Below are 94,445 nucleotides of genomic sequence, written 5' to 3'. Positions count from 1 at the left end.
TGCGAGTTCCTGGTGGGCCAGGACGGCACGATCTCCTTCCTGGAGGTCAACACCCGCCTGCAGGTCGAGCACCCGGTGACCGAGGAGGTCGCGGGCGTCGATCTCGTACGGGAGATGTTCCGCATCGCCGACGGTGAGGAGCTCGGCTACGGCGACCCCGTGCTGCGCGGCCACTCGATCGAGTTCCGGATCAACGCCGAGGACGCCGGGCGCGGTTTCCTGCCGGCCCCCGGCACGATCACGCGCATGAGCGCCCCCTCGGGGCCCGGGGTGCGTCTGGACGCCGGCTACGAGGCGGGCATGACCGTCCCGCAGTCCTTCGACTCCCTGATCGCCAAACTGGTGGTGACCGGGGCCACCCGGGCGCAGGCCCTGGAGCGCTCGCGCAGGGCCCTGGCCGAGTTCGAGATCGGCGGCATGCCGACCGTGCTGCCCTTCCACCGGGCCGTGGTGGCTGATCCGGCGTTCACCGGCGCCCCGTTCTCGGTGCACACCCGGTGGATCGAGACCGAGTTCGACAACACGATCACGCCGTACGAGGGAGAGCCGGACACGGCCGAGGAGCCGGGCGAGCGGGAGCGGATCACCGTCGAGGTGGGCGGCAAGCGGCTGGAGGTGGTGCTTCCCCCGGGGTTCGCCGCGGGAAACGCCGGGAGCGCCGGGAGCGGCGGGAGCGCGGCCGCGGGCCGTGCCTCGAAGGCGCCGCGCCGGGGCGGCGGGGTGGCCAGGAAGGCCACGAGCGGGGACTCGCTGGTCAGCCCGATGCAGGGCACGATCGTCAAGGTCGTGGCCGCCGACGGCGACACCGTCGCGGCCGGTGACACGATCGTCGTGCTGGAGGCGATGAAGATGGAGCAGCCCCTCGCCGCCCACAAGGCGGGCACCGTCACGGGACTGGCCGCGTCGGTCGGCCAGAGCATCACCTCGGGCGCCACGATCTGCGAGATCAAGGACGCCTGAGCGCGCCCGCGGGCCGGGGCAGGCACGACGATCGGATACCGGGTGCCCGAGAGATGCCTGACGCGGGCCGTGAGGGGATACGGTCGAGGGGTAGGGAACTCTGCCGCCCGCTCATTCGTCTTCAGGACGAAGGAGGCTTTCTGCCGTGACCACCACAAAAGCCGCGCCAGGTCGTTTCGGTGCCACGATCATGGCATTGTTCGCCGGGCTACTGGCCATGTTCATGATCGCCCCGGCGGCCCACGCCGCGGCGCCAGATCCAAGTGCGATCGTCTCGGAGCTGAAGGACGGGGACAACTTCTACGTTGATCCCGCGGCGGGGCTGCCCCCCAACGCCGTCGACGCCATGCGCGGCGCGGCCGACCAGACTTCCTCCGTCTACGTGGCGATGCTGCCCGAGGGCTCGATCAGCAGCCAGTCCCAGGCGAGGACCCTGCTGAGCTCGCTCCTCAAGGGCGTCGGGTCGAAGTCCACCGTCCTGGTGATGAGCGGCAAGACCCCGTTCGGCGTCACCAACGTCAGGGGCGTCGACGTCGACGAGCTGCTCGGACGGGCCAAGACCACCGGCAGCCCGACCGACAACGTGATCAACTTCGTCAAGCTGGCAGACGAGGCGGCCGTCGGCGCCGGTGCCCCGTCCGGTTCCTCCGGCTCCTCCGGCGGCTCCAGCGGGGGCGTGCTGGTCGGCATCCTGGTGCTGGCCCTGGCCGGCGGCGCGGGCATCTTCCTCTACTCCCGCAAGAAGAAGAAGCAGCGTGAGGAGCGCGAGGCCGCCGAGCTGGCCGCGGTCAAGCAGACCGTGGACGAGGACGTCACCAAGTTCGGTGAGGAGATCACCGACCTCGACACCGACGTGAAGCTGCTCAACGACGGCGGCGACCACCAGCAGGACTGGCAGCGCGCCCTCGACTCCTACGAGCGTGCCAAGGTGGAGCTCGCGGCGGTCAAGCGCCCCGACGAGTTCCGCGGCGTGACCACCGCGCTGGAGGAGGGCCGCTACGCCCTCGCCTGCGTGAAGGCGCGCGTCAACCACCAGCCGGTGCCCGAGCGGCGCTCCCCGTGCTTCTTCAACCCGCAGCACGGCCCCTCCGCCCGCGACGTGCGCTGGGCCCCGCCCGGCGGCGCGCTGCGCGACGTGCCCGCCTGCGCGGCCGACGCCGAGGCCGTCGAGCGCGGCTTCGAGCCGCAGACGCGCGAGGTCATGGTCAACGGCCAGCGCCGCCCGTACTACGACGCGGGACCGGCCTACCAGCCCTACGCCTACGGCTACTACGGCGGCTTCGGCGACGTCATGACCGGCATGCTCGTCGGCACGATGATGGGCAGCATGATGAGCGGCGGCTTCGGCTACGGCGGTTACGGCGGCGGCGCCGAGAGCGGCACCGACTTCGGCGGCGGCGGAGGCGACTTCGGCGGCGGCGGCTGGGGTGACTTCGGCGGCGGAGGCGACTTCGGCGGCGGAGACTTCGGCGGGGGCGACTGGTAGCCGTCCACGGCGAGCCGATCGGCAGGACAGGCAGGACGGAACGAACGTGACGCCGACGGGCGCGCTCTCCGGGAGGGGAGCGCGCCCGTCGGCGTCACGGAGGACTCCCGGTCGGGTGTCGTCGCGAACGGTGAGTCCCGGCCGGAGCAGGATGCCGTCGGGGACGGCCGGTCAGGTGCTGTCGCGAACGGTGAGTCTCGGCTGGAGCAGGGTGCCGTCGGGGACGGCGCGGCCTTCGAGCTTCTCCATGAGCAGCCGGACCGCCTGGCGGCCCACCTCCTCGGCCGGGATCAGCACCGAGGTGAGCGGCGGGCTGGCGCGTTCCGCGATGTCGTCGGGGCAGATCGCCACCACGGCGATGTCGCCGGGCACCCGCCTGCCGTACTGGCGCAGTGCCCCCAGCACGTGGCCGACCGCGGCCTCGTTGTGCACGACCAGCCCGGACAGGCGCGGCCTGGCGTCGAGGAGCCCGGCGATCGCGGTGGACACCTGGTCGAAGTTCTCCTCGCACGGCAGGGCCACCCCGGTCAGGCCGGTCTCGGCCACGGCCGCGGCGAAGCCCTCCCGGGTGCGGCGGGCGAAGCCGGTGCCCCGCTCGTAGACGACCGAGGGCGCGCCGAGCAGCGCGACCTCCCGGTGCCCGCGCTCGGCCAGGTGCTCCACGCAGAGCGCGCCCGCCCGCGCGAAGTCGAGGTCGACGCAGGTCAGACCGGCCGAGGCGGCGGGGAACCCGATCAGCACGCTGGGTTCGGCGAGTTCCCGCAACAGCGGTACCCGGCTGTCGTGGAGCTCCACGTCCATCAGCACCAGCCCGTCGACCAGCGCGCTCGCCGCCGCCCTGCGGAGCCCGTCGGAGCCCTCGTCCGCGGTGAGCAGCAGCACGTCGTGGTCGTAGCGCCGCGCGGCGGTGACCACCGAGGTGGCGAACTGCATCAGCACCGGGACGTGCACCCCGGCCCTCAGGGGCAGGACCAGCGCGATGACGTTGGCGCGCTTGCTGGCCAGGGCCCTCGCCCCGGCGTTGGGGTGGTATCCCAGGACCCGCACGCTGTCGAGCACCCGGCGCCGGGTGTCGGCCGAGATCGCGCGTTTCCCGCTGAGCACGTACGACACCGTGCTCACCGCGACCCCCGCGTGCCTGGCGACCTCGCTGATGGTCACCGCCCGCCCGCTCACCCGGCCTCGCCGAAGCTCAGGGAGGCGACGGTGATCCCCGCATTCTCGAACACCACATAAAGATCGTGGACTCCCCTCGCCTCCGCAAGTCCGGTGCGCACCTCGACGAGGTCGTGGCGGCCCGCGCGGGGGACGGGGAGGTCGCCGGCGACGGGTCCGTAGAGGGGGTCGTCCAGGCGCAGAGTGATCACTCCGCCCTCCTCTCCGGCGGCGACGGCGGCGCAGGAGGCGGCCCCCTCCCCCAGGTCGACCGCGCGGAACACGATCCAGGCCCCCTCGGCGGTGGACCGCACGGCGTCGCCGGAGACCCTGGCCGCGTCCACGAACGTCACCGAGTCGTACTCGTCGTGGTCCACGGCGGCGATCGGGCCCGCGAGGGCGTCGCGCGGCGGGATCCGCTCGCCGTCGACGTGGAAGGGGGCGCACAGCCGGATGTCCCGCGAGGAGCGGCCGATCATGATCTTGTGGGGGGCGTCCTCGACGACGAACCGGCCCCTGGTGACGTCCCAGAAGGCGAGTTCCGCGATGTCGAGGCCCCAGTCGACCCGGGTGCTCTCACCGGGGGCGAGGCGCACCTTGACGAAGCCGCGCAGGCGGCGCAGCGGCTGCTTGACCCGGGAGCGCCGCTGGCGGGTGTAGATCTGGACGACCTCCACCCCCTCGCGGGAACCGGTGTTGGTCACGGTGACCGAGGCGGTGACCCTGCCGTCGCCGCCCTCCACCGAGACGGCCAGGTCGGCGTAGTCGAAGGTGGTGTAGCCGAGGCCGTGGCCGAAGGGGTAGAGCGGGGTTCCCCTGAAGTACTGGTAGGTCGCGTCCGAGGCGATGATGTCGTAGTCGAACAGGTCGGGCAGCTCGTACGCCGAGCGGTACCAGGTCTGGGTGAGCCTCCCCTCGGGGGCGGCGTCGCCGAACAGCACCTCGGCCAGCGCGTGCCCGTACTCCTGGCCCCCGTGCGAGGACCACAGCACCGCGGGCGGGTCGTCGATGTCCCAGGTCACCGGGTAGCCGCTGCTGATCACCATGACGGTTCTCGGGTTGGCCTCGCGCACCGCCGCGACCACGGCCTGCTGCGCGGCGGGCAGCGCGAGGTCGAGGCGGTCCTCGGTCTCCCTGCCGTTGACCAGCGGGTGGTCGCCGACGACCACCACGGCCACGTCCGCGGTCGCGGCGAGCGCGGCGGCGGCCTCGGCGCCGCGCACGACCCGCTCCACGGTGAACCAGGCGGCGGCGTCGGCGTCGGCGGCCAGGCGGAAGACCTCGCCGTCCAGGGCGAGGTAGCGGCCGGTGGAGATGTGCCGGAGCGCGAGCGCGCCACGGGGGCGGTCCTCGGTGCGGAAGGTCTGGCGCACCTCCCAGCCGTTGGGACCCGGCTGGTCGTTGACCAGCACCCCGTCGTCGTCGACGGACAGGTGGCGCCCGGTCGCCACGGCCCGCAGGGCGTAGCAGCCGCCGCCCCAGTCGAACAGGTCGAACAGGCCGGGCTCGTCGCCGACCCCGAGCGGACCCCCGTCGGGGTCGGCGACGACGTGACGGCCGTTCACGCCCTCCGCGCCGCCGTCCACCGAGAGGGTGATCCGGTCCACGGCCTCGCAGAAGACGGTCTCGCACCGCTCGGCGAGCCCGGCGCGGGCGGTGACGGCGTACGGGAGGGTCCCGGAGTACCAGTCCTCCATGAGCGTGTCGCCGAGCTGGCCGATGACCGCGATCCTGCGCACCGAGGCGTCCAGCGGCAGGACGCCGTCGTTGCTCAGCAGCACGATCGAGCGCCGGGCGGCCTCGCGGGCCAGGCTCTGGTGCTCGGGGCAGTTGACGACCGCCTCGGTGATGTCGTCGTACGGGGTGGAGGGGTCGAACTCGCCCAGCCGGAAGCGGACGGACAGCGTGTGCCGTACGGCGGCGTCGACGTCCGCCTCGGTGAGCAGGCCGCGCTCCAGCGCGGCGCGGAGGTGGCCGAGGGTGGCCTCGGGGCGGTCGTCGTCCTGGGTGAAGCTGTCGAGCCCCGCCCTGATCGCGTGGGCGTACGCCTCGGGGAGGTCGTCGTGGTAGCCCTGCAGGCCGGTGAGGTTGGCGGGCGCGTAGGCGTCGCTGACCACGAGGAGGTCGTCGGGCGCCCAGGCCCGCAGCACCTCGCCGATCAGCGGGCTGAGGTGGGCCGGGCGGCCGTTGACCAGGTTGTAGGAGGGCATCACGGCGACCGCGGCGCCGCTCTCCAGGGCGGGCCGGTAGGCCGGGAGCTCGTACTCGCGCAGCACGCGGGGCGGCAGGTCGCTGGAGGTGACGCAGCGGTCCGTCTCGTTGTTGTAGCCGAGGAAGTGCTTGAGGGTGGGCGCGGTCTTCAGCACCGTGGGATCGCTCCCACGAAGGCCGGAGGCGTACGCCGTCGCCATGACACCGGTCAGCCACGGGTCCTCGGAGTAGCCCTCCTCGTTGCGGCCCCAGCGGGGGTCGCGCAGCGGGTTGACGACCGGGGCCCAGACGTTGAGTCCCGCCCCCGCCGGATCCTTGTGGTGGAAGGCCAGGACCTCGTCGCTCGTCGCCTCGCCGACCCGCCGGACGAGGTCGGGGTCCCAGGTGCTGGCCAGCCCGACCGCCTGCGGGAACACCGTCGCCGGGCCGAGCCAGGCGAGGCCGTGCAGCGCCTCGGTGCCGGTACGGAACGGACCGACCCCGAGGCGCTCCACCGGCTGCTGGTACTGGTGCAGCAGCCCGATCTTCTCCTCCAGGGTCAGCCGGCCCCGCAGGTCCGCGACGCGCCGCGCGAGGGGGAGTTCCGGGTCACGGAACGGTTCGTTCATCGGGGACCATCCCTTTGAGAGCGTCGAAGCGCTTCGATTCCGACGTGGTTCCAACAGGGTGCAGACGGGGTTCCGACAGGGTTCCGACCTGGAAGGACGCCTCAGTCGAAGCGCTTCGACAATCGGTCAGGGAAAACTCCGTCTCACCCGCGCGCTCCGGCGTCCGTTTCGCGCGTGTTTCGAACGGAGCTTCCCTGAAGGGTGCACTCCTGTGCGGCCAAGGTCAAGAGGCGGCGGCAAACGGTTGCGTTCCACCGGGAAGCCGGAGCGCAAGACCGCCTGTGAGCGACCCGGGCCCTCGGGATCCGGGTCAGGAGATCCGCCGGGAGCATCGTGAAACCAGCTGAAAACAGCGTGGATCCCAGGCGGCGTCCGTCCGGCACGGTGTCCGTCGCGGCGTCAGCGGGACACGGGCCGGCGGATCACGAGACCCGCGGCAGGCGTCCGGAGTCCACCGAGTCGAGCACCCGGGCGGCGCCTCCCAGCGCGGCCGCCCCGTACCCGAGTGTGGAGGCCACGACCCGGCAGCCCCCGGCGTCCGGGGCGATCGTGCGCCCCCGGGTCTCGGCCTCCACCGAGGGCAGCAGCCACGGGGCGAGCGGCACGTAGTAACCGCCCAGGATGACCACCTCGGGGTTGAGCAGGTTGGTCATCAGGGCCACGCCCTTGCCGAGGTTGTGGCCCACGGAGCTCAGGAGGGCGAGCGTGCGCGCGTCGCCCGCGCGGGCCAGCCGCACCACCTCGTCGAGCTCGATCTCGACCTCGGCGGGCGAGATCGCGGCGTGTTCCAGCACCGCGCCGATCCCGGCGACGGCCTCCAGGCAGCCCAGGCGCCCGCAGCGGCACTCGGCGCCGAAGGGGTCGAGCTGGATGTGGCCGATCTCGCCGCTGTACCCCTGGCCGCCGCGGCGCAGTCGCCCGTCGAGGATGACCCCGGCCCCGACGCCGATCTCGCCGGTGAGGTAGACCAGGTTGGCCGTCCCGGCGTGCGGGCCGAAGCGGTACTCGGCCAGGGCCGCCAGGTTGGCGTCGTTGTCGACCTGGACGGGGAAGCCCGGGTCGCGCAGGGCCTTGGTGAGGTCGCCGCAGAGGTCGGCGTCGCGCCAGCCGAGGTTGGGCGCGATGCGCACGGTGCCGTCGGCGCCGATCAGTCCCGGCACGCCCACGGTCAGCCCCAGGACCTGGCGCTCCTCCTTCGCCATCCGGGTCACGACGCGGCGGACGATCCCCGCGACGGTGGCCATGGCCTGGCCCGCCGTGCCGGCCGCGCCGGAAAAGGACCTGCGCCAGGACAGCAGCCTCTCCCCCGACAGGTCCACCGCGACCGCGGTGACGTAGTCGACGTTGACCTCGATGCCGATCGCCGCGTACGGCGAGCCGTCGAGCACGAGCATCGTGGCGGGACGGCCGACGCGGTTCTCGGTCAGGCCGGTCTCCCTGACCAGGCGGCGGTCGATCAGATCGGCGACGAGGCTCGACACGGTCGCCTTGTTGAGACCGGTGGACGCCGCGATGTCGGCCCGCGAGCACGGCGCGTGCTCTCGCACGAACCTCAGCACGACGGCGAGGTTGGTGGCCCGCACGTCGGCGAAGTCGGCCGGCCGCGGGTCAGTCGTAGATGTGATCAAGGTGAGTCCCGCTCCCGCTCGGCCAGGCTGGCCCCATCATGCCCCATCGTTCACCAATCCGTGACCGCTCCCCGGCGCCCCGCGATCGGCGGTCCCTTGTGGCGGCGGCCACCCTCGACTAATTTGTTTGGTCGAAAGACTAACTAATTCTACCCCGGAGCCGTTCCCCACGACACCCCGGATCCGTCTCGAAACAACGAAGGGAGCGCCCCGTGAAAGATCTTCCCCCGGGCGCGATGACCAGCCGCCGTGGATTCCTCGGGCTGGTGGGACTGAGCGCCGCGATGGTCGCGGGCGGCGGTCTGCTGGGCGCGTGTTCCGCCCCGACCGGCCCCCGGCCCGGTAGCGGGGGCGCCACGGCCGCCGCGGCGGACAAGCTGACGTCCCTCACCCCCACCTACACCGCCTTCCCCGGCATCAAGCCTGACATCCCCGGCACGATCTCCACCCTTCCGGGGGTCCCCGACGTCAGCGGCGGCTTCACCTCCTACCCGGCCACCCCCACCGCCGCGCTCACCCAGAAGGCGGGCAAGGGGGGCACCTACAAGGCCATGACCCCGCTGTGGGGCCCGCCGCCGCCCGGCCTGGCGAGCAACTCCTACTTCCAGGCCGTCAACGCCGACATCGGCGCCACCGTGGAGTTCCAGATCACCGACGGCAACGTCTACGCCGACAAGGCCATCGCCAGGCTCGCCTCCGGGGACATCCCGGAGATCATGGTCATCCCGAGCTGGGAGATCGACAAGATGGCGGACTTCAACACCGCCGTCGACAAGACCTTCGAGGACCTCACCCCGTACCTGCAGGGCGACAAGGTCAAGCCCTACCCGCTGCTGGCCAACCTGCCGACCGCCGCGTGGCAGTGGTCGGTCTGGAACGACAGGCTCATGGCGGTGCCGTTCCCGACCGAGCCGTACCCCTTCGCGCTGCTCTACCGCAAGGACCTGTTCGACAAGAACGGCTGGAACACCAACCCCAAGACCGCCGACGAGCTGTTCGAGCTCGGCAGGGAGGTCACCGACGCCAAGGCCAAGCGCTGGGCGTTCGGCAGCATCCACGAGATGATGTGGCCGACCTTCCGCATCCCGCAGGAGTGGCGGTACGAGGGCGGCAAGCTCGTCCACAAGTACGAGACCCCCGAGTTCGAGCTGATGCTGGAGTTCATGCGGAAGGTCTTCAAGGAAGGACTGGTCCACCCGACCGTCGCCGGCAGCAAGGGCGCCAACGAGAAGGAGCTGATCGGAAGCGGGCAGATCCTGATCTACCGCGACGGGCTGGGCGGCTGGAAGGAGCTCCTGCAGCAGCACCGCGGCAAGAACCCCGACTTCGGCCTGGGCGCCTTCCCGCTCTTCTCCCACGACGGCGGCACGCCGCTGATGTACCACAACAACGCGGCGGGCCTCTTCACCTTCGTCAAGAAGGGCCTGCCGAAGGAGAAGGTGGAGGAGATCCTCTCCATCCTCAACTGGTGCGCGGCGCCGTACGGGACCAAGGAGTACGAGCTCTCCAACTTCGGCGTGGAGGGAAAGCACTTCACCCGGGGCGAGGACAACATCCCGGTGCAGACCGACCTCAACCGCAAGGAGGTCGCCTACACCTACGGCTTCCTCGGCGGGCGCCCGCAGTACGTGGACTGGCCCTTCCCCGACGCGGTCAAGCTCAACATGGAGTGGCAGAACGCGAGCTTCCCGTACCTGGAGAAGGGCCCGTTCGACGGGATCAGGATCCAGCGGCCCTCGAAGTTCTCCGGGCTGCAGGTCCCCACCGAGGACAAGTTCACCGACATCATGCGCGGCCGGCGGCCGGTGAGCGACGCCAAGCAGATCGCCACGGAGTGGCGGCGGGACGGCGGGGACGAGGCCCGCGACTTCTACATGAAGGTCCTGCGGGACAACGGCCGTGCTTAGGACGACGTCCGGGGATCAAGGAAGGACCGGGCCGGCGGGTGACCTGACCTCACCCGCCGGCGCCGGCACCTCCAAGGATGTCCGTAAAAGGGGTCCGAGGACAAGCCGGGCGCGCCCACGATCCTTCCGCGCGCGCCTGAGACGTGACTGGCAGCTGCTGCTCATGGCCCTTCCCGCGATCGGGCTGCTGGTCCTGTTCCACTACGTCCCGCTGCTCGGCAACGTGATCGCGTTCCAGGACTACTCGCCGTACGTGGGCATCGGGGACAGCCCGTGGGTGGGGCTCGACAACTTCCACTGGCTGGTGTTCGACGCGAGCTTCTGGGACGCGACGCTCAACACCCTGACGATCACCGCGTTCCAGCTGGTCTTCTACTTCCCCGTACCGATCATGCTGGCCGTGCTCCTGGACAGCGTGGTGCGGCCCCGGCTGCGCGTGTTCATCCAGGGCATCGTCTACATGCCGCACTTCTTCTCGTGGGTGCTGGTGGTCACGCTGTTCCAGCAGATGTTCGGGGGTGCGGGCCTGCTCTCACAGGTGCTGCGCGACCACGGGTACGACGGCATCGACATCATGACAAATCCGGATACGTTCATCGTGCTGGTGACGGCGGAGACGGTCTGGAAGGACGCCGGCTGGGGAACGATCATCTTCCTGGCCGCGCTGGCGGCCATCAACCAGAACCTCTACGAGGCCGCCGCCGTCGACGGCGCGAACCGCTGGCGGCGGCTGTGGCACATCACCCTGCCGGGCCTGCGCCCGGTCATCGTGCTGCTGCTGATCCTGCGCCTCGGCGAGGCGCTGAACGTCGGGTTCGAGCAGTTCTTCCTGCAGCGCGACGCGGTCGGCCGGGACGCCGCCGAGGTGCTGGACACGTTCGTGTACTGGCGCACGCTGCTGACCGGCGAGTGGAGCTACGGCGCGGCGGCCGGCCTGGTGAAGGGCCTCGTGGGGCTGGTGCTGATCCTGGTGGCCAACAAGGTCGCCCACCGATTCGGCGAGCAGGGGATCTACAAACGATCATGACGACTCTTCCCCCCTGGGCCGAGCGGCCCAGCCGCGCCGGCGGGCTCCTCAAGGGGCTCGTCCTGACGCTCATCGTCGCGTGCGTGCTCTTCCCCATCTACATGGTCGTGCTGACCAGCCTGTCCACCCAGGAGGCGGTGACGGAGGCCGGTGGCCTGGTCACCGTGCCGGGCGGGCTGTCCCTGGCCGCGTACGAGGAGCTGTTCTCCGGCGGCGTGGTGACCCGGTCGGTCGGGGTCAGCCTCGGCGTGACCCTCGTCGGCACGGCGATCAGCCTGACCGTCACCGTGCTGGCCGCCTACGGGCTGTCGCGGCCGGGGTCGCTGCTGCACCGGCCGATGCTGTTCCTGATCCTGCTGACCTTCCTGTTCGGCCCGGGGCTGATCCCCAACTACCTGCTGGTCAGCTCGCTGGGGCTGATCGACACGTACTGGTCGCTGATCCTGCCCGGGGCGGTCACCGCGTTCAACCTCGTGGTGATGCGCGCGTTCTTCATGAACATCCCCGAGGAGGTGACCGACAGCGCCCGCATCGACGGCGCGAGCGAGTTCCGCATCCTGCGCACCATCGTGCTGCCCATGTCGAAGGGCGTCACCGCCGTCATCGGCATGTTCTACGCGGTCGGCTACTGGAACTCGTTCTTCAACGCCGTCCTCTACCTGAACGACAACGCCAAGTGGCCGCTGCAGGTGGTGCTGCGCCAGTACGTGCTCCAGGGCCAGTCGCTGATCGTCGGCCAGACCGGCGTCGGCACCGTCACCGGGCAGGCCCCGCCGCCGAGCCTGGCCATCCAGATGGCCATCATCGTCGTCGCGCTGCTCCCGGTGCTGTTCCTCTACCCGTTCGTCCAGCGGCACTTCACCAAGGGGGTGATCATCGGCGCCGTCAAGGGGTGAGCGGTCACGGCCGCCCGGAGGAGCCGTCCTCCCGCCGGGCGGCGCGTTCCCTGGCGAGTTCCTCCTGCAGGTCGCGGACCTGCTGCTGCAGGGTGAAGATCCGGCGGACGGCGGCGAGGGTCATGCCCTCGCCCACGAGCCGGATGGCGTCCTGGAGGTCGCCGATCTCGTGGCGGGTGTAGCGCCGCTGGCCGCCGGTGGAGCGGGCGGGACTGACCACGTCGTGCTCGTCGAGCCGGCGCAGGAACGCCTGCTCGACGTCGAGCATGTCGGCGACCTGGCCGACGGAGTACAGCGGGGCGTGCTCGTCGTCGAAGGGCAACCGGGCCATCACCGCTCCTTTCCCGTACGGGTTCGTGGGGGTTCGCTGGAGTTCATGGGAGGTCCGTGACGGTGGCAGGGCGGGAAACGTGCGGGGGTGGGTGCCGGAATCCGGCACCCACCCCGAGGAGGTTCGTCGGTCAGACCCTGGACCTCACGCCTTGATGGACCTCTGGTCGGACGTGTTCTCGGCCTTCTGGATCTCGACCTTGCGGGGCTTGGCCCGCTCGATGACCGGGATGCGCACCGCCAGGACGCCGTTGGAGTAGGCGGCGTCGATCTTGTCGCTGTCGAGGTGCTCGGACAGGTAGACGCGGCGGGTGAAGGTGCCCATCGGACGCTCGCGGACGAACAGGCGGTCCTCCTCCCCGTACTCCTCCTCGCGACCGGCGCTCACCGAGAGCACCCCGCGGTCGACGGTCACCTCGATGGTGTCGGGGTCGATGCCCGGGAGGTCGAACTTCAGGAGGACGTCGTCCTTGCGCCGCACACCGTCCAGCGGCATGGCCCCGCGAGCGGCGGCGTCACCGGACCCCAGGGCCTGACGCGCGAGCCGGTCGAACTGGCGGTCGAACTCCTGGATGAACGGGTCGATCGACGTCAGCAGCATCGGTAACCACCTCCGTGTGAACTGGCAGGTATCCTCAAGCCTGCCTTCTCGGAAACCTCTTAATTCAGTTATAGGTTACCGGCAGACTGGTTCGCAAGTAGCCTTACGAAAAATTTCCAGCCTTCTTCTGACAGGCCACCGGTCCGCACCCTCCCCGCCGGCTCGGGCGCAGCCCGCGACGTCACCGTGACTTCGCCTCCATGTAAGGGGTATATTTTCGTTTTATCGGTTACATGGAAGGCGGTGAGACATGCGCATCTCCATCGCCGACTACGCGGTGGGGGCGGCCGTGGCCGGCGACCTGGCCAACACCTCGCCCACCGTGCAGGCGGCCGGGGACGCCCTGCCGACCCCGGAGGCGTTGACGCGCTTCCTCGCGGAGCACGGGCTGCGACTCGACGCCCTGGCGGACGGACGGCCGCCGACCGGCGACGACGTCCGCGAGGTTCACCTGCTGCGCCGGGAGGCGCGTGGCGTCGTGGAGACCGAGACGGAGGACCAGGCCGTCGCGGGCGCCGCCGTGCTGGCCGGGCGGGCCGATCTCAGCCCGGTGCTGGACCGCGATCCCGGTGGGCGGTGGCAGTGGTACGTCCCGACCGCGCCGGGCGCGTCGCCCGCCGAGGAGTTGGCCGCGCTCATCGGTGTCGGGCTGCTCGGCGCCGTCCGCGCCCTCGGCCACGGCCGGTTCCGCGCCTGCGTCGCCCCCGGTTGCCGCGGCGTGTTCGTCGACACCAGCCGCGGGGGGCGCCGCGTCTACTGCATGCCCGAGCTGTGCGGCAACCGGCTCAATGTCGCCAATCACCGCGCACGGCATCGACTGGGCAGCGCCCGGTGAGAGACACAGGGAGAACACGATGCGAGACCCCGAGGACGACGCGGCGACCAGCCCGGCAGGCAGGCCGGTGAACGGACCGCCGCTCGTGGGCGCCGTCCAGCTGCCGGACGGCTCCTGGATCCGCGGCCGCGGCCTGCGCCGTCCGCCGCCGGGAGGGCCGGTGCCCGGCTTCGGCCTGTACCTCGGCTCCGACCGGCTCCGCCGTCGCCGGGAGAGCGAGCTGCGCTGGCCGCACGCGTGGATCCGGTGGCCCGACTTCCTGCTGCCCCGCGACCACGATCTGGCCGTGCGGCGAATCCGCGCGCTGCACGAGCGGGCCCGGGCGGGCATCGCGGTGGAGGTCGCCTGCGGGGGCGGCGTCGGACGCACCGGCACGGTCGTCGCCTGCCTCGCCGTCCTGGCCGGCCTGGCCCCGGCCGACGCCGTCGCCTGGGCGCGCGAGCACCACCACCCCCGGGCCGTCGAGACCCCGTGGCAGCGCCGCTGGGTACTGCGCTTCCCGCCGTCCCCTCGCTCGGATCCGCGCGACCACGGCGACGATCCTGGGACATCGCGCTGAGCCGCATCGCGGCCGGCATGGAACCGAGCGTCCACGGCCTCCTCGACGGGCGCTCTCCCGGGGCTCCCGCGAGGTCCCCGTGACGGGCCGGCTCCCTCAGGCCGCCCTGGTCAGGGCGTCGAACTCCTCGTCGCTCAGCCGGACGGCCGCACCGGCGACGTTGTCCTCCAGATGGGCGACCGTCGAGGTGCCGGGGATGGGCAGCATCACCGGGGAACGGCGCAGCAGCCATGCCAGCGCGAGCTGCGACGGGGTGGCGCCGTGCTCCTTGGCCGCCGCGGCGAGCGGGCCGCCCTCCGCCGCGAGTTCGCCGGTGGCGAGCGGGAACCAGGGGATGAAGGCGATGCCGTTGGCCTCGGAGTATTCGAGCAGGGGCTCGGCGTCGCGGTGCGCGAGGTTGTAGAGGTTCTGCACCGAGACGATCGTCGCGGACCTGCCCGCCTCCTCGACGTCCTCGACGCTGACCTCGCTGAGGCCGATGTGCCGGATCTTGCCCTCCCGCTGCATCAGCGCGAGCTCCCCGACCTGGTCGGCGACGGGGACGGCCGGGTCGATGCGGTGCAGCTGCAACAGGTCGATCCGCTCGACGCCCAGATGGCGCAGGCTCAGCTCGACCTGCTGGCGCAGGTACTCGGGGCGGCCCACCGGCGTCCAGAGCCCGGGACCCTGCCGGGTGAACCCCGCCTTGGTCGCGATGACCAGCTCGTCGGCGTAGGGGTGCAGCGCCTTCTTGATGAGCAGCTCGGCGACGAACGGGCCGTAGGAGTCGGCGGTGTCGAAGAAGTTCACGCCGAGCTCGACGGCCCTGCGCAGGACGCGGACCGCCTCCTCGGGATCGCGCGGGTCCCCCCACACGCCCTCGCCGGTGAGCTGCATCGTCCCGTAACCCAGGCGGTTGACGGTGAGATCTCCCCCGATGGCGAACTGGCCCGACGCCTCGGCGGGACGAGTCGTGGTCGTCATGGTTGTCCTCCTAGGGACTCGGCCTGACGTTCATGATTCGAAACAGCACGGCGACGGGGCCGATTCCCCCTCCGAGGCCCGTACTCGTAAACCTTGCGACACGTACTCGCAAAGCGACCCGGGTGAGGGCGGGCCGTGTGGAATCACATGGCGTCACTCGCGAAAATCGGATTTCCGCACGACCTCGGCGTGCCGCGATTTTGTCGGTGGGCTGTCGTAGCGTCGGTGGCCACGGCCGTGGCGGACATGTCGTGAACGAAATCGGCTCCGAGCCCGGTCGGACGATCAGGAGCGTGGCCGCAGTGTCGACCCAGATCGGCACCGGCTCGGAAAGGAACGCCGATGAGTGGTGTACGGGTGCTGGTTGGCACGCGCAAGGGCGCGTTCATCCTCACGTCGGACGGCAGGCGCGAGCGGTGGGACATCAGCGGCCCCCACTTCGGGGGCTGGGAGATCTACCATCTCGCCGGATCTCCCGCCGACCCGTCCCGGCTCTACATGTCGCAGTCCGGCGGCTGGTTCGGGCAGCTGATCCAGCGGTCCGACGACGGCGGCGCGACGTGGGAGGCGGTCGGCAACCAGTTCCAGTACGAGGGCGTCCCCGGCACCCACCAGTGGTACGACGGCACGCCGCACCCGTGGGAGTTCAACCGGGTCTGGCATCTGGAGCCGTCCCCGACCGACCCGGACACGGTGTACGCCGGGGTCGAGGACGCGGCCCTGTTCCGCACGGTGGACGGCGGGCAGAGCTGGCAGGAGCTGCCCGGGCTGCGCGAGCACCGCTCCGGGCCTTCCTGGCAGCCGGGTGCCGGCGGGATGTGCCTGCACACGATCGTTCCCGACCCGCGCGATCCCGGGCGCATCACCGTGGCGATCTCGGCGGCGGGCGTGTTCAGGACGGACGACGCCGGCAAGAGCTGGCAGCCGATGAATCGCGGTCTGCGCTCCGAGGGCATCCCCGACCAGGACGCCGAGGTCGGCCACTGCGTCCACCACATCGCGATGCACCCGTCGCGCCCGGAGGTGCTCTTCATGCAGAAACACTGGGACGTCATGCGCAGCGACGACGCCGGCGGGTCGTGGTACGAGATCAGCGGTGACCTGCCCAGCGACTTCGGGTTCCCGATCGCCGTGCACGCGCACGAGCCGGACACCGTCTACGTCGTGCCGATCAAGAGCGACTCGGAGCACTACCCGCCGGAGGGAAAGCTGCGGGTGTACCGCAGCCGGACGGGCGGAAACGAGTGGGAGCCGCTCACCAGGGGGTTGCCGCAGAGCCACTGCTACGTCAACGTGCTGCGGGACGCGATGGCCGTCGACACGCTGGACTCGTGCGGCGTCTACTTCGGCACCACCGGCGGGCAGGTGTACGCCTCGGCCGACGCCGGCGACAGCTGGGCTCCCATCGCCCGGGACCTCCCGGCCGTGCTGTCCGTCGAAGTCCAGACGCTGCCATGATCCGCGTGGTGCTTCCGGCGCATCTGCGCAACCTCGCGAGTGTTGGCGGCGAGGTGGAGCTCCACGTTCAGGGGCAGGCCACGCAGCGCTCGGTCCTCGACGCGCTCGAGGCCCGCTACCCGATGCTGCGCGGGACGATCCGCGATCACGTCACCCAGCGGCGCCGCCCGTTCGTGCGGTTCTTCGCCTGCGAGCAGGACCTGTCCCACGAGCCGCCCGACACCCCGTTGCCCGAGCCGGTCGCGACGGGGGCCGAGCCGTTCATGGTCGTGGGGGCCATGGCGGGCGGGTAGAGCGGCGACGAGCGGCACGACACCGCCTGCCCGCGCCGGCCACCACGGCGGCGACCGGCGCGGGCAGGCGGTGCGGACAGCGAAACCCAGGCCGGGGCGCATCCTCTGACCTGGTCTGACGGGCGGGGAGTCCAGGGCTTCGAACTCCTGACATCCCGCTCGCGAGCAGGATGTCGTCCCGCGCGCCGTACGGCCCGTCCCCGGCGGGGAACGGGCCGCACGGAGGGACGAGCCGTACGGGGAGACGGTCAGCGGGTGAAGGCCACGTCCTTGATCCGCAGGGCGCCCCGGAAGACCAGGTAGACGTCCTGCCCGCCGCGTACGCCCGAGACGGGGGCGGTGACCGCGGCCCACGAGTGGGTCCCGCCGGTGGCGGTCACCGGCACGGTCCCGGCGAGCCTGCCGGTCGGGGAGCCGAGGCGGATCTCGACGGAGGAGGCCGCGGTGGCCGCGACCCCGAGCCGCACGCCGGTGACCCCGGCGCGGAAGTCGGCGTCCTCGAAGGAGATCCACTCACCCGCCGAGGCCCCGACCGCGTCGCCGCGGACCTTGGTCTCGTCGACCAGCTCGACGCCCGCGTAGTCGTCGAAGTCGGCGGCGCGCGTGACGCGGGTGAGGTCGCGGGCCGGGATGCGCTCGCCGTCCACCCGTACGGTCACGCGCTGCCGGATCCGGTCGGACGACGAGCCGACCATGACGTCGTGGGTGGACGGCTCCACCGCGAAGCGGCCCTTGGTCACGTCCCACAGGGCCAGGTCCGCGGTCCTGAGCGTGAGCCTCACGACCTTCGACTCCCCGGGGGCCAGGCTCACCCGCTGGAAGCCGCGCAGCTGCCTGACCGGTTGCTCCACCCGGGACGCGTGCTGGTGGGTGTAGAGCTGGACGACCTCGTCGCCCGCCCGGGAGCCGGTGTTGGTGACGCGGACGCTCACCTCGTGCCCGTCCCCCTTCGCCACGGCCTTGAGCCCCTGGTAGCCGAAGGTGGTGTAGCTCAGCCCGTGGCCGAAGGCGTACAACGGGCTCCGCGTCGAGTACAGGTAGGTCGAGCCGGTCTTGACGATGTCGTAGTCGAGGATGTCCGGCAGGGGCGTGCCGGCCCTGGGCCAGGTCTGGGTGAGGCGTCCGGCCGGGTTGGCGTCGCCGTACAGCAGGTCGGCCAGGGCGTGGCCGGTCTCGGCTCCGGCGTGGGTGGTCCACAGGATCGCCGGGACCTTCTCCTGCAGCCGGTCGATCGTGGTCGGGTAGCTGTTCTCCAGGATCACGACCGTGTTCGGGTTGGCCGCGTGCACCGCCTCCACGAGCGCCCGCTGCCCCTCGGCGAGGCCGAGGTCGGTCCGGTCGTGGTCCTCGCGGCCGTTGATGAACGGCATGCTGCCGACCACGACCACCGCCACGTCGGCGCTCCTCGCCGCCGCGACGGCCTCGGCGACGCCGCTGCGCACGACCTCCTTCTCGAATCGGGTGGCGTTCTCGGCGACGGTGAGGCCGAGCGTGCCGTCGTCCGCCGCCTTGACGTACCTGTTCTGGCCGAACCAGTCGTAGGCGGTCTCGTAGCCCGCGTAGCGCAGCAGAGTCGTGCCGTCGGCCTGCGCCTCCAGCGTGAACTGCTCCTGCACGAACCAGCCGGTGGGCTGCTCCTGGTTGTTGACCAGGGTGGACCAGTTGGCGCGGCTGACGTACTTTCCGTTGGCGACGCTGCGCAGGGTGACGATCCCCTGGCCCCAGTCGAAGACGTCGAACTGCTCGGTCGCGCCCGCCGAGGTTCCCGAGAGCCGCAGGTCCGCGCCCGCCCCTGTGCCCGCGGTGAGGTATCTGCCGCCGGACTTGAGCGCGATCCTGTCGACGCCCTCGGAGGTGACCGTGGCGGCCCGCTCCCCGATCCCGTCGAGAGGGGTGACCCGGTACGGGAGCCTGCCCGAGTACCAGTCGGTGTAGAGGGTGTCGGCCAGCGGGCCGACCACCGCGACCTTCTGCGAGGGGCGCAGCGGCAGGGTCCCCCCGGAGTTCTTCAGCAGCACTCCCGCCTCGGCCGCGGTCCGCCGGGCCAGTTTCCGGTGCGCGGGGCTGTCGACCACGTCCTTGGTGATCTTCCCGTACGGGCCGCCGTCCGGGTCGAACTCGCCGAGCCGGAACCGGACGCCGAGGATGCGGCGGACGGCGGTGTCGAGGTCGGCCTGGGTGAGCAGCCCTTGTGCCAGCGCCTCGTTCACCGCGGCCACCGTCGGGGCGCCGTCGGTGTTGTCCACCGTGAAGCTCTCGACGCCCGCCTTGAGCATGGCGGCGGCGCCCTCGGCCTTGGTGGCGAAGTAGCCCTGGGAGCCGGTCAGGTTGTTGGGCCCCCCGGCGTCGGAGACGTTGAACACCGGCCGGTCCGTCCAGGCCCTGACGGTGGAGTTCAGGTCGGTGACCGTGGCGGGCCGCCCGTTGACCAGGTTGTACGCGGTCATCACGCCGGTGGCCGCGCCCGCCTCCAGCGCGGTCCTGAACGCCGGGTACTCGTACTCGTTCAGGACGCGCGGGCGCAGGCTGGAGGAGGTCGTGTCGCGGCGGACCTCGTTGTTGTTGCCCAGGAAGTGCTTGAGCACCGGGGCCGCCCGCAGGTGGTCGGGGTCGTCGCCCTGGATGCCCGAGCCGTACGCGGTGGAGATCGCGCCGGTGAGCAGCGGGTCCTCGGAGTAGCCCTCCTCGTTGCGGCCCCAGCGGGGGTCGCGCAGCGGGTTGACGACCGGCGCCCACAGCTGCAGGCCCCACAGGCGGGGGTTCTCCGCGTGGTAGCCCCTGGCCTCCTCCCCGACGGCCGTGCCGACCCTCTTGACCAGGTCGGGGTTCCACGTGCTGGCCAGGCCGACGGCCTGCGGGAACACGGTGCCCTCCGCCGTCACGACGTTCCCGCCGTTGTCGACGTCGGTGGACCAGGCGACGCCGTGCAGCGCCTCGGTGCCGGTCTTGAACAGCCCGATGCCGAGCCGCTCCACCGCGGGCTGGTACTGGTGGAGCCAGGAGACCTTCTCCGCCGTGGTGAGGCGGCCGAGAAGGTCGTCGACGCGCTTGTCCAGCGGGAGCGCGGGGTCGCGGAAGGGGTACTCGTGGGCTGTACGGACGGGGGATCGCTCGTGGGCCGCGTGGGCGGGGACCGCGCACAATCCCAGGGTCAGGGCCGTCGCGGCCATCGCCGCGACGGACGTGGTGGATAACGACATCTCGCCTCCAGGTCAGGGGGAGTCGAACGGGACGCCGTCCGCCCCCGAGCGGCGTACGGCGTCGGGGGAGTGCCGAGGAAGGCCGGGAGGGGTCACTTGACGGCGCCGACGGTCACGCCGCGGGTCAGCGTGCGCTGGAAGATGAGGAAGAAGACGACGGCCGGGAGGATGCCGAGCAGCGCCGAGGCGCTGGACATCGTCGCGTCCATCATCTTGTCGCCCTGCAGGACGCCCAGCGCGACCGGGACCGTCTGGTTCTCGTTCGAGATGAGGAAGACCAGCGGCAGGAAGAACTCGTTCCAGGTCCAGATGAAGAAGAAGACGAGCAGCACGCTCAGCGTCGGCCTGCTGATCGGCACGACGACCTGCCACAGGGCCCGCCACTTGCCCGCTCCGTCGAGGGCCGCGGCCTCCAGGATCTCGCGCGGGAAGCGGCCGAGCACCGAGGCGAGCAGGTACGTCCCGAAGGCGCTCTGGATGACCGTGAAGATGATGATCACCCCGAGCCGGGTGTCGTAGAGGCCGACCTGCTTGGCCAGGTAGTACAGGGGGTAGACCAGCGCCTCCTGCGGCAGCGTGTTGGCCACCAGGAAGAGGACCAGGATCCACATCCGGCCGCGCACCCTGCCGATGCCGAGCGCGTAGGCGTTGAGCACCGACAGCACCGTGGCGAGCACCGCGACCGAGCCGCTGATCAGCAGGCTGTTCCACAGCTTGCCGCCGAAGTCGACCCGGTTCCAGAACTCGACGATCCCGTCGAGGTAGAGCTCCGAGGGCAGGCCGAGGGGCCCGCCCGAGGAGTAGTCGGCCGGGGACTTCAACGCGTTGAGCGTGACGATGGCGAACGGCACCAGCATCGCGACGGCCAGTACGACCAGCGAGATCAGGACCGAGTATTTCCGGATCATGCTTCCCTGTCCTGAACCCGCAGGAAGAACACCGTCACCGCGATGATCACGAGGGTGAGCACGGTGGCGATCGCCGCGCCGTACCCGACGTTGGCCTTCTCGAAGAAGTTCTGGTAGCTGAAGTAGGACGGCACGAGCGTGGCCCCGCCAGGTCCGCCCCTGGTGAGCACGAAGATCGGCCCGAAGACCTTGAGCGCGGCGATCGTGCAGGTCAGCAGGACCACGTAGATCTCCGGCCGGATCTGCGGGGTCGTGATGTGCCAGAACCTGCGCCACCACGACGCGCCGTCCATCTCGGCGGCCTCGTACAGGGCGGGGTCGACCCGCTGCAGCCCGGCCATGAAGATGACGACCGGGTAGCCGATCTGGAACCACACCATGATCGCCATCACGCTCGGCAATGCCCAGGCCGGGTCGCCGAGCCAGTTCCTCGGCTCCATCCCCAGCGCCCCGAGCAGCTCGTTGAGCGCCCCGAAACGCGGGTGCATGATCCAGCCCCAGACGATCCCGGCGACCGCGACCGGCAGCACCTGCGGCAGGTAGTACGCGGCCCGCAGCGCCCCGGCGGTCCGGGGGCCGAACCTCCTGCTCACGTGGTCGAACAGGGCCGCCGCGAGGACCAGGCCGATGAGCGTGGGGACGACCGCCATCGCGACGATCAGCGCGACGTTGTTGCGGAAGGAGGTCCAGAACCGCGCGTCGGCCACGAGCCTCGCGTAGTTGTCCAGCCCGATCCACCGCGGGTCGCCGACCCCCTGCCACCGGGTGAACCCGATCCCGACGTTCATCAGGAACGGCACCGCGACGACCGCGGTGAACAGCACGGCGCTCGGCAGCAGGAACACCCGGTACCCGCGGTCGCGAGACCTCTGCATCGGAGGTCTCCTCTCTGTCTCCGTACGTACGCCCTGCGCCGTGACCTGACATGACGGCGTCACGGCACGGGGCGCGAAGGGGGGGTCAGTTGCCGAGGTCGGCGAGGTTCTCCTCGTACGGCGCGGCGATCTCGTCCAGAACCTGGTCGGAGGTCTTGGTGCCGTTGATGATGTTCTGCACGCCCGACACGAGGACGTCGTAGTAGCCGGGCGCCGGCCAGTCGGGGTAGAAGGCCAGCCCGTCGGAGGTCGAGAGCGTGTTGAAGTTCTCGATCAGCTCCTTGCTCTTCCCGTCGGTGATCGCGGCGGTGTCGGCGGCCACCGGGATGCCGCCGGAGTTGCCGAGCAGGTTCTGGATGTCCTTGCTCATCGTGATGTCGATGAAGTCGTAGGCCAGGTCCTTGTTCTTCGCGTTCTCCGGGACGACCCACATGTTGCCGCTGGACCCGGCGCTCATCGTGTTGCCCGGCCACAGGAACGAGCCCCACTCGAAGTCCTTGATCTCGCTCGCGAGGCGGCCGTACCACCAGCTGCCCGTGACCATGATCGGATACTTGCCGCCGATGAAGGACACGCCCATGTCCTCGGCCTTGATACCGGCGGAGTCCTTGCCGATGTAGCCCTTCTTCACCCAGTCGGCGAGGGTGTCGGCCGCGTATTTGAACTCCGGGCCCTTGAAGTCGACCTTGCCCTTGTAGAGCTGGAAGGCGTCCACCCACGGCCGCTGCGCCTTGCTCAGCGCGAGCTGGTAGAAGATCTGCTGCGCGGGGTACTCGGCGCCGCCGACGGCGAGGGGGGTGGTCCCGGCCTTGGCGAACGTGTCGAGCGCGGCGGTGAACTCCTCGAAGGTCGTGGGCACCTTCACGCCCGCCTTCTCGAACGCGTCCTTGTTGTAGTAGACCATCACGTACTCGGCGTAGTTGGGGACGCCGTACCACTTGCCCGCGCCCATGACGCCGCGCTCGTCGTATCGCGCGGTCGTCTGGATGGAGGGGCTGAGCAGCTTGTCCCAGCCCCGCTTGGTCACCTCCGGGGTGAGGTCGGTGAGCAGGCCCTGCTTCGACAGCAGGCCGGCCGAGGCGTTGCCCTTGTTGTACTCCATCACGTCGGGGACCTCGTCCGAGTTGAGGATCATCCCCGCCGACTGGCGGATCTGCTCGAACGCCTTCTCCTCGAACTTCACCGTCACGCCGGGGTGCGTGGCCTGGAACCGCTTGACGGCCTCGGTCCAGGCCTTGCCCATCGCGCTGTCGGCGCCCTCGTAGTACCAGAGCTTCAGGACGCGGGGGCCGTCCGCGGCGGGCGTCTCCGCCGCCTTCTCGGTGCCGCCGCAGGCGACGAGCACCGCGAGCGCGGCCACCAGGGCGACACCCGCCTTGAGGTTGACCATGGTTCTTCTCCTAGATGGTGGTGATGACGATCGGGACGCCTGGGCCCACCAGCTCGACGTCCGCGATCCGCGCGCTCCCCGAGACGGTCATCCGCAGGCCCTCCCCCTCGGGAACCGCGGTGATCGTGGTGTCCCCGTCGAGGTCGGAGACGGTGGTACGGATCTCGCCGTTCTCCCCGGATCCGGAGCCGGTGTACGGACCCGCGTCCGGGCCGGAACCGCCGCCGACGCCGTACGCGACCAGGGTGATCTCCCCGAACGGCCCGTCCCCGACGGTCCCGCCCGGGTCGGCGAGGACGGGGACGATCGCGCCGCGCCGGGCGAAGAGGGGGACGCGGTCCAGCGGCGGGGCGACCGTGACGTACCGGCCGCCGGGCAGGATCTCGCCCGTCCAGTGGTCCACCCACTCCCCGTGCGGCAGGTAGACCCTCCTGACCTGCTCCGGCGAGGTCATCGGCGCCACCAGCAGGTCACGGCCGAGGAGATACTGCAGGTCGGCCTGCCAGGCCACCGGGTCGTCCGGGTGGTCGACGCACAGCGCCCGCATCATCGGCGCCCCGGTCCTGGCGGCCTCGACGGCCGCCGTGTAGATGTACGGCATGAGCCGGTAGCGCAGTCTCAGCGCCTCGACCGCCTCCGCCTCGACCTCGGGGAACTCCCACGGCTCCCGGCTGGTGGTGCCGTGCAGGCGCAGCAGCGGGGAGAGCGCGCCGAACTGGGTCCACCTGACGTACAGGTCGTCGGTGGGCCGGCCGGTGAACCCGCCCGCGTCGTGGCTCCAGAACGGGACGCCGGACAGGCCGTGCGCCAGCCCGCCGCGCAGGGTGCTGCCCATCGCGGCGTAGCTGGTGTAGGTGTCGCCGCTCCACTGCGCCGAGTGCCGCTGCCCGCCGAGGAACGACGAGCGCGCCCACACCATGCCGTGCCCGGCGATCTCCCGGGTCACCTCGGAGACGGCGTCGTTGAACAGCAGCGTGTAGACGTTGTGCAGGTCGGTGCCCGACATGCCGTTGGCCGCGACCGCGTCGTGCGGCACGCCCTCGGCGAAGTCGGTCTTGAAGACCTGGACGCCCTGCTCCAGCAGCGGGCGGAGCAGCCCCTTGAACCACTCCACGGCGGCGGGGTTGGTGAAGTCGACGATGCCGCAGGCCGGGTAGGAGCCGTGCCAGCAGTCGGCCACGTAGACCTCACCATCCGGCTTTTTAAGGAAATATCCGCTTTCGGCGGCGGGCGGGAAGGCCGGGCTGAGGTGGGAGATGTACGGGTTCATCCACAGGCAGACCTTGAAGCCCATCGCGTCCAGCTCGGCCAGCATCCCCGCCGGGTCGGGAAAGCCCTCCGCGTCCCAGCGCATGTCCGACCAGTGCCCGTCCGTCTGCCAGTACGTGTCCAGATGGAGCACGTCGCACGGGATCCCCCGCTCGCGGATCCGCCGCGCCCTGGCCATCACCCGCTCCTGGGTGTCGACGAAGAACCCCGAGGAGATCCAGGTGCCGAACGCCCACTTCGGCGGGAGCAGCGGGCGGCAGGTCAGCAGGTCGTACCGGCCGAGCACCTCCGGCGGGGTGGGCCCGGCGATCACGTAGTAGTCGATCAGGTCGTCGGGGACCACGATCTGCACGCAGCTGTGCGTGGACTGGCACACGTCGAACTCCACCGGCGTCCCGCTGTCCACCAGCACCCCGTAACCCCTGCTGGACAGGTAGAACGGGATGTTCTTGTACGCCCGCTGCGACTCGGCGCCGAACGCGTCGAAGTTCCACATCACCGGCCGCTGGCCGCGCTTGTCGAGCCGGGTGAACGACTCGCCGAAACCGCCGAACGCCTCGTCGGCGGGGGCCGCGAAGCTCTCGTGGTAGCCGACCACCGCGCCGTCCGCGCTGGAGCGGCCGAACGGCAGCGTGCGCAACCGGCCGCTGATGTCGGTGTGCCCCCGGTCCTGCTCCAGCAGCGGCGCCCCGCTCGCGTCGGTGAACCTCAGGTGCCAGGGTGCCAAAGTGATCTCCGCGCGGAGCGATCCCGCGTCGAGCACGATCGTCCCTTCGCGGCTCTCCACCCGCGCCCCGGCGAACTCCCCCGGCGTGACCATGGAGATCGCGGCGGCCGACCTGGTCCGCGCGTCCGCGTCCTGCCCGAGCCTGACCCGGATCACCCCCTCGCCCGCCACGCCCACCTGGACCAGGAGCGTCTCCTCCGCCGAGGTCACCGCCTTCAGGATCACCCCGGCCGCGTCGGAGGCCACCGGCTCCGCCGAGATCAGCGCCGACAGGCCGCCCTCGCCGTGCGAACGGACGGGCAGCTCCGGCGGATCGGCGACGAAGTACTCGTGCGCGACCAGGGGAGGGCGGTAAGGCATGGGGACTCCAGCACTCGGGCTCTCGTTTGCTGAATTAGTTTTACGTCCAAACCAACAAACGTCAATGCCTCCGACCCGCAGCCCCCTCGGACGGGTCCGTCAGGAGTCGAGGCCCCCGGGAGCGCACAGGCCCCTGTTCCCCTCGGAGATCTTCCGAAGGTTCTCGGTGATGCACTTGCGGTTGAACACGCTGGCCACTCCCGGCAGCGTCTTGGCCGTCTCGATCACGGTGTTCCAGTCGGTCCCCGGCCTCATCTTCAGCGTGAACGACTCCGTCATGTTCGCCTCGACGATGCGCTGGGCCAGCTTCGGCTCGTCGCGGCGGAATTCGGCGTACGCCTCACGTTTGTCCACGAAGGAGATCGCCTCCACCTGCGGCATGGCCCCGAGCGTCCGCTCGACCACCGCCTTGTCCCGTGGCGTGGCGGCCTCGCCCCCCAGGATGGGGTCCGGCGGAGGACCCGAGCCGCCGTCGTCCTCGGGAAAGCCGCCGCCACCGCACGAGACGAAAGGCGAGTCGTCCTCGCAGAAGAACACGACGATCTCGGGATCCCCGTCGTGCCACTCCGGCACCAGGGCCCCCATGGCCGCGAGCGTGAGCGGCCTGTCCTCGCCGGAACCCCGCGCGATCACCGTCGTCGTCACCGCCCCCGCCACGACGGTGGCCGCGACGACCGCGACCACGAGGCGCGGGACCGGGCGGAACTCCGGATCGCGCAGCGACAGCCGGATCACGTCGGCGTCACTCGCGACGGCGGGCTCCCCCGGTACGGCGCCCTCGGCCAGGTCACCCGCGTCGCCCACGTCGTCCGCGAGGAACGAGGCGGGAAGGACCAGATCGGGAAGGGCGCGATCAGGGGGACGATCGCTGTTGACTCTCATACGGAGGATGCCTTTCGTGGGGCAACGGACGCTGTTATTGCCCGCACCCCGCCGCCGTCTTCACGAGAAGGCTCGCACGACGCCCCGGCGCCCGATTCCTCACATGAGTCGTCCGCGGGTGAGGTGACCTGGAAGCCGCGAGCGGGGAGGCATGAGCGCGCGGACCGGAGTCCGCGCCCTTGAACGGGACCGGCGACCCGTGATAATTAGTTTATCCTCCATCCAAATAGAGGAGTGGCCGTGGACTGGCCTGGGCGGTTCGGCGCGCTGTGCTACGGCGGGGACTACAACCCCGAGCAGTGGCCGCAGGAGGTCTGGAAGGAGGACGTCGCGCTGATGCGGCGGGCCGGGGTCAACCTGGTCAGCGTCGGGGTGTTCTCCTGGGCCCGGCTGGAGCCGTCACCCGGCGTCCACGACTTCGGGTGGCTCGACGACATCCTCGACCTGCTGCACGACGGCGGCATCGGGGTCGACCTCGCCACCCCGACCGCCTCCCCTCCCCCCTGGTTCGGCCTCGCCCACCCCGACGCGCTCACCGTCACCCCCGACGGCGTCCGGCTCACCCACGGCAGCCGCGACACCTACTGCGTGCACGCCCCCGCCTACCGCGCCGCCTGCGTCCGCGTCGCCCGCAGCCTCGCCGAGCGCTACCGCGACCACCCGGCGCTCGCCATGTGGCACGTCCACAACGAGTACGGCACCGCGTGCCACTGCGAGCACGCCGCCTCGGCCTTCAGGACCTGGCTGCGCGCCCGGCACGGCACCCTGGACGCGCTGAACGACGCCTGGACCACCTCGTTCTGGAGCCAGCACTACTCCGCGTGGGAGCAGATCACCCCACCCCGCGCCACCCAGTACCTGCCCAACCCCTCCCAGGTCCTCGACTTCCGCCGGTTCGTCTCCGACGCGATGCTCGACCACTTCCGCGAGCAGAAGGCCGTATTGCGGGAGCTCACCCCCGGCGTCCCGGTCACCACGAACTTCGTCCTCGGCGACTGGGCGCCGGTGAACCACCGCCACTGGGCGGCCGAGGTCGACCTCGTCGCGATCGACCACTACCCGTCGGCCGACCCGCCCGCCGAGACCGCCTTCGCCGCCGACCTGGCCCGCGGCTGGGCCGCGAACCCGGAGCGCGGCCCGGCCGCGGACCCGGGTCCAGCCCCGGAGCACAGCCCAGCAGCGGACCCGAGCCCGGCCACGGAGCATGCCCCTGAACGCGGCCCGGCCCCCGGAAAACCCTGGCTGCTGATGGAGCAGGCGGTGGTCACCTACACCGGCCCGCGGATGCTCGCCAAGCGCCCCGGTGAGATCACCAGGCTGAGCCTGTCGCACATCGCGCGCGGCTCGCGGGGCGCGATGTTCTTCCAGTGGCGAGCCTCCCGGGGCGGCGCCGAGCTCTGGCACGGCGGCATGGTCCCGCACGCCGGACCCGACTCGCGAATCTTCCGCGAGATCTGCGACCTGGGCGCCCTGCTGCCCACGTTGAAGGACGCCTGCGCGGCCCCCGTCGAGGCCGGGGCCGCGGTCCTCTGGGATGCCGAGGCGAACTGGGCGCTCCAGTCCCCCGGCCTGCCCTCCACCGAGCTGGACTACACCGAGACCGTACGCCAGGCCCACCGGGTCCTCTACCGGCACGGCGTCACCGCCGACCTCGTCCACCCCTCCGCCGACCTGTCGGCCTACCCGCTCGTACTCGTCCCCGCCCTGTATCTCCTCGCCGACGCCGACGCCGACAACCTGCGCCGCTACGTCTCCGGCGGCGGCACCCTCGTGGTCTCCTACCTCAGCGGCGTCGCCGACGAACACGCCCGCGTCCGCCTCGGCGGTCACCCCGGCGCCCTGCGCGACCTCCTCGGCATCCGCGTCGAGGAGTTCCATCCCCTACCTCCCGACGTCGTCCTCACCCTGTCCCCTCCGGACGTCCTCGACGGCGACCAGGGCGAGTGGGACGACCAGGAGGACCGGGGCCACCGGGGCGACCGGCCGGAGACCGGAACGTTCTGGAGCGAGCACGTCCACCTCGAAGGCGCCGAGGCCCTCGCCGTCTACACCGGCCCGCACACCTCCGGCACCCCTCTCTCCGGCCAACCCGCCATCACCCGCCACCCCTACGGCTCCGGCACCGCCCTCTACGTCTCCACCCGCCTGTCCGACACCGCGTACGCCCACCTGCTCGGCCTGAAACCCGCCCCCGTGGAACTCGTACGACGCGGCGAATGGCTCTTCGCCATCAACCACAGCGACGAGGAACACGAGGTAGACGGCCTGCGCCTACCACCCGGCGGCTTCGCCGTACGAGCATCCGGTGACCCGAAGCCTTGATCGTTACAACCCCGACGGCCTCAGAGGAACGTGCTGGCCGCGCGGAGTGCTCACCACCGAGCCAGTGCCGATGTTGCGATCCTCACCGACCCCGGAGGGCCGGTGGTGGAGTTTTTGAGCTGGGATTTCAGTCTTTTCCGGGAGAGAGACGTCCAGTAGGCAGGAAGAACATCTGAGCCTCACCGGGGCCTGGTGACCGGGACCACGGTGAGCAGGTGGTCCAAGCCCTTGAAGTCCTTCGGATTGCAGGTGTAAAGGGGGAGCCGGTTCGCGATCGCCACGCAAGCGATCATCAGGTCAGCTGTCCGGGGGCGGGGTTTACGACCGGAGGCGATGACGGCGGTCCATAACTGACCGTATTCCCGGGCGGCGTTGTCATCGAAGGGCAGGGGGTCGAACTCGGCCTCGGCGGTTTGCAGGATTCTCATCCGCTGGGCGAGTTCCTGCGCTCCGCCGGCCGTCAGTACTCCGACCGATAGCTCCGCGGTGGTGATGGCGCTGATCATCATCTCGTCCGGCAGCTCGTCGGGGTCGATTCCAGCGCGCAGGATGAGAATGTTGGTGTCGAGCAACCCTTGAGCGGAGGTCATTCCCCGTCCTCCGCGAACTCGCCTCTGTCGTAGGCGCGGTCGTAAGGGTCGTAGGGGTCGTCGTTGACGTTGTGATCCATGTCCTCGCGGTATTTTCGGTCGTCCAGGAGCGGCATGCCGCGTGACACGGCGGCGAAATCGGCCCGCGAGACGGCCCGGCGCCGACGGCGGAGGGGAACCAGATCGCCGATGTGGTGGCCGTTGCGTGTGACGGCATAGCGCTCTCCGCGTTCCAGTCCATCCATGATCTCCGCTGACCGGTTGCGCAGATCGCGCTGGGAGATCTGGTGGGAGTGGTCAGGCTCAGGAGTGCTCACCCATGAATCCTATCTTCGCGTGCTACCTGGTGCTACCAGATAGCACCAAGGCATCGTTCGCGTTCCGCCGCGTCTGTATCGACCCTTGCCGCAGTGGCTCTGTCCTGAGATCGGCAAGCATCTGGAGCGCTTGGCACGTCCTATGACCGTCTTGGTGAACCTGGCCCGAGTCAGCGCGAAGGCGTCGGCCCGCGACGCACCGGGCGCGCGCGTCGTTCACGAGGCGAGCGTGATCTCGGCCAGCTCGCGCCAGTCCCGCCGCCCACCGGCACGGGTCGCCTCGGTGAACGCGGTCTCACCGAGGCGGTTCCGCGTGTCCTCGGCGATCCTGGAAACGTCCGGCTGCGAACGGTCCGGCGTGCCGCGCACGCCGTCGCTCGCCGCGAGCAGTCGCGCGGCCTGCTCGTACCGTCCCTGGCGCAGCGCGAGATCCGCGATCCCGATCAGCACCTCGGCGATCAGCGGCGGGTACATCGTCTCCACAGCCGCGCGGAACGCCTCGGCCCGATGCGCGCGGGTCTTCTCGAGATCCTCGGTGAGGTAGCCGTACAGGTCCATGATCTTGGCCCTGGCGCGAACCTTGTCGCTCAGTTCCCCGTTGCCCAGCATCGTCCGCACCGTGGCCAGGTGCCGGTGCGCCTCGTCCGGCTCGCCGCGCCAGCGCGCCAGCTGCGCCTTCGAGAGCGCCAGCTCGGCGAGCGTGTCCGGCCAGGCGATCTCGCCCGTGCACCGCTGCGCCTCGGCCATGGCGGACGTGCTGGACCGCTCGTCGCCGAGCAGCCAGTACAGCTGAGCCTGCCGCGCCCGCAGGCCGACCACGTCCTCGGTCGCGCCCACCTCGGTCAGCGCCACGACCGCCTCCTCGTAGTGCTCGCACGCGCGTGCGAGCTCGCCGCGCGTGGCGAGCCGGTCGGCCAGGAAGGTCAGCGCCATCGAGATCCCCCACCGGTCGCCCAGCGTGCGGAACCCGGCGAGCGCGATCTCGATGTCGGCGTCCACGTCGGTCTCGTCGCCGCCGAGCGTGAGCCGCAGCCGGCCACGGGTGAGCCTGGCCTGCGCGCGCACCCACGGATCGTCGTCGGCGATGAGCGGTTCGAACGCGGGCAGGAACTCCGTCGGCTCCCGCAGCATCCGTTCCAGCGGCCCGATGAACCCGAGCAGCGAGTTGCGATGCCCGCCGCGCCGGATGAGCCGGTGCGCCTCGTGGATCCACTCCCGCGCCTGATACTGATCGCGGCCGGGCCCGGAGGTCACGAACACCGTCACGATGGTGTACGCCATCGCCCGCACATCATCGGACACCTCACCGGGCAGCGAGGCCGCCGCGATGCTCAACTCGGTGCCCTCGGCCCTGTGCCCGCTGAGGTACCAGTACCAGCCCACGGCCGCGACCAGCCGCATCGCCTCCTGCGCCCACCCCTCGGCGATCGCCCCGCGCAGGCCCGCACCGATGTTGTCGCGCTCGGCGTCGAGCGTGGACAGCCACTCCAGCTGCCCGGCCCGGCGCAGGTGCGGATCGGCCGTCTCGGCCAGCTCGGTGAAGTAGGCGAGGTGCGCCCGGCGCGTCGGCTCGGTCTCCCCGGCCTCGGCGAGCCGGTGCGCCGCGTACTCCCTGATGGTGTCGAGCATGCGATAGCGCGGCGTGCCCTCGCCGTCGGCGAGCAGCAGCGACTTCTCGATCAACGCGGTCAGTACGTCGAGCACCTGCTCCCCGGCGAACGTCTCGTCCCCGCACACCCGTTCGGCCGCCTCCAGGCTCGCCCCGCCGGAGAACACCGAGAGCCGCCGCAGCACGCCGCGTTCGGCCTCGCTCAGCAGATCCCAGCTCCAGTCCACGACCGCGCGCAGCGTCTTGTGCCGGGGAAGCGCCGTACGGCTGCCGCCGGTCAGCAGACGGAACCGGTCATCGAGCCGGCGTGCCAGCTGATCGACGGACATGGTGCGCAGCCGCGCCGCGGCCAGTTCGATCGCCAGCGGCATCCCGTCGAGCGCCCGGCAGATCCGCGCCAGGGCCGACAGGGTGTGCGCGTCGGAGCCGATGTCCTTGCGCAGCAGGCCCGCGCGGTCCCGCAACAGCCGCACCGCGGGCGAGGACCCGACCTCGGCGGGGTCCGCTCCCTCCGCGGGCAGCGCGAGCGGCTCGACCTGCCACAGCACCTCCCCGGTGATGCCGAGTGGTTCCCTGCTCGTGGCCAGGATCCGCAGTCTCCGGCACTCTCCCAGAAGCCGGTCCGCGAAAGCCGCCGCCGCCTCGATCATGTGCTCGCAGTTGTCCAGGATCAGCAGGATCGCGCGCTCCCGGAGCGCGGCGATGAGCCGATCCATCGGTTCCCCGCCCCGCGCGCCGCCGAGCAGCGCCTGGTCACGCAGGCCGATCGCGGCGAGGGCGGCCTGCGCCGGCTCACCGCCCGCCCGGACCGAGGCCAGTTCGATCAGCCCCGCCCCGTCCGGCAGCTCGGCGAGCATCGTCCGCGCGGTCTCCGTGGCCAGCCTCGTCTTGCCGGAGCCACCCGCCCCCGTCAAGGTGACCAGCCGGTGCCTGGTCGACAGACCCGCGACCTCGGAGACGTCGTCGTTCTTGCCGACGAAACTCGTCAGCCCGGCGCGCAGGTTCGTCCTGTGGTTCTCCGCCCGCTCGCCCAGCTCGCCCCGCAGCAACGCGGTGTGCAGCGCGGAGAGCTCGGCCGACGGATCGGCGCCCAGCTCCTCGGCGAGCCGCTCGCGCGTCCGCTGGTACACGGTCAACGCCTCGGCACCGCGCCCCGCCTCGGCGAGCGCGCGCATCAGGGCCGCCACGAACCCCTCCCGCAGCGGATACGTGGCGACCAGCTCGGTCAGCTCGGAGACCAGCTCCGAACCGCGGCCGAGGCGAACATCCGCCTCCACCCGATCCCCGAGCGCGGCGACGTGGAGTTCGTCCAGCCGCGCGACCGCGGCGTCGAACACGTCGCTGTCGCGCGGTGCGACGTCCGCCATGGCCGTACCGCGCCACAACGCCAGGGCCGAGCGCAGCAGGTCCGCCCGCGCCGCGGGCTCGGCGGCGGCGCGGGCCTGACCGACCAGCTGCTCGAACCGGCACACGTCCACGGCGTCGGGAGCCACCGCCAGCCGGTACCCGCCGGACTCCGCCTCGATCACACCGTCCGGCAGCACCCTGCGCAGCCTGGACACCAGCGCCTGCAGGGCGTTCACCTCGTCCGCGGGCGGCCGTCGCCCCCAGATCCAGTCCACCAGCCTCGCGCGCGTGACGATCCGACCGGGTTCGAGGGCGAGTGCGGCCAGCAGCGCGCGCAGCCTGATCCCGGGAACCTCAACCACGGCCCCGTCGCGGTTCCGGACCTCGAACGGCCCGAGCAGTCCAACTCGCACATCAGTCATTGTGCCGAACCGTGTCAGCGGCCGTGTCAGCACGGCGACGGCCCGGTATCAGCGCGGTCGGCGACGGTGGACGCCATGAACGGTCCGGCGAGTACGGCCTCGGAGCCACGGAAAACGCGTCATCGCGTCTTCACGCGGCGCCATCACCGCGATCGACGCCGGGTACTCGCCTGAGCGCACCTCCCGTGGTTGACAGAACTTCTGAACGCGACGTGGTTTCCGAGCCGCCAGAAACACGTAATATCTCGAGTAGCACCCAGGCCGACGAGAGGAACGACCATGGAGCACACCCTCGCCACGCTGCCGGCCGCGCGCCAGCCCGGCTGCCCCTTCGACCCGCCCAAGGAGCTGGTCCAGGCCCGCGAGCACGGCCCGATCAGCCGCTACACCTTCCCCGACGGGCACGAGGGCTGGCTGGTCACCGGATACGACCTGGTCCGGTCGGTCCTGGCCGACTCGCGGTTCAGCTCGCGCAAGGAGCTCATGCGCCACCACCCGCTGATCGACTACGGCGACATCGAGGTCCCCCCGGCGCCGCCCGGCGAGTTCCTGCTGATGGACGATCCGCAGCACAGCCGCTACCGCAAACCGCTGGTGGGCAAGTTCACCGTACGGCGGATGCGGCTGCTCACCGAGCGCGTCGAGCAGGTCACCGCCGAGCACCTGGACGCGATGGAGAAGGCCGGGCCGTCGGCGGACCTGGTGACCGCGTTCGCCAAGCCCATCCCCTCCGTCATCATCTGTGAGCTGCTGGGCGTGCCGTACGAGGACCGGGGCTCCTTCCAGGAGCACATCGACAAGTTCCTCGGCGGGGAGGCCGGCGACGAGGAACTGTTCGCGGCCTACGCGGCGACCCAGGAGTACCTCGCGGAGCTGGTGGCCGCCAAGCGCGCCGACCCCACCGACGACGTGCTCAGCGACCTCACCGACAGCGATCTGACCGACGAGGAGCTGCGGGGTGTCGCCCTGATCCTGCTGGCGGCCGGGTTCGACACCACCGCGAACATGCTGGCGCTGGGCACCTTCGCGCTGCTGCGGAACCCGGAGCAGCTGGCCGCGCTGCGCGCCGATTCCGGGCTCGCCGACGGGGCCGTGGAGGAGCTGCTGCGGTATCTGAGCGTCGCCAAGCAGTTCATGCGGGTCGCTCTGGAGGACGTCGAGCTGGGCGGCCGGACCATCAAGGCCGGCGCGACGGTCATCCTGTCCTACAACACCGCCAACCGCGACCCCGAGCGCTTCGCCGATCCCCACGCGCTCGACCTGCGCAGGCAGGACGGCGGGCACCTGGCCTTCGGCCACGGCATCCACCAGTGCCTGGGCCAGCAGCTGGCCCGCGTCGAGATGCGGGTCGCCTTCCCCGCGCTGTTCAACCGCTTCCCCACGCTGCGCCTGGCCGTACCGGCCGAAGAGGTCCCCCTGCGCCCGGAGACCGCGGACATCTACGGGGTCAAGAGCCTCCCCGTCACCTGGGACGTGTGACCGCGAGCACCCGGCAGAAAAGGGTGCAAGCGGGTGTCTAGCGTGATGCAATGATCCGCTGACACGATCGGGGCTGCTTTGAAGGAGGCTCCCGTGCGTCGTTCCATCCCCCTGGCTCTCATCGCCGCGATCTTCGCGCTGTCGGGGACAGTGATCTCTCCCGCCCAGGCCGCGGCCGGGCCGTGCAAGCCCGGTCAGGGCGTCAACCTGCGTGGCAAGGACTTCACGCGGGGAGCACAGCTCCCCGCCGTCCTGCGCTGTGCCGACCTGACCAAGGCCAAGCTGGACGGCGTGGAGCTGCTCCAGAAGGACCTCACCGGAGCGATCCTGCGCGACGCCTCGCTCAAGCAGGCCAACCTCACGCAGGCCACGCTGAAGTACGCCGACCTGCGGGGCGCCGACCTCTCCGAGGCCGACCTGGGCCAGATGCACGCCGACCACGCCGACCTGCGGGGCGCGATCCTGATCGACGCGGAGGCGGGGCAGGCGGAGTTCCCGCACGCGAACCTGACCGGGGCGACCCTGACCAGGGCCGAGCTGACCCAGGTCGACTTCACCAACGCCAAGCTGATCGACGCCGACCTGGAGGAGAGCACCCCCGGCCAGCTCAAGGCGCGCAAGGCCGACTTCACCCGGGCCAAGCTCCGCGAGGCCAAGATGAGCCAGGCGAACCTGCGCAACGCGACGTTCAAGGACGCCGACGTGAGCGAGGCCGAGTTCACCCAGGCCGAGCTGGACGGCGCCGACTTCACCGGCGCGCTGGTCGAGGGCGCGTCCTTCATCCAGGCCGACGACGCCGACCTCACCGGTTCCAAGGGCAAGCCCACCGGTCTCACCGTCGCGGTGCCGACCTCGCTGTCCGATCTCGACATCTTCAAGACCGAGGAGAGGGACGCCCCCGGGGACGAGCCCGCCCCGAGCGGCGGCCCGTCCGTGGGACTGGTCATGGTCGTGCTCAGCGCCGTGGGCCTGGCGCTGACCGTGGTGGCCTGGGGTGTCAGCGCCCAGCGGCGGACCCGGCGCAACGCCCAGTTCGTCATGATGCGGCGCGGCGCCGAGGAGGACATCACCCGGCTGGGCGAGGGGATCGACCAGCTCGACTACGAGTTCCAGGTCAGCGGGCGCGGCGGCATGACCGCCGACCGCGACTGGCGCCTCGCCCTCGACGCCTACGAGGCGGCCAAGCAGGCTCTTCTGGTCGCCCGCCGCCCGGAGGAGCTGCACTTCGTGGCCCGCGCCGTCCAGGACGGCGGGGCCGCCCTGGACCGTCTCCGCTCCCGCGTGCACTAGAGCCTACGGACTTCGGATCGGCCGCCTGGTCGGTCCTCTCCGGGATGACGGATGACGGCCTGGAATGGATGTCGGACATGTCAGCCTCCCCGAGGCTGAAGGTTTCACTCTGGGAGGCGTAACTTCACCGTGCATGATTTGTATGTGATGTGGATCACAGCACCCAGCGAGCAGGGCCGCCCGGTGCGGGCTGGTACCGGAAGAGATGGCCGGTGCGCAGTGAAGCCCGCAGGTGGGCCCCGGCCAGGGGCGCCGCCGCCTCCACCCGTTTGACCGCCGTCCACAACGCCCGGGTCGCGTTGACCCGGGCCCGCTCGGCCTCGCCGGACTGGCTGCGGGCCCGCCCGCCCAGCCCGGTGGCCTTGCGCAGCTCGGCCAGCAGGGCGGTCCGCTCCTCCTGGACCACCCTTGCCCGTTCGGCGTCGCCGGCCCGGTCGGCCGCGTCGAGTTCCTCGGCGAGCGCCTCCAGTCGGCGCCGGTAGGCCGCGCGGGCGACGGCGTCGAGAATCGGGGCGCCGTGGGGGACGGTGAGGCCGGCTCCTCCTGCGACGAGGTCCAGCGCGGCGATCTCTCGCCTGGGCGCAGCCAGCAGGATCCGCAGGTACTCCATGCCGCGTCCGTCACGCAACCGGGCCACCTCGGTGCCGGCGTCCAGTCGCCAGCCCTCGCCGTCGCGGTGCAGAGACCACTCGTTTGCCGGTGGAGTCAGGGTGGTCAGGAACGCTCCCATGCCGAGGCGCTGCGCGATCGAGCGAGCCTGGTCCAGGTCTTCCTCCGCCCGGAGCAGGTCGCCTGCACCGTCGCGGGCGGTCAGCGCCCGTGCCCGGGCGGCCAGCGTGCCGGCGAGCCAAGGCAGCGCTCCGAGCCGTCGCTCCAGCGTCACTGCGACGTCCAGGTGGGTTATCGCGAGGTCGAGCCGGCCAAGTCGCATGGCGAGCCGGCCCAGGTAGTCGTCGACCGGGCCGCTGATCATGTTAGCGCCGCCCGAAACGACCAAACGCCTGTGGTAGGGGGCCAGCGCGTCGTACAGGGCCTGGGCCGCCGCCGGTTCGCCGACCAGCGCCGCCACGATTGCCAGGTCGGCGCACACTCCGAGCCAGCGCGGCCCCGATCCGGCGAGAACAGCCGGCAGCAGTCGTTCGAGCTCAAGACTTGCCTCGTCGCCCCGCCCGGACTCGGCCAGTGCCCGGGCGGCGGCGGCCTCGAAGAAGTGACCGGGCAGCCGTCGGGCAATGTCATGCCAGGGAGCCATGAGCGAGTCGTACTCGCCGCGCATCATGGCCAGGGCGGCGCGCAGCGTCCCGACCAGGCGTTCCGTGTCCGCGAGCCCTACACGCCCGCCCAGTACGCCCACCTCGGCGGCAAGCGTGGCCGCCGTGTCGAACCGTCCCCGGATCGTCGCCAGCATCGCCTGACGCGCCAGCACCACCACCGCCGCCTCGGAGTCGCCGGCCAGTGAGCTGGCCCGCGCGTAGGCCGTCAGCGCGGACTCGGCCGCCTCCAGTTCTCCCAGCTCTGCCAGGGCGATGAAACGCCAGAACAGTCCGCGCCGCTCGGCCTCAGCGTCCCCGGCCCGCCGGGCCTGCGTCACGATCTCCGACGCGGTGGCCAGCCGTTCGTGGGCGGCCGCGGGATCCCACAGCGCGTGCAGCCCGGAGTCGAGGACCTCGGCGATCGCGCCGGGAGTGCCGACCTCCTGGGCCAGCGTCACCGCCTCGTCGATCAGCGTACGCCGGCGCCGTCCGGCCGACGGGTCGCCCAGCAGTTCGCGCGCGAGCCTGGCCAGCACACGGGCCCGGGAGCCAGGAGCCTGCGTGCGTTCGGCTGCGGCCTCCAGCAGACGGATGAGACCGGGGTCGAGATCGAGGAACTCCGTCCGCGACGGCGCGGTCAGCGCCAGGTGGAGGACCGGGTCGCAGGTGACGTCGAGCCGAGCCAGCTCATCGGCGAGGCCGAGTGCGGCTCCGGGCAGCCCGCCCGAGGCCAGCCACACCGCGTGGACCGCGTCGGCGGACAGGCCCGGGCTCAGCTCGGCGAGCTCCGGTTCCGTCAGGCCACGCAACCGCAGCTCCGGCTTCAGTCCGGTGGGTTCCACGGCGGTCGTGACCAGGATCGTCGCGCCGGACACGAGCCGAGCCGGCAAGGCTGGGAAATCGACGGCGAACGTGTCGGCGTGGTCGACGTCGTCGATGAGGAGCAGGCGCGGGCCGTCAGCCGCCTGGGCGAGGCGATCCGGCGACTGAAGCCAGGACACGGTGGGGGCGGTCGCACGGAAAACCGGGATCTTCCGTTCGCGGGCCAGGTCCGCGGCGGCGTCGATCAGCGCCGACTTGCCCGAGCCGGGCGGACCGGTGACGACAAGCTGGCCGCTGTCCCCTGCCGCGGCCCGGTCGAGCAGCCGTGCCACTGCGGCGAGCTCCCTTTGGCGTCCAATCAAGGCCATCTGTGCAGCGTAACGGCTTGCCGCGACCGGCCCTTACCGGTTCTGAGGCTCTGCCCTCCGACGCTCAGGCTCGGTGGTCGCGGCTGGAAGTCTCTCGACGGTTGACTTCGGATCTGATGCGTTCCCTCCGTGAGGGTGGACTCCTTCACCGCGGACGGCAAGATCATCGACGTCCGGCGGACCGTCACCGGCCACGACGCCATCCGTGCCTGGGCGGACGGCGAGGTCATCGGCGACACGCTGCGGGTCCTGTCGGCCGACCGGCGACGCGCCGATGGACAGCGGCCGCCGGCCCACCGGGCTCCGGCCGGTTCGGCCGGTTCGGCCGGGGGGCGCGCCCACCACGACTTCTCGGTGTCCGGCGGGAAGATCTCCGGCGCGGACCTCCAGCGCGCCCAACCGGCCCCGGATGGCTGTGGCCTGCGTCACGTACAAATCGTGCCCCCCTCGGTTACGCCCTCTGGGTGAGATTCCTTTGCGAAAAGAGGGGGACATGACGGACACACGTGACATCCGGTTTTTCGGTGGCCTGGCCGGTGACATCCGGGGCACGGACGACGACCGCCCGCCGCTGGTCTTCCTGCACGGTCTCACGTACGACCGCCGCCAGTGGGGACCGCTGCTGGACGAACTGGCGACCGTCGATCCGGGCCGGCGGGTGCTCACACTCGACCTGCCCGGGCACGGGGGGTCGGCGCGATGGGACGGCTACGACCTCGACAAGGTCGTGGCCGCCCTCCACGCGGCGGTGACCGAGGCCGGACTCGCCGCGCCGATCGTCGTGGGGCACTCGCTCGGGGCCGTGCTGGTGACCAGGTACGCCGCGGCCCACACGACCCGTGGCGTGGTCAACCTCGACCAGCCGTTGCTCGCGGGCAGGTTCGGCGATGTCCTGCGGCAGGCCGAACCGGTGCTACGCAGCCCGTCCTGGCGTGAGATCTGGGACCGGATGCTCGGCGACATGCAGGTCGACCGGTTGCCGCCGGCGGCGCGGGACCTGGTCTCCACGGCCACCGATCCGCGGCAGGACCTGCTCCTCGGCTACTGGAACGAGATCCTGGTCACCTCCGCCGAGGAGCTCGGCCGCCGCCAGACCCACCTGCTGGGCGTGATCCGGTCCAGCGGGGTGCCGTACCACTACGTGGCCGGCCGTTCGCCGGATCCGGCGTACGAGGGATGGCTGAAGTCCGCCCTGCCGGACGTCACCGTCACCGTGCTGTCCGGCAGCGGCCACTTCCCGCACCTGGTGTACCCGCGCGAGCTGGCCGGGATGCTGGCCGGCTGAGCCGGCCCGCTCCAAGACGTCCTTCCTCACCACATCCCCGCCGGCCGGGCCCGCCCGGCCGGCCTGACGATCGGAATGTTCAATGAAGCCACCGAACCGGCTGCGCGACGACGCCGCAGCCCTGCAGGACGACCTCGTACGGCTGCGGCGTGACCTCCATCGACACCCGGAGATCGGCCTCCACCTGCCACGCACCCAGCGGGCGGTGCTGGACGAGCTGTCAGGGCTGGGGTTGGAGATCACCCCGGGCCGGTCGTTGAGCTCGGTGACCGCGGTGCTGCGCGGCGGGCGACCCGGCGAGGCGGATCCCGGCGGCGAACCCGCCCCCGCGGTGCTGCTGCGCGCCGACATGGACGCCCTGCCGATCACCGAGCTGACCGGGTTGGACCACGCGAGCCAGGTGGACGGCGCCATGCACGCCTGTGGGCACGACCTGCACACGGCGATGCTGGTCGGCGCGGCCCGGCTGCTCAGCGCGCACCGCGACGCACTGGCCGGCGACGTGGTGTTCATGTTCCAGCCGGGCGAGGAGGGCTGGAACGGCGCCGCCCGCATGATCGAGGAAGGGGTGCTGGACGCGGCGGGACCACGGGTCTCCTCGGCGTACGGCATGCACGTGCGCTCGTACGGGGCCCCCGCCGGCCTGTTCCGCAGCAGGCCCGGCCCGTTGATGGCGTCGATGGCGGAGCTCAGGGTGACCGTGCGCGGAGTCGGCGGGCACGCCTCCATGCCGCACCTGAGCCGCGACCCGGTCACGGTGGCGGCGGAAATCGTGACCTCGTTGCAGACCATGGTCACCCGGCGCTTCGACGTCTTCGACCCGGTGGTCGTCACGGTCGGCTTCATCAATGCCGGGACCACGTCCAACACCATTCCCGACACGGCCACGATCAACGCCACGGTACGCACCTTCTCTCCGGCGAACCAGACGCGGCTGCCCGGCGAGGTCACCCGGCTGTGCCTGCACATCGCCGAGGCGTACGGGCTGACCGCCGAGGTCGACTACATCGAGGGCTACCCGGTGACGGTGAACGACGAGGAGCAGTACGAGTTCGCCCGTACGGTGGTCTCCGAGGTGCTCGGCGCGGACCGGTTCGTCCCGATGGCGTCCCCGGTGAGCGCCGCGGAGGACTTCTCCGAGGTGCTCGGCGAGGTGCCCGGCTGCTATCTCATCCTGGACGCGAGCGCCGCGGACGATCCGGCCACGGCGCCGATCAACCACAGCCCGCGAGCGGTGTTCGACGACGGAGTGCTCTCCGACGGCGCGCTGGTTCACGCGGAGCTGGCGATCCGGGCACTGCGCCGGCACGCGGAGCGGCGGTCGCCCGCCACCTCGCGTGGATCCGTGCCGGGCGAGGTCGCGTAGCGGCCGGCGCCGCTTCCTGCCGCGTGGCCTCGCGCGGGGACGACCACTCGGCGTCGCTCACCCACCTCAGGCGGCGGGCACCTGTGCCCGCCTTCCCTGGTGTCGCGGTGCCCGCTGTCACGGGAGTTTCGAGGTGGACCGCCCCGTGAGTCGGCGCCCCAGCCGTCCACGATCTTTTGCACCGAGAGTGAAAAAATACGGTGTTTTGGGCGCCCTTAATCTGCATGATTCCCATACATAAAGGTTGTCGCTGACCGGGTGGGGGCGGGTATCCCCTGCCTCATATGGGCTTTTCGGGTGGTTTGCGCATGCGCTGAACCCTTACAGCCTGAGTAAAGATACTTGGCGGTCAGTGGTAAACATGGGAGTAATCACGATGTTACGGATGGTGGGTCTCGGACCCGTCCTGCGGCGGCTTCGAACCGGCCTCGCCACGTCCCGCCCCTCGTCGAGAGGCCACCGCGTGCCGAGCGGGCGCGGAGACGGCACGACCGTCATGCGGCAGGGGTTCAATGTCATCGGGTACGCCATCCGCAGTGAGCCGCGCATCTTCGCCGGCGCCGTGCTGGGCAGCTCCCTCTACGGTTCGATGACAGTCGCGTCCTCCTGGGCGCTGGGCTGGGCCACCGAGCACGCGGTTCTGCCTGCCTTTCGAACGGGCCACGCGGCCACCGGCACGCTGGTCACCGCCGCGCTGCTGATCGCGGGCGTGACGGTGCTCAAGGCGCTGGGGCTCATCGCCCGAAGGGTGGTCGCCGGCGTCATGCAGTACCGGATGCAGGCACGTTGGCGCCGCCTGGTGACCCGTCAGTACCTGCGGCTGCCGCTCGCCTGGCACCATCGGCACCCGACCGGACGGCTGCTGTCCATCGTCAGCTCCGACATCGAGGCCGTCTGGGCCCCGCTCGGCCCGCTGCCGCTGGCGGTCGGTGTGGTCGTCATGCTGTTCACCGCGGCCGTCGCCACCATGGCCGTGGACCCGGTGCTCACCCTGCTCGGCTTCTTGATCTTCCCGGCGATCGCCGTGCTCAATTTCGTCTACCAGCGCAGGCTCTCCCCGCTGGTGACGCGAGCCCAGCAGTTGCGCGCCGAGGTCAGCGAGATCGCGCACGAGAGCTTCGAGGGGGCGCTGGTCGTCAAGACCCTGGGCCGGGAGGACACCGAGGCCGAGCGCTTCCAGGCCGCGGCCGACCGGCTGCGCGAGGCCAACATCGCGGTCGGCCGGGTGCGCGGCCTGTTCGACCCGCTGCTGGAGACGATGACGACGCTCGGCGTGCTGGCGGTGTTGTTGTTCGGCTCGCTGCGCCTGGCCGCGGGGGACGTCACCTCCGGTGAGCTGGTCCAGGTGGCCTACCTGTTCACGCTGCTCGCCTTCCCGATCCGCGCGCTCGGCTGGGTGCTCGCCGAGCTGCCGCGCAGCGTGGTGGGCTGGCGACGGGTGCGGGAGGTGCTGAGGGCGTCCGGGTCCATGGAGTACGGGCCGGCCCGCCTGGGATCGCAGGGCCCGGCCGAGCTGGAGGTCCGCGGCCTGAGCTTCGGGTACCTGCCCGGCGCTCCGGTGCTGTCGGGGGTGAGCTTCGTGGCCTGGCCGGGCCGCACGGTTGCGATCGTGGGCCCGACCGGGTCGGGCAAGTCGACGCTGACCCAGCTTCTGGTCCGGCTGATCGACCCGGACGAGGGCCGGGTGCTGATCGACGGGGTGGACCTGCGGGACGTCGCGCATGGGGAGGTGAGCCGCGCCGCGGCGCTGGTGCCGCAGCAGACGTTCTTGTTCGACGACACGGTGCGCGGCAACCTGACCCTCGGGGCCGGGGAGAGGATGCCGGATGAGCGCTTGTGGGCGGCGCTGCGCCTGGCGCAGGCCGACGGCTTCGTCCGCGCCCTGCCCGAGGGCCTGGACACGCGCGTCGGTGAACGCGGTACGACGCTGTCGGGCGGACAGCGTCAGCGGCTGGCACTGGCCCGCGCCCTGGTCCGGCGGCCCCGGACGCTCATCTTGGACGATGCCACCTCCAGCGTGGACGCCCAGGTCGAAAGCCGCATCCTGTCCGGCCTGCGCGACGGTTCCGTCGACGCCACGGTGATCGTGGTGGCCTACCGGATGGAGACGATCGCACTGGCTGACGAGGTCGTCTACCTGGAACAGGGACGAGTGGCCGACCGCGGTGCCCACGAGGAACTGCTGGCCCACTGCGAGGGCTACCGCAACCTCGTCACCGCCTATGAGCGCGAGAGGGCCGAGCGCGCGACGCTCGACGTCCGTGAGGAAATCAACGCATGACGGCGCGGGTGGAAGAACGCGGCGCCACCGCCGCCGAACCGGGGGCGGGCCTGCGGACGGAGGAGCGGGACGCACTGGGAACGCTGCGACACGGCCTCGCGCTGTCGCCGGAATTCCGCACCGGGCTGCCGGTGACGCTGCTGCTGGCCGTGCTCGCCACGGTCGGCAAGATGATCGTCCCCATCGCGATGCAGCAGGTCATCGACTGGGGCCTCACGGACACAGGGTTACCGGACATCGGCTTCATCACCCGGGCCGTCCTGCTGTGCGCCGCCGCCGTGCTGCTGACCGCGCTGTGCGGCTACCTGATGAACGTTCGGCTTTATCGCTCCACCGAGTCCGGCCTCGCCGGGCTGCGCGGCAGGGCGTTCCGGCACGTCCACGACCTGTCGGTGCTCACCCAGAACACCGAGCGGCGCGGCGCCATGGTCTCCCGGGTCACCGGCGACGTGGACCAGATCAGCACTTTCATGCAGCGGGGTGGCCTCATGGTCATCATCTCGGTGGGCCGGCTGCTCATCGCCGGCGTGCTGATGGCCGTCTACTCCTGGCAGCTCGCGCTGGTGGTCTGGGCCTGCTTCCTTCCACTGGTCGTCGTGCTGCCGAGGTTCCAGCGCTGGGCGACCCGCGCCTACACCCAGGTACGTGAGCGCACCGGTGAGGTGCTGGCGGTGGTGAGCGAGTCGGTGGTGGGCACCGCGGTGATCCGGGCCCATGGCTCGGAGAAGTGCACCGCGCGACGCGTCGACCAGGCCATCGGCGCCCAACAGGCGGCGCAGACCCGTGCCCAGAAGATCACCGCGTTCACCTTCCCCACCACCGAACTGGTCGGCGCGATCGTGCTCGGCGTCGTCGTCGTGCTGGGAGTGCGGCTGGGGGTGGACGGCACGATCTCGGCCGGGCGGCTGGTGGCGTTCCTCTTCCTGGTCACGTTGTTCATCAGCCCGCTGCAGGCCCTCACCGAGGTGCTCAACGAGGCGCAGAACGCTGTCGCCGGCTGGCGGCGCGTGCTCAGCGTCCTGGACACTCCCGCCGACGTCGCCGACCCGGGAAAGAAGGGCGCGGTGCTGCCGCGCGGCCCGATCACGGTGTCCTTCGAGGGCGTGGGCTTTCACTACCCCGACGGCCCGCGGGTGCTGCACGAGGTCACGGTGGAGATCGCGCCGCGCACGCGCGTCGCTGTCGTGGGGGAGACCGGCTCGGGCAAGACGACCTTCGCCAAGCTGCTCACCCGGCTGATGGACCCCAGCAGCGGGCGCGTCCTGGTCGACGGGGTGGACCTGCGCCGAATCCGCTTCTCCTCGCTGCGCGAGCGCGTCGTCATGGTCCCGCAGGACGGCTTCCTGTTCGACGGCACCCTGGCCGACAACATCCGCTACGGCCGTCCCTCCGCCACCGACGACGACATCGCCCTGGCGATGGCCGAGCTCGACCTGACCGACTGGCTGGAAGGACTGCCCGCGGGGTTGGCCACCTCCGTCGGCCAGCGCGGCGAGTCGCTGTCGGCCGGCGAGCGCCAGCTGGTCGCCCTGGCCCGGGCGTACCTGACCGACCCCGGCCTGCTGCTGCTGGACGAGGCGACCTCCTCGGTCGACCCCGCGACCGAGGTGCGCATCGCCCGGGCGCTGGACAACGTCGCCCGGGGCCGTACGGCCGTCTCGATCGCTCACCGCCTGTCCACAGCCGAGACGGCCGACGAGGTGCTGGTGTTCGAGCACGGCCGCATCGTCCAGCGCGGCCCCCACGCCGAGCTGGTGCGGCAGGACGGCGTCTACGCCGACCTGTACGCCTCGTGGACCTCCGCCGCCCGCATCTCCTGACAGCGTCGCGGGAAGTGGGAGCACGGCGCGCACCGGTGCGGCGGCCCCGAACCCGTCCGCGTCAGACCCGGCTCCGGCCTGCATCGCCGTTCCCGGGCGTGCGGGCGTAGCGGGCGCGCATGAGCTCGCTCGCGACGGGACCGGCGGCGAAGACGAACTCCTCGCTGGAGTCGAGGCGGCGGCCGGTGGCGGCGTCGACGACGGCGGGCTCGACCTCCTGGCCGGTGGCGGCGTCGACGAGGATCATGGCGCGCTGTGACGGGTCGAGCCGGGAGTTGCCCCAGGCCGCCAGTGCGACGATCACCGGGCGCAGGGACCGGCCCAGCTCGGTCAGGACGTACTCGTGGCGGGTGGGGTTGCTCTGGTAGGCGCGGCGTTCCAGCAGCCCGTCGGCGACGAGGGTCTTCAGGCGGCTGGTCAGCATGCTGGAGGAGATGCCCAGGTTCTCCTGGAACTCGTCGAAGCGGGTGTAGCCGTCGAAGGCGTCGTGCAGGATCAGCAGCGTCCACCACTCCCCGACGTGGGCCACCGTCGTCGACAGCGGGCATTCACGATCTTCCAGCCTGATCCGGCTCGCCACCGTTACCCCTCCTCGAATAGTTACTGCTAAAGTCGAAGTGACTCACTCCTATTTTAGCAGCAACTGGGGGTGCGGGCCCCGGCGTGCCCGTACCCGGAACGGAGCACATCGTGGAGACCTCCATCGGCGACTCCATCGACGGGAGGCGCGCCCTGGTCACCGGCGGCACCAAGGGCACGGGCGCCGCCATCGCCAGGCGTCTCGCGCGGGCCGGCGCCACGGTGCTGGTGACCGCCCGCACCCGGCCGGACGACGTCGACCCCAAGCTGTTCATCGCGGCCGACGTCTCCACCCGCGAGGGCACCGACAGCATCGTCGAGCAGGTTCTCGACCGCCTCGGCGGCGTCGACATCCTGGTCCACAACCTCGGCGGCTCCGGCTCGCCCGCCGGAGGCTTCGCCGCCCTGGACGACGACGCGTGGGACAGGGAGCTCAACACCAACCTGCTGGGCGCCGTCCGCCTGGACCGCGGGCTCCTGCCCGGCATGATCGAGAACCGCTCCGGCGCGATCGTGCACGTCTCCTCGATACAGCGCCGGATGCCGCTGCACGACGCGACGCTGGCCTACGCCGCGGCCAAGGGGGCTCTGACCGTCTACAGCAAGGGCCTGGCCAACGAGGTCGCCCCGCACGGCGTGCGGGTCAACTCCGTCGCCCCCGGCTTCATCCGGACGACGGCCGCTGAGGAGCTCGTCGACCGCATCGCCCTCGGCTCCGGCATCGACAGGCAGGCCGCGCTGGGAAAGCTGATGGACTCCCTCGGGGGCATCCCCCTCGGCCGCCCCAGCCTCCCGGAAGAGGTCGCCGAACTCGTCGCGTTCCTCGTCTCCGACCGCGCCGCCTCCATCGTCGGCGCCGAGCACGTCATCGACGGCGGCACCCTGCCGACCGTCTGATCCCGCTCACCGGGCCGGCCGTCCGGCCCTGCCCACCGATCCGACCGTCCGAGCCCACCCACCACACCGAAGGAAGTGTCCCCATGTCCGACGCGCCCACCATCCCAGGCACCGTCCGCCGCTACTTCGAGCTGGCTCCCCTGCCCGACCAGGACGCCTATTTCGCGCTGTTCACGGACGACGCGACCGTAGAGGACGAGGGAGTCGAGCACCACGGCATCGCCTCGATCCGCGCCTGGCGCACCGGCGTGCCCGCCGTCGCCTACACCGTCACCGGTGCCGGCCTCACCGACGGCGGCGCCACCCTGGCCACCGCGGACATCTCCGGCGACTTCCCCGGCAGCCCGGTGACCCTGCGGTTCCATTTCGAGTACGGCGACGACGGGCGCATCCGCGTCCTGCGCATCCGTCCCTGAGCCTCGGCCGCCACCGCCTCAGAGGCCCGGGACGACACGAGATCGAACGGACGGGTCAGATGCCGCTGGGGGTCATCGGCTGCATGAGGCGGCGGGCGGCCTCGGTGACGGAGCCGGACAGGGAGGGGTAGACCGCGAAGGTGTGGGCGATCTGGTCGACCGTCAGCCGCTGCTGGACGGCGACCGAGACCGCCAGGATCAGCTCCGACGCGCGGGGGGCGACCACCACGCCGCCCAGGATGATGCCGGTGTTCGGGCGGCAGAAGAGCTTCACGAAGCCGTCGTTGAACCCCTGCATCTTGGCGCGGGCGTTGGTGGCCAGCGGCAGCTTGACGATGTTGGCCTCGATCTCCCCGTTCTCGATCGCCCGCTCGGCGATGCCCACGGCGGCGATCTCGGGGTCGGTGAAGATGGCGGAGGCGACGGTGGCCAGACGGAGCGGGTGCACGGCCTCGCCGAGGGCGTGCCAGACGGCGATCCGGCCCTGCATGGCGGCGACCGAGGCGAGCATCAGGACCCCGGTGCAGTCTCCGGCCGCGTAGACGCCGGGCGCGGAGGTGCGGGAGACCTTGTCGACCTGGATGAACCCGCCCTTGTCGAGGGTGATCCCGGCCTCCTCGAGGCCGATCCCCGCGGTGTTGGGGACCATGCCGACCGTCATGAGGCAGTGGCTGCCCTCGGCGGTCCGGCCGTCCTCCAGGGTGACGACCACGCCGTCCGGGGTGCGCTTGACGGACTCGGCGCGGGAACGGCCCATGACGTTCATGCCACGGCGCCGGTAGACCTCTTCGAGGACCTCGGCGGCGTCGGCGTCCTCGTTGGGCATCATGCGGTCGCGGGAGGAGACGAGCGTGACCTCCGAGCCCAGCGAGCGGTAGGCGCCCGCGAACTCCGCGCCGGTGACGCCGGAGCCGACCACGATGAGGTGCTCGGGCAGCTCCTCCAGGTCGTACAGCTGGCGCCAGGTGAGGATGCGCTCGCCGTCGGGCTCGGCGCCGGTCAGGATGCGCGGGGTCGCGCCGGTCGCCACGATGACGACGTCCGCGCGGATCGTCCGGTCTCCGGCCCTGACCACCTGCGGATCGACCAGCCGCCCCGGGGCCTTGATCACCTCGACGCCCTCCGCCGCCAGCCGGGCGGCGATGTCGGCGGACTGCGCGCGGGCGAGATCCTTGACGCGCCTGTTCACCAGCGGCATGTCGGCGATGACACCGCCGACGTCGCCGTCGGGGCCGCCGGTGTAGTGGACCCCCAGCATGCTGGCGTCGAGGAGCGCCTGCTTGCGCACCGAGGTGGCGATCAGCGTCTTGGACGGTACGCAGTCGGTGAGGACGCAGGCCCCGCCGGGGCCGTCCTGTTCGACCACGGTGACCTGCGCTCCCAGTTGGGCGGCGACCAGCGCCGCCTCGTATCCGCCGGGACCGCCACCGATGATCACTATCCTCGTCACATAGCCCATTCTCCCGCATGGTGGGACCGGACATCGCTCGGCATCCCTCCTAAACCACGAAACCTCCACAAAACCACCGGGATTCCACGAGACATCGGCGTGGCTTCGAAGCGGGGTGAGCGTCTCGCGGATCTTGGATTAGTGTTTGTCTCCGTGCCTGTCTACGCCGCTTACGGCAGCAACATGGACCCGAAGCAGATGGCCCAGCGGGCCCCTCACTCCCCGATCAGGGGGACGGGCTGGCTCCAGGGCTGGCGCCTGACCTTCGGCGGGAACGACCTCGGCTGGGAGGGCGCGCTCGCCTCCATCGTCGAAGACGCCGCCCACCAGGTTTTCGTCGTCCTCTACGACGTGCCCGAGTGGGACGAGAGCTCTCTCGACCAGTGGGAGGGCGCGGCCCGCGGCCTCTACCACAAGGTCAAGCTCCGGGTGCAGACCATGGAGGGCGAGGTCGTGGCGTGGTTCTACGTGCTCGACGGGTACGAGGGCGGGCTGCCCTCGGCTCGCTACCTCGGCATCCTGGCCGAGGCCGCCGAGCGCGCGGGTGCCCCCGACGACTACGTCAGGGAGCTGCGCGGCCGTCCCTGCACCTCCCTGGGGAGCTGAGGGCGACCTTCCCCGGGAACTCCCGGGGAGCCGGAGGCGCCACGTCGCCACCGGCCGCGCGAGCACGCGCGGAAGTCCGCCGGGCGGCTCACCGGGAGCACCGGCCGGATCAGGTCGAGGGCCTGGTCGAGCGCGCCGCTCGCAGGAGACACGGCGCGGTGCGAAGGCGGACGACCGGTACGCTCGGTGACGTGACAAACGACCCGTATGCACTCGCCACCGACGCCGCGGACGCGCTGAGAAGCGCCGTCGGCGTGGATTCCTTCGACGTCGCGCTGGTGATGGGGTCCGGCTGGGTCCCGGCCGCCGACGCGATCGGCGAGACGGTCGCCGAGATCCCGGTGACCGACCTGCCCGGCTTCGCGCCGCCCGCCGTGCAGGGCCACGCGGGCCGGATCCGCGCCGTCAGGACCGAGTCGGGCAAGAACGTGCTGATCTTCCTCGGCCGCACCCACCTCTACGAGGGCCGCGGCGTGGAGCCGGTCGTGCACGGCGTACGGACCGCGATCAGGGCCGGGGTGGGCACGGTCGTGCTGACCAACGCCGCCGGGGGCCTGCGCCCCGAGACCCAGGAGGTCGGCGAGGCGGTGCTGATCAGTGACCACATCAACCTGACCGGTGCCAGCCCGATCACCGGCGCCACCTTCGTCGACCTCACCGACGTCTACACCCCGCGCCTGCGCGAGCTGGCCCGCGAGGCCGACCCGTCGCTGGCCGAGGGCGTCTACGTGGCCTTCCGCGGCCCGACGTACGAGACCCCGGCCGAGGTCCGCATGTGCCGCATCCTCGGCGGCGACATGGTGGGCATGTCCACCGTGCTGGAGGCCATCGCGGCCCGCGAGGGCGGCGCCGACGTGCTGGGCATCTCCCTGGTCACGAACCCGGGTGCCGGGCTGGTGGGCGAGCCGCTCAACCACGAGGAGGTGCTGGAGGTCGGCCGGGCCACCGCCACGCGCATGGGCGGCCTGCTGGCCGCCGTCGTCGGCAAGCTGTAAGCCGGCGGACCGACTTCAGGGATCAACAGGAGGCGGGCCCGGCGAGCGGACGGGCCCCGGCCCCGAGAGGTGACGATGAGCAGCGATCTCGCAGGGCTCGCCCGTTCCTGGCTGGCCCAGGACCCCGACCCCGACACGCGCGCGGAGCTGGAGAAGCTGCTGGAGAGCGGCGACGGCGACGCGCTGCGCGAGCGGTTCGGCTCCAGGCTGGAGTTCGGCACCGCCGGGCTCCGGGGCGAGCTGGGAGCCGGTCCCAACCGGATGAACCGGGTGACGGTCATGCGCGCCGCCGCCGGGCTGGCCCGCGTTCTCGGTCCCGGCAGACACGTCGTGATCGGCTACGACGCCCGGCACAAGTCGGACGCCTTCGCCCGCGACACCGCGGCCGTGCTCACCGGGGCCGGGCTGCGCGCCTCGCTCCTCCCCGGTCCGCTGCCCACCCCGGTGCTGGCCTTCGCCGTCCGCCACCTCGGCGCCGACGCGGGCGTGACCGTCACCGCCAGCCACAACCCGCCCCGCGACAACGGCTACAAGGTCTACTGGGGCGACGGCTCCCAGATCGTGCCGCCGGTGGACGCGGAGATCTCCGCCGCCATCGACGCGACGGGGCCGGTCTCCGGGCTGCCCCTCGGCTCCCCCGGCGACCCGGCCTGGAGCGAGCTGGACGACGGCATCGTGGCCGCCTACCTGGAGGCGGTGACCGCGCTCCCGATCGGCGGCGCACGGGAGCTGCGGGTGGCGTACACCCCGCTGCACGGCGTGGGCGGCGACACCCTGGTCAGGGCCTTCACCGCCGCCGGGTTCGACGCGCCCGCGATCGTCGGGGCGCAGGCCGAGCCCGATCCCGACTTCCCCACCGTCGCCTTCCCCAACCCGGAGGAGCCCGGCGCGATGGACCTCGCGCTGGAGCTCGCGGAGCGGGTCGGCGCCGACCTGATCCTGGCCAACGACCCCGACGCGGACCGTTGCGCGGTGGGCGTGCCGCTGCCCGGCGGCGGCTACCGGATGCTGACCGGCGACGAGGTGGGCGCCCTGCTGGGCGAACACGTGATCCGGCAGACCTCGGGCGACGGCCGTCTGGTGGCGACCACCATCGTGTCCTCGTCCCTGCTCGGCAAGATCGCCGCCGGGTACGGGGTGCGCTACGCCGAGACCCTGACCGGCTTCAAGTGGATCATGAAGGCCGGGGAGGGCCTGCTGTTCGGGTACGAGGAGGCGCTGGGATACAGCGTCGGCTCCGACCTCGGACTGCCCGTGCACGACAAGGACGGCATCGGCGCGGCACTGACCGTGGCCGGGATCGCCGCGCGGGCCAAGCTGGAGGGCCGCGGCCTGCTCGACCTCCTGGACGACCTGGCACGCCGTCACGGCCTGCACGCCACGTCCCAGCTGTCGTTCCGGGTGGCCGACCTGTCGCTGATCACCGGGGCCATGGCCCGCCTGCGGGCCACGCCGCCCGCGCGGCTCGGCGGTCGCGAGGTCGAGGCGGCCGACGACCTGAGCCTCGGCGCGGGCGGGCTGCCGCCCACCGACGGCGTCCGCTACCACCTGGCCGGAGGCGCCCGGGTCGTCGTCCGCCCCTCGGGCACCGAGCCCAAGCTCAAGTGCTACCTGGAGGTCGTGGTCCCGGTGACCGGCGAGGTCTCCGCCGCCCGCGCGACGGCCGTACGGGATCTCGACGCCCTGAAGGCCGACCTCGCCGAGGCACTCGGCCTCTGACCTGCCGGAACCGGCGCGAGAAGGCGCCTGCGGCACGGCCGGCGGGGCCCGGTGCCCGGCCGGCGGCCGGCCACGATCACCGGCACGGCCGCGGGGGGCACCCTCGGCGGCCGGCCACGATCAGGCGAGGAAGGCGGCGACCACCAGCAGGGCCGCGGCCGCGAAGGCCGCCAGGGCGCTCGGCGCCCAGGTCACCTTGAGCGCGCCGGCCCCCGTCCCGGTACCGGCGCCCGTCCCGACCCCGGCAGCGGTCCCGGCCTCGGGCTCCGCCGGAGTCCCGGTCGCCGTCGAAGCCCCGGTCGCCTTCGAGGCCTCGGTCATCGAGGCCGCGCGCCCGGCGGCTTCCGCGCGTTCGGTGATCTGCTCGGCCACCCAGTCGGCGTGGGTCTTTCCCGCCAGCGCCTCGGCGGCGGCCCGCTCGCCCTTCGAGCGGACCGGCTCGGTCCTGAAACGGCCCCGCGCGGGCACGGGCGCGGACGCGGACCGCCCCCTGCGCGCGGCCGCCGCCCGCTCGCGGGCCGAGGCCTGCGGCACCCAGCAGCGGACCCTCTCACCGCCGGAGGTGATCGTGATCGAGTGGGAGACCGTGACCTCGTCCACGGCCCGCCAGGGCACGAAGGTGTTCCTCAGCGGGTTGCGGACCCGGACGCCGTCCTCGGACAGGATGACCGCCGGGCGCAGGCAGGTGGCGAAGACCAGCGCGGTCAGCACCCCCAGCACCGCCGCGGCGACCATCGACGCCTGCCCGCTGTAGCGGGCGATCAGGTCGACCGCGTTGAACGCGGCGAAGGCCATCCAGACCCAGCCGACGACCGTCGCGAGGGTGGAGCGGAACACCTGCTTCATCGGAAAGAGCTCACTTCACTCGTACGAGCCCGGTCACGCCTGCCACTTGAGGCGCGCGAAACCGGGCTTGATGACGCCGTTGATGAGCGACAGGCGCTCGTCGAACGGCAGGAACGCGGACTTCATGGCGTTGACGGTGAACCACAGCATGTCGTCCCAGCCGTAGCCGAACGCCTCCGACAGCTTGGCGAACTCCTCGGAGACGGACGTACCGCTCATCAGCCGGTTGTCGGTGTTGACCGTGACCCGGAAGTTCAGGCGGCGCAGCAGGCCGATCGGGTGTTCGGCGATGGAGGCCGCCGCGCCGGTCTGCAGGTTGGACGTCGGGCACATCTCCAGCGGGATGCGCTTGTCGCGGACGTAGGCCGCCAGACGGCCCAGCTTGGGCTCCCCGTCGCTCTGGACGGAGATGTCGTCGATGATCCGGACGCCGTGGCCGAGCCGGTCGGCGCCGCACCACTGGATCGCCTGCCAGATCGACGGCAGGCCGAACGCCTCGCCCGCGTGGATGGTGAAGTGGGCGTTCTCCCGCTGGAGGTATTCGAAGGCGTCCAGATGGCGGGTGGGAGGGTAGCCCGCCTCCGCGCCGGCGATGTCGAACCCGACCACCCCCGCGTCGCGGTAGCGGACCGCGAGTTCGGCGATCTCCATGGACCTGGCCTGGTGGCGCATGGCGGTGAGCAGGGTGCCCACCCGGATGCCCCGCCCCTTGGAGCCGGCGTTGAACCCCTCCTGCACGGCCTCGATGACCTCTTCGAGGCTCAGGCCCGTGGAGGTGTGCTGCTCGGGCGCGTAACGCACCTCGGCGTAGACGACGCCGTCCTCCGCCAGGTCCTCCGCGCATTCGGCGGCTACCCTGACCAGCGCCTCTCGCGTCTGCATGACGCCGACCGTGTGGTCGAAGGTCTCCAGGTAGCGTTCCAGCGAGCCCGAGTCGGCGGACTCCCTGAACCAGGCGCGCAGGCTATCCGTCTCGGTCGCGGGCAATTTGTCGTAGCCCGACTCGCGGGCCAGATCGATGATGGTCTCCGGCCGCAGGCCACCGTCGAGGTGGTCGTGGAGCAACACCTTCGGAGCCAGGCGGATCTGCTCGAAAGTGGGTAGCTGACTCATTTCGCAACCTTACCGTCAGGGGCCTGACCGGCCGGCCCGCGCGGAGACGCCGCCACGGCCCGGCCTCGGGATGTTCACACGGGTGTCCCCTCCTGAGGGGACGTCGCGCCGATCCCGGCACGGAGACGCCGGGATCGGTGTGTGACGAGCCGTCACCGGTCGTCTCCGGTCGTGACTCGTCATCCTGTCACGCGTCGTCCCGTCACTCGTCGTCGCGGTTGACGGTCTCCGGGGAGAAGGCGGGCAGGCAGACGGCGACGTACTCGGCGCCGTCGGGGCCGGATCTGTAGCGGATCCGCTCCCCCGGCTCGCACACGAACACCTGCCCGGCGCCGATCTCGCTCGTGCCTCCGTCGTGCTCCACGATGACGGTGCCCTTGAGCACCAGCGTGTACTCGGCGAACTCCGGTGTCTGGGCGGGCTCGTCCCACCCTGCCGGGGCCTTCATGTGCGCGATCGAGATCCCGGCGTCACCGGTGTTGGCAAGACCGACGTATTCGTCGATCGTCTTGCCACCCGGCACGGGAATCCGTGTCGCACTATCGATTTTGCGTACCATCGGACCAGTCTGTCACCGGTCTCGGGGAGATGGCTCCTCTCGGCGCCCTCGGCGCTCCCGGTGCGCCACCCGGCACGTGACTAGTGCGCGATGTCGATGACCAGCCGGTTCGGGCTCTTCTGCTCCAGCACCCGGAACGGCGCCTTGCGGTCGAGGACGACGCCCACGCTCACCACGCCCTCGAAGTCGCCTGTCTTGACCACGTTCTGGACGTTGCCCAGCTTGGCCTGGAAGATCGGGCCGCCCGTCCAGGTGGACTCGCCCGCCTCGGTGTGCGCGACGGCCGGGGTGATCGTCAGTTGCAGGTAGGCCCCGCCCTTGACGTCGACCGGATCTCCCGAGCCGTCCTGGATGAGCTTGGGCACCCACCGCGCGGTGTAGCCGGGCAGGTCGCCCTTGAGGTCGATCACCACCCGGTCGAACCCCTGGTGCTCCCCGAACCGGGCTCCGGTGACGGTCGGCTGGGTGTCGATGGGGCGGTCGACCTCGATCTCCTTGGTGCTCGTCGGAGGGAGCAGCCCGGCCGCGACGGCGGAGGGCGTGGGGGGCGGCGTGGTCGCCGGATCCACCGGGGCCGTGGTCACCGGGCCCGCCGGGGACGGGGTTGCGGTCTGCGTGGTCGAGCCACAGCCGACCGCGAGCAGGAACGGGGGGACGAGCGCGAGGGAAACGAGGGTGCGGTTCATGGTGAGCCTCCTGCCCCGTTAGATGCTCAGGTCTCCGGAGAGGTTCACCTCCCGGCCGTCCACATGCGCCCTGGCCGGATCGTGACACCTTGTCGAGGGGAGAGTCAAGCACCCCGGTCGTGGCGGGGAGTGCCGCGGGTCGCGAGGAGGGCCGCCGCCGGGCCCCGGTATCCGGCGGCGGCCCCTCCTCGCCTCCCGCGGGGCTCGCGTCCCCGTCCCCGTCCCCGTACGGGACGGCGACGCGAGCGGCGCGCCGGACCTAGACGGTCTCGAGCGCCTTCTCCCTCCCCCTCTCCCCCTCGGCCGCGGCGGACGTGCGGCGGGCGCGGAGGCCGGTGAGGGCGATCAGCAGGCCGATCACGGCGAGGATCCCCGAGACCGTGATCGCGGCACGGAAGGAACCGATCGGGTCGGCGCCCGTACCCGAGGTGAGGACGGCCGTCACGACGGCCAGCACGACCGCCCCGCCGACCTGTCCCGAGGTGTTGAGCAGTCCCGAGGCCAGTCCCTGCTCGTCGTCGGCCACCCCGTTGGTGGCCTGGATGTTCAGCGAGGGGAAGGACAGGGCGAACGCGATGCCCAGCAGGACCATGCCGGGGATGATCAGCGTGGCCAGGCTGGGCTCGCCGTTGATCCGGAGGAAGAACGCGTACCCGGCGGCCAGCGCGGCCGAGCCGATCACGATCAGCCGGGCGGTGCCGAACCGGTCGGCCAGCTTGCCCATCCTGGTGGATGTCACCGCCACCAGGAGGCCGGCGGGCAGGAAGGCCAGCGCGGTCTCCAGGGCCGACCAGTGCAGGAAGTTCTGGAAGTACTGCATGGCGACGAACTGGAAGCCGACGTAGGAGCCGAACAGGATCACGAGCCCCAGATTGGCGCGGACGATCGGACCGGAGCGCAGGATGCCGAGGCGTACCAGCGGGTGCTTGACGCGCTGCTCGGTGAGGACGAAGACGGCCAGCAGCAGGGCGGCTCCCAGCAGCGAGGCGATCGTGCGCGGCGAGCCCCAGCCCGCGCCGGGCGCCTCCACCACGGCGTAGACGAGCAGCAGCATGGAGCCGGTGATGGTGACGGCGCCGATGAGGTCGTGGCCGCCCTCGGCGCGCTCCTCCCGATGTTTGGGGAGGAACTTCAGGGCCGCGACCAGCGCGATGATCGCGACGGGGACGGGCATGAGGAACGTCCAGCGCCAGCCGAGCTCGGTCAGGAATCCGGAGATGACCAGGCCCAGGGAGAACCCGCTGGCGCCGGAGGCGGTGAAGACGCTGAGAGCCCTGTTGCGGGCAGGTCCCTCGGCGAAGGTCGTGGTGATGATGGAGAGCGCGGCGGGCGCGGTGAAGGCGGCGCTGACGCCCTTGACGAAGCGGGCCGCGATCAGCAGCGTGCCGTCGTTGACGAGGCCGCCGAGGAGCGAGGCCACGGCGAAGACCGCGAGGGCGACCAGGAAGACCCTGCGACGCCCGAGCAGGTCGGCGGTCCGGCCGCCGAGGAGGAGCAGCCCGCCGTAGCCGAGCACGTAGCCGCTGACCACCCACTGCAGGGAGGACGTGGACAGTCCCAGGTCCGCCTGGATGGACGGCAGGGCGACCCCCACCATCGAGACGTCGAGCGCGTCGAGGAAGACCACGGCGCAGAGCACGGTGAGCGCGGCCCACAGGCCCGCGCCCCAGCGCTCGTCGGGCGGCGAGACCGGCGGAACCGGTGGAACCCGGGGAACAGAAGCGGCAGGTGAAGCGGTTGGAACAGGTGCGACCGACGGATCGGGTGGAGCCGTCGAGGTCGATGAAGAGGTCATGTCGTCCGACAATACATGCAAGCACATCTAATGCAAAAGCATTTAATGTCTGTGCATTTAATGTTCACGCATGGTACGATCCGCGGCATGAACGAGGAGGACCCGGTCCGAGCGTGGCGCGAGGCGCTCGCCAAGTACGCCACGACCGCCTGCGCGCTGGAACGCGAGCTCTCCGAACGGCACCGGCTCGGCATGAGCGAGTTCGAGGTCCTGGAGCGGATGGTCGAGGGCGGCCAGGGCAAATACCGGGTCCAGGAGATCGCCGACGCGGTCCATCTGAGCCAGAGCGCCTGCTCCCGGCTGATCGCCCGCCTGGAGAAGGCGGGCCTGGTGACCCGCCGCATCTGCGAGGACGACCGGCGCGGCATCTTCGTCGGCATCACCGAGGACGGCCGCGAGCGCCACGCGACCGCCCTGCCCACCCACCGCGCCGTGATCGGCGAGATCTTCGGCTCACCGGCCCGCCACGCGGAGCAAAGCTCACCGGCCCGCCACGCGGGGCAAAAGGGCGCCCCGGCCCGCGAGACGGACATGAAGGGCGTCCCGGCCCGCTAGCCCGCCGGGCGAGACGGAAGGGCGCCCCGGCCCGCCAGACGGGCCGGGCGGGCGTTCCGGCCGGCGGCGTCAGGCGGTGACGCGGTCTATCACCAGGGGCAGCAGGTCCGGGTCGGCGGCCTCGCCGACGGTGTAGGCGCCTTCCAGGGCGGCGAGCGCCCGCTCGAAGCGCGCGGTCTCGTCGGCGTGCAGCGTCATCAGCGGCTGCCCCGCGCGAACCAGGTCCCCCGGCTTGGCGTGCAGCACGATGCCCGCCCCGAACGACACCGGGTCCTCCTTGCGCTCCCGGCCCGCGCCGAGCCGCCAGGCCGCCAGGCCCACGCCGTACGCGTCGAGCCTGGACAGCACGCCGGACGAGGGCACGGTGATCTCCATCGTCTCGGCGGCCCTGGGCAGCAGGGCGTCGGGGTCGCCGCCCTGGGCGGCGATCATCCGGCGCCAGGCGTCCATCGCCGAGCCGTCCGCGAGGGCGCGCTCGGGGTCCTTGCCCCCGGACAGGCCCGCCGCCTGGAGCATCTCCCGCGCCAGCCGCACGGTCAGCTCGACCACGTCGGCGGGCCCGCCTCCGGCGAGCACCTCGACCGACTCGGTGACCTCCAGGGCGTTGCCCACGGCCCGGCCCAGCGGCCGGTCCATCGCGGTCAGCAGCGCGACGGTGTTGACCCCTGCGTCGGTGCCGAGCTCGACCATGGTCGTGGCCAGCTCGCGGGCCTGCTCCACGTTCTTCATGAAGGCCCCGGAGCCGACCTTGACGTCCAGGACGAGCGCGCCGGTGCCCTCCGCGATCTTCTTCGACATGATCGAGGAGGCGATCAGCGGGATCGCCTCGACGGTGCCGGTGACGTCGCGGAGCGCGTACAGCTTCTTGTCGGCGGGGGCGAGGCCGTCACCGGCCGCGCAGATGACCGCTCCGGCCTTGCCGAGCACGTCGAGCATCCCGTCGTTGGACAGGGACGCCCGCCAGCCGGGGATGGACTCCAGCTTGTCCAGGGTGCCGCCGGTGTGGCCGAGCCCCCTGCCGGACAGCTGGGGCACGTACCCCCCGCACGCGGCGACCAGCGGCGCCAGCGGCAGCGTGATCTTGTCACCGACGCCGCCGGTGGAGTGCTTGTCGGTGGTGGCCCCCGGCAGCGACGACCAGTCCATCCTGGACCCGGATCGGATCATGGCCTGGGTCCACTCGGCGATCTCCCGCCGGTTCATGCCGTTGAGCAGGATCGCCATCGCGAGCGCGGACATCTGCTCGTCGGCGACGACGCCCCTGGTGTAGGCGTCGATCACCCAGTCGATCTGCTCCGCCGACAGCTCCCTGCCGTCCCTCTTGGTGACGATGACGTCGATCGCGTCCATGCTCAGGCCCCCCGGCTCAGGTCGTCGGGCCCGAAGGCGTAGGGAAGGATCTCCGCCATCGGCTTCGGGCCGTCGATGGTCTCCAGCAGCAGTTCCGGGCCGCCGAACTCGTACAGGAGCTGGCGGCACCTGCCGCACGGCATGAGGAGCTCCTCGTGCCCGTCGACGCAGGTGAACGCGACGAGACGGCCGCCGCCGGTGGCCTGCAGCGAGGACACCAGCCCGCACTCGGCGCACAGCCCGATGCCGTAGGAGGCGTTCTCGACGTTGCAGCCGGACACGATCCGCCCGTCGTCCACCAGCGCGGCGGCACCGACCGGGAACTTGGAGTAGGGGGCGTAGGCGTGGCCCATGGCCCGCACGGCCTCGGCCTTCAGCGCCGCCCAGTCGATGCCCGTCCCGGTGCTCATCTCACCACCCGTCTCGGCACCCGCTTCGGCGCCCGTCTCATTGCCCGTCTCGGTGCCCATCGAATCAGATCCGCTCGTGAGGTGCCGCGTGATGGTCACTTGCCCTGTCCCCTGCGGTACGGCACGCCGTCGGCGGCCGGCGGGCGGAGCCGCTGCGCCGCCAGCGACAGCACCAGCAGCGTGGTGATGTGCGGGGTGACGGAGGTGAACTCCGAGGGGACGGAGTCGGTCAGCGCGAACACCACGAACACGGCGACCGCCGCGACCCCGGTGATCAGCGCGGCCCGCGTCCGGTTCTGCCGTACGAGCTGGTAGACGGCGACCGCGGCGAGCAGGATCGTCACCACGAGCAGCAGCGCGTGCACCGACTCGCCACCCCTGCGCAGCTGGAGCGCGTCGGTGTAGCCGAACAGCACGGCGCCCCCGGCCAGCCCTCCCGGCCGCCAGTTACCGAAGATCATGGCGGCGAGGCCGATGAAGCCGCGCCCGCCGGTCTGTCCCTCGCGGTAGGCGCTGGCGGCCACCTGCGCCAGGAACGCGCCGCCCAGGCCCGCCAGGGCGCCGGAGACGAGCACCGCGATGTACTTGTAGGTGTAGACGTTGACGCCCAGCGACTCCGCGGCCACCGGGCTCTCCCCGCAGGAGCGCAGGCGCAGGCCGAACGCCGTACGCCACAGCAGGTAGTACGAGAGCGGGACGAGCAGGATCGCCAGGATCGTCAGCAGCGAGACGTTCGTGGTCAGGCCGCGCAGGATGCCCGCGACGTCCGACAGCAGGAACCACTGCTTGGCCTCCAGCGTCCTGAGCGGATCCCCGACCCACGGCACGCTCACCACGCCGGGCTTGGGCACCGGGGGCGACTGGGAGTCGCCGCCGCCCGGCATCTCGGCGAAGGTGACCTTGGACAGGAACTGGGTGACGCCCAGGCCCAGGATGTTGATCGCGACACCGGAGATGATGTGGTCGACGCCGAACGTCACGGTGGCGACCGCGTGCAGCAGGCCGCCCAGCGCCCCGCCGATCGCGCCCGCGAGAACGCCCGCCCAGGGGTTGCCGAACTGGAGCGCGCCCCAGGCGCCGCACCAGGTGCCCAGGATCATCATGCCTTCGAGGCCGATGTTGACCACCCCGGCCCGCTCGGCCCACAGGCCGCCCAGACCGGCCAGGCCGATGGGGATGGCCAGCGCGACGGAGGCGTTGATCGCGCCCGCGGAGGTGAGGTCGACGGCGCCGGTGACGGTCCGCGCGAACGAGAGCAGCAGGACGAGCGCGCCGAGGGCGAGCAGCAGGACCCGCCAGGTGACCCTGAACCTGCGGGCGGGGGTCTTCGGCTCCACGAAGGGAGCCTCCGGCGTGGTGAGGGCTCCCTGGCTCATGCCGGCGTTCCTTCCCTGGTCGGGGTGGTGCCCGCCAGCTGGCGGCTCACCCGGCGCTGCTCGGCGGAGATCTGGTAACGGTGGACCAGCTCGTAGGCGATGATCACCGAGAGCACGATCGTGCCCTGCATGATGGTGACGATGTCCGGGGAGATCTTCTTGATCTGCAGGATGCCCGCGGAGGTGTCGAGGAAGGCCCACAGCAGGGCGCCGAACGCGATGCCGACCGGGTGGTTGCGGCCGAGCAGCGCGATCGCGATGCCGGTGAAACCGAGCCCGGTGGGGAAGTCCAGGCTGTAGCTGTAGGAGGCGCCGAGCAGTTGCGGCATGCCGACCAGGCCCGCCATCGCGCCGGACAGGACCATCGAGACGAGGATCATCCGCTTGACGTTGACGCCGCTGGCCACCGCGGCCGTCTCCGAGCGGCCGGTGGCGCGCAGGTCGAAGCCGAAGCGGGTCCGGTTGATCACCACGTGGTAGAGGACGCCCATCACGACCGACAGGATGATCAGGCCGAACACCTTCGTCTGGGTGCCGGCGATGATCTCCATGCCGGGCACCTGGCCGGAGGGGCCGATCGGCTTGGTCCCGATGTTGTTGCTGCCCGCGACCTCGACCGCGAGGCGCTCCTTGTTGAGCAGCCAGGCACCGAGCGCGGTGGCGATGGCGTTCAGCATGATCGTGGAGATGACCTCGCTCACCCCGCGCCGCACCTTGAGCAGCCCGGCGATCGCCGCCCATCCCGCGCCGACCAGCACGGCGACGAACATGATCAGCGCGACGTGCAGGGGGGCGGGCAGGGTGACCGCGCCGCCGACGGCCGCGGCGGTGAGCGCCGCCAGGCGGTACTGGCCGTCGACGCCGATGTTGAAGAGGTTCATCCTGAACCCGATCGCCACCGCGAGCGCGGACAGGTAGTAGGTCGTCGCGTAGTTCAGGGTCAGCACGATCGAGCGCGGCCGGATGCCGTACTCGCCCATGACGACCAGCGTGTCGAGCGGCGGGGCGCCGGTGATCGCCAGGATGACCATGGTGATCAGCGCCGCGAACACGATGGCGACGAGCGGGGCGGCGAGCGAGAGCAGCCCCGCCGGCGAGACCCGTCCGAGCAGCCGGTCGGCGAAGGTGGATCTTTCCTGGCTCATCCGCGCGTCCCCGGGGGCGTGTGCGCTACGTGGGTGTTCATGCCGCCTCTCCAGCACCCGTCATGGCCGAACCGAGCTGCTCGGGTGTCACGTCCTTGGGATCCACCTCGGCGACGATCCGGCCGCGCAGGATCACCTTCAGGGTGTCCGACAGGCCGATGAGCTCGTCGAGGTCGGCCGAGATCAGCAGGACCGCCAGGCCCGCGGCGCGCGCCGCGCGCAGGTGGTCCCAGATCGCGGCCTGGGCGCCCACGTCGACGCCGCGCGTCGGGTGGGACGCGATCAGGAAGACCGGCTCCCCGCTCATCTCCCGGCCGACGATCAGTTTCTGCTGGTTGCCGCCGGACAGGGCCGCGGCGTCCACGTCGATGCCCGGGGTCCGCACGTCGTACTCCTCGACGATGCGCCGGGTGTCCTCGCGCGCTCCCGCGCGGTCGATCCAGGGGCCCTTGACGTTGGGCCGCCGGGTCTGGTGGCCGAGGATCCGGTTCTCCCAGAGCGGGGCCTCCAGCAGCAGGCCGTGCCGGTGACGGTCCTCGGGGATGTAGCCGATGCCGGCCTCGCGGCGGCGCAGCGTCGTCCAGGCGGAGATGTCGTGCTCGCCGAGGCGGATCTCGCCCTCGGCCGCGCGCATGCCCATGATGGCCTCGACCAGCTCGGCCTGGCCGTTGCCCTCGACCCCGGCGATGCCGAGCACCTCGCCCTTGCGGATGTCGAAGGTGACGCCGTCCACGACGCAGCGGTCCTCGGCCGAGTGGACGTTCAGGCCGCGCACCGACAGCGCCACCACGTCGGTGACGGTGGACTCGCGGGTCTCCGGGCTGGGCAGCTCGCTGCCGACCATCAGCTCGGCCAGCTGCCTGGCGGTCACGTCCTTGGGATCCACGCTGGCCACGGTCGTGCCGCGCCGGATGACGGTGATGGCGTCGGCGACCGAGAGCACCTCGTCCAGCTTGTGCGAGATGAAGATGATCGTCAGGCCCTCGCGGACCAGCTCTCGCAGGTTGGCGAAGAGCTCGTCGACCTCCTGCGGCACGAGCACGGCGGTCGGCTCGTCCAGGATGAGGATCCGGGCGCCCCGGTAGAGGACCTTGAGGATCTCCACCCGCTGGCGGGCCCCGACGCCCAGGTCCTCGACGGTGACGTCGGGGTCGATGCCGAGGCCGTAGGAGTCGGAGATCTCCCGGATCCTCTTTCGCGCGGCGCCGAAGTCGAGGGCGATCCCGCCCTTGCGGGGCTCGCTGCCGAGGATCACGTTCTCCAGCACGGTCAGGTTGTCGGCCAGCATGAAGTGCTGGTGGACCATGCCGATGCCCACGGCGATCGCCTCCCCGGGGGAGCGGAAGCTCACGTCCTGGCCGTTGACGCGGATCCGTCCCTCGTCCGGGCGTTGCATGCCGTACAGGATCTTCATGAGGGTGGACTTGCCCGCGCCGTTCTCGCCGACGACGGCGTGCACGTGCCCCTGCCGTACGGATAGGGAGATGTCGCGGTTGGCGACGACGCCGGGGAATCGTTTGGTGATTCCCTCGAGCTCGACGGCCGGTGCCGAGGTGCTGATGACGGCCTCCTCCGTACGGATGCCCCGATACGGAACGTGGTGGTCAGAGAGGACAAAGGGCCCGGGGGAAATGTCCACCGGGCCCCTCATTAGTACCAGGTCAGGAGGTCTTGTCCGGAACGGTGATCTCGCCGGAGATGATCTTCTGCTTGTACTCGTCGAGCTTGGCCTTGATGTCGTCGACCTGGCCACCGGTGGTGGAGTAGTCGACGCCGTTGGCCTTGAGGTCGTAGATCGTGCTGCCCGACTTCACGGAGTTGGTGGTGAAGCTCTTCAGGAAGTCGAAGACGGCGACGTCGACCTTCTTGAGCATCGAGGTCGCGATGACGCTCTGCAGCTCGGGGGCGGCGGTCTTCGCCTGGTCGGAGTCGACGCCGATGGCCAGGCCCTTGGCGGCCTTGGCCGCCTCGAACACGCCGCCACCGGAGCCGCCCGCGGCCTGGTAGACCACGTCGGCACCCGCGTCGAACATGCCCTCGGCCGCGGTCTTGCCCTTGGCCGGGTCGCTGAAGCCGGTGAAGTCCGGCGGCTGGGTGAGGTACTTGACCTCGATCTTCACGTCGGACTTGACCGCCTTGGCGCCCGCGGCGAATCCGGCCTCGAACTTGTTGATCAGCGGCACCTGGACGCCGCCGACGAAGCCCACGTGGTTCTTCTTGCTCTTCAGCGCCGCGGCGGCGCCGACCAGGAAGGAACCCTCGTGCTCGGCGAACAGCAGGTTCGAGATGTTGGGCGCGGCGGCCGCCGCGTCGTCGACGATCGCGAACTTGACGTCGGGGAACTCGGTCGCGACCTTCTTGACCGGGTTGGAGTACGCGAAGCCCACGGCGATGATCGGGTTGAAGCCGCCGTCGGCGAGCAGGCGGAGCCGCTCCTCCTTGGCCGCCTCGGTCTCGCCGTTGCCGGCCTCCAGCTCGCTGACCTCGGCCAGGCCCAGCTCGGCCTTGGCCTTGTCGATGCCCGCCGCCGCGGAGTCGTTGAACGACTGGTCGCCACGCCCGCCGATGTCGTAGGCGAGACCGACCTTCGGTCCCGTCGCGGCCGGCGCCGCACTGCTGGCGGCCCCGCTCGGCTGAGCCGACGTGGCCGGTTCCTCGCTTCCACCACACGCGGCAGCTCCCATGAGCATGCTGCCCGCCAGTGCGGTCGCGGCCAGCTTGCCGAATCGGTTCTGAAGCAAGATGGACTCCCTTCGCGTTTCAGTGCACGCGCGAAGAGACGCACGGCAACCCTGCACGGAAGATAGTTGGTCCATCAGGGTTGACCAAACCAGCACACAAGTCCGCAACAGGTCCGTTATCCAGCTCACGCCACCTTGTGACCCGGGAAGCGGGGCGGGACTACCCGCCGGTAGCCCTGGATGGCCGCCGCAGCCTGGCGTTGGCACTCCTGTCCGGCGGTCGACGATCGTCTTCGGGGATCATCGACCGGCTCCTCAGGATATGTCCGGACTTTTCAGCTGACTAGATGTCAGAATTGACTAGTTGTCGGCGTTCAGGGCCATGAGCGGCTCGCCCGCGATGGGACGCTGCCCCTCCCACAGGGCCGTCAGCGCGGTCGCCGCCAGGAAACGCACCCCGGCGCCGATGGCGGTCTCGTCCACGTCGAAGGTGCCCTGGTGGATGTCGGCCAGGTGCGCCGACCCCGGCTCGCGGGTGCCGAGCCTGGCGAACGCGCCGGGAATGGACTCCAGGTACCAGCCGAAGTCCTCGCCGCCCAGGCTCTGCTCCGTCGGCACCGGAGCGCCCTCGCCGAGCACGCCCTCGGCGGCCTCGGCCAGCATCTGCACGCTGACCTTGTCGTTGACCACCGGCGGCACGCCGCGCACGTAGTCCATCTCGGCCTCGACGCCGTACGCGCCGGCGACCGACTCCAGCAGCGACTTGATCATGTCGGGGGCCGCGTGCCAGGCCGCCTCGTCCAGGCAGCGCACGGTGCCCTCGGCGACGCCGTCGTCCGGGATGGCGTTGGCCACCGAGCCCGCCTCGACCCGGCCCCAGACCAGGCTGAGCGAGGAGCGGGGGTCGATCCGGCGCGAGAGCGCGGCGGGCAGCTCGGTGAGGATCTTGGCGAGCGCGAAGACGAGGTCGGCGGTGAGGTGCGGCCGGGCGGTGTGCCCGCCGGGACCGCTCACCCTGATCGTGACCCTGTCGCAGGCCGAGGTGATGGGACCGGCCTTGAGGCCGACCTTGCCGACGTCCAGCCGCGGGTCGCAGTGCAGGCCGAAGATGCGGTCGACGCCGCTGATGCCGCCCGAGGCCATCACCTCCAGCGCGCCGCCGGGAAGCTCCTCGGCGGGCTGGAAGATCAGCCGGACCCGGCCGGGCAGCAGACCGGCCTCGGCCTGCTGGGCGAGGAAGAGCGAGGTGCCGAGCAGGATCGCGGTGTGCACGTCGTGGCCGCAGGCGTGGCACACACCGGGGACCGTCGAGCTGTAGGAGACGTCCTTCTCGTCCGGCACGGGCAGCGCGTCGATGTCGGCCCGCAGCGCCACGGTCGGGCCGTCGCCGCTGCCGACGTCGCAGAGCAGGCCGGTGCCGCGCGGCAGCACCGAGGGGACCAGCCCCGCGGCGGTCAGGCGCTCGGCGACGCGCTGCGTCGTGCGGTATTCGGCGAACGCGAGCTCGGGATGCATGTGCAGGTCTCGACGGAAGTTGATCAGTTCCTGCTCGCGACCGGCGAGGAACGTGTCGAGTTCTCCCCGCAAATTACGCCCCCGCATTGCTCACCGTCCCATCTGCGCCGGCGGGCCTGGATCCTCGACGCACCGTGCCACTGCCCAGGATCTCGAAACCCATGAGGCAGTCTCGAAAAAAAGCGATCGCCGCGCCGACGGGCCGGAGTGGGGTCTCACGGGCCGCATCAGCGCGGGCTGGTCGGTCACCGACGCGAAAACGGCAGGCCGGTGACCCGGAGAAGCCGTCGCGTTGGCGATGACAACGACTTTATCCCTCCCCCCGAGCAGCTCGCCGACATCCAGGCCAAATGTTTTGTCGCCCCATGCCCCACTCGTACACCTTCCGACCCGGAAGGACCAGGAAAGATAGCCCAAATTGACTATGAGACGATGGCTAGGCAGGGGGGTGGAGGATCCGGGAGGCGGTAGCCCCCGGGCCATTTCCAAACGTCGCCGACCTGGCAATTTACGTGACCTCAGGTGCCGGTCATCGAACCCGGCGGAGTGATGCAAACGGGAGGAATGCGTGTTTCACTCCTCACATGATCGCTAACATCCCATTCGGGGAGAGGCAGTCGCGTTTGAGCATATTTGAACCGGACGAGGGGACCCTGGTGGTCCTTCCCTCGTTGTCGCTTCCCCAGGATGAGCTGCGCAGGATCACCGGTCCCCTCTGCTACGAGGAGCGGCTGCTGTTTCTCCTCCTCACCCTGAGGAAGCCGAAAGTCGAGGTCGTCTACCTCACCTCGACGCCGGTGGACAGTGCGGTCGTGGACTACTACCTGGGTTTCCTCGACGATCCCGACGAGGCCCGCACGCGCCTGCAGATGATCAGTTTGGATGATCCCGACACGCATCCGCTCACCGAGGCGCTGCTGCGCCGCCCGGACGCGATCGCGCGCATCCGCGCCGCCCTCGGCGGCCACCGGGAGGGCGACGCCACCGCCGGGGACGGCGGCAACGGCGGCAACGGCGGCAACGGCAGGGCCGCCTGGATGGTGCCGTTCGTGGTGAGCGAGTACGAGGAGCGCCTCGCCGGGATCCTCTCCCTGCCGGTGTACGGCCCCGCCACCGCCCTGGCCCACCTGGGTTCCAAGAGCGGCGGACGCACGATCGGCGACGAGGCCGGGGTGCCGCTGGTCAGGGGCTTCGGCGACCTGCGCTCGCTGATCGAGGTGGAGCACGCCGCGCGCGCGATGGGTCCCACGAGCAAGCTGATGGTCAAGCTCAACAACAGCTACTCGGGACTCGGCAACGCCATCGTGACCAAGGGCGACCGGCCGCTCGCCTCCTGTCCCACGAGTTTCTCCGCGTCGGACGAGAACTGGACGACGTTCGCCGAGAAGGTCGCCGAGCGGGGAGCGGTGATCGAGGAGTTCATCGAGGACCGGCCCCTGTACTCCCCCAGCGCGCTGGCACGGATCACCCCCGGCGGCGTGTACGACGTGGTCGCCACCCACGAGCAGATCCTCGGCGGCCCCAACGGCGACGTCTACCAGGGCTGCACCTTCCCCGCCCGGCAGGAGTACCGGGCCGAGCTGGGCGCGCACGCGGAGCGGATCGCCAGGATCCTCGCGGGCCGCGGCGTGGTGGGACTGTTCGGCATCGACTTCTTCGCCGTCAAGACCGACGGCGGCTATCGCACGCTGATGTGCGAGATCAACCTGCGCATCGGCGGCACCACCCACCCGTTCGGCGCCGCGGTCCTGACCACCGGCGCGTCGTACGACCCGGGGACCGGCACGCTCGTGCACGCGGGCCGGCCGAAGTACTACGTGGCGACGGACAACTGCGCCGCGCCCGCCCTGCGGGGCCGCACCCCGGGTGAGGTGGTCAAGCTGGTCCACGACGAGGGCCTGGGCTTCGACCGCGAGCGCCGCACCGGGAACGTGCTGCACATGCTGGGCGGGATCCCGAAGTACGGCAAGCTCGGGTTCACCAGCATCGGCGACTCCGCGGAGGAGGCCGCCGAGCTACACCGGAGGACGCTGGCCACGCTGCGCCAGACAGCGTAGGCCGATCACGCCGAGCACGGCCGCCAGCACGAGGTTGACGGCGATCAGGATTCCGTGGACCACGTAGAAGGCCGTCGGATGGCCGTCCGCGAGGTTGAAGCCAAGGGTGATCCATTCGAAGATCATGAAAGCGGCAAGGCCGATCAGAAAAGCGGCCATCTTTCGCGTTATTTGCATGATGTCAGTATTCCGCCGAGTGGTTCGTACCTGGTCAGGGCACCTGTAACTCCATGCGAACCGGTACGAAGCTACCCTGAGATCATCATGGGGATCAAACATGTCGCGCCCGTTGGGGTGCTGCTCGCGGCGACCGCCCTCCTTGGCGCGCCCGCACAGGCCCGGGTCGCGGACGCGCCCGCGAACGGCCGGCTCGACCTGCGCGCGGACGCGCGGACAGGCGCCGGCGCGCTGGATTCGCGTACGGGCGCCGGTTCGCCGGGTCCACGCGCGGGCGCCGTTTCGGCGAAGGGGCCGGGCGCGCGCCGTGAGCGGGAGCCGGTCGGCGGTTCCCGGCTCGGGGGGCGGGGCCTCGTCGTCCCCGCGGGCGTGAAGGCCCCTCCCAGGACGGCCGCGAAGTCGTACGTGATCGCCGACGCCGAGAGCGGTGAGGTGCTGGCCGCCAAGGACGCCCACGGGCGCTACCTTCCCGCGAGCACGCTGAAGGCGCTGACCGCCCTCACCCTGATCCCGAAGCTGGACAAGGACCGGAAGATCACGCCGAGCAGGCGTGCCGTGAACGAGGAGGGCAGCGCGGTCGGCCTGGTCCCCAAGCCCCTCTACACCGTCGAGGACCTGTTCAAGGCGCTGATGCTCGTCTCGGGCAACGACTGCGCGATGGCGCTGGCCGAGGCCAACGGCGGCCTGGCCGCGACCCTGGCGGACATGAACGCCGAGGCCAAGCGCCTGCAGGCGTTCGACACGGTGGCCAAGACGCCGAGCGGGCTGGACAAGCCGGGGCAGAGCAGCTCGGCCTACGACCTGGCGCTGATCGCCCGCGCCGGCCTGGCCAACGCCGATTTTCGTCGATATATCAGCACAAAGACCGATAAGTTCCCGGCTCCCAAGGGCTACTACGAGATCGGCAACCACAACAGGCTGCTCTGGCGCTACAAGGGCATGATCGGCGTCAAGAACGGCTGGACGTCCAAGGCCCTGGGCAGCTTCGTCGGCGCCGCCAAGCGCAACGGCCACACCGTCATCGTGTCGATCATGCGTCACGACGGCTACTTCTGGGAGGAGGTCGCCGACCTGCTCGACTGGGGCTTCGCCAACCGCGGCAAGGTCCTCCCGGTCGGAAAGCTGGTCGACCCGGTCCCCGAGCCCGCCCCGCTGCCCACCGGGCCCGCCGCCTCGGCGCCTCCCTCCGCCCCGGCCCCCGTCTCCGCGCAGGACCCGGCGGCGGCCGGCAGACCCGCCGACGAGGGCGTCCCGGTCGGCTACTACGCCCTCGGCGCCGCCCTGCTCGGCGGCCTGGCCTGGCTGACGTACGGCCTGCGCAGGCGCTCCCACCGGGAGCGGTGATCCGGTGGCCCTCGTCGTGCCCGGGGTGTCCGCCCCGGGCCGGGGGGCGCCCCGCCGCGACTGCTCGCCCGCCCCCGGCGGCTCGGTCACCCCTCGGCCGGTCCCCCGCGGCTCCGGGCCGGTGCGGCCGGGAGTGTCCTGACCCCCAGGACGGCGCTCCAGGCGACGAAGGCCAGGAGCAGAGCCGCCTGGCCGAACATTCCGAATGTGATGATCCGGCTCGTCTCGTCGGCGAGGTCGGCGCCGTAGTTCAGCTCGGCCAGACGGACGCACAGCACCGGCAGCGCCAGGATCGCCAGGGCCAGCGGCCACGACGGGGTGCGCCGCGCGGGTACGTACACGTGCACGCAGGCGTACGCGGCGCCCGCGCCCAGGATGAGCGCGCTCGCCAGGCCGGGATCGTCCAGCCACGGCCATATCCAGGCGGTGGTCGTGGGGGACGCGACCGCCTCGTACAGCGCGACGAGGGCGGCACCGGCGGCGAGGGGAGGCAGCAGGAGCCACAGCGGCCGGCGCACGAGCCGCGCGTCCCGGTGGAAACCGGCCCACAGGGCCAGCACCGTGACCAGGGACGGCAGCAGGCCGATCAGCGCGCTCCACAGGAAGACGTCCACGCGCTCCTGGAGCAGGAACGGCAGCTTCAGCGCGAGCGCGAGGAGCGCCAGTGCCCTGGCGGCGCGCGGACGCCCGGCGATGAGCGCCACGAGCGGGGCGAACCAGAGCGCGCCCGTGAGGCCTCCCAGGACGGCCACGAGCCGCTCGGGTGAGCCCGGGGGCCCGGCCACCTGGGCGAGCAGGGGCCGGGCCTCGCCGATCACCCCGTACATGCGCAGCGTGGCCGTGGCGGCGAGGGCTCCGAGCAACGCCTGGAAGCCCACCCCCAGCAGGGCGACGAGGCGGACCGTCTCTCCCCACGCGAGGAACCTCGGCACCGTGTGACCCGCTCCCCCGAGACGGACCCGGGCCGCCAGCGCGGCGACGCTGGCGATCTCCGACCAGCGAGGCCGGGGCCCGTCGGCGTCGGAGACGTCGGGCGAACCCTCCAGGAACACCGAGACCATCTCCTCCTCGCGCTCGGCGCGATAGGAGGCGGGCAGCAGGCGCAGCCAGTGACGGTAGCGCTCCTCCAGCAGACTCATCGGCGCGCCACCCTCCCGCTCGTTCCCTCACTCGCCATCACGCGGAACCTCACGCCCGCCCTCAAGCGGGACTTCACGCCCGCCCTCACGCGGGGCCTCCGGCGGCGGCCGGCCGGCCGTGCCGGGCGCGGAGCCGGTCGACGGCGGTCCTGGCGTTCTCCGCGAGCCTGACGGCCTCGGCCTCCAGCGTCCGCGACCCGGAGTCGGTGAGCCGGTAGTAGCGGCGCAGCCGCCCCTGCTGGACCTCCTCGCGGTCGAGGGCGACCAGCCCGTCACCCGCCAGCCGGTCGAGCACGCCGTAGAGCGTGCCGACCTTGAGCTGGACCCGCCCGCCGGACAGCCGCTCGACCTCCCGCACGATGCCGTAGCCGTGACACGGCTCGTCGACCAGCGCGGTGAGGATGAGGAACGCGGGCTCCGTCATCGTCCTTGGAGTCATGCTTAGCAGCATATATCGGAAAGCAGGATATGCCGAGGGGTGGATCTCCCGTGACGCCGGGCGTTCAGGCGCGGATGGCGGTCGCCGGGACCGGGGTGGGGTCGGGCGGAGGGCCCAGGGAGGCGGTCGCGGTCCAGGCGGCGGCGTACATGATCACCCGGGCCGAGAAGTTGATCCAGACCAGCAGGCCGACCACCACGGCGAACACCCCGTAGACGGGGTTGTTCAGGGTGCCCGAGAGGATCAGTGCGGCGAGCTGCTTGAGCAGGGCGAAACCGGCCGCGCCGAGCAGGGCTCCGCGCAGCAGCACCCGCCACGGCTGCCTGGACCGGCCCAGCCCGCGCAGGATGACCAGGAAGACGACGACGTCGGTGAGCACGCTGACCGCCAGCCCGGCCAGCCAGATCGTGGCGGTGGCCACCACCGACCCCGACAGGCCGAGCCATCCGGCCACGACCCCGCTGGCCTGGGTGGCGAAACCGGCGACCAGCACCGACGCCACCATCGTCGTGCCGACGATCACGAGTGCGGCCAGGTCTCTCAGCTTGGCCAGGGCGAAGTTGAGCGGCGCCTCGGTCGTCATGGAGATCTCGCGCAGCGCGCCGCGCAGGGCGTCGATCGCGCCGAGCCCGGCGTAGAGGAGCCCGAGCAGGCCGATGATCCCGGCGCTGGTCCGGGAGTCGGCGATCTGCTTGATCGGCAGCTTGTCGGCGAGGCCGGGCAGGTACTGGTTGATCGCCGTCTGCAGGGCCTGGGTGGCTTCGGGCCTGGTGGAGAGGAAGTAGCCGAAGACCGCGAAGGCCAGCGCGATGATCGGGAAAAAGGACAGGAAGGCGAAGTAGCTGACCGCTCCGGCGAGCCGGTCGCCGGACTGGATCTGGTAGCGCTGGAAGGTCCTGACCAGGTGATCGAGCCAGTGCCACCTGACCCGGGCCGTGCCGAGTGTCCTTCCGAACCGCTCACGGGCCGCTTGGATACGTTCCAGCACGCTTGTCACGTGCGCCCCCTACCCAATCGCCGCCGTCCCGACCGTGGACGGCGGCGGAAAGGCGGCCGTGCGCGCACAGGGGACCACGGAGCGGACGGGAGGCCGCCGGAGCCCTACTGCGAAGGAGACTCCGGCCGTACGGGAGAACGTCGCGGCCCGGGCGGGAACCCCGCCCGGGCCGCGCGAAGGAGGATCACGGGGTGGGCAGGAACCCCACCCGGTCGCGCACCCTGGCCATGGTCTCGGCGGCCACCGCGCGGGCCCGGGTGGCCCCGACGGCGAGCATCCGGTCGAGCTCGGCCTCGTCGGCGAGCAGCTTCTCGGTGCGCTCGCGGATCGGGGTGAAGGTGTCGACCACGAGCTCGGCCACGTCCTTCTTGAACGTGCCGTACCCCTGCCCGGCGTAGCGGGCCTCCAGCTCGGGGATCGCGACGCCGCTCAGCGCGGACTGGATGCGCAGCAGGTTGGTGACGCCGGGCTTGTTCTCGTCGTCGGCGAGGACCTCGGAGCCGGTGTCGGTGACCGCGCGCATGATCTTCTTGCGGAGCGGTCCCGGCTGCTCCAGCAGGTCCAGGATCCCGGTGGGCGAGGAGGACGACTTCGACATCTTCGCCGTGGGCTCCTGGAGGTCGGTGATCTTCTCGACCCCCTTGACGATGTGCGGCTCCGGCAGCGTGAAGGTCTCGCCGAAGCGGTGGTTGAAGCGCTGCGCGAGGTCGCGGGTGAGCTCCAGGTGCTGCTTCTGGTCCGCGCCGACCGGAACCCGGTTGGCCTGGTAGAGCAGGATGTCGGCCGCCTGCAGGATCGGGTAGGTGAACAGCCCGACGCTCGCCGAGCTCTCACCGGCCTTGGCCGCCTTGTCCTTGAACTGGGTCATCCGCCCGGCCTCGCCCATGCCGGTGAGGCAGATCAGCACCCAGGCCAGCTCGGTGTGCTCACGGACGTGGCTCTGCACGAAGACCGTGGAGCGCTCGGGGTCGAGACCGGCCGCGAAGAGCTGGGCCGCGGCGACCCTGGAACGCCTGCGCAGCACGTCCGGCTGGTAGTCCACGGTGATCGCGTGCAGGTCGACGACGCAGTAGAAGGCGTCGTACCCCTCCTGCATGGCGACGTACTGCCTGATGGCACCGAGGTAGTTTCCCAGGTGGAAGGAGTCTGCGGTCGGCTGGATTCCCGACAGGACACGAGGACTGGCCATAGCAGCCAATTCTGTCAGCTACCGGGAGTGGTTGGCGCGCCGATCACGGCACCCCGCCCGCGGACCCCGCCCACGGCCTCGCTCGCGGCCTCGCCGAAGAACCCCCATCACGGGCCCCGCTCACGCGGGGCGCTCCCCGTCAGCTGTCGGGCGCGGGCGGCGCCTCCGGCCGCGACGTGCTCCGTTTGATCCTCACCCGGGCGACCCTGCGCCCGTCCATCTCGGTGACCGTCAGGTCGAATCCCGGGATCTCCACCCGCTCCCCCAGCGCGGGAAGGTGGCCGAGCGCCCACATGACGAACCCGCCGAGGGTCTCGTACGGGCCGTCGGCCAGACGGATCCCGCTCTCGGTCGCCACCTCGTCGAGGTTGGCCAGCCCGTCGAGCTCGACCTCCCCGGCGGGCAGCGCGACGTGCTCGTCCGCCACGTCGTGCTCGTCGCGGATGTCGCCGATCAGCTCCTCGACGAGATCCTCCAGGGTGACGATGCCCGCCGTGCCGCCGTACTCGTCGACCACGATCGCCAGGTGGTGGCCCTCCCTGCGCATCTCCGACAGCGTGGCCATCAGCCGCTTGCTGGTGGGGACCAGCTTGACCGGGCGGATCGGCACCAGCTCGCTGATCGGCTCGATGGACCCGGTCAGCACCGGGTCGAGCAGGTCGCGAATGTGGACGAAGCCCACGACGTCGTCGTAGGAGTCGCGGTAGACGGGGAAACGGGAGTGCGGCATGGCCGCGGCCAGGATCGCCGCCTCGGCCAGCCGCGTGTCGGCGGACATGAACTCCACCTCGGTGCGCGGCAGCATCACCTCGCGGAGTTGCCGCTTGCCCGCCGCGAACACCTCCCCGATCAGGTGGCGCTCGTCGGCGGTGAGCTCCTGGTGGCCCACCACCATGTCGCGCAGTTCCTCGGTGGAGATCTCCTCGCGGTCGGCGTCCGGGTCGCCGCCGAGCAGCTTGACGACCCCGTCGGTGGACTTGGACAGCGCCCAGATGATCGGCCGCGACAGCGCGGCCATCCGGTCGAGGAACGGCGCGACCAGCAGGGAGATCCCCTCGGCGCGCTGCCTGGCGATCCGTTTGGGGGCCAGCTCGCCGAGGACCAGCGAGGCGTACGAGATCGCCAGCGTCACCAGCACCAGGGAGAGCGGGGCCGTCACGGCCTCCGGCACCCCCCAGCCGGTCACCACGGGGATGAGGTCCCGGGCGAGGGTGTCGGCGCCGAAGGCGGCCGAGAGCATGGTCGCCACGGTGACGCCGATCTGCACCGCGGACAGGAAGCGGTTGGGGTCGCGGGCGAGCTTGGCCGCCCTCGCCCCCCTGCGACCCTGGGTGTCGAGCCGTCTGACCTGGCTCTCCCTGAGGGAGACCATGGCCATCTCGGCCGCGGCGAAGAATCCCCCGATCAGTACGAAGAGCATGACCAAGGCGATGTTCGCCAGGACGCTGTTCACGAGATCGTCTCCGTCATGGCGGTCGCCTGTTCCGGCGGTGGCCGATATTTGATGTGCCAGCATATGCTGGCGATAGACTTACAAAAGTAAACAAGTACAAACATCATCAAACAGGAGGCTCCGTGAAGCTGCTCGTCACCGGAGGCGCCGGATACATCGGCGGGGTCGTGGCGGCGCAACTCGTCGAGGCGGGCCACGAGGTCACCGTGCTGGACGACCTCTCCACCGGCCACGCCGACGCGGTGCCGCCGGGTGCCCGCTTCGTCGAGGGGTCGATCACCGAGGCCGCCGCCCTGCTGCCCGGCACGGACGCCGTGCTCCACTTCGCGGCGAAGTCCCTGGTCGGCGAGTCCGTGGAGCGGCCCGGCCTCTACTGGACGCACAACCTCGGCGGCACCCTGGCCCTGCTCGACGCCATGCGGGGCGCCGGGGTGGGCCGGATCGTCTTCTCCTCCACCGCCGCGACGTACGGCGAGCCGGAGCGCTCCCCGATCGAGGAGACCGACCCGACCCGGCCGACCAACCCCTACGGCGCGTCCAAGCTCGCCGTCGACACCGCGCTGAGCGCGTTCGCCGGGCTGTACGGCCTGGCCGCGGTGAGCCTGCGCTACTTCAACGTGGGCGGCGCCCACACCGCCGGAGACGGCAGGGTCTACCGCGAACGTCACACCGTGGAGACCCACCTGATCCCTAACATCCTCGCCGTCGCACTCGGCGGTCGCGAGTCGGTCAGCCTGTTCGGCACGGACTACCCCACTCCCGACGGCACATGCGTGCGCGACTACATCCACGTGGCCGACCTCGCCAGGGCCCACCTGCTGGCGCTGGACGCCTGCTCGCCGGGCGAACACAAGATCTACAACCTGGGCAACGGGACGGGCTTCTCTGTCCAGGAGGTGCTGTCGGTCTGCCGCGAGGTGACCGGCCACGAGATCCCCGCGGTCGTGCGCGAGCGCCGCGCCGGTGACCCGGCCGTGCTGGTGGCCTCGTCGGAGAAGATCCAGCGTGAGCTCGGCTGGAAGCCCGAGCACCCGTCGGTCCGCGACGTCGTCGCCGACGCCTGGGCCGCCATGCTCGGCTGACACCACCCCGCTCCACTCCGCCGCCCCGGCCGCGCCACCGGTCTCGGAAACCTGCGACCGGGGCCGGGCGCGAGCCGACCGGCCGCGCCTACCCCAGGCCGAAGCGGGCCGTGTTGTTGGCCGGGCGGCGGTCGCCCAGCCGGAGGGAGTAGACGGTCGCCTCGGCCCGTGGCGCGTGCGCGCGGGCCACGAAGGCGAGCGTGAAGCTCACCCGCCGGCCCGCGCCGACCGTACGAAGCCTGCACCCGACGTAGGCGAGGTGGGAGTCGCACCGCGCGCCCCTCGCCGACACGAGATGCGCCCCGCCGGTGTCGAAGAGGACCCCGGCGTCGTGGACGCGCCGCGGCCCGCGGTTGCGCACCACGGCGGCCACCGTGACCAGGCGGCCCGCACGCGTCGCGCGCGACAGCCTGACGGCCAGGTCCGCACCCTTGTCCACCTCGGTGAGCGTCTCGGAGAAGTTGTCCGTCTCGTCGTCGTCCACGACCTCGGAGGAGAGCGTGGCGCTCGCCCTCAGCGGGCCCCGCGCGCCGGACCCCACCATCCCGGTGATCGTCACCCCGCCGGTCTGCCCCGCCAGGACGTCCGTCGGCGAGGGGCAGATCACCTCTCCGGCCGCGGCGCCGGGAAGGCATTCGGCGACGTTGACGCCGGCCACCGCCACCTTCTCGGGCAGTCGTACGGTGAGCAGCGGGAGCACCGCGTCGCCGGGACCGTCGTTGCGCACCTCGGCCCGGTAGGTCAGCGGCCGACCGGGCTGCGCGCGCTTCGGGGAGACCGTCAGCCGCACCGACAGGTCGGCGCCGCCCCAGCCGTCGTCGTCGGGAGAGGCGAGCGCCCCACGGGGGGTCGCCACGAGCGCGAGACAGATCATCCCGGCGACGATCCGCACCGCGGCGTACTCCCTGAACACCGATCCCCCGACCACAAGTGATCATTGAACGCCGGGTCGCGCCGCTCCGCGATGATCGACACGCCGCCTTTTCCTTCGCCTTCCCCCGCCGCCCGCGCGGCGAGGGGCCGGGGAGGCGCGAAAGGCCGGGAACCCGAACGGGCCGGAACCCGGGAGGCCGGGAACGCGAAAGGGGCCCCGGCACGCCGGGGCCCCTTTCGCGTGGCGACCCAGATCAGAACGACCCAGATCAGAACGGATCAGATCGGGACGGCTCGGATCGGGACGGCTCAGATAAGACCGAGCTCGCGCACCGCGGCACGCTCCTCCTCCAGCTCGCGCACCGTGGCGTCGATGCGCTCGCGGGAGAAGGCGTCGATCTCCAGGCCCTGGATGATCTCCCACTTGCCGTCGCGCGAGGTGACCGGGAAGGACGAGATGAGCCCCTCCGGCACGCCGTACGAACCGTCGGAGGGAATCGCGGCCGAGGTCCAGGCGGTGCCGTTGACCCAGTCGAAGACGTGGTCGACCGCCGCGTTGGCGGCGGAGGCGGCCGAGGACGCGCCCCGGGCCTCGATGATCGCGGCGCCGCGCTTGGCGACGGTGGGGATGAAGGTGTCACGCAGCCAGGCCTCGTCGACCAGCTCGGCGGCGATCTTGCCACCGACCTCGGCGTGGAAGAGGTCGGGGTACTGAGTGGCGGAGTGGTTGCCCCAGATCGTCATCTTCTTGATCTCGGTGACCGGGACCTGCAGCTTGGCGGCGAGCTGGGACAGCGCGCGGTTGTGGTCGAGGCGGGTCATCGCGGTGAAGCGCTCGGCCGGGACGTCCGGGGCGTGCTGCTGGGCGATGAGCGCGTTGGTGTTGGCCGGGTTGCCGACCGCCAGCACGCGGATGTCGTCGGCCGCGTTGTCGTTGATCGCCTTGCCCTGCGGGCCGAAGATGCCGCCGTTGGCCTGGAGGAGGTCGCCGCGCTCCATGCCCTTGCTCCGGGGACGGGCACCGACCAGCAGCGCGACGTTGGCGCCGTTGAACGCCACGTTCGGGTCGTCGGTGATCTCGATGCCGCTCAGCAGCGGGAACGCGCAGTCGTCGAGCTCCATCGCGGTGCCCTCGGCGGCCTTCACGGCCTGCGGGATCTCCAGGAGGCTCAGCGTGACCGGGACGTCGGCGCCCAGCAACTGGCCCGAGGCGATGCGGAAAAGCAGCGCGTAGCCGATCTGACCGGCGGCGCCGGTAACGGTGACCTTTACGGGAGTCTGGGCCATGACCTTCCCCCACTCGAAGGATGAATTGTGACGCTCGGATGCTACCCGTCCACGGTGGACGGCCGTCCGGCGAGTGCCCCGATGCGCGCTCCGATCCGCGCTCCGGGCGGCGGGACCGGCAGCCGGCCGGCAGCCGGCCGGCAGCCGGCCGACAGGGAGAGCAGGACGAACGCCCCGCGACGGCGAGGCGCGGCCCTGACGCCGGCCCCGGACCAGGGCCCCGGCGGAGGTCTCCGCGGGGGCCCTCACGGTCAGGTGCAGGCGGCCATGGTGGGGGCGTCGTTCTCCCGCCCCGGGAACTCGACCTTGGAGAAGTGCTTGTCGAGCAGCGTGCGGATCGTGCCGCTCCGGTAGAGGTCGGCGATCGCCCCCTTGACGGCCTCGCAGGTGCGCACGTCGCCCTTCTTGAGGGCCACCGCGTAACGCTCGTCGGTGAGTTTCAGGCCGAGCAGCTTGTAGCGGATGCTCTCCCGGTTGGCGAAACCGGCCAGCAGCAGGTCGTCGCCCGGGATCGCGTCGACCTGGCCGGCCTGCAGCATGTTGACGCACTCGGAGTATGTCTCGGCGGCCTCCAGCGCGAGCCGCTCGACCGCGCCCTGCAGGACGGCCACGGCCGCGCTGGAGGCCGGCTGGCATATCCGGCTGCCCTCCAGGCCTCTCAGGTCCACGATCGGCGAACCGTCCTTGACGAGGGCGTCGACGTGGGCGAGGTAGTACGGCCCGGCGAAGGTGACGTCGTCGGTGTCGTTGATCGAGTACGTCGCCAGGACGAGGTCGACGTCTCCGTCCGCCAGCAGTTTCGGCCGTTCGGGGCGGCCGGTGCCCCGGAAGGTGACGCCGCTCGCCGGCACTCCCAGCGCCTTGGCGATCTCCAGGGCGAGGTCGATCTCGAAGCCGCTCCACCTGCCCTGGTTCTGCAGGGCGATACCGGGCAGGAAGTCGCGCACGCCGACGACGAGCTTGCCCGTTTTGGCGGCCTTGTCCACCACGGAGGTGAACGCGGTGGGAACGGTTTCCTCCGGCCCGCTCTCCGAGGCGATCCCCGGCCACCAGCGGACCGCGGCGGCCCCGCCGGCGATCAGCAGCAGCACGGCCACGGCGGCGGCGATCCAGCGCCCCCTGCGCGGGCGCGGCGGCGTTTCCGGGACCCCGACGAGGGTGGCGGACGCCTGCCAGCTGGGCGGCGGCACCTCGCCCCCGTGCTCCCCGTGCTCCGCGTACCCCGTGCCGTCGCCGTACGCGGGAGGCGGAGGGTGGTCCCAGTAGTCCGGCGACGACGGGTGGCCGCGATGCGCCGGTGAGCGGCGATCCGGAGAGAGGTGGTCCGGTGGGCTCTGCCGCGGGAGGCGACGGTCCTCAGGGCGCGACTCGGGAAAGCGCTGGTCGGGGAAGCGCTGGTCGGGGAAGCGCTGGTCGGGGAAGGACGAATGCTCCACGGGGGGAGGGGCGGGGATGTGCGACGGCCCGCCGTGGGCGGCGGGTGCGCGACGCTCGCCCTGGCCCGGCCCGGTCTCCCGGTGAACCCCCTGACCGCTCCGGCCGCCCTGATCGCCGCGCCCGGGGTGGGAGCCCTGGTCGTGGACGGGGTGGGGGTGCTGGAATCCCGTGGACGGGAGGAGCAGGTCGCCCGAGACACCGCCCGTCCGGGGCTTCGGGGTGCGCATGGGACTGGTGGCGTCGTTGTCACGGCCCTGATCGCCGTCGTCGGCGTGTCCCCGGTCGCGGCCCTGCTCGCGGCCCTGCTCACGGTCCCGCTCCCGGGATCGGAATTCGTCGCGGGGCGGCGGCTCGGGGACGGCGACCTTGGCGCCCTGGGTGAGGATCGCGGGCGAGGCGTTCACCGTCTCCGGGTGGCCGAGCAGCCGGAGCAGGAGCTGGTCGGCCGAGGGCCGCGTGGCGGGCGACTTTGCCAGCGCCGAGCCGACCACGCCGCGCAGCGGCTCCGGCAGCGTGCCGAGGTCGACCTCGTGGTTGAGGATGCGGTTGAGCACCACGGCGATCGAGCTTCCGGCGAAGATCGTCTCGCCGGTCGCGGCGAACGCGATGGTCGCCCCCCAGGCGAAGACGTCGGTGTGCGGTCCGACCTCGGAGCCGGAGATCTGCTCCGGCGCCATGTACGCGGGGGTGCCGATGGCCCGGCTGGTGATCGTGCCGGTGGAGTCGAGGATGCGGGCGATGCCGAAGTCGACGACCCTCGGGCCGTCGGCCGCGATGAGCACGTTGTCCGGCTTGAAGTCGCGGTGCACGATCGAGGCGTGGTGGATCGCGGTGAGCGCGGTGGCCGTGCCGATCGCCAGCCGCTGCAGCGGGGCGCCCTTGAGGGGGCCGTCGGTCTCCACGACCTCGCGCAGCGACCTGCCCTCGATGTACTCGCTCGCGATGTAGGGGGTGTCGCCTTCGAGGTCGGCGTCCATCACGCCCGCCGTGCAGAACGAGGCGACCCGCTGGGCCGCCCTCGCCTCCCTGGCGAACCGGGACCTGGCGACGGCGTCGCCGGAGAACTTCACGTGCAGCAGCTTGATCGCCGCCCGCTCCCCCGCGGCGTTGATCCCCAGGTAGACGATGCCCTGCCCGCCCTCGCCGACCCGCCCGACGACGCGGAACGGCCCGAGCTGGCGCGGCTCTCCCGCTTCCAGTGGCGCGATCTCCGGCATCATCGTCCCCACGGTCTCGTAATCTTCGACGTGGCAAACTTTACGGCGCCATGACCCGCCCTCTCCCCCTGTTATCCCGACGTGACCTCACATCCCTCACGACCACGACCCGCCCCCGCCCGCGTCACGACGAAAAACAGCGGACGCCCTCACCCCCAATCTCCGACATTCACCCCAATCTGGCGCTCCAGCCGCTTAGATCGCTACCGTTGTACGTCCCTCAGGCAAGCCGGAGCTAAAACTTCCATGCGCCGATATATCGGTTATCGCGAGTTCGTGCAGCGCGATCAGCGTTCCCTCGTCGGCACCGCCCTTCTCCTCACCGGCAGCCACGAGCAGGCCATCCGCCTCACCCTGCGCTCCTTCCACACCGTCGCCCTCTCCTGGCCGCCGCCGCTGTGGGAGAACCCCACCACGCACGCCCAGATCGCGCTCTACCGCCGCTTCCTCCAGCGGCCGAGCGCCGCCGGCCCGACGGCCCTGGTACGGATCCCGCCCCGGCAGCGGCTCCTCGTGGTCGCCTGCCTGCACGACGGCAGGTCCCGCGCGGAGATGGCCTCCCTCCTCGGGCTCCCGGAGGAGACCGTGAAGTCGGAGATCGCCGAGGCGGTCGACACCCTCACCAAGGGCAGCGAGAGCCGTCTGATCACCAGGATGGCCACGGCCGCGGGTGAGGCCTCCGTCCCCGACCTCACCGTCCGGTCCATGCGCACGCTCAGGCGGCGTCGCGCCAGGGGGGCCCTCCTGGCCGTGGCGGCGGCGCTCGTGCCGGTCGGCCTGATCGCCGCCTTCGTCGTGTCCCAGCAGGGCGAGGTGTGGAACTCGGCGCTGGGCGAGCGCAGCCGGCCGCACGCGGCGCAGGCGCAGGAGCCCGTACGAGCGGTCTCCAGTCCGGAGCCGGACGGCTCGGGGCCGGGCGGCGGGGAACCCGGCGCCGTCCCGGCACCGTGGCAGGCCCCGCGGACCTCCTCGGTGATACGCTACGCGGTCCCTGGGCCGTGTCCCGACGCCCCCGTCGGGACACCTCCCGCGCGCGCCGGAGACGTCACCTGCGCGGGCTGGACGCTGACGATGGCCTCCGGCGGCCCCGAGAGCCCCGCTCCCGGCCTCGGCGGGTGCGAGGGCCGCGAACCCTGCGAGGCGAGGCTGCGCGTCCCCGACGCCGCCCAGCGCCTCGCGCACGGCGACGGGAGGGAGCGCCCCCGGCTCGCCCCCGCCATCAGCCGCGACGGGCGCCGCATCGCCTACCTGAGCGCGGCGGAGCGACGGTACGTGGCCCACGACCTCGGCAGCGGCGTGAAGCGCTACCTGTCACCGGTCCTCGCCCCCGCCGACACCGAGGACGGCACCCAGGTGAGCGTCTCCCCCAGCGGCCGCCACTTCACCGTCACCCTCGGCGAGCGGCGGCTGCGGACCGACTTCACGACCGGCGCCCTGACGTCTGTGCCCGCAGGACAGATGCCTCCGGCGCAGCGGATCGCCGCCTGGCTCCAGGAGAAGTACGGGACCTGGGCCGACTCTCCCGGCGGAAGACACTCCGCCGCGATCGTCGCGGGGAAGGGCGAGGACCTCCACAGCCTCCACGTCATCGACGCCGCGTCGCGGCGGGTCTTCAAGCGGCTCCCGCTGCCCGAGACGAGGCGGCCCGCCACGGCCGAGGTCGTGAGCTGGCTGAACAACCGCGAGGTGGTCGTGAGGATGAGCGCCAGGGCCGGGGGCGGCCTCCTCGGTTTCTTCCGGGTGGACGCCGTCACCGGGCGGTCGCACCGCGTGCCCGGCCTGCCGGCGGACGCCCCCCTCGTCCTGGGGGCCGTGGCGGCACCGTGACCGGCCGCCCGGCGCCGTGACGACGACCCGGATCGCGTGCTGTCGCCGTACATGTTCGTGCCGTGCCGGCCGGATGGGAGAAAGCGTTCGCGGACGCAACGTCTTCGGCCCGGCCCGCCGCCATCCTGCCCGTTCGCTCAGGTCACCGGCTTTCACCGCGCCCCGGCGCGTCACGGAACGAAGAAACAGCCTCCGCCTGGCACGGCACGTGCGGGCGGAGGCCGGATTCGACGGACAGGCTTACAGGCTCATCTTCTTCTTCAGGTTCTCGTCCAGGGCCGCCAGGAAGTCCTGGGTGGTCAGCCACTCGGCGTCGCCGCCGACCAGCAGGGCGAGGTCCTTGGTCATCTGGCCGCCCTCGACGGTCTCGACGCAGACCTGCTCCAGCTTGTCGGCGAAGTCGATCAGCGCGGGGGTGTTGTCGAGCTTGCCGCGGTGCTGCAGGCCCCGGGTCCACGCGAAGATCGAGGCGATCGGGTTCGTGGAGGTGGGGTTGCCCTTCTGGTGCTCGCGGTAGTGGCGGGTCACCGTGCCGTGGGCGGCCTCGGCCTCGACGGTCCGGCCGTCGGGGGTGAGCAGGACCGAGGTCATCAGGCCGAGCGAGCCGAAACCCTGCGCGACGGTGTCGGACTGGACGTCGCCGTCGTAGTTCTTGGCGGCCCAGACGTATCCGCCCTCCCACTTGAGCGCCGCGGCGACCATGTCGTCGATGAGACGGTGCTCGTAGGTGATCCCGGCGGCGTCGAAGTCGGCCTTGAACTCGGTCTCGAAGACCTCCGCGAAGATGTCCTTGAAGCGGCCGTCGTAGGCCTTCAGGATCGTGTTCTTCGTGGAGAGGTAGACCGGATAGCCGCGCGACAGGCCGTACCGCATGGAGGCGCGGGCGAAGTCGCGGATCGAGTCGTCCAGGTTGTACATCGCCAGCGCGATGCCGGGGCCGGGGAAGTCGTAGACGTCGAGCTCGATCGGCTCCGAGCCGTCCTTGGGGGTGTAGGTGAGGGTCAGGCTGCCCTCGCCGGGGATCTTCAGGTCGGTGGCGCGGTACTGGTCGCCGAACGCGTGACGGCCGATGATGATCGGCTTGGTCCAGCCGGGGACGAGCCTCGGCACGTTGGACATGATGATCGGCTCGCGGAAGATGACACCGCCGAGGATGTTACGGATGGTCCCGTTCGGGGACTTCCACATCTTCTTGAGGCCGAACTCCTCCACCCGAGCCTCGTCAGGGGTGATCGTGGCGCACTTGACGCCGACGCCGTACTGCTTGATCGCGTTCGCGGCGTCGATCGTCACCTGGTCGTCGGTGGCGTCGCGGTGCTCGATCCCGAGGTCGTAGTACTTCAGGTCGACGTCGAGGTAGGGAAGGATCAGCTGGTCCTTGATGAACTGCCAGATGATCCGGGTCATCTCGTCGCCGTCAAGCTCGACGACGGGGCCCTCTACCTTGATCTTGGGCATGCGTGTGGTTCCCCTTCTGAACTAAATTGGCCAGACAGTCCTTTTTGAGGCTCACTGGCCGTTGAGGCTATCGGACGTGGTCGACCACCTCGCGGCGCACCCGGTCATCCGACCCGCCACATCGGTATGTGGTCCTTGAACTCACATCGGTATGTGGTCCTTGAACTCGAGGATGATCCCGGCCACCGTCAGCACGACGCCGAGGCCTCCCAGCGTGACGACGTCGGTGGCCTTGCGGCGGACGGCGAGCCGCCCGCCCCCGGCCAGCCGGGCGAGCGCCCCCAGCATCATGACGGCGCCCATCGCGATTCCGCCCCAGTAGGGCAGGCCCAGCAGCACGGCGAGGATCAGCGCGACGAGCGCGCCGCCCACCACCAGGGGGTAGGCCCCCCAACGTTCCCTGTTCGCCTCGGCCGCTCGCGCGTTCACCGGCCCACCACCCGCTCTCGCCCCTGACGTCGGCTCATCGCTCGGAGATCGGCTTCCACTTCTGGTCGCGCTCGCCGATGTACTCGCTGTCCGGGCGGATCAGCCGGTTGTCGGCGTGCTGCTCGATGACGTGTGCGGTCCATCCTGACATGCGGCTGACGGAGAAGACGGGAGTGAACAGGTCCGTCGGGATGCCGAGATAGTGGTAGACGGTCGCCGCGTAGAAGTCGACGTTCGGGTAGAGGCCCTTCGTCTCGAAGACGACCTCCTCCATCTCCTTGGACATCCGGTAGTACGTGTCGTCGCCGGAGGCCTCGCCGAGTTCCTGCGACATCCTGCGCAGGTGCGTGGCGCGCGGGTCCTCGGTCTTGTAGACGCGGTGCCCGAAGCCCATGATCTTCTCTCCCGCGGAGAGTTTGTCCCGTACGGCCTGGGCGACGGAACCCGCGTCGAGCGACTCCAGGGTGCGCATGACCTGCTCGTTGGCACCGCCGTGCAGGGGGCCCTTGAGGGTGCCGATCGCCGCCACGACCGCCGAGTGCATGTCGGACAGGGTCGCGGCACAGACGCGGGCGGCGAACGTGGAGGCGTTCATCGTGTGGTCGGCGTGCAGGACCAGGCAGGCGTCGAAGATCTCGACCTCGCGCTCACCGGGGGTACGGCCGGTGATCTGGAGCAGGAAGTTCGCCGCCACGCTCAGCTCGGGGTCCGGATCGGGCACGGAGGCCCCGGTCCTGGCCGCGTGGTAGCGGGCCACGAGGATCGGCTGCTGCGCGGTCAGCCTGGCGGCCTTGCGCAGGTTCGCCTCGGGGGCGTTGGTGCCCTTGTCCGGATCGTCGCCTCCGGCCAGCGAGACCAGCGTGCGCAGCGCCTCCATGGGGGCCTGCTTCTCCGCGATCTCCTGGATGTTGGCCTCGGCGAGCGTGCCGAGCGTGCGCCCTCGGACCAGTTCCTCACCGTACGTCAGCAGTTGCTCCCGCGTGGGGAGGGTGCCGCACTGGAGCAGGTGGGCGGTCTCTTCGAAGGTGGTACGGCCGGCCAGATCGTGGATGTCGTAGCCACGATAGAAGAGGCGACCGGCCTGACCGTCGATGTCACTGAGCGCTGTGGACGCGGCTACGACATCGGCGAGACCTTTGGTGGGCTTGTCCGCCATAAGTGTTTCCTCCGCTTATCTGTGTCCGAAGTCTACCTGTGAGCAGCGGAAACCCTCCCGAGAGGTACAGACCAATTTCACGAAGGATTCTCCTTCTGGCAAAGGCGATTCCCCATCACCTCGTTTGGGTAAGCCGGAGCTGTAGGAATAGTTACGGCGGGCTACCTGGGGAGGAACTGCCGTGGAGGGGCCGTTCATACGCATCGAGGACACTGGCGAGGTGGTCCCGTTGCGCCCCGAGATCACGACGATCGGACGTGGCCGGGGAGTGGACATCCGGCTCACCGATCCGAGTGTTTCCCGGCTGCACGCGGAATTCGTCCGGCGCGGACCCTACCTGTACGTCGTTGACCTGGGCCTGTCCCGCAACGGCACTCGGGTCAACGGCCGGCCGATCGCCCGGAGGGTGCTTGACGACGGCGACGTGGTGTCCTTCGGCGCGGCACGAGGCAGGATCGGCGGAGTGCCACGCGAGGACTTCGCACCGGAGGTCGAGCTCCGCCGCGCCGCGGCACCGGAGCTGACCAGGCGGGAGGTTGATGTCCTGACGTCGCTGTGCCGTCCGGCGCTGTCGGACGAGGCGTTCGTCGCACCGGCCACGGCCAGGGAGATAGCCGACGATCTGGTGGTGACGGAGGCGGCTGTCAAGCAGCACCTCCTGCGCCTCTACCAGAAGTTCCGCATTCCCGAGGGGACCAACCGGCGCACCAGGCTGGCGAACGAGGTCGTCGCCCTGGGGCTGGTCAGGCCCACCCCGGTGGTGCCACCGCAGCGCGCGGCCGGTTCCCCGGAGCCCCAGACGGCGTCGTCCACCACCGCGAACCGCAGGGCCTCGTAGAGAACCGCGGCCCCCGCGAGTGGGATCAGCCCCGCTCGCGGGCGCGCCGTTCGGCGGCCTCGACCACGTTGGTGAGCAGCATGGCCCGGGTCATCGGGCCCACGCCGCCGGGGTTGGGGGTGAGGAAGCCCGCGACGTCCTCGACGCCCGGGGCCACGTCACCGGCGATCTTCCCGTCGACCCGGGAGACGCCGACGTCGAGCACGGCGGCGCCCGGCTTCACCATGTCCGCGGTGATCAGGTGCGGCACCCCGGCCGCGGCGACGACGATGTCGGCGCGCCGGGTGTGGGCCGCGAGGTCCTGGGTGCCGGTGTGGCAGAGGGTGACGGTGGCGTTCTCCGAGCGGCGGGTCAGCAGCAGGCCGAGCGAGCGCCCCACGGTGATGCCGCGGCCGACCACGACGACCTCGGCCCCCTTGATCGGCACCCCGTACGCCTGCAGGAGCACGACGATGCCGTACGGCGTGCAGGGCAGCGGAGCGTCGACCATGTGGACCAGGCGGCCCAGGTTGACCGGGTGGAGACCGTCGGCGTCCTTCGCCGGGTCCATCCGCTCGATCAGCGCCTGCGTGTCGAGGTGGCGGGGCAGCGGGAGCTGGACGATGTAGCCGGTGCACTCGGCGGAGGCGTCGAGCTCGTCGACGACCGCCTCGACGTCGGCCTGGGTGGCACTTTCCGGCAGGTCCCTGCGGATGGAGGAGATGCCCACCTCCGCGCAGTCGCGGTGCTTGCCGGCCACGTAGATCTGGCTGCCGGGATCACCGCCCACCAGGACGGTGCCGAGCCCGGGGACGACGCCCCGCTCCCTCAGCGCGGCCACCCGCGCCGTGAGGTCCGCCTTGATCTTCGCCGCCGTGGCCTTGCCGTCGAGAATCCGCGCGCTCATGCGGACAACCCTCTCACGGGATCGGCGGGAGCGGCGGGTCCGCCGGGATCAGCCGGGATCAGCCGCGCTCCGCCTCCCTCGCTTCCCTTCGCTCGATGATCCTGCGGGTGAAGGGAATCCACTCCATGGCCCGCCCGCTGAGGTAGGCCGCGCCGAGCGCGATGATGATCATCATCCAGGGGCTGATCCAGAAACCATGCATGATCACGAAGGCGTACAGGGCGTGGTCGAGCAGGGGCATAAGGGAGCTCCACGACTGGGACGAAAGGGATGCTTCAGACTAACCGCAGGTCAAACCTTTTTCATCCAGGGAGTCCTGTCTAATCCGCCACTTTCCTATCTCCTGTGTGCGGCCGCCACAGCCGTGCGGCGGCCGCACACCGGGAACGGGTCAGTGGAAGAAGTGACGGGTGCCGGTGAAGTAGAGGGTCACCCCGGCCGCCTCGGCCGCCGCGACGACCTCCTCGTCCCGGATCGAACCGCCCGGCTCCACGATCGCCCTCACTCCCGCGTCGATGAGGATCTGCGGGCCGTCGGCGAAGGGGAAGAACGCGTCGGAGGCCGCCACGGCCCCCGAAGCGCGCTCGCCCGCCCGGGAGACCGCGAGCCGCGCCGAGTCGACCCGGTTGACCTGACCCATGCCGACGCCCACGCTCGCGCCGTCCGAGGCCAGCAGGATCGCGTTGGACTTCACCGAGCGGCACGCCTTCCAGGCGAAGGCGAGGTCGGCGAGGACCTCGGCGGAGGCGGCGGGCCCGGCCTTCAGCTCCCAGGCGGACGGGTCGTCGCCCGGGGCGTCGACCCGGTCGGCGATCTGCACCAGCAGGCCGCCGTCGATCCGGCGGAACTCCGCCGGGTTGGACGGCCCCGCGGGGCAGGACAGCAGCCGGATGTTCTTCTTGGCGGTGAGCACCTCCAGCGCCTCCTCCGTGAAGGAGGGGGCCACCACGACCTCGGTGAACACCTCGGCGATCTGCCGGGCCAGCTCCCCGGTCACCTCCGCGTTGACCGCGATCACCCCGCCGTACGCCGAGACGGGGTCGCAGGCGTGTGCCTTGCGGTGCGCCTCGGCGACGTCGGCGCCGACCGCGATGCCGCACGGGTTCTGGTGCTTGATGATCGCAACGGCGGGCCCGTCGAAGTCCCAGGCGGCCCGCCAGGCGGCGTCGGCGTCGAGGTAGTTGTTGTAGGACATCTCCTTGCCGTGCAGCTGCTCGGCGTTGGCCAGACCGTCCTTCTGCCCCGAGTACAGGGCGGCGCCCTGGTGCGGGTTCTCGCCGTAGCGCAGCGGAGACCGGAGCTCCCAGGCCGCGCCCATGTAACGCGGCCACGCGCCGTCCTCGGCGGCGTAGACGTTCGCGAACCAGGAGGCCACCGCGGTGTCGTACGAGGCGGTGTGGGCGTACGCGGCGGCGGCCAGGCGGCGGCGCTCGACGAGGGTGAAGCCGCCCGCGGCGACCGCGGCGAGCACGTCGCCGTAGGAGGCGGGGTCGACCACGACCGCGGCGGTGCCGTGGTTCTTGGCACCGGCCCGGATCATGGCGGGGCCGCCGATGTCGATCTGCTCCACGCACTCGGCGTCGGAGGCGCCGGAGGCCACGGTCTCCTGGAACGGGTAGAGGTTGACCACCACCAGCTCGAACTGCTCGATCTCCAGCTCTTCGAGCTGCTTGACGTGGGACGGGTTGCCGCTGTCGGCCAGCAGCCCGGCGTGCACGCGCGGGTGCAGCGTCTTGACCCGGCCGTCGAGACACTCGGGAAAGCCGGTCAGCGACTCGACAGGAGTGACGGGGACGCCGAAGGAGGCGATCTTCGCGGCGGTGCCCCCGGTAGAGACGATCTCCACGCCCGCGGCGTCGAGCCCGCGGGCCAGTTCCTCCAGCCCGCTCTTGTCATACACCGCGATCAACGCGCGCCGGATGGCGATGCGGGTCACTTCGTGCTCCTCCTGGTTGGTTCCGGTTTTCTCCGAGGCGCCCGGCTCATCCACCGGGGCGTCCGAATCGGAAAGTCCTGCCGGTCACGGTCCAGCCCTCGCGGGCCATCCGGCCGACGGTGTCGACGAGCAGGTGACGCTCGACGGTCTTGATGCGCTCGTGCAGGGCCGCCTCGTCGTCGCCGTCCAGCACGGGCACGGTCTCCTGGGCGATGATCGGCCCGGTGTCGACACCCGCGTCGGCGAGCATCACGGTGCAGCCGGTGACGCGCACGCCGTACGAGAGCGCGTCGCGGACGCCGTGCGCGCCGGGGAAGGAGGGCAGCAGGGCGGGGTGGGTGTTGAGGACCGGGAAGGCCTCCAGCGTCGGCGCGCCGAGGATCTTCATGAACCCCGCGCAGACCACGAGATCCGGCCGGTACTCGGCGATGCGGGCGGCGAGCCTGTCGTCCCACTCCTCGCGGGTGGGGTGGTCGGCGAGCCTCTCCACGAAGGTCGGCACCCCCGCGCGCTGCGCGCGCACCAGGCCCTCGACACCGGCGCGGTCGGCACCCACGGCCACGATCCGGGCACCGTAGGTTTCGTCTGCCACAGCGTCCAGCAGGGCCTGTAGGTTGGTTCCAGAACCGGACACGAGAACCACAAGCCGAACGGCCTGGGATGACACCGACGCACTCCATTCGGACGGGGACTCACGCCGCTGCAAGGGTATCGGCCTGTCCGTACGAACAACGCAAGGAGGTCAGGTGACACTACCGGTCGAGGTCCGGCCTGCTGAGAACGCCGGTCGGAGGGCGCTGTGGCTCGCGGTCGCCGCGGCGGTGATGACGCTGGTGCTCCCCCTCGCGGGAATCGTCATGGCGATCTTCGCCCTCATCACCTCGATTCGCGCGATCCGGACGCTCCGTGCCATCCCCAAGCCGGCCGGCACCGCCGTGGTGGGCGTCGTGCTGTCGGCCGGGGCGTTGCTGATCTCGATCGCGGTGACGGCGCTGCAGTTCTACTTCGGTGACGAGCTGGCCGCCTACGCCGAGTGCGGCAGGGGCGCGGGCACCATAGCGTCGCAGAACGAGTGCGTGGAGCAGCTCGAACGGGCCATGGAGCAGAAGATGCCCTTCCTCCAGCCGGGCCAGGTGCAGTTCCCCTTCCCGCCCTGACCTGCCCCTTCCCGCCTCTTCCCGCCCTGACCTGCCGCCGGTGGCGATGCCGCCCGCACTCCTGGGAGAGCGCGGGCGGGTCCTGCCTCCTCGATCGGTGCCTGTGAGACCTACGGCTCGTAGGAGCTACGGCCTGTAGGACGGGGGCGGGACGCGGATCTTCGCGGCGATCCTGTCCAGTTCGCCGGCCAGGGCGGGATCGGCCTTGACATGGACGGCGACCTCCGGGCTCTCGAAGAAGATCCCCCGGCGACCGTCAGGATCGGTGGTCCGTATGCCCATGGGCGGCCTTCTCGTGCGTGCGGACTCCCGCTTCTCCCCGCGCAGGAACTCGTCCTCCCACCGGCTGCCGTGGAGGACCGCGCCGCGTACCACGGTGACCTCGACGTCGCGCGAGCCGTCCGACCACCGTCCGGCCTTCGCGCTCCAGCCCTTGCCGAGCCGCGTCGTCTCCCCGGCGACCCGCCGCAGGCCGGGAGGCAGGTAGGCGACGGCGACGTGGTCGACCGCGTTGCCGGAGGTGGACGGCGGCTCGGTGGGAACGAGACCCTTCACGATCCTGTCCAGCGTGGCCGCGAGGCCCTGGTTCACCGCCACGACGTATCCGAGACCGGGCCGCTCCAGCCACAGGCGCATCCGCGTCCGCGAGGCGCCCCCCGCGCCCCCGGCGGCCCGGTACCCCGGTTTGCCGCGGACCTTCTCCGGGGTGACGGCGTACAGGCTCTGACGGGTCCTGGCCCAGGTGAGCAACGCCTCCGCGTCCGCGGCGCTCACCCCGCGCACCGCCAGGAGCCGGACCGAGGCGCCGTCGTCCCCGCCCCACCCGAGCTCGGCCCACCCGGTCTGGTCGACCACGGAGAAGGGGGTTTTCAGGTACAGGCCGGGAGGAACGTAGGTGACGCGCAGTTCCTGGAAGACTCCGCCGGTCGGATCCTTGGGGATGAGACCGCCGGCGATCCTCCGCAGGTCGTCCCGGTGCCGGGCGCCCACCGTGACACGCAGGACCAGACCGGGTCGCTCCTCCCAGACCAGGTCGTCCCCCTCGGCCCGGGTGAACGCCCCGCGTCCGCGCACCTTCGCGGCGAGGACCCCCGGCAGTGTCTCGGGCGTGCCCCTGATCCCGCCGAGCACGCGCTCGGCCCCCCCGGAGTGGAAGGCCGGGTCCCGGTAGACCGTGACGCGGACGAGGTCGTCCCCCGACCCCCAGGTCGCAGCGGTGCCGCGGAGACCTCCGGCGTCGGCTCTCTCGAGTACGGGGGTGCCGAGCCCCGGGGGCAGGTGACCGACCTTGACACCGTCCACGCCCACCGTCCGGGTGGGGGAGGCGACGCCGCTCCGGTCCGTCACGGCCAGGTATCCGGGTACGGCCGCCGCCAGCACGGCCGCGGCGACCAGGGCAACCGCCGTCGTACGAGCCCTCCTGTCCCGTCTCGCGCCCTGTACGACCCGGTGGGCGAGGCCGGGAGGCGCGCCGAGCGCGGAGGTCTCCTCGACCATGGCCAGCCGGAGTTCGTGCTCAACGTTCGGCATGGGGAAACTCCTCCTCGTGAAGATCGGCGCCGATCAGGGCGCGCAAACGGGCCAGCCCCTTGGACGACTGGCTCTTGACCGCCCCGATCGAGCAGCGGAGGACCTCGGCGGTCTGGGCTTCGGTCAGGTCCTCGAAGAAGCGCAGGACCAGTACGGCGCGCTGGTGTGGCGGCAGGCTCCGGAGACCGGCGATCAGGACCTGACGAAGCTCGACGCCGCTCAGGGAGTCGGGCGCCGGAGTCTCCGGGGGCGAGCCGGTCAGGAAGATCCGCAGGATCGCGCGACGGCGGGCGCGGCTGATCGCGGTGTTGACGATGATGCGGCGCACGTAGGGTTCGGGATCACTCCCCGCGTGCAGGCGGCCCCAGCTGCGGTAGGCCTTCTCCAGGGCGCTCTGCAGGACGTCCTCGGCCTCGTCGCGGGACCCGCAGGTGAGGTGGGCGATCCTGAACAGGCTCGCTCCCCGCGCCGCGACGAACTCGGTGAACCCCTCGTGACCGCTCACCCGGCCGTCTTAGGTCTCATACCCGTCCATACGCCCGGCTCCGTGCGAAGGGTTTCCAGGAACGGCCGAATTTCCGGTCACGGCCCCGGGCGGTCACGGTCCGGGGAGATCACCGGTCCCGGGCGGTCACCGTCCTGGGCGACCACGACCTCAGGCGGCCCTGTCCCGAGCGGCCGCGGTCCCCGGCCGGGGTGTGGCGGAACGTGGACGCCCGGTTCTCAGTCGCGGTCCCAGGCGTAAGGATCGACGTAGATGACGTGACCGCCCTTGTCGTCGGTCTCGTCGACGATGTCACGCCGGGGCGTGCGCGGCGGGTCGGGGCGGCGGGCCTTTTGCGAGCTCTCCGCCGCGGCCGAGGCGTGCTCGTCCTCCCAGTCGTCCCTGATGACCGGGATCGGCTGGGTGTCGCACTCCGTGGCGTCCAGCCAGTAGCCGGGGAGCTTCTGGAGCTCCTCCGGCTCGGCGAAGCCGACCTTGCCGGCCGCCGAGGCCGCTGCCTTGGCGATCTTGACGCCCGCCTTGCGCACCGGCGCGGTGGCCGTGCCGACCTTGGCCGCCGCCTTGGTGACGGCCGTGTTGTGTCCACGGAAGATCAGCCACCAGTTGGCCAGCCCGGCGGCGATCCCCGCCGCGACACCCACCTCCAGGGTCACCGAGAGCATCACCTCCCACCCCGCGGGGCCCAGCGCGGACAGCCGCGCGCCGCCGAGCGAGCCGCCGGAGAGCGCCGCGAGCAGGCCCGCCGCCGCCCCGGTCGCCAGCCCGCAGACGAACCCCCACAGCGGCGCCCCCTCGTACGAGGAGGAGGGCGAGATCCGGACGACCAGGATGCCCGCCACGGCCCCGGCCACGAACGGCACCGCGATCACGATCATCACCCAGGCCGGGGTCGGGCCCGCCTCGGGCAGCGCGCCCAGGATCGGCAGGCTCGGCACCGTACCCAGCTGCACGCCCGTCGGCGCGACCAGCGTGCCGGTGCCGACCGCGAAACCCGGACCCGCGATGTAGGCCAGCCCCCAGATGACGGCGTTGAGCAGGTAGAGCCCCTGGACCAGCAGGAGCAGCATCCCGCCGACGAACCCCGGCGCCAGGATCCCGGACAGCTCCCGGACCTGCCCGAAGTTGACCACGACGGCCCCGAGCACCATGACGGCACCCGCCATGAGCATGATCGCCAGTGCGGCGGACGTCCCGACCACGACCGAGCGCAGCCGTTCGGGCAGCAGGCGCAGCATCGACCGCCAGGGCCCGATCGTCCTGGCGACGGCCACGGAGCCCGCGATGAAGGCCAGCGCCAGATGGCTGACCAGCACGTCGCCGAGGAAGGGCTGGGTGATCTCGTTCCTGGTGACCAGCGCGATCAGCCCGGCCAGCAGCGCGTACGGCGCCGCCAGCGAGATGCCCGCCTGCGCGATCAGGACCAGCTGCGCCCTGCGGCGGGCGTTGGACACCTCCTTCGGGGTGTTCTTGGGCAGCCGGGCGGGCAGCCGGAGCCGCAGGTCCGCGTCGCGGGCCATCCACATCCCGGCGCGGTACAGCAGGAAGGCGGGCAGGACCGTCAGACCGAGCGGGAGCAGGCCCACCGAGCCGCCGGGTATCGCGAAGCCCGCGTGGTGCGCGGCCAGCCAGAGCTGCGACGCGGTGCGGAACACCGCGGGCAGGCCCGCGCCGAGCGCACCGCGGGGAGCGGCGATCCAGCCGACCAGGGTGAGCGTGGTGAGCACCGCCAGCCCCACGCCGAGGGTCCACGCGGCGGCGAGCATCCCGGAGACGGGAAGCGGCCGGCGGACGTCGTCGTCGTCACCCGTGAGGCCGGGCAGGGGGATACGGCTGAGGACGTTGCGGGGAGCCGTCCGTAGCTGATCGAAAAGGGCCGTCACAGTAGTCGATGGTCTCAGGATCTTCGGTGCGGAAGGGACTCCCGCGCCCGCGTGTCGCGCACCGTGTGACAGGAGTCCCCTGTGGTATCCGGGCCGCGCCGGCACGGGAACCGCTCGCGTCCCCTCCCCGGAGAGGGACGTACGGCCATCGGACGATCGGGCCATCGGACGATCACCGGTGAGAAACCGCGGCGGCGCATCGCCCCGGAGCGTGCTCCGGGGCGATGCGCCGCCGCGTTCTCCCGTTCCCGGGGCCGTGCGCTAGAGCGACTTGACGACCTCGCGCATCAGGCGGGCGGTCTCGCTCGGGGTCCTGCCGACGCGGACGCCGACCTTCTCCAGGGCGTCCTTCTTGGCCTG

The 94,445-nt window shown here is 71.3% G+C and carries 78 protein-coding genes and 1 pseudogene; 29 read left to right on the top strand and 50 right to left on the bottom strand.

All coding sequences use genetic code 11. The features are described from left to right. The coding region (locus tag ACTOQ3_RS36135; protein ID WP_440087971.1) for a biotin/lipoyl-containing protein at positions 1-960 on the top strand (960 nt) is incomplete at its 5' end. Positions 961-1,105: 145 nt separating this feature from the next. Beyond that, positions 1,106-2,446, top strand: coding sequence for a hypothetical protein (locus tag ACTOQ3_RS36130; RefSeq protein ID WP_440087969.1), 1,341 nt, complete (start codon positions 1,106-1,108; stop codon positions 2,444-2,446). 171 nt (positions 2,447-2,617) lie between these two features. Here ACTOQ3_RS36130 and ACTOQ3_RS36125 read toward each other — a convergent pair whose 3' ends face one another. From ACTOQ3_RS36125 to ACTOQ3_RS36115, 3 genes are all read right to left on the bottom strand, one after another. Continuing rightward, complete coding sequence (locus ACTOQ3_RS36125) at positions 2,618-3,607, bottom strand: LacI family DNA-binding transcriptional regulator (protein ID WP_440087968.1); 990 nt, start codon at positions 3,605-3,607, stop codon at positions 2,618-2,620. An 11-nt stretch (positions 3,608-3,618) separates the two neighbouring features. Continuing rightward, entirely contained in the window at positions 3,619-6,420 is a 2,802-nt protein-coding gene (locus tag ACTOQ3_RS36120; protein WP_440087967.1) for a glycoside hydrolase family 3 C-terminal domain-containing protein, read from the bottom strand. A 422-nt stretch (positions 6,421-6,842) separates the two neighbouring features. Continuing rightward, positions 6,843-8,048, bottom strand: coding sequence for an ROK family protein (locus ACTOQ3_RS36115; RefSeq protein ID WP_440087966.1), 1,206 nt, complete (start codon positions 8,046-8,048; stop codon positions 6,843-6,845). Between the two features lie 212 nt (positions 8,049-8,260). On the opposite strand from ACTOQ3_RS36115, the gene ACTOQ3_RS36110 reads away from it, so the two are divergent. Genes ACTOQ3_RS36110 through ACTOQ3_RS36100 form a run of 3 tightly spaced genes read left to right on the top strand, consistent with a single transcriptional unit; the run spans position 8,261 to position 11,878 of the window. Beyond that, positions 8,261-9,955, top strand: coding sequence for an extracellular solute-binding protein (locus ACTOQ3_RS36110; RefSeq protein ID WP_440087964.1), 1,695 nt, complete (start codon positions 8,261-8,263; stop codon positions 9,953-9,955). A gap of 43 nt (positions 9,956-9,998) precedes the next feature. Then, the gene (locus tag ACTOQ3_RS36105) at positions 9,999-10,982 is read left to right on the top strand and encodes an ABC transporter permease (protein ID WP_440087976.1); all 984 of its coding nucleotides are present in this window, start codon (positions 9,999-10,001) and stop codon (positions 10,980-10,982) included. Continuing rightward, entirely contained in the window at positions 10,979-11,878 is a 900-nt protein-coding gene (locus ACTOQ3_RS36100) for a carbohydrate ABC transporter permease (protein WP_440087963.1), read from the top strand. Before ACTOQ3_RS36105 ends, ACTOQ3_RS36100 begins: the two co-directional genes overlap by 4 nt. A 4-nt stretch (positions 11,879-11,882) precedes the next feature. Here ACTOQ3_RS36100 and ACTOQ3_RS36095 read toward each other — a convergent pair whose 3' ends face one another. After that, positions 11,883-12,209, bottom strand: coding sequence for a MerR family transcriptional regulator (locus ACTOQ3_RS36095; protein ID WP_440072622.1), 327 nt, complete (start codon positions 12,207-12,209; stop codon positions 11,883-11,885). 144 nt (positions 12,210-12,353) lie between these two features. After that, the gene (locus ACTOQ3_RS36090) at positions 12,354-12,809 is read right to left on the bottom strand and encodes an Hsp20/alpha crystallin family protein (RefSeq protein ID WP_440087961.1); all 456 of its coding nucleotides are present in this window, start codon (positions 12,807-12,809) and stop codon (positions 12,354-12,356) included. A gap of 250 nt (positions 12,810-13,059) precedes the next feature. Here ACTOQ3_RS36090 and ACTOQ3_RS36085 point away from each other — a divergent pair, with 250 nt between their 5' ends. Both ACTOQ3_RS36085 and ACTOQ3_RS36080 read left to right on the top strand, forming a co-directional pair. Continuing rightward, on the top strand, positions 13,060-13,644 hold the full coding sequence (locus tag ACTOQ3_RS36085) for a CGNR zinc finger domain-containing protein (protein WP_440087959.1): 585 nt from the start codon (positions 13,060-13,062) through the stop codon (positions 13,642-13,644). Between the two features lie 19 nt (positions 13,645-13,663). Next, positions 13,664-14,203 carry a protein-tyrosine phosphatase family protein gene (locus tag ACTOQ3_RS36080; protein WP_440087958.1) on the top strand — a complete coding sequence of 180 codons (540 nt, stop codon included), beginning with the start codon at positions 13,664-13,666 and terminating at the stop codon, positions 14,201-14,203. A gap of 96 nt (positions 14,204-14,299) precedes the next feature. On the opposite strand, the gene ACTOQ3_RS36075 is transcribed toward ACTOQ3_RS36080, so the two are convergent. Beyond that, positions 14,300-15,166, bottom strand: coding sequence for an aldo/keto reductase (locus ACTOQ3_RS36075; RefSeq protein ID WP_440087956.1), 867 nt, complete (start codon positions 15,164-15,166; stop codon positions 14,300-14,302). 342 nt (positions 15,167-15,508) lie between these two features. Here ACTOQ3_RS36075 and ACTOQ3_RS36070 point away from each other — a divergent pair, with 342 nt between their 5' ends. Then, positions 15,509-16,624, top strand: coding sequence for a WD40/YVTN/BNR-like repeat-containing protein (locus ACTOQ3_RS36070; RefSeq protein WP_440087954.1), 1,116 nt, complete (start codon positions 15,509-15,511; stop codon positions 16,622-16,624). An 8-nt stretch (positions 16,625-16,632) separates the two neighbouring features. Next, complete coding sequence (locus ACTOQ3_RS36065) at positions 16,633-16,917, top strand: MoaD/ThiS family protein (protein WP_440087952.1); 285 nt, start codon at positions 16,633-16,635, stop codon at positions 16,915-16,917. Between the two features lie 248 nt (positions 16,918-17,165). Here the strand turns inward: ACTOQ3_RS36065 and ACTOQ3_RS36060 are convergent, their stop codons facing one another. From ACTOQ3_RS36060 to ACTOQ3_RS36035, 6 genes are all read right to left on the bottom strand, one after another. Further along, on the bottom strand, positions 17,166-20,117 hold the full coding sequence (locus ACTOQ3_RS36060; RefSeq protein ID WP_440087950.1) for a glycoside hydrolase family 3 C-terminal domain-containing protein: 2,952 nt from the start codon (positions 20,115-20,117) through the stop codon (positions 17,166-17,168). 92 nt (positions 20,118-20,209) lie between these two features. Beyond that, on the bottom strand, positions 20,210-21,025 hold the full coding sequence (locus ACTOQ3_RS36055; protein WP_440087949.1) for a carbohydrate ABC transporter permease: 816 nt from the start codon (positions 21,023-21,025) through the stop codon (positions 20,210-20,212). Then, positions 21,022-21,900 (bottom strand): carbohydrate ABC transporter permease, encoded by an 879-nt coding sequence (locus ACTOQ3_RS36050; RefSeq protein ID WP_440087947.1) that lies wholly within the window; start codon positions 21,898-21,900, stop codon positions 21,022-21,024. Before ACTOQ3_RS36050 ends, ACTOQ3_RS36055 begins: the two co-directional genes overlap by 4 nt. Before the next feature lie 85 nt (positions 21,901-21,985). Next, a complete protein-coding gene (locus ACTOQ3_RS36045) occupies positions 21,986-23,290 on the bottom strand; it encodes an ABC transporter substrate-binding protein (protein WP_440087945.1) in 1,305 nt (434 codons plus the stop codon). Between the two features lie 10 nt (positions 23,291-23,300). Next, a complete protein-coding gene (locus tag ACTOQ3_RS36040) occupies positions 23,301-25,646 on the bottom strand; it encodes a TIM-barrel domain-containing protein (protein WP_440087944.1) in 2,346 nt (781 codons plus the stop codon). A 99-nt stretch (positions 25,647-25,745) separates the two neighbouring features. Continuing rightward, the gene (locus ACTOQ3_RS36035) at positions 25,746-26,528 is read right to left on the bottom strand and encodes a permease-like cell division protein FtsX (RefSeq protein WP_440087943.1); all 783 of its coding nucleotides are present in this window, start codon (positions 26,526-26,528) and stop codon (positions 25,746-25,748) included. A gap of 240 nt (positions 26,529-26,768) precedes the next feature. On the opposite strand from ACTOQ3_RS36035, the gene ACTOQ3_RS36030 reads away from it, so the two are divergent. Next, positions 26,769-28,850 (top strand): beta-galactosidase, encoded by a 2,082-nt coding sequence (locus ACTOQ3_RS36030; protein WP_440087942.1) that lies wholly within the window; start codon positions 26,769-26,771, stop codon positions 28,848-28,850. A gap of 179 nt (positions 28,851-29,029) precedes the next feature. Here ACTOQ3_RS36030 and ACTOQ3_RS36025 read toward each other — a convergent pair whose 3' ends face one another. From ACTOQ3_RS36025 to ACTOQ3_RS36015, 3 genes are all read right to left on the bottom strand, one after another. Continuing rightward, positions 29,030-29,440: a type II toxin-antitoxin system VapC family toxin gene (locus ACTOQ3_RS36025; protein ID WP_440087941.1), complete on the bottom strand. Its 411-nt coding sequence runs from the start codon at positions 29,438-29,440 to the stop codon at positions 29,030-29,032. After that, positions 29,437-29,757 (bottom strand): type II toxin-antitoxin system Phd/YefM family antitoxin, encoded by a 321-nt coding sequence (locus ACTOQ3_RS36020; RefSeq protein WP_440087940.1) that lies wholly within the window; start codon positions 29,755-29,757, stop codon positions 29,437-29,439. Before ACTOQ3_RS36020 ends, ACTOQ3_RS36025 begins: the two co-directional genes overlap by 4 nt. A gap of 216 nt (positions 29,758-29,973) precedes the next feature. Continuing rightward, entirely contained in the window at positions 29,974-33,135 is a 3,162-nt protein-coding gene (locus ACTOQ3_RS36015) for a BTAD domain-containing putative transcriptional regulator (RefSeq protein WP_440087939.1), read from the bottom strand. Positions 33,136-33,414: 279 nt separating this feature from the next. Between ACTOQ3_RS36015 and ACTOQ3_RS36010 the strand changes: the two genes are divergently transcribed. Both ACTOQ3_RS36010 and ACTOQ3_RS36005 read left to right on the top strand, forming a co-directional pair. Further along, complete coding sequence (locus ACTOQ3_RS36010) at positions 33,415-34,614, top strand: cytochrome P450 (RefSeq protein ID WP_440087938.1); 1,200 nt, start codon at positions 33,415-33,417, stop codon at positions 34,612-34,614. Positions 34,615-34,707: 93 nt separating this feature from the next. Further along, positions 34,708-35,904 (top strand): pentapeptide repeat-containing protein, encoded by a 1,197-nt coding sequence (locus ACTOQ3_RS36005; RefSeq protein WP_440087937.1) that lies wholly within the window; start codon positions 34,708-34,710, stop codon positions 35,902-35,904. A gap of 154 nt (positions 35,905-36,058) precedes the next feature. On the opposite strand, the gene ACTOQ3_RS36000 is transcribed toward ACTOQ3_RS36005, so the two are convergent. Beyond that, complete coding sequence (locus ACTOQ3_RS36000; protein ID WP_440087936.1) at positions 36,059-38,347, bottom strand: AAA family ATPase; 2,289 nt, start codon at positions 38,345-38,347, stop codon at positions 36,059-36,061. A gap of 129 nt (positions 38,348-38,476) precedes the next feature. Here ACTOQ3_RS36000 and ACTOQ3_RS35995 point away from each other — a divergent pair, with 129 nt between their 5' ends. The 5 genes from ACTOQ3_RS35995 to ACTOQ3_RS35975 all read left to right on the top strand — a co-directional run bounded on the left by ACTOQ3_RS35995 (position 38,477) and on the right by ACTOQ3_RS35975 (position 45,099). After that, complete coding sequence (locus tag ACTOQ3_RS35995; protein ID WP_440087935.1) at positions 38,477-38,815, top strand: hypothetical protein; 339 nt, start codon at positions 38,477-38,479, stop codon at positions 38,813-38,815. 25 nt (positions 38,816-38,840) lie between these two features. Then, the gene (locus ACTOQ3_RS35990) at positions 38,841-39,632 is read left to right on the top strand and encodes an alpha/beta fold hydrolase (RefSeq protein ID WP_440087934.1); all 792 of its coding nucleotides are present in this window, start codon (positions 38,841-38,843) and stop codon (positions 39,630-39,632) included. An 82-nt stretch (positions 39,633-39,714) separates the two neighbouring features. Further along, positions 39,715-40,998 (top strand): M20 metallopeptidase family protein, encoded by a 1,284-nt coding sequence (locus tag ACTOQ3_RS35985; RefSeq protein ID WP_440087933.1) that lies wholly within the window; start codon positions 39,715-39,717, stop codon positions 40,996-40,998. Positions 40,999-41,494: 496 nt separating this feature from the next. Further along, on the top strand, positions 41,495-43,279 hold the full coding sequence (locus tag ACTOQ3_RS35980; RefSeq protein WP_440087974.1) for an ABC transporter ATP-binding protein: 1,785 nt from the start codon (positions 41,495-41,497) through the stop codon (positions 43,277-43,279). Continuing rightward, positions 43,276-45,099 (top strand): ABC transporter ATP-binding protein, encoded by a 1,824-nt coding sequence (locus ACTOQ3_RS35975; protein ID WP_440087932.1) that lies wholly within the window; start codon positions 43,276-43,278, stop codon positions 45,097-45,099. The genes ACTOQ3_RS35980 and ACTOQ3_RS35975 overlap by 4 nt, the downstream gene beginning before the upstream one ends. A 61-nt stretch (positions 45,100-45,160) precedes the next feature. Here ACTOQ3_RS35975 and ACTOQ3_RS35970 read toward each other — a convergent pair whose 3' ends face one another. Beyond that, a complete protein-coding gene (locus ACTOQ3_RS35970; RefSeq protein ID WP_440087931.1) occupies positions 45,161-45,679 on the bottom strand; it encodes a winged helix-turn-helix transcriptional regulator in 519 nt (172 codons plus the stop codon). 110 nt (positions 45,680-45,789) lie between these two features. Here ACTOQ3_RS35970 and ACTOQ3_RS35965 point away from each other — a divergent pair, with 110 nt between their 5' ends. Together ACTOQ3_RS35965 and ACTOQ3_RS35960 are read left to right on the top strand one after the other, a co-directional pair. Next, positions 45,790-46,575 (top strand): SDR family oxidoreductase, encoded by a 786-nt coding sequence (locus tag ACTOQ3_RS35965; protein ID WP_440087930.1) that lies wholly within the window; start codon positions 45,790-45,792, stop codon positions 46,573-46,575. An 83-nt stretch (positions 46,576-46,658) separates the two neighbouring features. Continuing rightward, positions 46,659-46,991, top strand: coding sequence for a nuclear transport factor 2 family protein (locus tag ACTOQ3_RS35960; RefSeq protein WP_440087929.1), 333 nt, complete (start codon positions 46,659-46,661; stop codon positions 46,989-46,991). Between the two features lie 55 nt (positions 46,992-47,046). On the opposite strand, the gene ACTOQ3_RS35955 is transcribed toward ACTOQ3_RS35960, so the two are convergent. Beyond that, on the bottom strand, positions 47,047-48,441 hold the full coding sequence (locus tag ACTOQ3_RS35955) for an NAD(P)H-quinone dehydrogenase (protein ID WP_440087928.1): 1,395 nt from the start codon (positions 48,439-48,441) through the stop codon (positions 47,047-47,049). Between the two features lie 153 nt (positions 48,442-48,594). Between ACTOQ3_RS35955 and ACTOQ3_RS35950 the strand changes: the two genes are divergently transcribed. The 3 genes from ACTOQ3_RS35950 (at position 48,595) to ACTOQ3_RS35940 (ending at position 51,761) form a co-directional block, all read left to right on the top strand. Then, complete coding sequence (locus ACTOQ3_RS35950; protein WP_440087927.1) at positions 48,595-49,047, top strand: gamma-glutamylcyclotransferase; 453 nt, start codon at positions 48,595-48,597, stop codon at positions 49,045-49,047. A gap of 191 nt (positions 49,048-49,238) precedes the next feature. Then, positions 49,239-50,042, top strand: coding sequence for a purine-nucleoside phosphorylase (locus ACTOQ3_RS35945; RefSeq protein WP_440087926.1), 804 nt, complete (start codon positions 49,239-49,241; stop codon positions 50,040-50,042). Between the two features lie 75 nt (positions 50,043-50,117). After that, complete coding sequence (locus ACTOQ3_RS35940) at positions 50,118-51,761, top strand: phospho-sugar mutase (RefSeq protein WP_440087925.1); 1,644 nt, start codon at positions 50,118-50,120, stop codon at positions 51,759-51,761. Between the two features lie 120 nt (positions 51,762-51,881). On the opposite strand, the gene ACTOQ3_RS35935 is transcribed toward ACTOQ3_RS35940, so the two are convergent. The 5 genes from ACTOQ3_RS35935 to ACTOQ3_RS35915 form a co-directional block, all read right to left on the bottom strand. Continuing rightward, positions 51,882-52,607, bottom strand: coding sequence for a PH domain-containing protein (locus ACTOQ3_RS35935; protein WP_440087924.1), 726 nt, complete (start codon positions 52,605-52,607; stop codon positions 51,882-51,884). Between the two features lie 33 nt (positions 52,608-52,640). Further along, positions 52,641-53,720, bottom strand: coding sequence for an adenosine deaminase (locus ACTOQ3_RS35930; RefSeq protein WP_440087923.1), 1,080 nt, complete (start codon positions 53,718-53,720; stop codon positions 52,641-52,643). A gap of 202 nt (positions 53,721-53,922) precedes the next feature. Further along, positions 53,923-54,243, bottom strand: coding sequence for a cupin domain-containing protein (locus ACTOQ3_RS35925; RefSeq protein WP_440087922.1), 321 nt, complete (start codon positions 54,241-54,243; stop codon positions 53,923-53,925). Between the two features lie 116 nt (positions 54,244-54,359). Then, positions 54,360-54,965 carry an AMIN-like domain-containing (lipo)protein gene (locus tag ACTOQ3_RS35920; RefSeq protein WP_440087921.1) on the bottom strand — a complete coding sequence of 202 codons (606 nt, stop codon included), beginning with the start codon at positions 54,963-54,965 and terminating at the stop codon, positions 54,360-54,362. 259 nt (positions 54,966-55,224) lie between these two features. Then, complete coding sequence (locus tag ACTOQ3_RS35915) at positions 55,225-56,760, bottom strand: MFS transporter (protein WP_440087920.1); 1,536 nt, start codon at positions 56,758-56,760, stop codon at positions 55,225-55,227. Positions 56,761-56,847: 87 nt separating this feature from the next. Here ACTOQ3_RS35915 and ACTOQ3_RS35910 point away from each other — a divergent pair, with 87 nt between their 5' ends. After that, positions 56,848-57,315 (top strand): MarR family winged helix-turn-helix transcriptional regulator, encoded by a 468-nt coding sequence (locus ACTOQ3_RS35910; RefSeq protein ID WP_440087919.1) that lies wholly within the window; start codon positions 56,848-56,850, stop codon positions 57,313-57,315. 69 nt (positions 57,316-57,384) lie between these two features. On the opposite strand, the gene ACTOQ3_RS35905 is transcribed toward ACTOQ3_RS35910, so the two are convergent. From ACTOQ3_RS35905 to ACTOQ3_RS35875, 7 genes are all read right to left on the bottom strand, one after another. Further along, entirely contained in the window at positions 57,385-58,665 is a 1,281-nt protein-coding gene (locus tag ACTOQ3_RS35905) for a thymidine phosphorylase (protein ID WP_440087918.1), read from the bottom strand. Positions 58,666-58,667: 2 nt separating this feature from the next. Next, positions 58,668-59,075, bottom strand: coding sequence for a cytidine deaminase (locus ACTOQ3_RS35900; RefSeq protein ID WP_362849937.1), 408 nt, complete (start codon positions 59,073-59,075; stop codon positions 58,668-58,670). 95 nt (positions 59,076-59,170) lie between these two features. Beyond that, the gene (locus ACTOQ3_RS35895; protein WP_440087917.1) at positions 59,171-60,451 is read right to left on the bottom strand and encodes an ABC transporter permease; all 1,281 of its coding nucleotides are present in this window, start codon (positions 60,449-60,451) and stop codon (positions 59,171-59,173) included. Then, positions 60,448-61,596, bottom strand: coding sequence for an ABC transporter permease (locus ACTOQ3_RS35890; protein ID WP_440087916.1), 1,149 nt, complete (start codon positions 61,594-61,596; stop codon positions 60,448-60,450). Before ACTOQ3_RS35890 ends, ACTOQ3_RS35895 begins: the two co-directional genes overlap by 4 nt. 37 nt (positions 61,597-61,633) lie before the next feature. Then, positions 61,634-63,157, bottom strand: a complete 1,524-nt coding sequence (locus ACTOQ3_RS35885; RefSeq protein ID WP_440087973.1) for an ABC transporter ATP-binding protein — start codon at positions 63,155-63,157, stop codon at positions 61,634-61,636. Between the two features lie 100 nt (positions 63,158-63,257). Beyond that, positions 63,258-64,337 carry a BMP family lipoprotein gene (locus tag ACTOQ3_RS35880; RefSeq protein ID WP_440072578.1) on the bottom strand — a complete coding sequence of 360 codons (1,080 nt, stop codon included), beginning with the start codon at positions 64,335-64,337 and terminating at the stop codon, positions 63,258-63,260. Between the two features lie 300 nt (positions 64,338-64,637). Further along, positions 64,638-65,879 (bottom strand): M20 family metallopeptidase, encoded by a 1,242-nt coding sequence (locus ACTOQ3_RS35875; protein ID WP_440087915.1) that lies wholly within the window; start codon positions 65,877-65,879, stop codon positions 64,638-64,640. Positions 65,880-66,415: 536 nt separating this feature from the next. Here ACTOQ3_RS35875 and ACTOQ3_RS35870 point away from each other — a divergent pair. Further along, entirely contained in the window at positions 66,416-67,849 is a 1,434-nt protein-coding gene (locus ACTOQ3_RS35870; RefSeq protein WP_440087914.1) for a peptide ligase PGM1-related protein, read from the top strand. On the opposite strand, the gene ACTOQ3_RS35865 is transcribed toward ACTOQ3_RS35870, so the two are convergent. After that, positions 67,808-68,008, bottom strand: coding sequence for an SCO4848 family membrane protein (locus tag ACTOQ3_RS35865; RefSeq protein WP_440087913.1), 201 nt, complete (start codon positions 68,006-68,008; stop codon positions 67,808-67,810). The two genes, ACTOQ3_RS35870 and ACTOQ3_RS35865, sit on opposite strands and share 42 nt — an antisense overlap. Positions 68,009-68,113: 105 nt before the next feature. Here ACTOQ3_RS35865 and ACTOQ3_RS35860 point away from each other — a divergent pair, with 105 nt between their 5' ends. Continuing rightward, on the top strand, positions 68,114-69,370 hold the full coding sequence (locus ACTOQ3_RS35860) for a D-alanyl-D-alanine carboxypeptidase family protein (protein ID WP_440087912.1): 1,257 nt from the start codon (positions 68,114-68,116) through the stop codon (positions 69,368-69,370). Positions 69,371-69,456: 86 nt separating this feature from the next. Here the strand turns inward: ACTOQ3_RS35860 and ACTOQ3_RS35855 are convergent, their stop codons facing one another. The 5 genes from ACTOQ3_RS35855 to ACTOQ3_RS35835 form a co-directional block, all read right to left on the bottom strand. Further along, a complete protein-coding gene (locus tag ACTOQ3_RS35855; RefSeq protein ID WP_440087911.1) occupies positions 69,457-70,509 on the bottom strand; it encodes a hypothetical protein in 1,053 nt (350 codons plus the stop codon). Between the two features lie 85 nt (positions 70,510-70,594). Continuing rightward, on the bottom strand, positions 70,595-70,948 hold the full coding sequence (locus tag ACTOQ3_RS35850; protein ID WP_440087910.1) for a PadR family transcriptional regulator: 354 nt from the start codon (positions 70,946-70,948) through the stop codon (positions 70,595-70,597). A gap of 64 nt (positions 70,949-71,012) precedes the next feature. Beyond that, positions 71,013-71,945: a YihY/virulence factor BrkB family protein gene (locus ACTOQ3_RS35845; protein ID WP_440087909.1), complete on the bottom strand. Its 933-nt coding sequence runs from the start codon at positions 71,943-71,945 to the stop codon at positions 71,013-71,015. 184 nt (positions 71,946-72,129) lie between these two features. Next, positions 72,130-73,134, bottom strand: coding sequence for a tryptophan--tRNA ligase (gene trpS, locus ACTOQ3_RS35840; protein WP_440087908.1), 1,005 nt, complete (start codon positions 73,132-73,134; stop codon positions 72,130-72,132). A gap of 139 nt (positions 73,135-73,273) precedes the next feature. Continuing rightward, positions 73,274-74,587, bottom strand: a complete 1,314-nt coding sequence (locus ACTOQ3_RS35835) for a hemolysin family protein (protein ID WP_440087907.1) — start codon at positions 74,585-74,587, stop codon at positions 73,274-73,276. A gap of 122 nt (positions 74,588-74,709) precedes the next feature. Here ACTOQ3_RS35835 and galE point away from each other — a divergent pair, with 122 nt between their 5' ends. Then, positions 74,710-75,669, top strand: coding sequence for a UDP-glucose 4-epimerase GalE (gene galE, locus ACTOQ3_RS35830; RefSeq protein ID WP_440087906.1), 960 nt, complete (start codon positions 74,710-74,712; stop codon positions 75,667-75,669). Between the two features lie 88 nt (positions 75,670-75,757). Here the strand turns inward: galE and ACTOQ3_RS35825 are convergent, their stop codons facing one another. The 3 genes from ACTOQ3_RS35825 to ACTOQ3_RS35815 all read right to left on the bottom strand — a co-directional run bounded on the left by ACTOQ3_RS35825 (position 75,758) and on the right by ACTOQ3_RS35815 (position 80,486). After that, positions 75,758-76,597, bottom strand: a complete 840-nt coding sequence (locus ACTOQ3_RS35825; RefSeq protein WP_440087905.1) for a hypothetical protein — start codon at positions 76,595-76,597, stop codon at positions 75,758-75,760. Positions 76,598-76,851: 254 nt separating this feature from the next. Continuing rightward, positions 76,852-77,829: a malate dehydrogenase gene (locus tag ACTOQ3_RS35820; RefSeq protein ID WP_440087904.1), complete on the bottom strand. Its 978-nt coding sequence runs from the start codon at positions 77,827-77,829 to the stop codon at positions 76,852-76,854. 251 nt (positions 77,830-78,080) lie between these two features. Continuing rightward, complete coding sequence (locus tag ACTOQ3_RS35815; RefSeq protein ID WP_440087903.1) at positions 78,081-80,486, bottom strand: protein kinase domain-containing protein; 2,406 nt, start codon at positions 80,484-80,486, stop codon at positions 78,081-78,083. A 243-nt stretch (positions 80,487-80,729) separates the two neighbouring features. On the opposite strand from ACTOQ3_RS35815, the gene ACTOQ3_RS35810 reads away from it, so the two are divergent. Next, a complete protein-coding gene (locus ACTOQ3_RS35810) occupies positions 80,730-82,310 on the top strand; it encodes a sigma factor-like helix-turn-helix DNA-binding protein (protein ID WP_440087902.1) in 1,581 nt (526 codons plus the stop codon). Positions 82,311-82,550: 240 nt separating this feature from the next. Here ACTOQ3_RS35810 and ACTOQ3_RS35805 read toward each other — a convergent pair whose 3' ends face one another. The 3 genes from ACTOQ3_RS35805 to ACTOQ3_RS35795 form a co-directional block, all read right to left on the bottom strand. After that, positions 82,551-83,768 carry an NADP-dependent isocitrate dehydrogenase gene (locus ACTOQ3_RS35805; protein ID WP_440087901.1) on the bottom strand — a complete coding sequence of 406 codons (1,218 nt, stop codon included), beginning with the start codon at positions 83,766-83,768 and terminating at the stop codon, positions 82,551-82,553. 141 nt (positions 83,769-83,909) lie between these two features. After that, positions 83,910-84,197, bottom strand: coding sequence for a hypothetical protein (locus ACTOQ3_RS35800; protein WP_440087900.1), 288 nt, complete (start codon positions 84,195-84,197; stop codon positions 83,910-83,912). Positions 84,198-84,231: 34 nt separating this feature from the next. Further along, positions 84,232-85,353 carry a citrate/2-methylcitrate synthase gene (locus ACTOQ3_RS35795; RefSeq protein ID WP_440087899.1) on the bottom strand — a complete coding sequence of 374 codons (1,122 nt, stop codon included), beginning with the start codon at positions 85,351-85,353 and terminating at the stop codon, positions 84,232-84,234. Between the two features lie 181 nt (positions 85,354-85,534). Between ACTOQ3_RS35795 and ACTOQ3_RS35790 the strand changes: the two genes are divergently transcribed. Further along, positions 85,535-86,191 (top strand): FHA domain-containing protein, encoded by a 657-nt coding sequence (locus tag ACTOQ3_RS35790; protein WP_344749230.1) that lies wholly within the window; start codon positions 85,535-85,537, stop codon positions 86,189-86,191. A 25-nt stretch (positions 86,192-86,216) separates the two neighbouring features. Here the strand turns inward: ACTOQ3_RS35790 and ACTOQ3_RS35785 are convergent, their stop codons facing one another. From ACTOQ3_RS35785 to purN, 4 genes are all read right to left on the bottom strand, one after another. Beyond that, positions 86,217-87,077, bottom strand: coding sequence for a bifunctional methylenetetrahydrofolate dehydrogenase/methenyltetrahydrofolate cyclohydrolase (locus ACTOQ3_RS35785; RefSeq protein ID WP_440087898.1), 861 nt, complete (start codon positions 87,075-87,077; stop codon positions 86,217-86,219). Between the two features lie 58 nt (positions 87,078-87,135). Further along, positions 87,136-87,318 carry a hypothetical protein gene (locus ACTOQ3_RS35780; protein ID WP_362678706.1) on the bottom strand — a complete coding sequence of 61 codons (183 nt, stop codon included), beginning with the start codon at positions 87,316-87,318 and terminating at the stop codon, positions 87,136-87,138. Between the two features lie 150 nt (positions 87,319-87,468). Beyond that, on the bottom strand, positions 87,469-89,013 hold the full coding sequence (gene purH / locus ACTOQ3_RS35775) for a bifunctional phosphoribosylaminoimidazolecarboxamide formyltransferase/IMP cyclohydrolase (RefSeq protein WP_440087897.1): 1,545 nt from the start codon (positions 89,011-89,013) through the stop codon (positions 87,469-87,471). A 46-nt stretch (positions 89,014-89,059) separates the two neighbouring features. Next, the gene (purN, locus tag ACTOQ3_RS35770; protein WP_440087896.1) at positions 89,060-89,680 is read right to left on the bottom strand and encodes a phosphoribosylglycinamide formyltransferase; all 621 of its coding nucleotides are present in this window, start codon (positions 89,678-89,680) and stop codon (positions 89,060-89,062) included. A 79-nt stretch (positions 89,681-89,759) separates the two neighbouring features. Between purN and ACTOQ3_RS35765 the strand changes: the two genes are divergently transcribed. Further along, positions 89,760-90,170 carry a hypothetical protein gene (locus tag ACTOQ3_RS35765; RefSeq protein WP_440087895.1) on the top strand — a complete coding sequence of 137 codons (411 nt, stop codon included), beginning with the start codon at positions 89,760-89,762 and terminating at the stop codon, positions 90,168-90,170. Positions 90,171-90,296: 126 nt separating this feature from the next. Here the strand turns inward: ACTOQ3_RS35765 and ACTOQ3_RS35760 are convergent, their stop codons facing one another. The 4 genes and pseudogenes from ACTOQ3_RS35760 to ACTOQ3_RS35745 all read right to left on the bottom strand — a co-directional run. Beyond that, complete coding sequence (locus ACTOQ3_RS35760) at positions 90,297-91,700, bottom strand: hypothetical protein (protein ID WP_440087894.1); 1,404 nt, start codon at positions 91,698-91,700, stop codon at positions 90,297-90,299. Next, entirely contained in the window at positions 91,687-92,205 is a 519-nt protein-coding gene (locus ACTOQ3_RS35755) for a SigE family RNA polymerase sigma factor (RefSeq protein ID WP_440087893.1), read from the bottom strand. Before ACTOQ3_RS35755 ends, ACTOQ3_RS35760 begins: the two co-directional genes overlap by 14 nt. A 218-nt stretch (positions 92,206-92,423) precedes the next feature. Continuing rightward, a complete protein-coding gene (locus tag ACTOQ3_RS35750) occupies positions 92,424-94,085 on the bottom strand; it encodes a cell division protein PerM (RefSeq protein ID WP_440087892.1) in 1,662 nt (553 codons plus the stop codon). A 261-nt stretch (positions 94,086-94,346) separates the two neighbouring features. Beyond that, positions 94,347-94,445, bottom strand: a pseudogene (locus ACTOQ3_RS35745) (succinate--CoA ligase subunit alpha); the annotation flags it as partial.

Source organism: Streptosporangium sp. LJ11 (assembly GCF_051918945.1).
Lineage (GTDB): Bacteria > Actinomycetota > Actinomycetes > Streptosporangiales > Streptosporangiaceae > Streptosporangium.
This window is presented reverse-complemented; position numbering and strand designations above follow the sequence as displayed.

Coding starts and splice junctions, on each gene's coding strand:
- ACTOQ3_RS35875 (WP_440087915.1), bottom strand. CDS start 65,879: ATGCGGGGGCGTAATTTGCGGGGAGAACTCGACACGTTCCTCGCCGGT.
- ACTOQ3_RS35860 (WP_440087912.1), top strand. CDS start 68,114: ATGGGGATCAAACATGTCGCGCCCGTTGGGGTGCTGCTCGCGGCGACC.
- ACTOQ3_RS36060 (WP_440087950.1), bottom strand. CDS start 20,117: ATGTCGTTATCCACCACGTCCGTCGCGGCGATGGCCGCGACGGCCCTG.
- ACTOQ3_RS35990 (WP_440087934.1), top strand. CDS start 38,841: ATGACGGACACACGTGACATCCGGTTTTTCGGTGGCCTGGCCGGTGAC.
- ACTOQ3_RS35760 (WP_440087894.1), bottom strand. CDS start 91,700: ATGCCGAACGTTGAGCACGAACTCCGGCTGGCCATGGTCGAGGAGACC.
- ACTOQ3_RS36120 (WP_440087967.1), bottom strand. CDS start 6,420: ATGAACGAACCGTTCCGTGACCCGGAACTCCCCCTCGCGCGGCGCGTC.
- ACTOQ3_RS35810 (WP_440087902.1), top strand. CDS start 80,730: ATGCGCCGATATATCGGTTATCGCGAGTTCGTGCAGCGCGATCAGCGT.
- ACTOQ3_RS36085 (WP_440087959.1), top strand. CDS start 13,060: ATGCGCATCTCCATCGCCGACTACGCGGTGGGGGCGGCCGTGGCCGGC.
- ACTOQ3_RS35915 (WP_440087920.1), bottom strand. CDS start 56,760: ATGACCTCTTCATCGACCTCGACGGCTCCACCCGATCCGTCGGTCGCA.
- ACTOQ3_RS35785 (WP_440087898.1), bottom strand. CDS start 87,077: ATGAGCGCGCGGATTCTCGACGGCAAGGCCACGGCGGCGAAGATCAAG.
- ACTOQ3_RS36045 (WP_440087945.1), bottom strand. CDS start 23,290: ATGGTCAACCTCAAGGCGGGTGTCGCCCTGGTGGCCGCGCTCGCGGTG.
- ACTOQ3_RS36025 (WP_440087941.1), bottom strand. CDS start 29,440: ATGACCTCCGCTCAAGGGTTGCTCGACACCAACATTCTCATCCTGCGC.
- ACTOQ3_RS35960 (WP_440087929.1), top strand. CDS start 46,659: ATGTCCGACGCGCCCACCATCCCAGGCACCGTCCGCCGCTACTTCGAG.
- ACTOQ3_RS35900 (WP_362849937.1), bottom strand. CDS start 59,075: ATGAGCACCGGGACGGGCATCGACTGGGCGGCGCTGAAGGCCGAGGCC.
- ACTOQ3_RS35975 (WP_440087932.1), top strand. CDS start 43,276: ATGACGGCGCGGGTGGAAGAACGCGGCGCCACCGCCGCCGAACCGGGG.
- ACTOQ3_RS35980 (WP_440087974.1), top strand. CDS start 41,495: ATGCGGCAGGGGTTCAATGTCATCGGGTACGCCATCCGCAGTGAGCCG.
- ACTOQ3_RS35855 (WP_440087911.1), bottom strand. CDS start 70,509: ATGAGTCTGCTGGAGGAGCGCTACCGTCACTGGCTGCGCCTGCTGCCC.
- ACTOQ3_RS36040 (WP_440087944.1), bottom strand. CDS start 25,646: ATGCCTTACCGCCCTCCCCTGGTCGCGCACGAGTACTTCGTCGCCGAT.
- ACTOQ3_RS35895 (WP_440087917.1), bottom strand. CDS start 60,451: ATGAGCCAGGGAGCCCTCACCACGCCGGAGGCTCCCTTCGTGGAGCCG.
- ACTOQ3_RS35865 (WP_440087913.1), bottom strand. CDS start 68,008: ATGGCCGCTTTTCTGATCGGCCTTGCCGCTTTCATGATCTTCGAATGG.
- ACTOQ3_RS36075 (WP_440087956.1), bottom strand. CDS start 15,166: ATGACGACCACGACTCGTCCCGCCGAGGCGTCGGGCCAGTTCGCCATC.
- ACTOQ3_RS35815 (WP_440087903.1), bottom strand. CDS start 80,486: ATGATGCCGGAGATCGCGCCACTGGAAGCGGGAGAGCCGCGCCAGCTC.
- ACTOQ3_RS35890 (WP_440087916.1), bottom strand. CDS start 61,596: ATGAGCCAGGAAAGATCCACCTTCGCCGACCGGCTGCTCGGACGGGTC.
- ACTOQ3_RS36100 (WP_440087963.1), top strand. CDS start 10,979: ATGACGACTCTTCCCCCCTGGGCCGAGCGGCCCAGCCGCGCCGGCGGG.
- ACTOQ3_RS36095 (WP_440072622.1), bottom strand. CDS start 12,209: ATGGCCCGGTTGCCCTTCGACGACGAGCACGCCCCGCTGTACTCCGTC.
- ACTOQ3_RS35780 (WP_362678706.1), bottom strand. CDS start 87,318: ATGCCCCTGCTCGACCACGCCCTGTACGCCTTCGTGATCATGCATGGT.
- ACTOQ3_RS35805 (WP_440087901.1), bottom strand. CDS start 83,768: ATGCCCAAGATCAAGGTAGAGGGCCCCGTCGTCGAGCTTGACGGCGAC.
- ACTOQ3_RS35795 (WP_440087899.1), bottom strand. CDS start 85,353: ATGGCGGACAAGCCCACCAAAGGTCTCGCCGATGTCGTAGCCGCGTCC.
- ACTOQ3_RS35940 (WP_440087925.1), top strand. CDS start 50,118: ATGAGCAGCGATCTCGCAGGGCTCGCCCGTTCCTGGCTGGCCCAGGAC.
- ACTOQ3_RS35920 (WP_440087921.1), bottom strand. CDS start 54,965: ATGAACCGCACCCTCGTTTCCCTCGCGCTCGTCCCCCCGTTCCTGCTC.
- ACTOQ3_RS36055 (WP_440087949.1), bottom strand. CDS start 21,025: ATGATCCGGAAATACTCGGTCCTGATCTCGCTGGTCGTACTGGCCGTC.
- ACTOQ3_RS36080 (WP_440087958.1), top strand. CDS start 13,664: ATGCGAGACCCCGAGGACGACGCGGCGACCAGCCCGGCAGGCAGGCCG.
- ACTOQ3_RS35985 (WP_440087933.1), top strand. CDS start 39,715: ATGAAGCCACCGAACCGGCTGCGCGACGACGCCGCAGCCCTGCAGGAC.
- ACTOQ3_RS35910 (WP_440087919.1), top strand. CDS start 56,848: ATGAACGAGGAGGACCCGGTCCGAGCGTGGCGCGAGGCGCTCGCCAAG.
- ACTOQ3_RS35850 (WP_440087910.1), bottom strand. CDS start 70,948: ATGACTCCAAGGACGATGACGGAGCCCGCGTTCCTCATCCTCACCGCG.
- ACTOQ3_RS35905 (WP_440087918.1), bottom strand. CDS start 58,665: ATGGACGCGATCGACGTCATCGTCACCAAGAGGGACGGCAGGGAGCTG.
- ACTOQ3_RS36010 (WP_440087938.1), top strand. CDS start 33,415: ATGGAGCACACCCTCGCCACGCTGCCGGCCGCGCGCCAGCCCGGCTGC.
- ACTOQ3_RS36050 (WP_440087947.1), bottom strand. CDS start 21,900: ATGCAGAGGTCTCGCGACCGCGGGTACCGGGTGTTCCTGCTGCCGAGC.
- trpS (WP_440087908.1), bottom strand. CDS start 73,134: ATGGCCAGTCCTCGTGTCCTGTCGGGAATCCAGCCGACCGCAGACTCC.
- ACTOQ3_RS36035 (WP_440087943.1), bottom strand. CDS start 26,528: ATGAGAGTCAACAGCGATCGTCCCCCTGATCGCGCCCTTCCCGATCTG.
- ACTOQ3_RS35930 (WP_440087923.1), bottom strand. CDS start 53,720: ATGAGTCAGCTACCCACTTTCGAGCAGATCCGCCTGGCTCCGAAGGTG.
- ACTOQ3_RS36000 (WP_440087936.1), bottom strand. CDS start 38,347: ATGGCCTTGATTGGACGCCAAAGGGAGCTCGCCGCAGTGGCACGGCTG.
- ACTOQ3_RS35820 (WP_440087904.1), bottom strand. CDS start 77,829: ATGGCCCAGACTCCCGTAAAGGTCACCGTTACCGGCGCCGCCGGTCAG.
- ACTOQ3_RS36070 (WP_440087954.1), top strand. CDS start 15,509: ATGAGTGGTGTACGGGTGCTGGTTGGCACGCGCAAGGGCGCGTTCATC.
- ACTOQ3_RS35935 (WP_440087924.1), bottom strand. CDS start 52,607: ATGAAGCAGGTGTTCCGCTCCACCCTCGCGACGGTCGTCGGCTGGGTC.
- ACTOQ3_RS36015 (WP_440087939.1), bottom strand. CDS start 33,135: ATGACTGATGTGCGAGTTGGACTGCTCGGGCCGTTCGAGGTCCGGAAC.
- ACTOQ3_RS36090 (WP_440087961.1), bottom strand. CDS start 12,809: ATGCTGCTGACGTCGATCGACCCGTTCATCCAGGAGTTCGACCGCCAG.